Annotated in this window: 95 protein-coding genes, 1 pseudogene and 1 other annotated feature (2 of these 97 only partly in view); of the genes and pseudogenes, 74 read left to right on the top strand and 22 right to left on the bottom strand. The window is 43.9% G+C overall.

The features are described 5' to 3' along the window. Positions 1–522, bottom strand: partial view of an AraC family transcriptional regulator gene (locus tag AC3WJJ_RS07945; RefSeq protein ID WP_492539426.1) — the 5' portion only. Its footprint begins 333 nt before the window's first position; 522 of the gene's 855 nt are visible here — the first part of the coding sequence; its start codon is at positions 520–522; the stop codon falls past the left edge of the window. Between the two features lie 183 nt (positions 523–705). On the opposite strand from AC3WJJ_RS07945, the gene AC3WJJ_RS07940 reads away from it, so the two are divergent. From AC3WJJ_RS07940 to AC3WJJ_RS07925, 4 genes are all read left to right on the top strand, one after another. Beyond that, positions 706–1,884: a galactokinase gene (locus tag AC3WJJ_RS07940; RefSeq protein WP_492539424.1), complete on the top strand. Its 1,179-nt coding sequence runs from the start codon at positions 706–708 to the stop codon at positions 1,882–1,884. A 1-nt stretch (position 1,885) separates the two neighbouring features. Beyond that, positions 1,886–2,875, top strand: a complete 990-nt coding sequence (galE, locus tag AC3WJJ_RS07935; RefSeq protein WP_492539422.1) for a UDP-glucose 4-epimerase GalE — start codon at positions 1,886–1,888, stop codon at positions 2,873–2,875. A 13-nt stretch (positions 2,876–2,888) separates the two neighbouring features. After that, positions 2,889–4,472, top strand: coding sequence for a UDP-glucose--hexose-1-phosphate uridylyltransferase (locus tag AC3WJJ_RS07930; protein ID WP_492539638.1), 1,584 nt, complete (start codon positions 2,889–2,891; stop codon positions 4,470–4,472). A 166-nt stretch (positions 4,473–4,638) separates the two neighbouring features. Then, positions 4,639–5,802: an iron-containing alcohol dehydrogenase gene (locus AC3WJJ_RS07925; protein ID WP_492539420.1), complete on the top strand. Its 1,164-nt coding sequence runs from the start codon at positions 4,639–4,641 to the stop codon at positions 5,800–5,802. A gap of 108 nt (positions 5,803–5,910) precedes the next feature. Here the strand turns inward: AC3WJJ_RS07925 and AC3WJJ_RS07920 are convergent. Further along, positions 5,911–6,438: pseudogene (locus AC3WJJ_RS07920) on the bottom strand (transposase); the annotation flags it as partial. A 523-nt stretch (positions 6,439–6,961) separates the two neighbouring features. Here AC3WJJ_RS07920 and AC3WJJ_RS07915 point away from each other — a divergent pair. The 8 genes from AC3WJJ_RS07915 (at position 6,962) to AC3WJJ_RS07880 (ending at position 17,842) form a co-directional block, all read left to right on the top strand. Then, entirely contained in the window at positions 6,962–7,495 is a 534-nt protein-coding gene (locus AC3WJJ_RS07915; RefSeq protein ID WP_422660242.1) for an NfeD family membrane protein, read from the top strand. A 4-nt stretch (positions 7,496–7,499) separates the two neighbouring features. Continuing rightward, entirely contained in the window at positions 7,500–9,020 is a 1,521-nt protein-coding gene (gene floT, locus AC3WJJ_RS07910) for a flotillin lipid rafts scaffold protein FloT (RefSeq protein WP_492539418.1), read from the top strand. A gap of 104 nt (positions 9,021–9,124) precedes the next feature. Beyond that, complete coding sequence (gene glcT / locus AC3WJJ_RS07905) at positions 9,125–9,976, top strand: glucose PTS transporter transcription antiterminator GlcT (RefSeq protein WP_492539416.1); 852 nt, start codon at positions 9,125–9,127, stop codon at positions 9,974–9,976. A 290-nt stretch (positions 9,977–10,266) separates the two neighbouring features. After that, positions 10,267–12,348, top strand: a complete 2,082-nt coding sequence (gene ptsG / locus AC3WJJ_RS07900) for a glucose-specific PTS transporter subunit IIBC (RefSeq protein WP_492539414.1) — start codon at positions 10,267–10,269, stop codon at positions 12,346–12,348. A gap of 52 nt (positions 12,349–12,400) precedes the next feature. Further along, positions 12,401–12,676 (top strand): HPr family phosphocarrier protein, encoded by a 276-nt coding sequence (locus AC3WJJ_RS07895; RefSeq protein WP_379249616.1) that lies wholly within the window; start codon positions 12,401–12,403, stop codon positions 12,674–12,676. Next, a complete protein-coding gene (ptsP, locus tag AC3WJJ_RS07890; protein ID WP_492539412.1) occupies positions 12,669–14,384 on the top strand; it encodes a phosphoenolpyruvate--protein phosphotransferase in 1,716 nt (571 codons plus the stop codon). The genes AC3WJJ_RS07895 and ptsP overlap by 8 nt, the downstream gene beginning before the upstream one ends. A 250-nt stretch (positions 14,385–14,634) precedes the next feature. Then, positions 14,635–17,031, top strand: coding sequence for a type I pullulanase (gene pulA, locus AC3WJJ_RS07885; RefSeq protein ID WP_492539410.1), 2,397 nt, complete (start codon positions 14,635–14,637; stop codon positions 17,029–17,031). Positions 17,032–17,215: 184 nt separating this feature from the next. Beyond that, a complete protein-coding gene (locus tag AC3WJJ_RS07880) occupies positions 17,216–17,842 on the top strand; it encodes a 50S ribosomal protein L25 (RefSeq protein WP_492539408.1) in 627 nt (208 codons plus the stop codon). Between the two features lie 79 nt (positions 17,843–17,921). Here the strand turns inward: AC3WJJ_RS07880 and AC3WJJ_RS07875 are convergent, their stop codons facing one another. The 4 genes from AC3WJJ_RS07875 to kduI form a co-directional block, all read right to left on the bottom strand. Continuing rightward, a complete protein-coding gene (locus tag AC3WJJ_RS07875; protein ID WP_492539407.1) occupies positions 17,922–18,794 on the bottom strand; it encodes a transporter substrate-binding domain-containing protein in 873 nt (290 codons plus the stop codon). A 181-nt stretch (positions 18,795–18,975) separates the two neighbouring features. After that, complete coding sequence (gene kduD / locus AC3WJJ_RS07870) at positions 18,976–19,728, bottom strand: 2-dehydro-3-deoxy-D-gluconate 5-dehydrogenase KduD (RefSeq protein WP_492539405.1); 753 nt, start codon at positions 19,726–19,728, stop codon at positions 18,976–18,978. Positions 19,729–19,776: 48 nt separating this feature from the next. Next, complete coding sequence (locus AC3WJJ_RS07865; RefSeq protein ID WP_492539403.1) at positions 19,777–20,535, bottom strand: DeoR/GlpR family DNA-binding transcription regulator; 759 nt, start codon at positions 20,533–20,535, stop codon at positions 19,777–19,779. 33 nt (positions 20,536–20,568) lie between these two features. Further along, positions 20,569–21,402 (bottom strand): 5-dehydro-4-deoxy-D-glucuronate isomerase, encoded by an 834-nt coding sequence (kduI, locus tag AC3WJJ_RS07860; RefSeq protein WP_492539401.1) that lies wholly within the window; start codon positions 21,400–21,402, stop codon positions 20,569–20,571. Positions 21,403–21,627: 225 nt separating this feature from the next. Between kduI and AC3WJJ_RS07855 the strand changes: the two genes are divergently transcribed. Both AC3WJJ_RS07855 and AC3WJJ_RS07850 read left to right on the top strand, forming a co-directional pair. Beyond that, entirely contained in the window at positions 21,628–22,509 is an 882-nt protein-coding gene (locus AC3WJJ_RS07855) for a glycerophosphodiester phosphodiesterase (protein WP_492539399.1), read from the top strand. 110 nt (positions 22,510–22,619) lie between these two features. Beyond that, positions 22,620–24,290 (top strand): ribulokinase, encoded by a 1,671-nt coding sequence (locus AC3WJJ_RS07850; protein ID WP_492539397.1) that lies wholly within the window; start codon positions 22,620–22,622, stop codon positions 24,288–24,290. Between the two features lie 167 nt (positions 24,291–24,457). On the opposite strand, the gene AC3WJJ_RS07845 is transcribed toward AC3WJJ_RS07850, so the two are convergent. The 5 genes from AC3WJJ_RS07845 to AC3WJJ_RS07825 all read right to left on the bottom strand — a co-directional run bounded on the left by AC3WJJ_RS07845 (position 24,458) and on the right by AC3WJJ_RS07825 (position 28,065). Then, positions 24,458–25,324, bottom strand: a complete 867-nt coding sequence (locus AC3WJJ_RS07845) for a YitT family protein (RefSeq protein ID WP_492539395.1) — start codon at positions 25,322–25,324, stop codon at positions 24,458–24,460. 110 nt (positions 25,325–25,434) lie between these two features. Then, entirely contained in the window at positions 25,435–26,676 is a 1,242-nt protein-coding gene (locus AC3WJJ_RS07840) for a cation:proton antiporter (RefSeq protein ID WP_492539394.1), read from the bottom strand. Between the two features lie 4 nt (positions 26,677–26,680). Then, positions 26,681–27,175 (bottom strand): cation:proton antiporter regulatory subunit, encoded by a 495-nt coding sequence (locus tag AC3WJJ_RS07835; RefSeq protein WP_492539392.1) that lies wholly within the window; start codon positions 27,173–27,175, stop codon positions 26,681–26,683. Positions 27,176–27,356: 181 nt separating this feature from the next. Next, positions 27,357–27,704, bottom strand: a complete 348-nt coding sequence (locus AC3WJJ_RS07830) for a hypothetical protein (protein WP_422660256.1) — start codon at positions 27,702–27,704, stop codon at positions 27,357–27,359. Between the two features lie 169 nt (positions 27,705–27,873). Then, positions 27,874–28,065 (bottom strand): hypothetical protein, encoded by a 192-nt coding sequence (locus tag AC3WJJ_RS07825; RefSeq protein WP_492539390.1) that lies wholly within the window; start codon positions 28,063–28,065, stop codon positions 27,874–27,876. Between the two features lie 390 nt (positions 28,066–28,455). Here AC3WJJ_RS07825 and AC3WJJ_RS07820 point away from each other — a divergent pair, with 390 nt between their 5' ends. The 8 genes from AC3WJJ_RS07820 to AC3WJJ_RS07785 all read left to right on the top strand — a co-directional run bounded on the left by AC3WJJ_RS07820 (position 28,456) and on the right by AC3WJJ_RS07785 (position 42,512). Continuing rightward, the gene (locus AC3WJJ_RS07820) at positions 28,456–28,905 is read left to right on the top strand and encodes a zinc-ribbon domain-containing protein (RefSeq protein ID WP_492539388.1); all 450 of its coding nucleotides are present in this window, start codon (positions 28,456–28,458) and stop codon (positions 28,903–28,905) included. Between the two features lie 179 nt (positions 28,906–29,084). Beyond that, entirely contained in the window at positions 29,085–30,611 is a 1,527-nt protein-coding gene (locus tag AC3WJJ_RS07815) for an extracellular solute-binding protein (protein ID WP_492539386.1), read from the top strand. Next, positions 30,608–32,374, top strand: coding sequence for a cache domain-containing sensor histidine kinase (locus AC3WJJ_RS07810; protein ID WP_492539384.1), 1,767 nt, complete (start codon positions 30,608–30,610; stop codon positions 32,372–32,374). The genes AC3WJJ_RS07815 and AC3WJJ_RS07810 overlap by 4 nt, the downstream gene beginning before the upstream one ends. 29 nt (positions 32,375–32,403) lie before the next feature. Next, positions 32,404–34,014, top strand: a complete 1,611-nt coding sequence (locus AC3WJJ_RS07805; protein WP_492539383.1) for a response regulator transcription factor — start codon at positions 32,404–32,406, stop codon at positions 34,012–34,014. Between the two features lie 208 nt (positions 34,015–34,222). Then, a complete protein-coding gene (locus AC3WJJ_RS07800) occupies positions 34,223–35,179 on the top strand; it encodes an ABC transporter permease (protein WP_492539381.1) in 957 nt (318 codons plus the stop codon). Between the two features lie 61 nt (positions 35,180–35,240). After that, on the top strand, positions 35,241–36,122 hold the full coding sequence (locus tag AC3WJJ_RS07795) for a carbohydrate ABC transporter permease (RefSeq protein ID WP_422661401.1): 882 nt from the start codon (positions 35,241–35,243) through the stop codon (positions 36,120–36,122). Positions 36,123–36,206: 84 nt separating this feature from the next. Next, positions 36,207–37,724, top strand: a complete 1,518-nt coding sequence (locus AC3WJJ_RS07790; protein WP_492539379.1) for an extracellular solute-binding protein — start codon at positions 36,207–36,209, stop codon at positions 37,722–37,724. Positions 37,725–37,802: 78 nt separating this feature from the next. Continuing rightward, positions 37,803–42,512 (top strand): S-layer homology domain-containing protein, encoded by a 4,710-nt coding sequence (locus AC3WJJ_RS07785; RefSeq protein WP_492539377.1) that lies wholly within the window; start codon positions 37,803–37,805, stop codon positions 42,510–42,512. Between the two features lie 165 nt (positions 42,513–42,677). Here AC3WJJ_RS07785 and AC3WJJ_RS07780 read toward each other — a convergent pair whose 3' ends face one another. From AC3WJJ_RS07780 to AC3WJJ_RS07770, 3 genes are all read right to left on the bottom strand, one after another. After that, complete coding sequence (locus tag AC3WJJ_RS07780; protein WP_492539375.1) at positions 42,678–44,252, bottom strand: FAD-dependent oxidoreductase; 1,575 nt, start codon at positions 44,250–44,252, stop codon at positions 42,678–42,680. A 194-nt stretch (positions 44,253–44,446) separates the two neighbouring features. Then, the gene (locus AC3WJJ_RS07775; protein WP_492539373.1) at positions 44,447–46,219 is read right to left on the bottom strand and encodes a sensor histidine kinase; all 1,773 of its coding nucleotides are present in this window, start codon (positions 46,217–46,219) and stop codon (positions 44,447–44,449) included. A 15-nt stretch (positions 46,220–46,234) separates the two neighbouring features. Then, the gene (locus AC3WJJ_RS07770) at positions 46,235–47,794 is read right to left on the bottom strand and encodes a response regulator transcription factor (RefSeq protein ID WP_492539371.1); all 1,560 of its coding nucleotides are present in this window, start codon (positions 47,792–47,794) and stop codon (positions 46,235–46,237) included. A gap of 270 nt (positions 47,795–48,064) precedes the next feature. On the opposite strand from AC3WJJ_RS07770, the gene AC3WJJ_RS07765 reads away from it, so the two are divergent. The 5 genes from AC3WJJ_RS07765 (at position 48,065) to AC3WJJ_RS07745 (ending at position 56,715) form a co-directional block, all read left to right on the top strand. Continuing rightward, on the top strand, positions 48,065–49,375 hold the full coding sequence (locus tag AC3WJJ_RS07765; RefSeq protein ID WP_492539369.1) for an ABC transporter substrate-binding protein: 1,311 nt from the start codon (positions 48,065–48,067) through the stop codon (positions 49,373–49,375). A 25-nt stretch (positions 49,376–49,400) separates the two neighbouring features. Continuing rightward, positions 49,401–50,276 (top strand): carbohydrate ABC transporter permease, encoded by an 876-nt coding sequence (locus AC3WJJ_RS07760; RefSeq protein WP_492539367.1) that lies wholly within the window; start codon positions 49,401–49,403, stop codon positions 50,274–50,276. Then, positions 50,273–51,079, top strand: coding sequence for a carbohydrate ABC transporter permease (locus AC3WJJ_RS07755; protein ID WP_492539365.1), 807 nt, complete (start codon positions 50,273–50,275; stop codon positions 51,077–51,079). The genes AC3WJJ_RS07760 and AC3WJJ_RS07755 overlap by 4 nt, the downstream gene beginning before the upstream one ends. Before the next feature lie 19 nt (positions 51,080–51,098). Next, positions 51,099–53,150: a beta-galactosidase gene (locus AC3WJJ_RS07750; RefSeq protein WP_492539363.1), complete on the top strand. Its 2,052-nt coding sequence runs from the start codon at positions 51,099–51,101 to the stop codon at positions 53,148–53,150. A 136-nt stretch (positions 53,151–53,286) separates the two neighbouring features. Continuing rightward, the gene (locus AC3WJJ_RS07745; protein WP_492539361.1) at positions 53,287–56,715 is read left to right on the top strand and encodes a discoidin domain-containing protein; all 3,429 of its coding nucleotides are present in this window, start codon (positions 53,287–53,289) and stop codon (positions 56,713–56,715) included. 79 nt (positions 56,716–56,794) lie between these two features. Here AC3WJJ_RS07745 and AC3WJJ_RS07740 read toward each other — a convergent pair whose 3' ends face one another. Next, positions 56,795–59,347, bottom strand: coding sequence for an NPCBM/NEW2 domain-containing protein (locus tag AC3WJJ_RS07740; protein WP_492539359.1), 2,553 nt, complete (start codon positions 59,345–59,347; stop codon positions 56,795–56,797). 335 nt (positions 59,348–59,682) lie between these two features. Between AC3WJJ_RS07740 and AC3WJJ_RS07735 the strand changes: the two genes are divergently transcribed. After that, on the top strand, positions 59,683–60,462 hold the full coding sequence (locus AC3WJJ_RS07735; protein ID WP_492539357.1) for a DeoR/GlpR family DNA-binding transcription regulator: 780 nt from the start codon (positions 59,683–59,685) through the stop codon (positions 60,460–60,462). 75 nt (positions 60,463–60,537) lie between these two features. On the opposite strand, the gene AC3WJJ_RS07730 is transcribed toward AC3WJJ_RS07735, so the two are convergent. Further along, positions 60,538–61,329, bottom strand: a complete 792-nt coding sequence (locus AC3WJJ_RS07730) for an HAD family hydrolase (protein ID WP_492539355.1) — start codon at positions 61,327–61,329, stop codon at positions 60,538–60,540. Positions 61,330–61,607: 278 nt separating this feature from the next. Here AC3WJJ_RS07730 and sigK point away from each other — a divergent pair, with 278 nt between their 5' ends. Then, positions 61,608–62,309, top strand: a complete 702-nt coding sequence (gene sigK, locus AC3WJJ_RS07725) for an RNA polymerase sporulation sigma factor SigK (RefSeq protein WP_422660270.1) — start codon at positions 61,608–61,610, stop codon at positions 62,307–62,309. A gap of 118 nt (positions 62,310–62,427) precedes the next feature. Here sigK and AC3WJJ_RS07720 read toward each other — a convergent pair whose 3' ends face one another. Both AC3WJJ_RS07720 and AC3WJJ_RS07715 read right to left on the bottom strand, forming a co-directional pair. Beyond that, entirely contained in the window at positions 62,428–63,267 is an 840-nt protein-coding gene (locus AC3WJJ_RS07720; RefSeq protein ID WP_492539353.1) for a sugar phosphate isomerase/epimerase family protein, read from the bottom strand. A 171-nt stretch (positions 63,268–63,438) separates the two neighbouring features. Beyond that, positions 63,439–64,512, bottom strand: a complete 1,074-nt coding sequence (locus AC3WJJ_RS07715) for a M42 family metallopeptidase (protein ID WP_422660272.1) — start codon at positions 64,510–64,512, stop codon at positions 63,439–63,441. Between the two features lie 520 nt (positions 64,513–65,032). On the opposite strand from AC3WJJ_RS07715, the gene spoVAC reads away from it, so the two are divergent. The 20 genes from spoVAC to leuS all read left to right on the top strand — a co-directional run bounded on the left by spoVAC (position 65,033) and on the right by leuS (position 85,158). Next, positions 65,033–65,482 (top strand): stage V sporulation protein AC, encoded by a 450-nt coding sequence (gene spoVAC / locus AC3WJJ_RS07710; protein ID WP_492539636.1) that lies wholly within the window; start codon positions 65,033–65,035, stop codon positions 65,480–65,482. 2 nt (positions 65,483–65,484) lie between these two features. Further along, positions 65,485–66,498 carry a stage V sporulation protein AD gene (gene spoVAD, locus AC3WJJ_RS07705; RefSeq protein WP_492539351.1) on the top strand — a complete coding sequence of 338 codons (1,014 nt, stop codon included), beginning with the start codon at positions 65,485–65,487 and terminating at the stop codon, positions 66,496–66,498. A 5-nt stretch (positions 66,499–66,503) separates the two neighbouring features. Further along, positions 66,504–66,854, top strand: coding sequence for a stage V sporulation protein AE (gene spoVAE, locus AC3WJJ_RS07700; RefSeq protein ID WP_492539348.1), 351 nt, complete (start codon positions 66,504–66,506; stop codon positions 66,852–66,854). Between the two features lie 191 nt (positions 66,855–67,045). Then, positions 67,046–68,002: an AAA family ATPase gene (locus AC3WJJ_RS07695; RefSeq protein ID WP_422660275.1), complete on the top strand. Its 957-nt coding sequence runs from the start codon at positions 67,046–67,048 to the stop codon at positions 68,000–68,002. A 2-nt stretch (positions 68,003–68,004) separates the two neighbouring features. Next, the gene (locus tag AC3WJJ_RS07690) at positions 68,005–69,249 is read left to right on the top strand and encodes a DUF58 domain-containing protein (RefSeq protein WP_492539346.1); all 1,245 of its coding nucleotides are present in this window, start codon (positions 68,005–68,007) and stop codon (positions 69,247–69,249) included. After that, entirely contained in the window at positions 69,246–71,468 is a 2,223-nt protein-coding gene (locus AC3WJJ_RS07685; RefSeq protein ID WP_492539344.1) for a transglutaminase TgpA family protein, read from the top strand. Before AC3WJJ_RS07690 ends, AC3WJJ_RS07685 begins: the two co-directional genes overlap by 4 nt. Before the next feature lie 182 nt (positions 71,469–71,650). Further along, the gene (locus tag AC3WJJ_RS07680; protein ID WP_492539634.1) at positions 71,651–72,181 is read left to right on the top strand and encodes a YqeG family HAD IIIA-type phosphatase; all 531 of its coding nucleotides are present in this window, start codon (positions 71,651–71,653) and stop codon (positions 72,179–72,181) included. Beyond that, positions 72,178–73,305: a ribosome biogenesis GTPase YqeH gene (yqeH, locus tag AC3WJJ_RS07675; protein WP_492539342.1), complete on the top strand. Its 1,128-nt coding sequence runs from the start codon at positions 72,178–72,180 to the stop codon at positions 73,303–73,305. Before AC3WJJ_RS07680 ends, yqeH begins: the two co-directional genes overlap by 4 nt. Positions 73,306–73,348: 43 nt before the next feature. Continuing rightward, on the top strand, positions 73,349–74,221 hold the full coding sequence (gene aroE, locus AC3WJJ_RS07670; RefSeq protein ID WP_492539340.1) for a shikimate dehydrogenase: 873 nt from the start codon (positions 73,349–73,351) through the stop codon (positions 74,219–74,221). A gap of 110 nt (positions 74,222–74,331) precedes the next feature. Further along, on the top strand, positions 74,332–74,622 hold the full coding sequence (yhbY, locus tag AC3WJJ_RS07665; protein WP_492539338.1) for a ribosome assembly RNA-binding protein YhbY: 291 nt from the start codon (positions 74,332–74,334) through the stop codon (positions 74,620–74,622). 20 nt (positions 74,623–74,642) lie between these two features. Continuing rightward, positions 74,643–75,245 (top strand): nicotinate-nucleotide adenylyltransferase, encoded by a 603-nt coding sequence (locus AC3WJJ_RS07660; RefSeq protein ID WP_492539336.1) that lies wholly within the window; start codon positions 74,643–74,645, stop codon positions 75,243–75,245. After that, positions 75,217–75,795 carry a bis(5'-nucleosyl)-tetraphosphatase (symmetrical) YqeK gene (gene yqeK / locus AC3WJJ_RS07655; protein ID WP_492539334.1) on the top strand — a complete coding sequence of 193 codons (579 nt, stop codon included), beginning with the start codon at positions 75,217–75,219 and terminating at the stop codon, positions 75,793–75,795. Before AC3WJJ_RS07660 ends, yqeK begins: the two co-directional genes overlap by 29 nt. Further along, the gene (gene rsfS, locus AC3WJJ_RS07650) at positions 75,792–76,139 is read left to right on the top strand and encodes a ribosome silencing factor (RefSeq protein WP_492539332.1); all 348 of its coding nucleotides are present in this window, start codon (positions 75,792–75,794) and stop codon (positions 76,137–76,139) included. The genes yqeK and rsfS overlap by 4 nt, the downstream gene beginning before the upstream one ends. Next, positions 76,136–77,047 (top strand): CvfB family protein, encoded by a 912-nt coding sequence (locus AC3WJJ_RS07645; protein WP_492539330.1) that lies wholly within the window; start codon positions 76,136–76,138, stop codon positions 77,045–77,047. The genes rsfS and AC3WJJ_RS07645 overlap by 4 nt, the downstream gene beginning before the upstream one ends. Positions 77,048–77,086: 39 nt before the next feature. Continuing rightward, the gene (locus AC3WJJ_RS07640; RefSeq protein ID WP_422660285.1) at positions 77,087–77,857 is read left to right on the top strand and encodes a class I SAM-dependent DNA methyltransferase; all 771 of its coding nucleotides are present in this window, start codon (positions 77,087–77,089) and stop codon (positions 77,855–77,857) included. Between the two features lie 325 nt (positions 77,858–78,182). Further along, a complete protein-coding gene (locus AC3WJJ_RS07635) occupies positions 78,183–79,043 on the top strand; it encodes a sugar phosphate isomerase/epimerase family protein (protein ID WP_492539328.1) in 861 nt (286 codons plus the stop codon). 58 nt (positions 79,044–79,101) lie between these two features. Next, a complete protein-coding gene (locus AC3WJJ_RS07630) occupies positions 79,102–80,265 on the top strand; it encodes a Gfo/Idh/MocA family protein (RefSeq protein WP_492539326.1) in 1,164 nt (387 codons plus the stop codon). Between the two features lie 63 nt (positions 80,266–80,328). Next, positions 80,329–81,402 (top strand): Gfo/Idh/MocA family protein, encoded by a 1,074-nt coding sequence (locus AC3WJJ_RS07625; RefSeq protein WP_492539324.1) that lies wholly within the window; start codon positions 80,329–80,331, stop codon positions 81,400–81,402. A 50-nt stretch (positions 81,403–81,452) separates the two neighbouring features. Further along, positions 81,453–82,328, top strand: coding sequence for a helix-turn-helix transcriptional regulator (locus tag AC3WJJ_RS07620; RefSeq protein WP_492539322.1), 876 nt, complete (start codon positions 81,453–81,455; stop codon positions 82,326–82,328). 38 nt (positions 82,329–82,366) lie between these two features. Continuing rightward, positions 82,367–82,630: a binding site (T-box leader), on the top strand. Between the two features lie 86 nt (positions 82,631–82,716). Further along, a complete protein-coding gene (gene leuS, locus AC3WJJ_RS07615; protein ID WP_422660290.1) occupies positions 82,717–85,158 on the top strand; it encodes a leucine--tRNA ligase in 2,442 nt (813 codons plus the stop codon). Here leuS and comER read toward each other — a convergent pair. Next, the gene (comER, locus tag AC3WJJ_RS07610; RefSeq protein WP_492539320.1) at positions 85,139–85,981 is read right to left on the bottom strand and encodes a late competence protein ComER; all 843 of its coding nucleotides are present in this window, start codon (positions 85,979–85,981) and stop codon (positions 85,139–85,141) included. The genes leuS and comER overlap by 20 nt on opposite strands. Positions 85,982–86,088: 107 nt before the next feature. On the opposite strand from comER, the gene AC3WJJ_RS07605 reads away from it, so the two are divergent. From AC3WJJ_RS07605 to holA, 6 genes are all read left to right on the top strand, one after another. Next, positions 86,089–86,721 (top strand): ComEA family DNA-binding protein, encoded by a 633-nt coding sequence (locus tag AC3WJJ_RS07605; RefSeq protein WP_492539318.1) that lies wholly within the window; start codon positions 86,089–86,091, stop codon positions 86,719–86,721. Between the two features lie 52 nt (positions 86,722–86,773). Next, positions 86,774–87,292 carry a deoxycytidylate deaminase gene (locus tag AC3WJJ_RS07600; protein ID WP_492539316.1) on the top strand — a complete coding sequence of 173 codons (519 nt, stop codon included), beginning with the start codon at positions 86,774–86,776 and terminating at the stop codon, positions 87,290–87,292. A gap of 124 nt (positions 87,293–87,416) precedes the next feature. Next, positions 87,417–90,056, top strand: a complete 2,640-nt coding sequence (locus AC3WJJ_RS07595; protein ID WP_492539314.1) for a ComEC/Rec2 family competence protein — start codon at positions 87,417–87,419, stop codon at positions 90,054–90,056. 105 nt (positions 90,057–90,161) lie between these two features. Further along, a complete protein-coding gene (locus AC3WJJ_RS07590) occupies positions 90,162–90,710 on the top strand; it encodes an RNA polymerase sigma factor (RefSeq protein WP_422660295.1) in 549 nt (182 codons plus the stop codon). Continuing rightward, the gene (locus AC3WJJ_RS07585) at positions 90,707–91,975 is read left to right on the top strand and encodes an anti-sigma factor family protein (RefSeq protein WP_492539312.1); all 1,269 of its coding nucleotides are present in this window, start codon (positions 90,707–90,709) and stop codon (positions 91,973–91,975) included. Before AC3WJJ_RS07590 ends, AC3WJJ_RS07585 begins: the two co-directional genes overlap by 4 nt. A 313-nt stretch (positions 91,976–92,288) precedes the next feature. Then, positions 92,289–93,308: a DNA polymerase III subunit delta gene (gene holA, locus AC3WJJ_RS07580; protein WP_492539310.1), complete on the top strand. Its 1,020-nt coding sequence runs from the start codon at positions 92,289–92,291 to the stop codon at positions 93,306–93,308. 97 nt (positions 93,309–93,405) lie between these two features. On the opposite strand, the gene rpsT is transcribed toward holA, so the two are convergent. Next, on the bottom strand, positions 93,406–93,678 hold the full coding sequence (gene rpsT / locus AC3WJJ_RS07575) for a 30S ribosomal protein S20 (protein ID WP_379249805.1): 273 nt from the start codon (positions 93,676–93,678) through the stop codon (positions 93,406–93,408). 198 nt (positions 93,679–93,876) lie between these two features. On the opposite strand from rpsT, the gene gpr reads away from it, so the two are divergent. The 6 genes from gpr to AC3WJJ_RS07545 all read left to right on the top strand — a co-directional run bounded on the left by gpr (position 93,877) and on the right by AC3WJJ_RS07545 (position 100,583). Next, entirely contained in the window at positions 93,877–94,878 is a 1,002-nt protein-coding gene (gpr, locus tag AC3WJJ_RS07570) for a GPR endopeptidase (protein ID WP_422660298.1), read from the top strand. Between the two features lie 214 nt (positions 94,879–95,092). After that, the gene (locus tag AC3WJJ_RS07565) at positions 95,093–96,412 is read left to right on the top strand and encodes a stage II sporulation protein P (RefSeq protein ID WP_492539308.1); all 1,320 of its coding nucleotides are present in this window, start codon (positions 95,093–95,095) and stop codon (positions 96,410–96,412) included. A gap of 30 nt (positions 96,413–96,442) precedes the next feature. Beyond that, entirely contained in the window at positions 96,443–96,817 is a 375-nt protein-coding gene (locus AC3WJJ_RS07560; RefSeq protein WP_492539306.1) for a hypothetical protein, read from the top strand. Between the two features lie 88 nt (positions 96,818–96,905). Further along, complete coding sequence (gene lepA / locus AC3WJJ_RS07555; RefSeq protein WP_492539305.1) at positions 96,906–98,720, top strand: translation elongation factor 4; 1,815 nt, start codon at positions 96,906–96,908, stop codon at positions 98,718–98,720. Positions 98,721–98,865: 145 nt separating this feature from the next. Further along, entirely contained in the window at positions 98,866–100,047 is a 1,182-nt protein-coding gene (gene hemW, locus AC3WJJ_RS07550) for a radical SAM family heme chaperone HemW (protein WP_492539303.1), read from the top strand. Positions 100,048–100,121: 74 nt separating this feature from the next. After that, on the top strand, positions 100,122–100,583 hold the full coding sequence (locus AC3WJJ_RS07545; RefSeq protein WP_492539302.1) for an N-acetyltransferase: 462 nt from the start codon (positions 100,122–100,124) through the stop codon (positions 100,581–100,583). Between the two features lie 60 nt (positions 100,584–100,643). Here AC3WJJ_RS07545 and AC3WJJ_RS07540 read toward each other — a convergent pair whose 3' ends face one another. After that, positions 100,644–101,627 carry a hypothetical protein gene (locus tag AC3WJJ_RS07540; protein ID WP_492539300.1) on the bottom strand — a complete coding sequence of 328 codons (984 nt, stop codon included), beginning with the start codon at positions 101,625–101,627 and terminating at the stop codon, positions 100,644–100,646. Between the two features lie 425 nt (positions 101,628–102,052). Here AC3WJJ_RS07540 and hrcA point away from each other — a divergent pair, with 425 nt between their 5' ends. The 12 genes from hrcA (at position 102,053) to AC3WJJ_RS07480 (ending at position 113,902) form a co-directional block, all read left to right on the top strand. After that, the gene (hrcA, locus tag AC3WJJ_RS07535; protein ID WP_422660305.1) at positions 102,053–103,087 is read left to right on the top strand and encodes a heat-inducible transcriptional repressor HrcA; all 1,035 of its coding nucleotides are present in this window, start codon (positions 102,053–102,055) and stop codon (positions 103,085–103,087) included. 13 nt (positions 103,088–103,100) lie between these two features. After that, positions 103,101–104,654 carry a TCP-1/cpn60 chaperonin family protein gene (locus AC3WJJ_RS07530; RefSeq protein WP_492539298.1) on the top strand — a complete coding sequence of 518 codons (1,554 nt, stop codon included), beginning with the start codon at positions 103,101–103,103 and terminating at the stop codon, positions 104,652–104,654. 47 nt (positions 104,655–104,701) lie between these two features. Then, entirely contained in the window at positions 104,702–105,295 is a 594-nt protein-coding gene (grpE, locus tag AC3WJJ_RS07525) for a nucleotide exchange factor GrpE (RefSeq protein WP_492539296.1), read from the top strand. Between the two features lie 93 nt (positions 105,296–105,388). Further along, positions 105,389–107,236: a molecular chaperone DnaK gene (dnaK, locus tag AC3WJJ_RS07520; RefSeq protein WP_492539294.1), complete on the top strand. Its 1,848-nt coding sequence runs from the start codon at positions 105,389–105,391 to the stop codon at positions 107,234–107,236. Between the two features lie 99 nt (positions 107,237–107,335). Then, complete coding sequence (gene dnaJ, locus AC3WJJ_RS07515; RefSeq protein WP_492539293.1) at positions 107,336–108,457, top strand: molecular chaperone DnaJ; 1,122 nt, start codon at positions 107,336–107,338, stop codon at positions 108,455–108,457. 270 nt (positions 108,458–108,727) lie between these two features. Then, entirely contained in the window at positions 108,728–109,096 is a 369-nt protein-coding gene (locus tag AC3WJJ_RS07510; protein ID WP_492539632.1) for a hypothetical protein, read from the top strand. Between the two features lie 29 nt (positions 109,097–109,125). Next, positions 109,126–109,320: a YfhD family protein gene (locus tag AC3WJJ_RS07505; RefSeq protein WP_492539291.1), complete on the top strand. Its 195-nt coding sequence runs from the start codon at positions 109,126–109,128 to the stop codon at positions 109,318–109,320. A gap of 192 nt (positions 109,321–109,512) precedes the next feature. Further along, positions 109,513–110,484, top strand: a complete 972-nt coding sequence (gene prmA, locus AC3WJJ_RS07500) for a 50S ribosomal protein L11 methyltransferase (protein WP_492539290.1) — start codon at positions 109,513–109,515, stop codon at positions 110,482–110,484. A gap of 2 nt (positions 110,485–110,486) precedes the next feature. Next, positions 110,487–111,170, top strand: a complete 684-nt coding sequence (locus tag AC3WJJ_RS07495; RefSeq protein WP_492539288.1) for a site-2 protease family protein — start codon at positions 110,487–110,489, stop codon at positions 111,168–111,170. Positions 111,171–111,263: 93 nt separating this feature from the next. Continuing rightward, positions 111,264–112,034, top strand: a complete 771-nt coding sequence (locus AC3WJJ_RS07490; RefSeq protein WP_492539286.1) for a 16S rRNA (uracil(1498)-N(3))-methyltransferase — start codon at positions 111,264–111,266, stop codon at positions 112,032–112,034. A 2-nt stretch (positions 112,035–112,036) separates the two neighbouring features. Next, a complete protein-coding gene (gene mtaB, locus AC3WJJ_RS07485) occupies positions 112,037–113,380 on the top strand; it encodes a tRNA (N(6)-L-threonylcarbamoyladenosine(37)-C(2))-methylthiotransferase MtaB (RefSeq protein WP_492539285.1) in 1,344 nt (447 codons plus the stop codon). Positions 113,381–113,470: 90 nt separating this feature from the next. Further along, the gene (locus tag AC3WJJ_RS07480) at positions 113,471–113,902 is read left to right on the top strand and encodes an NUDIX hydrolase (protein ID WP_492539283.1); all 432 of its coding nucleotides are present in this window, start codon (positions 113,471–113,473) and stop codon (positions 113,900–113,902) included. 1 nt (position 113,903) lies between these two features. Here the strand turns inward: AC3WJJ_RS07480 and AC3WJJ_RS07475 are convergent, their stop codons facing one another. Then, complete coding sequence (locus AC3WJJ_RS07475) at positions 113,904–114,875, bottom strand: Na/Pi cotransporter family protein (protein ID WP_492539281.1); 972 nt, start codon at positions 114,873–114,875, stop codon at positions 113,904–113,906. 102 nt (positions 114,876–114,977) lie between these two features. On the opposite strand from AC3WJJ_RS07475, the gene AC3WJJ_RS07470 reads away from it, so the two are divergent. After that, positions 114,978–115,343 carry the beginning of a class I SAM-dependent rRNA methyltransferase gene (locus tag AC3WJJ_RS07470; protein WP_492539279.1) on the top strand. The gene runs 1,008 nt beyond the window's last position, so 366 of the gene's 1,374 nt are visible here — the first part of the coding sequence; its start codon is at positions 114,978–114,980; its stop codon lies off the right edge, out of view.

Genomic DNA, 115,343 nt, shown 5'->3' with positions numbered 1-115,343 from the left:
AGGCTCTACGACCTCTAGCTGAAGCGGGCGACTCGTATGGTTCATGATTTCAGCCCAGATAAGATGAAGATATCCAATAGCGGCTGTATGAGAGCTCTCCTCTTTTGTGTGAAATCGTTCCTGTATTTGTTGTATATACGTTGGTACTTGACTCATTTCAGAAGAGTGTAGAACAGGGAAGTCTGGAAGAAAGCCCGCAGACTCCACTAAATCATGACTTGCATCTCCAGTGAATGCGACCCATCGATATTTCCATGGATCCGATGGATTAGATACATAGCTGACTAGTTGTCCTGGGTGGATGAGAAAGCAGTCTCCAGGCCCAAGATTAAACACGTCGCTTTCCGTACGAAAGGTTCCCTGTCCAGCTTCAACGGCATGAAGTAAATAGTAGTCATATATTTTCGGCCCTAATGCATGATCTGGTTTCGTCTGGCTTTCACCGGCGAACAGTACCTTTAGTACACTGGAGTTAGAATGAACCGGGCTTGAAGCTACAGCGTAGCTTTCCTTTTTAGTCATGGTGTAACCTGCCTTTTTCACGGGGGAATTGTACATGGAAGTACATTGATTTTATAAATAGTTTACAACGTAAGGTCACATTTATCCATATGTAACACACAAGACTGCATTACCCTCTTTTGATGAATCTTTTATACTATGGATAACAGAACTACCATATGCATAGGATGGAGTGATTAACGGATGAATACACAGCAGCTAATAAAGAAGTTCGTCGAAAAATATGGTGAGAGTAACAATGTATACCGGGTGTTTAACGCACCAGGACGTGTAAATCTGATTGGAGAGCATTTGGATTATAATGGTGGATATGTTCTTCCAGCAGCGCTTGAATTCGGTACAACGCTTATTATCAGACAACGTGATGATCAGCAAATATCCTTTGCCTCAACGAATATTCCATATGAAGTTGTTGGTTCAATCCAAGATGATTTCGGAAGTAAAAGCGATCAGTGGACCGATTACCCAGTAGGGGTGATCAAAGAGTTAGAGAAGATGGGCTTGGAACTTAGTAAGGGTTATGACCTTCTCTATCATGGCGATATCCCGAACGGAGCAGGACTTTCCTCTTCTGCTTCAATTGAAGTTGTTACCGCTTATGCGCTTTTGTCCATGGAAGGTAAAGAGACAGATACGGTTGAAATTGCGAAGTTGTCACAGAAAGCTGAAAATCTGTTTGTGGGCGTTAATTCCGGTATTATGGATCAGTTTGCGGTAGCTAACGGGCGTAAGGACCACGCTATTCTGCTGATGTGCGATACGCTGGAGTACGAGCTTGTTCCTTTTGAGACGGGAGCTTATAAAATTGTGATTGCCAATACCAACAAACGCCGAGGTCTTATCGATTCTAAATATAATGAACGTCGTAGTGAGTGTGATCAGGCTCTTGAAATTTTGCAAAAAGAAATTCCTGCTCTTCAGTATTTGGCGCAGCTGAAGCCAGATCAATTCGAAACACTGCAAGATAGCATTCTTGATGAGACGGTAAGACGCCGCGCGAAGCACGTTGTGGAGGAAAATCAACGCGTGCTTGATTCGGTAGAAGCGCTGAAAAAAGGTGATCTCGATTCCTTCGGTCAGTATATGAATCAATCCCATGATTCCTTGCGTTATTTATATGAAGTAACCGGTGATGAACTAGATGCGATGGTCGAAGAATTCCAGAGAGAGTCAGGTACCTTGGGTGTGCGTATGACGGGAGCTGGATTTGGTGGATGTACTGTAGCGCTGGTCCATGAGGATAAGGTTGATAGCGTGATTGAGCAAGTTGCACACAATTACGAATCAAGAACCGGACTGAAACCAGATTTCTATGTGTGCGGTGTTGGTCAGGGCGTACATGAAATAGAGGAGGCGTTGTAAAATGGCGATACTTGTAACGGGTGGTGCTGGGTATATTGGTTCCCATACGGTTGCGGAGCTGCTTGACCGCGGTGAGGAAGTTGTTGTGATTGATAGTCTGGAGACAGGACATCGTGAAGCGCTGCTTGGTGGAAAGCTTTATGAAGGAGATCTTCGAGATAAGGCATTATTGAAGAAGTTATTCGCTGAAAATGAAATCGATGCTGTTATTCACTTCGCTGCCAACTCCCTTGTAGGGGAAAGCATGAAGAATCCAGTTAAATACTACGACAACAATGTGTATGGTACGCTTTGCTTGCTGGAAGCGATGAATGATGCTGGTGTGAAAAAAATCGTGTTCTCTTCAACAGCGGCAACGTATGGTGAACCGGAGAAAGTGCCGATTGACGAGAAGGATCGCACACACCCAACGAATGTGTATGGCGAGACCAAGCTGATGATGGAAAGAATGATGTCTTGGTTTGATCAGGTGCTCGGCATCAAGTACGTATCATTAAGATATTTCAATGCTGCGGGCTCCCATGCAGGTGGCAAAATCGGTGAGGATCACCGTCCGGAGACACACTTAATTCCTCTCGTGCTTCAGACGGCGCTGAAACAACGTGCTCATATTTCAGTATTCGGTGACGACTATCCGACACCAGATGGTACTTGTATCCGTGATTATATTCATGTAAGCGATCTGGCTGATGCGCATTTAAGAGCTGTTGATTACCTGCGCCGTAGTGAAGATAGTAATGTGTTTAACTTAGGTAATGGTAAAGGCTTCTCTGTTAAAGAAGTTATAGAAACTTCTAAGCAAGTGACAGGGGTGGAAATTCCGGTTGTTATGGAAGCCCGTCGTGCTGGAGATCCGGCTATTTTGGTTGCATCATCTGATAAAGCTAGAAGTGTACTAGGTTGGAATCCTTCCCGTAACAAGCTTGAAGATATTATCGAAAGCGCATGGAGATGGCATAATAGTCGCCCGAACGGATATGGCGACAACTAGAGGGGGACTGGGAATGGAGAATCTGACAACGAGAATACCCGAAGTCAGCGAAGTGCTGCATGCGGTTGAACGTCTAGTCTTGTTTGCTCTTAGGAAGGGATTAATTCAGGAAGCAGATTATGATTATAGTCGTAATCTACTCCTGGAGGATTTCGGATTTAGTGAACCATATGCTGGTCAGGTAAATGATGAGCCAGTTGATAGTCCTCAATCATTTGTAGATGTATTGATTGATTACGGTCATTCGATCGGTTTGATCCCTGAGAATACAGATACGTATCGAGATCTGCTTGATGCTAAAATAATGGGTCGCTTAATGGCTCGCCCTTCTGAGGTTGTCCGTGCTTTCCGGAATACGGAGCAGGTGCAAGGGATCGAGGCTGCAACTAGCGAGTTTTATAAGCTGTGTATCGACTCCAACTACATTCGTATGGACCGGGTATCCAAGAATGAATACTGGAAGCATACAAGCGCGTATGGTGATATTGAAATCACGATTAATCTTTCGAAGCCAGAAAAGAGCCCGAAAGAGATCGCGATGGCGAAGCTACTTCCTCCTCCTATATATCCGAAGTGTCAGTTATGTCGGGAGAATGTTGGTTATGCGGGACGGGTTAATCACCCTGCTCGGCAAAATTTAAGAGTATTACCACTGGAATTAAACGGTGAAAAGTGGTTGTTTCAATATTCTCCATATGTTTATTATAACGAGCATTGTATCGTACTCCATCATGACCATGTGCCTATGAAATTAACAAAAGATACACTGGCTCGATTACTTGGATTTGTTGATGCTTATCCCCATTATTTCCTCGGTTCGAATGCAGATCTGCCGATTGTTGGCGGGTCCATTCTGACACATGATCATTTTCAGGGTGGTAGACATACCTTCCCGATTCAAATGGCACCAAAAGTTGCTGGATTTAGACATGAGGGTTATCCGGATGTTTCTGTAAGCATTGTGAAGTGGCCGATGTCGGTCATTCGCTTATCTTCACAGGATCGAAGTGTGCTCTTGGAATGTGCTAACGATATTTATGAGGCATGGAAAGGTTATAGCGATCCTTACGTGGATATCGAGGCTCAGAGCGAGATTGAAGGACAGAGAATCCGTCATAATACCGTTACTCCTATTGCACGTCGAAATGCTGAAGGTGGATATGAAATGGATCTGGTACTTCGTAATAATCGGACGAATGAACAGTATCCGGAAGGGATTTTTCATCCTCATCGTGAAATGCATCATATTAAGAAAGAAAATATCGGCTTGATCGAAGTGATGGGGTTAGCTATACTTCCGGGAAGACTAAAGGTGGAGCTGGATCAAATCGCGGATATTTTAGCAGGAGATAGCAAATTGTATGAAGCAGCTCATGCGTCGGATCATGCTTTAGGCGTTCATCTTGAGTGGATTAATCAGTTGAAGGATCGCACGAAAGATGGCATTTCAAAGGATCAAGCAGTAGAGCTGATCCGCGCTGAAGTTGGCGATATTTTCACTACGATTCTTGAACAGGCTGGTGTCTATAAGCATACAGAAGAAGGAATGCTGGCTTTTAGACGCTTCCTTGCTAGCATGGGATATTCAGCAGAGTAAGCGTAATATCCTGCGTTTTATGGAGTTTTATGAAGTGGCGAGTAATTCATTATCAGTCGTGGTTTCCTATGTGGGAATCGCGGCTGTTTTGTTTTGAGGCAGGTAGAATAGTATAATTAGATAGTTATATCACAATTCGATTACATTAATGGAGGTTGGAAAACGTATGGGACCTTTTGAATTTTATAATCCGACCAAATTAATTTTTGGTAAAGGCAAGCTGAGCTCATTGAAGAACGAAGTACCTAACTATGGTCAAAAGGTGCTTCTAGTTTATGGCGGGGGAAGCATTAAACGCAGTGGACTTTATGAACAGGTCATATCTCTATTAGATGAGATCGGTGTAGAGGTAACCGAACTAAGTGGTGTTGAACCGAATCCACGTCTATCTACAGTTCATAAGGGTGTAGAGCTGTGCCGTGAACATCATATTGATTTAATCCTTGCTGTTGGTGGGGGAAGTGTTCTTGATTGCTCCAAGGCAATTGCTGTAGGCGCGAAGTATGAAGGAGATATGTGGGACTTTGTGGAACGAAAGGCCGTCCCGCAAGCTGCTCTACCGCTCGGTACAGTGTTGACGATGGCTGCTACGGGATCAGAGATGAATGGTGGATCGGTTATTACGAATGAGATGACCAAGGAAAAACTGGGATGGGGAAGTATACTGGCAAACCCGGCATTCTCCATTCTTGATCCAACGCATACTTTTTCTTTGCCAAAAGATCAGACGGTTTATGGCATGGTCGATATTATGTCACATGTATTGGAGCACTATTTCCATCTGGATACGAATACCCCGATTCAAGATGGTTTTTGTGAGACGATTCTACGCTCTGTTATAGAAACCGCACCAAAGCTTATCGAGGACTTAGAAAACTACGAACTTCGTGAGACGATTATGTACTGTGGAACAATGGCGCTCAATGGAATGATCAATATGGGACTTCGTGGAGACTGGGCAACCCATAATATAGAACATGCGGTATCCGCGGTCTACGATATCCCGCATGGCGGCGGGCTTGCTATTCTGTTCCCGAATTGGATGAAACACAATATAGATGTCGATGTAGCTCGCTTTAAGCGCTTGGCTATAAACGTATTCGGCATTGACCCAGCTGGTAAGTCAGATAAGGAGATCGGACTAGAGGGAATCCAAGCTTTACGCGATTTCTGGACGTCTATCGGAGCTCCTAGCACACTTGGTGATTATAATATTGATGACAGCAATTTTGAATTAATGGTGGATAAGACAATGCGCTTCGGTCCATTCGGGAACTTCCGTAAACTGCAGCGTGAAGATGTAATGAGTATTTATAAAATGTCTCTCTAGTGTTAAAAGAAATAAAAGAGGCTGTCCCAAAAGTAGATTTTTTTACTTAGGGATAGCTTCTTCATCTAATTTATACAAAAAGGTCGAAGGCAGACTCTATAGGAGTTTCTAGCTTGGACTTTTTTGATTTATTGTCGCCCACTTTAACAGATTGTGGGCAAGCGAAAGCCATCCGACCTCTAGGCTTACTTTGGACAAGCATCTCCCGATTCCTCTGGGCTTTCGTGCATCGGCTCTTTAACGAACAGGATCTACAGTCTTCACTTCGGTAGTGTCGGCTCTTGATTTCATAGCCACTTTCCGTGCATTGTTTCCTCTCATAGCGAAACCTTAAGATCTTTCCGCCTGGACAACACCAGGTATCACTTGCTTCGTCATACGTCCAGTTGGCGATCCGGTTAATATACTCTTTCCACTTCTTTGATTTCTCTATGTGATATTGTACTTCACCACGGCCTGAATCTGATTGTCTTCCAAATAACTGTAGTTTCTTCGCGACCATATCGCATCCGCAATGACAGTGCTCGGGAGTTTCCCTAGCGTAGAGTTCACCTTCTCTAAATGTGGCTTCAGACAGCGAGTATCCGTAGGTCGCTGATGTAGACTGTACCCAATAGTGAATTGGTTTTCCGTACCAGACAATTAACAGCGATGTTGACGAGTCGGGAAAGATGGTTTTCGGGGATGTCTTCCTCTAAATTCATTGAAGGTAAGTTGATTGATGGAATATTGAATGTACAAATGAAACCGCTCCTTTATAGATGGTGGCTTAGTCGCTTCCATTCTACCAAAGGGCGGTTTCTTTGCGTTGTCTGTTGAATGGATATGCACGAAGCAGCGGAGAGAACGAAACGATTCCGGACCAGCGGTAGCGGTCGCCTTTGCCCCCGAATTTCTTCCTTGCTAGAATAATTCCCGGAAATTTGGGGGCAACAGCGAGGGGAGGAACGTTTCGTACGCGGAGCATCTCACAACAACAAACGAGGCCAACCCGTAAGACCTAAATTTTTTGGGACAGCCTCTTTTGTCATGGTTTCAGCCAATCTATGATATATATTAGAGATATTCATGTAAACTAGGTAAATATTTGAAACCGTTTTGAACTTTGATACGTATTAATTGTTATATACAGTAAGGGATTCTGAAGGAGGCAGTCAACATGGAGGCACTGTTTTGGGGATGTCTGGTTGGAGGTGTTTTGTTTGCCATTGTGACAGTACTGCTAGGGGATGTACTTTCTGGTGCGCTGGATGGAGTGCTTGATTTCCTATCCGTCGATTTTTTAAAACCGGTTGTACTGGCTACTGCAGTCACTGTATTCGGAGGCACGGGCATTATGCTCGAGAAATACACGGATTTGTCCTCAGTGCCACAGATCGTTCTTTCTGTTCTTATCGCCATTTTGATATCCATTGCTGTGTTTTTTGGTTATGTGCGGCCGATGGAGAATAGTGAGAATTCTACCGGCTTCTCGATTCGAGAAATGGCCGGACGGATTGGTGAAGTGACAGTACCGGTACCTGCACAAGGCTTTGGTGAAGTTATGGTAAAGGTAGGAGCTGGGAACACATTACATATTGCCTCCAGTTTTGACAAAAAGCCGGTTGCTGCTGGAGTCCGGGTCGTCATTGTGGACATAGCAGAGGGTGTTCTTAGAGTATCCGAGCTGGAAGAACGAAAGGGAGATGATTGAGAGCATGCCAGAATTTTTAGTTGTTCCGTCGATTGTAGTAGGGGTTATTATTGTATTGGGGTTAGCTTTCTGGGCTCGCTATAAGACGGTTAGTCCAGATGAAGCTATGATTGTTACTGGGTCTTTTCTTGGAAGCAAGCATATTTCTGATGATGAAACGGGCCGTAAGATCAAAATTGTTCGTGGTGGCGGTGCATTTATTTTACCTGTATTCCAACAATCTGAATTTGTCTCGCTCTTGTCACACAAGCTTGATGTAATGACTCCAGAAGTTTACACGGAACAGGGTGTTCCGGTTATGGCGGATGGGGTTGCGATCATTAAAGTGGGAAGTTCTATTGAAGATGTTGCAACAGCAGCTGAGCAATTCATGGGTAAGCCAATTGAAGCTCTTAAGGGCGAAGCACAAGAAGTGCTTGAAGGTCACCTTCGTGCTATCCTAGGTTCCATGACAGTGGAAGAAGTCTATAGGAATCGAGATAAATTTGCTCAGGAAGTTCAAGGGGTCGCTGCACGCGATTTGAAGAAAATGGGTCTTCAAATCGTTTCCTTCACCATTAAAGATGTGCGTGATAAGCATGGTTATCTGGAAGCGCTTGGTAAGCCGAGAATTGCTACCGTTAAGCGTGATGCAGAAATAGCCGAAGCGGAAGCGGTGCGTGATGCTCGTATTCAAAAGGCACGTGCAGAAGAAGAAGGGCAGAAAGCAGAGTTATTACGTGATACGAACATTGCAGAGGCAGCCAAAGAAAAGGAACTGAAGGTTGCATCCTTTAAGAAAGATCAGGATACTGCGAAAGCGGAAGCGGACCAGGCCTATCATATTCAAGAGGCTCGTGCTAAACAGACAATGGTTGAAGAGCAAATGAAGGTAGAACTCGTTCGGAAAGAGCGTGAGATTGATCTTCAAGATAAAGAAATCATGGTCCGCCAGAAACAATATGATGCTGAAGTGAAGAAAAAGGCCGATGCAGATCGTTATGCAGTGGAACAGGCAGCAGAAGCCGATAAAGCTCGTAAAATGCGTGAAGCTGATGCCATTCAGTACTCCATCGAAACACAGGCCAAGGCATCCGCCGAACAAAAGCGACTTGATGGTTTAGCAGAGGCAGACGCAGAACGTGCAAAAGGTACAGCAGAGGCAGAAGTTATCCGTCTGCGTGGTTTAGCCGAAGCGGAAGCGAAAGAGAAGCTGGCAGAAGCATTTAAGAATTATGGAGAGGCAGCAATTCTCGATGTTATTGTTAATATGCTTCCAGAGCTTGCAGGTAAAATTGCTGAGCCGATTTCGTCCATTGATAAGTTGACGGTGGTCGATACGGGCAAAGGTGAAGGAGCCGCGCGGGTTAGTAATTATGTAACAGAATTGATGGCTACTGCCCCTGAAATGCTGAAAAGTGTATCAGGAATCGATGTTGAGCAATTGATTCAGAATTTTACGAAGCGTCCTGTCACACCGGTACAAAAGCCGGTTGCGATCGAACCAGAAGTAGTCACTCAGAAGACGAATATAGACACCGAATAATCAAAAATCAGGCTGCTCGATTCTATGGGCGGCCTTTCCTTTTGCTGAAATGCCGCTTATCTGTTAAGATTGCGGGTATAGTGTGATCAAAAGAGGTGCGTGATGTGAGCAGCCTACAAGTGGCTAAAGTTTTAAATAACAATGTAATTATTGCTAAGCATCCAGAACATGAAGAGGTTGTTGTCATTGGTAAAGGGATAGGATTCAATCGCAAAACGAAAGATGTAATCCCTCTCTCAGCCGTGGAAAAAATGTTTATTTTGACCAAGCCTGAGGAACAGGAGCAGTACAAGCAGCTCGTTCCACAGATTGATGAACCATTGATAGAAGCGATGAATGATATTATTCTTCATGCTTCCAAGTCAGGTAATGGACCGCTGAATGAACATATTCACATTGCTTTGACTGATCATATTGCCTTTGCCATTAAACGTATTGCTCAAGGGCTAGTTATTCATAATCCTTTTTTATATGAGACAAGGGAATTATACCCTGAAGAGTTTAAAATGGCAGAGTATGCTGTAAACACGATCAAGAACCGATTGCATGTAGATCTTGGAGAGGACGAAGTTGGATTTATCGCACTTCACTTTCACGGGGCATTGACGAATCAGCATATTTCAGAAGTAAGGAAATATTCCGAGCTTGTGTCTGACCTAGTTCAAATGGTTGAAGAAAAAATGGAATATAATATCCCGAGGGATTCATTGGATTATTCCAGATTAATAACACATCTTCGGTTTGCACTCGAAAGAGTACGTCGTGGAGAACCCGTGGAAGAAACAGATTCACTTGATGATCTGCTTAAGCGAGAGTATCCTGAAATGTATGCGCTGGCTTGGAAACTTACCAAGATGATGGAGCATCGTTTAAAAAAACCGATTTATGCTGCAGAAGCGGGGTATCTGACGATTCATTTACAGCGACTTGCACAAAAGAAAGAGCAAAATGAATAGTAGATGAAGATTCAAAAAAACATATTCCAAGCGCTTGAAAACCGAAATCATGGGTGCTATAATACGGTTCAGTAATGAAGTTAAACTACAAATCAACGTGTAACTGATTCGATCAGGCATGAGTGTATAACAGGACATTTTTGGTTGTTTCTAAGCTTTTATGGGTAATCTAATCCCATGAAGATTTAGAAATGGACCGAGATCCTGGTGTATGCTCATGCCTTTTTTTCGGTTTGAAGTTTTGCTTCGACACCAAGCTCATACAACAAGATGAAAGGGAGAAAAAACTTATGTTTAAACGGCTTTTTGGGGTCTTGCAAAGAGTCGGGAAGGCTCTCATGTTACCAGTAGCCATTCTGCCTGCGGCAGGTTTACTACTAGGGCTTGGTAATATGCTGGTCAACCCTGACTTTCTTCAATACGTCCCTTGGCTCGACACTAGCTGGGTTCAATCGATTGCAACCGTTATGATGAACTCGGGACAGATCGTCTTTACGAATTTGTCCTTACTGTTTGCTGTCGGTGTAGCTGTTGGATTAGCTGGCGGTGAAGGAGTTGCCGGCCTGGCTGCCATTATCGGTTACCTTGTCATGAACGTGACAATGGGATCAGTAATTGGTGTTACTGATTCTATGATCGGTTCTGATAATGCCTATGCTAGCGTGTTAGGCATTCCTACACTTGCCACAGGGGTATTCGGTGGTATTATCGTTGGTATTTTGGCGGCTAGTATGTATCGAAGATTTTATAAGATTGAACTGCCGTCGTACTTAGGATTCTTTGCAGGTAAGCGATTTGTACCCATTATGACAGCAGTGCTATCTGTGTTACTGGGCTTGCTGATGACAATCATCTGGCCGCCGATCCAATCCGGATTGAACACAGCCTCCCACTTTATGCTTGAGCAGAATATGACACTTTCTGCGTTTATATTCGGCGTTGTGGAGCGGGGGTTAATTCCTTTTGGACTGCATCACATCTTTTACTCTCCGTTCTGGTTCGAGTTCGGGGAATATGTGAATCAGGCTGGTCAGTACGTACGAGGAGACCAGAATATTTTCATGGCTCAGCTTCGAGATGGTGTGGAATTCACAGCAGGTACCTTTATGACGGGTAAGTTTCCGTTTATGATGTTCGGTCTTCCAGCTGCAGCACTTGCCATTTATCATGAGGCTAGACCGGAGAACAAGAAACTTGTTGCCGGTATTATGGGTTCTGCTGCTCTTACCTCCTTCTTGACAGGTATTACAGAGCCGCTTGAATTCTCATTTCTCTTTGTAGCACCTTTGCTGTTTGCGGTGCATGCAGTATTTGCAGGTCTATCCTTTATGACTATGCACCTTCTAAGCACAAAGATTGGAATGACGTTCTCTGGTGGTTTGATTGACTACGTGATTTTCGGTGTTATTCCAAACCGGACACCATGGTGGAATGTTATCATTGTCGGTTTGGTAATGGCGGTAGTTTACTACTTTGGTTTCCGATTTGTTATCCGGAAATTCAATCTTAAAACGCCTGGACGCGAAGCGCCTTCTGAGAATGAGGAGAGCACGAATTCAGGAGGGACTAGCAAGGATGAGCTTCCAAATAACATTTTGGTTGCCCTTGGTGGACAGTCTAACATTGCACATTTGGATGCATGTATTACACGTCTGCGGGTTGAAGTTAAGGATAAAGACAATGTAGATAAGACTCGTTTGAAACAATTAGGTGCGTCAGGGGTACTCGAAGTAGGGAACAATATCCAAGCAATTTTTGGAACCCGTTCGGATACGATTAAGTCACAGATTCAGGATATTATATCTGGAAAGACTCCTGTAGCTTCTAAAGATAATTCTAAAGATACTTCTCAGGATACAGTTATCGAGAAGCCAGCAGTTGTGGAGCAAGAAGCTGCACAAGATGGTGATGCTGTTATTCTTGAAGATATTGTCTCTCCCGTCAATGGTGAACTGATGGACATCTCAAATGTACCTGATCCCGTGTTCGCTGAACGAATGACAGGAGATGGATTTGCAGTATTACCGCACGATGGAAAGATTTCATCTCCAGTGTACGGTAAAGTATTTAATGTCTTCCCAAGCAAACACGCAATCGGCATTATGTCTGATGGCGGTAAAGAAGTGCTTGTTCATATAGGTGTCAATACAGTCAAGTTAAAAGGACAAGGCTTTAAAGTGCTTGTGAACGAGGGAGACCTTGTTTCAGCTGGACAGCCGATTATGGAGGTGGATCTCGATTATGTGAAAGAGCATGCGAAATCCATAATCACTCCGGTGATCTTCTCGAATCTTCCTGAGGGAGTCTCGGTGAAGCTGAATAAGACGGGTGTTGTTAAGGCGGGAGAACCCAATATTATTACAATTCAATAAGTTTGGGTAAATATTAAATTAAGAAGATAATGAAGAAAGAGGGATGATAAACATGCAAAAAACATTCAGAATTATTGACGAGGACGGAATCCACGCACGCCCTGCAACAGCATTGGTAAACACAGCTAATAAATTTAAAGATACCGAATCTTTTGCAGAAGCAAACGGCAAAAAAGTAACCCTGAAATCTATTCTTGGAGTTCTCTCCTTAGGACTAGAACAAGGGGACACATTGACGCTAATCTCGGAAGGGGCAAGTGAAAACGAAGCGCTGACTGCTCTTTCAGAAGTGATGATTAACGAAGGGCTGGGCGAAATCAATGAGTAATATTAAGGGGATCGCGGCATCGGCGGGTATTGCCATTGCCCGCGCATTTACCTTAGAGCACCCTGATTATACGGTGACTCATCAGCAGACAGATGACGTTAGTCGTGAGATCTCGAAGCTGGACTCTGCGCTTGAGAAATCGAAAGCGGAGCTGGAAGCAATCAAGGAGCGCACACGTCAAGAGCTTGGTGAGAAGAAGGCTGAGATTTTCGAATCTCACCTTCTGATTCTTGAGGATCCTGAGCTTATCAACCCAGTGAGAGATAAAATCGCTGCTGAATCGGTAACTGCGGAATATGCCTTAAATGAAACTGCAACACAATTCATTGAAATGTTTGAGAAGATGAAAAGCGCCTATCTACAAGAACGTGCAGCTGACATGCGTGATGTAACGAAGCGAATCTTGAAGCATCTTCTAGGACTAAATTATGTAAGTCCGTCTGAGATTAGTGAAGAGGTTATTGTTATTGCTGAGGATTTGACTCCTTCTGATACAGCACAATTGAATCGAACTTATGTAAAAGGTTTCACTACAAATATTGGTGGACGTACATCTCACTCAGCGATCATGGCACGTTCCTTAGAGATCCCTGCAGTGGTTGGAACAAAGAATGTTCTTTCTGCCGTTAAAGCTGGCGATCTGATTATCGTTGATGGTCTCGAAGGGAATGTACTGATCAATCCTTCTGAAGAAACCGTAGCAGAATACCGCAAGAAGCAAGAAGCTTATGCGAAACAGGTTGAGGAATGGAGAAAGCTGCGCAGTGAACCTACGATTTCAAAGGATGGCGTTCATGTAGAACTTGCTGCCAACATCGGTACTCCAAATGATGTTGCAGGCGTATTAGATAACGGTGGTGAAGGCGTAGGTCTTTACCGTACAGAGTTCTTGTATATGGGCCGTGATAAGCTTCCATCCGAAGAAATCCAGTATAATGCTTATAAGACTGTGCTGGAAAAAATGGAAGGGAAACCGGTTGTAGTTCGTACACTTGATATCGGTGGCGATAAGGAATTGCCGTATCTCGATCTTCCGAAAGAGATGAACCCATTCCTTGGATTCCGCGCGGTTCGTCTTTGTCTGGAACGTCAAGACATTTTCAGAACACAGCTTCGTGCATTGCTTCGTGCAAGTGTTCACGGTAACCTACGGATTATGTTCCCGATGATTGCTACACTCGGTGAATTCCGAGAAGCGAAAGCACTTCTGGAGGAAGAAAAAGCGAAATTGATTGCGGAAGGAACAGCTGTTTCTGATAGCATTCAGCTTGGTATTATGGTGGAAATCCCATCTACAGCTGTGATGGCTGATCAATTTGCTAAGGAAGTGGACTTCTTTAGCATTGGAACGAACGATCTGATTCAGTATACGATGGCTGCTGATCGTATGAATGAACGGGTATCCTACCTGTATCAGCCATACAACCCAGCTATTCTTCGTCTGGTTAAGATGGTTATCGATGCTGCACATCGTGAAGGCCGCTGGGCTGGTATGTGTGGGGAGATGGCTGGCGATGCGACTGCAATTCCATTGCTGCTTGGCCTTGGCCTTGATGAATTCAGTATGAGTGCAACTTCCATTCTCCCAGCTCGGAGTCAGATTTCCCGTTTATCTCGGGCAGAGATGCAGGAACTAGCAACAAAAGCGCTTGACATGCGGACAGCTGAAGAAGTTGTTGAACTCGTAAATCAAGCCACTGCTGAATAAACGATAGACTAGGTAACAGAATTCGTTTCAGATATTTTACCCAGGGTAATTCTAAGGCATCTGTCTGTATAGACAGATGCCTTTTTTATATTGAAGACTCGAGCTAATCAAGCAGTAACACGATTACTGTACCATCACGTATCCACTTGAATATTCCGATAATAATAGTAGACCTAAACCCAAGCCAATTGGCGCGGCCTAGCATATACTGAAAAATATAGGCGATTTATCAGTCTGAGAGGTCTGTCTTATGAATCAGGCGCCAATACTATTAAATGAATCCACTTTAAAAGTGACGGTGATAATGATGAGTATGGACACGATCAAGAATATGAGAGATTTAAAACTAGGAGTAACTTATACCAAAAATCAATGTACCTTTAGCCTGTGGGCTCCCACAGTTCGTTCGGTCTTTCTCGTATTGTATGAGGATGCTGGACACTACGATGATGCAGGAGTCGTTACAAGACATGAGGGTGGTCAGGAAAGTCAAATGACCCGTAGAGATGATGGCTTATGGACGATCCATATCCCAGGAAATTTAGCCGGACAATATTATATGTACAAAATTGAACGTGAGAACGGCGAGTCTCTGTATGCTATCGACCCTTACGCAAAGGCAGTATCTGCGAATGGTTGCCGTGGGGCCATCGTTGATCCAGTTCAATGCAGTCCGGAAGATTGGAATCTGGATATTCGCCCTCCTTTCTTACAACCAACAGATGCCGTTTTATATGAGCTTCATGTACGTGACTTTTCCATCTCACCTGACTCAGGAATGAAATATAAAGGAAAGTATAAGGCATTTACTGAAACTGGACTTAAAGATGAAAGCGGAAACAGCATAGGGATCGATCATCTGGCGGAATTGGGAATTACACATGTTCATTTACTTCCTATATTTGATTTTAAAACGGTGAATGAACTAGATTGTCAGGCCTCGTATAATTGGGGATATGATCCCCAAAACTACAATGTGCCAGAAGGTTCTTATGCAACAGATCCTACGAAACCAGAGATTCGTATTCGTGAATGTAAAGAGATGATACTTGCACTTCACAAAAAGGGAATACGAGTGATTATGGATGTGGTTTATAACCACACTTATACGGTGGAGGACGGACCTTTCGAGCCGATCGTTCCGGGGTATTTCTATCGAAAGAATTGGACTGGTGATCTATCCAATGGTTCTGGCGTAGGAAATGAATTAGCAACTGAAAAGCCTATGGTGCGAAAATATATCAAGGACTCTCTTCGTTATTGGGCAGAGGAATATCACATTGACGGCTTTAGGTTTGATCTTATGGCCTTGATTGATACTACGACAATTTATGAAATTGTTGAGGAACTGCGCAGTGAGGTTGACCCGTCCTTATTGATTTACGGAGAGCCTTGGACAGGTGGAGACAGTCCACTGCAGAATAAGACAGTCAAGGGAACACAGCGAGGAAAAGCTTTTGCTGTATTTAATGATCATTACCGTCATGCGATTAAAGGGGATAATGATGGCTACGGCAAGGGATTTGCGACGGGAGAAGGCTGGTGTGAAGGTGCTGTAGCTGAAGGGATGATGGGTTCAGTTCACGATTTTGCAGATCAAGCCTCTGAGACGATTAATTATGTTACAGTGCATGATAATCTGAACTTGTGGGATAAGGTTCTTATCTCTATAGGAATGGGCCATAAAGCAGGACTGTTACACATGAATAATGGATATCCTCTAAACGGTGGTGATCTGTTCGAAGAGGTGTCTAGGTGTCAACCGTACTATGCATTATCAGATGGTGATGTTATGGATGCTGAACCTGTACGTCGAAGTATTCTTGCGAACGGAATCGTATTTCTATCCCAAGGGATTCCTCTTATGCATGCTGGAGATGAACTACTAAGGAGTAAATACGGGGATCATAATAGCTACCGAAGTGGAGATGCTATCAATGCAATTCGGTGGGGCTATAAAGCAAGATATCTTCCTGTTTTTCAATATTATAAAGGGTTGCTGGAACTGAGACGATCCCATTCTGCCTTCAGAATGAATCATCGCGAGCAGATTGAAGAACATATGGAGATCATTCGCTGCGGAGATCAGATGGTAGCTTATCATCTCAACAACCATGCTAATGGGGATTGTTGGAGGGATATCGTTGTCATTGTGAACGGTGGTAACCATGAAGCGATGATGGATCTGCCCGCTTCTTCATATGGCTGGAATGTGGTCGTGAATGATAAACAAGCTGGAACGGAGACAATTAAGACCATCGATCATTCTGAGATTACAGTTCCTGCGTTATCGATCATGGTGCTGCGATCAGATCAAGAGCGTCCGAAGAACAATCTTGTGACGATTGAGCTGGAATACGAGCGCGAAGACCAACAATATGAAGGCTGGAATTTATGGGTGTGGGGTACTGGTATTCAGGATGGACGGATTGATTTTTCGCCAAAAGAGGATGGAAAGGTTACAGCAATCTTTCGTACAGAATCAGGTATGAAACAGATTGGTTGCATCGTACGATTGAATGAATGGGAAGCAAGAGAATGGGAGCAGGATCGTTTCATTGTGCTTCCTCCTGGAAAACAAGAGTTAAAGATTAAAGTCATCAGCGGAAGTGGTGAATGTCGAACCTACTCTGACAGGGCCAGTTGAAATGACAAATAGAGCATGTCGATCATGATCGACATGCTCTATTTTATATATTATTAGAGAGGGGTAATTATCATTACCCTTCTACTAGGGAATGAAACGAATAGACAGTAATAAAATTGTTTAGCGACCAAGGTGAGGGGGTAATAGTAGATAGGCTTTGTTTCGTAGAAGGAGGATGTTAATTATGACGTCAAAAGGAAACAATGTTCAACTAAATGCAGAAATTCGAGATGATTTCACGAGAGCTTCTCGCCGAAAGATACGCCAGAATGGGGGACTTCCCGCGGTTGTATACGGCTCGGACACGGAGAGCATTCCTGTGTCTGTTAATCTAAAGGAAACAAGCAAACTTTTTCACACAGGACGTTCAGAAGTCTTTGATCTTAACATTAAAGGTTCGGATTCTGTTCCTGTATTGATTAAAGATGTGCAGAAACGTGATGGCAAAGTCGTGCATGTCGATTTCTTGCACATTTCTATGAATAAGACCGTTCGTGTTTCCGTTGCGCTAGATTATCAAGGAACGGCAAAAGGAACGAAAACGGGCGGCATTTTGCAAATACAAGAAACAGAACTTGAGGTAGAAGGACTTCCTGGAAATCTACCTACATCTATTGAGTTAGATGTTTCCGACTTGGATATTGGTGATAAACTTACGGTTGCAGACATTGAACTTCCATCAGGTATCACGTTAAGTGCATCTGGTGAAGAGGTTCTAGCATCGATCATCATCCCTCGTGCAGTAGCTGCTGAAACCGATACAGATGATGATGCATCGACAGAAGAAGTAAAACCTTCCGAAGATCAATAATAAAAAGTCAACATTGAAATGCACCCCTTAGGATTGTCTAAGGGGTGCATTTTCTTGCCTAAACCAATAACCGTGAGGACTATCGTTGGCGATCCATAATCCCTTTATACGCAGATGGGGAATCACCAAAATATTTACGCCATATTGCCAAGTAACTCCCGTCAGCCTGCATCGTCTCCAGTGCATGATCTACTGCAGCCACGAGGTCAGAGTTTCCTTTGGCAAATGCTGCACATACTTGGGTCACATGGTCGAGGGAATCTGTTGTTTTCACTGGGAATTCGGGATCATTCTGATGCAAGTTCAGCATCGATAAGCTGTCGGTAAGTACGGCATCTACTTTATGGTCAACAAGCAATTGAGCAGATGACAAAAAGTTGTGTGTAACCACAGTATTAGACTTATATTTAGAGGCAATTCGCTGATAATCACCGTTCGCTTCAACGGCTGTGGAGATGTCTTTAAGGTCTGCAAAGGTACGAATCTTCTTATCATCTGAACGGGTGACAAGTACTGGATTAGATGCCATGTAAACATTGGAGAAATCATATAAAGACCGTCGACCTTTGTGGTCGGCTATTTCATTGAATACAGCATCATATTTTCCCTCGGATAGGCCTGCAAGCAGATCCTTCCATTCTGTTTCAACGAAAACAGGCTTCATCTCCATATGGCGGGCCACTTCCTCGGCGATCTCAACATCGAAGCCAGTCAGTCGCCCTCCGGTTCCACGATAGCTAAATGGTGGATAATTTTTTTCGATTCCGATACGTAGGGTGTCACGGAGTGCAGCATTTTGGAGTAATCCACCTGTTTGAACACGATACGGTGCCACTCCCATATTCGGGTTCGGGACTCTATCATAGCTTTTTTTCCCACATCCCGGAAGCATAAGCACTATGATCAGAAATGTGATTAATATGATTTTTTTGGCGTATTTATGACCGCTCATTTCAGCCCCATCCTTTCTAGACCAAGGTTTCGCATCCATAGACTGCTGGTTGTAAATGTTAGCTTATCCGAAACCGTTCGTTGTATTCCTAAGAAGGAGCTAAAAAGGTTAAATACCAAAAACAGCTTAATTAGCCCAGTAGAAGGAGCTAATTAAGCTGTTATGTATTTTCAGAACGGGATTATCTTCCCATCCATCCTCCATCCACACATAGAACGTGGCCGTTTACATAGTCTGAAGCGGATGAAGCTAGGAAGATGGCAGGGCCTCCAATATCTTTAGGCGTTCCCCAGCGTCCAGCAGGGATTCGGTCTGTAATTGATTTGGTTCGTTCCGGATCTTGTCGTATAGGTGCAGTATTGTCCGTTTCAATATAACCAGGTGCAATACCATTGACTTGAACACCGCTTTCAGCCCATTCATTCGCAAGAGCTTTCGTGAGACCTGCAACACCGTGTTTACTTGCAGTATATCCCGGGACATTGATTCCGCCCTGGTAAGACAGCATAGAACAGATATTTATGATTTTGCCGCTCCCTCTATTCATCATATGGCGTCCTGCAATTTGAGACAGGAGATAAACACTATTTAGATTGAGATTTATAACGTCAAACCAATCTTTCGCACTATGATCTTTGGCTGGAGCACGGCGAATAATTCCGGCATTATTAACGAGAATATCGACCTGTCCCGTTAGCGCAAGGGATTCATCGAATGTTGCTTGAAGCTTAGAGTGATCACTAAGATCAACTTGAATCTCGGTTGCCTGCCTCCCAAGAGAACGAACTGCTTGCACCGTATCTTCACTTGAACTGAAGGAGACTGCCACGACATCAGCACCTGCTTCGGCAAGTGCTATTGCGATGCCTTGCCCGAGCCCACGAGCTGCTCCGGTAACGATGGCAGTCTTGCCAGATAAATCAAAAGGACTCATAGTAAAAAACTCCCCTTTAATCGCATAATAAGCTTTCCGATGAGGCAATTAGCTGGAAATTTCAAGGGCGATACCTGCATTTTTGAACAGTTCCGCTGTTTCTTTAGGTAGACCTTGATCGGTAATGATTGCCGTTATCTCATTTAATGCAGCAAATGTTCGCAATGCGGTTTGTCCAAATTTTTGATGATGCGCTACAGCGAACACTTCACGTGAAGTATTAACTAGCGCCTTCTTGAAATCAATTAGATCACCTGTATAAATCGATAGCCCATGCTCTAAATGTACCCCGGTTGCTGACACAAAAGCTTTCTGGATATTTAACTGCTTAACATACACGGCAGACTCCGGACCAGCTAGCATATTTCTAACCCGGTATCCACCAGGAACGACAAGCCGAATATGATTCTTGGGCGCTAGCTCACTAATGATATACACGTCGTTAGTAATGATGGTTAGGGGCTTATTTGGCAGTAATCGAGCAATTTCGAGTGTTGTGCTTCCTCCATCCAAGGCAATAATGTCCCCAGATTGGATATGCCGAATAGCCATCTTTGCAATTTCATGTTTTTCATCCGCATGTATGGTCAGTGGCTCTTTGGAAGGAAGAATACCGAATTGGTCCTTTTGAGCCAGCATAGCTCCTCCATGAATTCGGACGATAAGCCCCTGTTCCTCCAGCTTCGTTAAATCCTCTCGAATCGTCTTTCCTGTCACCTGAAGCTTGCTGCTAAGCTCCGCTACCGTGACTTCTTTATGCGTAAGCAATAGCTCCATAATATTTTCGTATCGTCTTATAGGGTTCATTTTCGTTCATCTCTTCCGCTTGGTTTGTTGATTCTATTTTAAATCATGCATGGAGACGGGGTCCATATCATCGTATCTTTTATTATCGCCTGCCATGCCCCATATAAATGTATAATTGCTTGTTCCAACACCACTATGAATGGACCAGCTTGGAGAAATAACAGCCTGCTCGTTTCTCATGACGATGTGACGTGTCTCCGTGGGTTCGCCCATAAGGTGAAATACAACTGCGTCCTCTGGCAGGTCAAAATACATATATGCTTCCATCCGGCGTGGATGTGTGTGTGCAGGCATTGTGTTCCACATGTTTCCGGTCTTTAGCAGGGTCATGCCCATGACCAGCTGTGCACTTTGAATACCATTTTGATGGATAAATCGGTATATAACGCGGTCATTTGAATTTTTTATATCGCCGAGTGCGCTTGAATCGACTTCCTCAAGTGATGCCTTGGCTGTTGGGAATTCTTTATGTGCTGGTGCTGAGTTTAGATAAAATTTAGCTGGCTGATTCGTATCTGCACTTTTAAAAATAACTTCTTTCGTTCCCATGCTTACATATAGACATTCTTTATGAAGAAGCGAGAACTCTACTCCGTCTGCAATTACGCTTCCTTGTCCACCAACGTTAATGATTCCAAGCTCACGGCGTTCAAGAAAAAAAGGTACACCCAGTTCTTTCAGATCCGTCTCGAGTTTCACTTCCTGCTGTACCGGTGCTGCGCCACCTATAATCAAACGATCCTCGTGGGATAGTACTAACTCAAGCTTCTCTGGTGTAAATAGAGTTGGGATATGAAATTCTTTACGAAGGCGTTCAGTGTCGAATTGTTTGACCTCATTTGGATGTGATGCATAACGTCTTTCCATCATGTTAATTCCCCTTCACAATGTAGTTATGAACCCTATATCGTTCATATATGTTCAACTTACTCCATTTGGGTTCACATTACAAGTGTATATTGGAAAATTAAACCGATTGTATTTGAGGTAGTAACAAGATGACTAGTCTTGATATTAACGTCTCATGGAATCATTTTTTTCGGGAAAACTAGGTTAGATTAAAGGCTTTCGCTTTGTAAAGGGGTGAACAGCATGAGAGTGGAATTAAGGTTTGCAGTGGTTATGGGGGTACTTATTATCCTTATTCTTGGCGGCACATACACGTCTCTAGAGCAATTGGTTAGTAAGGCATGGTTGCCGGAAACAAGTGATGTACTTCGGATCGCTCATCGAGGGGCGTCAGGATACGCCCCGGAAAATACGATGGCAGCTTTCGAGCAAGCGTACAAAATGGGTGCAGATATGCTTGAATTGGATGTTCAGCTAAGCAACGACGGACAAGTCGTTGTTTTTCATGATACGAGGTTGAACCGGACAAGCAGTGGTAGAGGTACAGTACAGAATATGACTTTGCATCAATTAAAGCAGTTAGATGCAGGATCATGGTATAATAGCAGATTTCGTGGACAGAAGATTCCGACTCTGGACGATATACTTCAGTATTTCGGTGGAAAAATACCTCTATTGATCGAGCTTAAGTCATCAACTCAAAATTCGGGTATCGAACAAAAGACAGCCGAAATCATACAAAAATATAATCAAGAGTTGTCTCTTAACCTACAAGATCAGATTATGATACAGTCCTTTAATATTACATCTCTTCGGCTATTTCATAAGCTACTTCCAGAGGTGCCGCTTGCTGTCTTGACATCTAATTCTTATGAGCTCAGGGATGAGAGGCTGCATGAACTTGCACGTTTTGCACAGGTGCTCAGTATTTCTCGTCCTTTGGTAACAGAGGAGAATGTTCGAAGAGTTCACGATGCTGGAATGAAGGTGTTTGTGTGGAATGTAAGGCATCTTTTTGATATCCCTGCTCTTCTTCATGCCAAAGTAGATGGTATTATTACGGATTATCCAGATATGCTGCCGACACGTCAGGGTGAGAGTACAGCTAAATTAGAAGATGAATAACAGAGATAAAAGCAGCCTATATAAAAAGGGGTGCTTTATTTCTGTTGCGGGGCAGATATAATGAATTTGATATTATATGGGTGAATTAACCATAACAGGGGGGAAGTCTTATGGGGAAAAAGTATACTATTGGAATTGACTTCGGAACACAATCCGGACGTGCAGTTCTTGTTGATCTGTCCAATGGTGATGAAGTAGCCGATCATGTTACAGTGTATCCTCACCAAGTTATCGATGATCATCTACCAGGTTCAGAGCGTAAGCTTAATTATGACTGGGCACTTCAGCATCCCGGAGACTATCTGGAGGTGCTTCGAAACTCAGTTCCGTCAGTGATTAAGGAATCAGGAATCGAACCGTCTGAAGTCATCGGGATTGGGATTGATTTTACAGCCTGTACGATTCTGCCAGTTGATGAATGTGGTGAACCTCTTTGTTTTAGCGCAGAATTCAAAGATCATCCTCATAGCTGGGTGAAATTATGGAAGCATCATGCAGCTCAACCAGAAGCCGATCAAATTAATAGCATTGCTGAAGCACGCGGTGAAGCCTTTCTCCCCCGTTATGGTGGCAAGATTTCATCGGAATGGATGGTTGCGAAGGTCTGGCAGATCCTCGATGAAGCACCGGAAATTTATGAGCGAACCGATCTGTTTCTAGAGGCAGCCGACTGGGTGATTATGCAGATGACCGGTAAAGTGACTCGTAACAGTTGTACGGCAGGATATAAGGCGATGTGGCATAAACAAGAGGGTTATCCAAGTAGGGAATTTTTCAAAGCGCTGGATCCACAACTTGAAGACTTAACAGATACGAAGCTTCGTGGAGAAGTTATTCCGCTCGGTTCTCGTGCCGGTGAGCTTACGGGAAAAATGGCTGAAATGATGGGCATACCACCGGGAGTGGCAGTTGCCGTAGGAATCATTGATGCTCATGCAGCAGTACCTGCTGTTGGTGCGGTGAAACCGGGTGATTTAGTTCTGGCAATGGGAACCTCACTCTGTCATTTGCTTCTGGCAGGTGAGGAGAAGCATGTTGAAGGTATGTGCGGTGTTGTGGAGGATGGTATTATCCCTGGTCTATTCGGGTATGAGGCTGGACAATCTGCAGTGGGTGATATTTTTGAATGGTATGTAAATGAGGCCCTTCCGGCTTATATCAAAGAAGCGGCATCCACCGAGGGAATCGGTATTCATCACTGGCTTGAAAGAGAAGCTTCGGCATACAAGCCAGGTCAAACGGGACTGCTTGCACTCGATTGGTGGAATGGTAATCGCTCTGTTTTGGTTGATTCCGACCTGACGGGTGTAATCCTAGGTATGACTTTAATGACCAAACCTCAGGAAATCTATCGATCATTACTAGAAGCGACTGCATTTGGAACACGTAAAATTGTTGATGCTTTTCACTCGCATGGTGTTGACGTTAATACAATATTCGCCTGTGGCGGTCTTCCACAGAGGAATACGCTGCTCATGCAAATATATGCCGACGTTACGAACCGAGAGATCATTGTGGCAGATTCCAAGCAGACCTCAGCCCTTGGTGCTGCAATGTTTGCAGCGGTAGCCGCAGGCAAAGACCGTGGCGGTTATGATTCGATTATCGATGCAGCCCAGAATATGGCGCGGGTGAAGGAACAATCATTTAAGCCAATCCCAGAGAACGCAAAGGTTTACGAAGATCTGTATCAAGAATACAGCAAGCTGCATGATTACTTCGGACGTGGAGAGAATGATGTCATGAAACGCTTGAAACAGATTAAACAATGGATAGAGTAATTCTTTTGAAGTTGTCTCTCAATTGTTTATATATTCATAGATTATGAAACGAAATGCAATTATATGACTAGTATTTCTAATCGTTTTACTAGATTATAAATTATTTTTCTCAAAAAAAGGACTGTTCCCTAGGTCACGAAAGTGACTTCGGATACAGTCCTTCTCTGTTATTTACGCCGAATAGAGGAGACGGAGATGGAAGCCTCCGGATCTATTCTGCGTACGAGTGACTTTACTCTAGCGGTTTCCATTAGGTGGATTTGATATAATAACGCATACTCAGATCGGTTGTTGTCCTCTATTGAGGGAGGAACAGACACAGATTCTCTTCCTAGCAGCTTCATTATATTATCTTGAATTTCCTGTGTATGTGAGCTATGAATGATAACTTCTCGCTTTAGCGTATATCCAGAGGTCGTTAACCGAGCAGCCTCAAGTGCCATTAGGCAAGCAATTGCGGAATACATTGCCTGTTCTAATCCAAGCAGTAAACTAGCTAGGGATAGAATGAGAACATTGATAACAATCCCTGCATTGGACAGACGCAAGTTGTTAATGATGGCGACCAGTGGCAGTGGTAATTTGGGATTATGCACTAGCATATCCATCACAGCACCATGTTTGATTCCGATGCCGATCCCAAGACCTAGAAAGAAACCTCCCAGCCCAGCTGCTGCGGCTCCCCCTTCAATTAGCGGTGGAAAAGGATGTAGCAGAAGTGAACAAATGGAGAAGACAGTAAGTCCAGCTGCAGCACGAAAGGCTACATTGCGATTCGATTCGCGAAACATAAAGATAACTAAAGGCAGGTTAAGCATAAACAGGAACATTCCAGTCTTCAGTCCGGTAATTTGTGAAGCCAAGGCAGATATGCCTGTCACTCCTCCGGCAATAAATCCATTCGGTACAAGAAACATATCCAGCCCAAAAGATGCCACTAGGCTCCCTATAATAACCATAAATAGCGGCTTTCGTTGTGAAAATAATGAAGGGGCACGCTGTGCACCGTCTTGAGCTTCAAATGATTTATTCATTAGGCTCACTCCTACTTTCAGATGAACGAAAAACGTAGGACGATGATCCGGGCTAACTCACCCCATTCCACCATGTTGCCGAACTACTCCTATGTTGAATGGGCAAGTGATTAAACCGAACCATCCTCTTTTAATATGACAGGTTCATGTTTCTTTTTCCGGTGATCCTTAAATTTGAAGATCTTATTTAACAGGTTATATACATGCTTGGATTCTTTGGTGAGAAGAGGTCCAAGGATAGCTAGAATTAATACATATAGCGCTGCAAAAGGTTGAATAATCGTCATTAGGCCACCTGCTTTGCCTAAATTAGCGAGGATGATAGAGAATTCCCCGCGTGATACGATAGTTAATCCGATGTTGGCGGAAGCTTTGGAGGACAGTCCTGCGCTTCGTCCAGCAAGCATGCCTGCAGTAAAGTTTCCAATGAGTGTAACAATAACAGCTGCTAAGGACAGCCACACGGCACCGCCAAGCTCAAGCGGATTAATCGTTAATCCAAAGCTAAAGAAGAAGATTGCACCAAAGAAGTCCCGGAAAGGCAGAATCAGATGTTCAATTCGCTTCGCGTGTTCTGTTTCAGCCAGGACCAAGCCTAGTAGAAGTGCTCCGATAGCTTCTGCCACATGTATCGTTTCTGAGAATCCTGCCAGTAAGAACAATGCCGCAAATACGACAAGTGCGAATAATTCATTAGAACGGATATTCAGCAATCGGTTCAACAGAGGCACGGCTTTACGACCAACAATGAGTACAAGGAGCATAAATCCGAGTGCTATAACCGCCGAGAGTAGAACGCCTCCTAGAGAAGAGGAACCGCTGAGTACTAGACCTGAAAGAATGGAAATATATACAGCTAGAAACACATCTTCAAACATAATGATGCCTAGGATCATTTCTGTTTCTGAATTGGCGGTTCGTTTAAGATCAACAAGCACTTTAGCAACGATTGCACTGGATGAGATGGTTGTAATACCAGCGATAACGAGTATTTCAGCTATTGGGAAGCCCGCGAAGACTCCAATCAGTAGCCCGAGTGTAAAGTTGATTGCGATATAGATCGTCCCGCCAACGGCGATATTTCGACCGGATTTGATCAAACGACCTACTGAAAATTCAAGACCGAGGTAGAACAGCAGGAACAATACGCCAATGCGTCCCATGAAGTCTATTAGTGGGGCGCTTTCGATAAATCGGAAGTCAAAATGCCACCACTGCATGGCGTGAGGCCCAACCGCCATCCCGATTAAGATATAGAATGGGATGACGGAAAAACGGAGTTTGGAAGATATCAAACCCGCTAAGGCGATCAGAGCGATCGCCAATCCAACTTCAAATACGAGATGATTCATCTATTCAACCACTTCCGTTCAACAAAATTTGTTTAAATAGTCGTTGTTGTTGGCGCTCACCGACAACAACAAGTGTTGTATCAGCTTTGATGACAACTTCGGGACCGGGGTTAATCTGTTTGCCTTGGTTTTTTTCTACGATTGCGATAATCGTGGCTCCCGATGCTTGACGCACACCAAGTTCACCAATCGATTTACCCACACCATAATACTGGGATTCAACCCGATACCACTCAATAATTAACTCATCAAGAGCAATGTCTATGGTTTCAAGCGCTTTTGGTTTATAAGTAAGCCCGCCTACAATTGCAGCTAACTGTCTGGCTTCATCATCATCCATCGAGATCATGGAGATGCTCTCCTCGGGCTCATCATAATCGAAATGGTACATTTCACGACGGCCATCATCATGGATGATCACAACGGCTTTATCTCCTCCACGAGTTTCAATAACGAACTTCTTACCGATACCAGGTAAATCACTTTCACGCACATGCATCGATTAAATCCTCCTAAGGAATATACTTATTTTAATTGAAAAATAACAAACTCAAATAAGCCTGCAGAAATGGGCTTTTTCTTAAAATATAGATTTGAATGGTGGAACAAATAGGAATTCTTATAGGTTTAGATATACCTAATAGAACGCATCTTTAAGAATGCGATGCAGGTGAAAGGAATCACACATAAGTAGAGGTAAATTTTATAGGGGATAAGAATAAGAGGCGGAGCCTTAATAGGATGATCGGTCGGTACGGAAGTCTTGGTTTCGGGACACGGAGCATTAGAAGACATGTAAAACCAAACAATATCATTACAATCTTTCCAGAATTGAAATGCTTGGATACCGAATGATTCGTCTTCTTCACTGCAGAAGCTTTAACATGAGTGTGCGTATCATGAACAGAACGTCCCTGAACGTTCTCATTCCCGTATTGATCTTGTACAGGAAAGTACAACGCAAAAGCGATGATAAAAAGAATGACAAACATTGTAATATTTCGTGAAACGTTGTAAATTCGCTTCATTTTGTCCCACCTCCTTTCCATCCAACCTTTCTCAATTCATCATAACACAGATCATAATTGATCTCAAAAAGAGATTGATGGTTTTTAGTAGAAAACATAAATAAATATTTTCCAACAGAAAAGGAGCTGCCTAGGTCACTTGATAGACCTACTGGACAACTCCTTATTGTTATTGGTCATTCAGGTTGTTATTTCTAGATTGCTTGTAAGCTTCCTTGATCTCTTCCTCATTCTTGTTCTCCAGAATACCGGTAACGATATCATCTAGCATATCCGTTGCAGCTTGATCGGGCCTGTCTGGTTCAGGAATGGGATTCACTCCTGGGAAGCGTCCATTAAATTCTGGATTCTTATCACTCATGATCTGCTCAGTCCTTTCCATTTATATATTGACACAAAGCGGGACGTTATATGTAACGATAAACCGGATAGAGATTGATGAATCACAGAAGAGGAACTTCACAGGCCATTGGCGAAGAACAACAGATACTTGTTGTGAAGAATACCCTTTGGAGAAATGGTTACAGGAAACCTAATGAATAGCCTAATAAAGTTACTGGCAGATTGTCCAGTTCTATAAGAATAAGGTTAAGAATATCCTTGATGTAGCTTTCCCGTGAGAAATCTATTTCAAGCGATAGGTAATGCTGTTCTTCCGTTTAGATTCGTTTACAATGAGTTGAAACGAATACCAGTTATTTCACGTATTAGAACAAAAGATATGATGTGTACGTTCGAAAGGAGTGTTTCCATGAGTTTTATGGATAAATTTAAAGCCGGTGTTGCAGAGGCGGGTAGCAAAGCTAAGACGCTGGTGGAGATTAATCGAATCAAATTGCAGAACAGCGGCAAGAAGAATGAGATCGAGGAGAAGTATCAAGAAATTGGAAAGCTTGTTTTTGATTCAGCAGAGGAAGGAAGATGGCCGCTTTCGAAGGAGCAGCTTGAACCACAGATTAATCATATTTTGCAGTTGAAATGGGAGATTGAGCAAAACATAGAGTTAATCAAAAATCTGACCGATGAGAAGACATGTAAATCCTGCGGGACTCAAGTATCGATTAACGATCGGTTTTGCTCAAAATGTGGTTATACGTTCGAAATTGCACAGGAACCTATCCAAGTCATAGAAGAGAGCAGCTTAGGTAACGAAGGAGAAGTCAAAGTTACACTTAACGCTCCGAACAAAAAGGACGAATAATCGCTACGGGTTCATATAGGGGCCGCATGTTAGGATTGACTAACATGCGGCTCTTTAATGTACGACGAACTTTTCATACTTCCTCCAAAAGATCGGAATAAATAAGATTTTATACACTATGTTATTAAAAAATAAACGACTATAATTGTGATTATTATTGGAGGGAGTGATTGGTGCGAATGAAGAAAAAATCATGTGTTTTGCCTATCATTTTTGTAATCGCTTTCTTTGTGACTTCTGGGTGTGATCTTATTCGAAGTCCAGTCAACAATCAGTCTTCTAGCAAATCGCATTCCGAGAAAATAAGTATTGTCATATCAAATCTAGGAATGACTTTTCCTTTGGGGATGGATGAGAATGACAACCGGTATCTCAATTACATTGAGGATAGCACAGGGGTGGAAATTCAGGTAACTACACCGCCTGCAGAAGTATATGATGAGAAGCTTGATGTGATCATGTCCTCAGGTAATTTGCCAGATATGCTGCATACGTATGAACCGGTTTGGTTTGATAATTATGTTAAGCAGGGGGCATTTATGCCGCTTGATGATTTGATAGATAAGTATGGACCGAATTTAAGGGAGAAAATTCCAGCCGAAGTGTGGGACAGAGTTCGATACGGAGGGAAGATCTATGCTGTCCCAAGCTTGAATGAGGTTAGCGGTGTAGAGCTTATGTATGCGAGAAAAGATTGGCTTGATCGACTTGGATTGAAGCCTCCTGTAACGCTAGAGGAGTATTATGAGGTCATCCGGGCATTCACTGAGGATGATCCTGATGGTAATGGTCTTGATGATACGGTTGGTCTTACATTGACTGCGAATTTAGGACGATCCTCTCCATTCTTTGGCGCTTTTGGGGTACAGCTAAATGCTTGGTTTGAGCGTGATGGAAAGCTTGTAAATGGAAATATTCTGCCAGAGACCAAAGAAGCACTTGCCTATCTGGCAAGGTTGTATGAGGAAGGTTACCTCGATCGGGAATTCCCATTAAATCTACAAAACAACTTATATAAGAAAATCGAAAATGGAACAGTCGGCCTATTCTCTGCGACCTGGTATGACACGCGCGGTCCAATAGCAGACAATATGAAGAAAGAGCCGGATGCTAGATGGATTGCTTTGGATTTTCCGACGGGTCGAGGTGGACTTAAAGGCGTCTATGATAAAGATATTATTCGCGGCTATAACGTGATTCCGGCAGGGTCAACACATGCAGAATCGGTTATTAAGATGCTTGATTTTATCGCAAGTGATTATAAAAATCTGAAGCTGGGATTCGAGAACGAAATATGGAGATGGGAAGACGGCCATATGGTGACTGACTTTGAGAAACATGATGAGCATTTATACCGTGGAATCTATCAATCACTGGTGGATGTACCGGACCCGGTGTTGTCTAGGGAGCGCCTGGAATCGCTTGGGGATTTTCAACTGTACAATAATCTGGAGATGATTAAGAAGAATACGATTAAAAATGCGTTCTATGGGATACCGACACCGGCTATGAGTAAGTATGACAAGAAACTTGACGATCTAGGCGATGTATTCACAAAAATTATTATGGGCATTGAACCTATCGATTCATTCGATCGTTATGTAGAACGCTGGAAATTGGAGGGGGGAGACGAAATTACGAAGGAGGTTAATGAATGGTACCTCACCAAGAATAGCAGCACTATGCTTGGGGGAGGGGCTAAATGAATCATCTGAGACGAAAAATTGCTGAAAAGTTCTCACGAAATATTCAAACGCGGTTAACAGGGTATTTCCTACTCATACTTCTGCCCCTTGTCATAATTAGCTTATTTGCTGTTGAGAGATCGCGTGACATCTTGTACGAGCAGGCGGTGGAAAGAACGGAAATGGCTCTTGCTTCGGCTCTAAATCATTTTGATCTCGCACTGCAAAATGTAGAGGAGATTTCTACACTGATTGCCGCAGATCCAGGGATGAATGAACTGCTTAACAAGAATAGCTCTTCCTCACCTGATTTAATTGTAGATTTTGCGTTTATTCTTGGACAGTTGTCAAATTCTGTATCCGTGAATCGTTTTGTATCACAAATTTCTATCTATCATCAAGCATCGAATATGTTCGTTTCAACGAACTTTGGTGGACGCAAGCTAAACTCAGAACCTCAGCAGGCATGGTTGGTTGAGTCGGCGAGGAGCAATGGCACCGGTATCTCATATGTCATGGCTGATTATCCTGTAGGCGATGGGCAAACGTTCGGGAAGATGATTGGTACGGATACTTTTTCTTTAATTCGTTCTATGGATCTTTATAACTCGGAACGACAATCGAATTTATTAATCGTGAGTTTTAACAAGAATAAGCTACTCAATATTCTTAAAACACTTCTGCCTTCCGAGAATAGCCGGGTCTCCTTATTGAATGAGAAGGGAGAGGTCATCATTGAGACAGGAAAAGGCGGAGGTGATACAAGTTTATCAGATGATGAGATGGAGGTAACCAAAGATTCGGATTACTCCTCGTGGCGTCTTGCCTTAGTTCAGCCGAAGAAGGAGCTTTACGAAGAAACAGATCAACTGCGATTATACACCTTCACGATCATCGGCCTAAGCATTTTATTAGCCCTTACAATTTCATGGGTAGTCTACAGCGGAATTGCCTCGCCTGTACTTAAGCTTTCACGAGGGATGAAGAAGCTGAGTCATGGGGAAATGAACGTTCAGATTGATACGAAGAGAAAGGATGAGTTTGGATTTCTAATCCAGTCCTTTAATCGGATGGTTTCTGTTCAGAAGCATTTGATCGAAGATCATTATGAGCAGCAGCTTCGCTTAACGACAACGGAGCTTAAATTTTTGCAGTCTCAGATTAATCCGCATTTTCTATATAATACACTGGATTCGATCTACTGGACGGCTAAGAACTATGAGGCAGAAGAGATTAGTGAGATGGTCATGAACCTATCAAAATTCTTCCGTCTAAGCTTGAATAAGGGAAGAGAAGTATTCTCCATTGAGGAGAGTGTCACGCATCTTCATTATTATATTCGAATTCAGCAGCTTCGCTTTCTAGATAACTTCTCGGTGGAGTATCAATTGGACGAGGAAAGTAAGGGCATTCCTATTCTAAAATTGCTGCTTCAGCCCTTAGTAGAGAATGCTATCATTCATGGAATGGAAGGGAAAACCGCGGGTGGGAGTCTGATCATTGCAAGCAGAATTGAACGACAGCAATTCGTAAGAATCAGTGTCCAAGATAACGGTCCTGGAATTGCATCGGAGCGGCTTCAATATATTTGTCACGAGCTTAGCCTTATGAGAGCTCGCAGTATTCCTTCTCTTTCACAAGATGAGGAGAACATAAAGGATTTATTCGGACTCCGAAATGTATTCACCAGAATGAGGCTGTACTACGGGAATGAAGCGGATATGACGATTGATAGTACGCCTGGAATGGGAACGGTCGTAACTATATTGATTCCTTTGGATTGATGCGCAAGTGGATGAAGGGAGAGAATCTGATGAACTTGATGATCGTGGAAGACGAACCTCGATTACGTAATTCTCTAGCATATAATATCCCATGGGAAGAGCATGGGATCGAAATTGTGGGCCTCGCCTCTAATGGATTGGAAGCACTCCAGCTCGTGGGAAGTAAAATGCCGGATTTAATGCTAGTCGATGTACAGATGCCGGAGATGGATGGATTAACACTAATCCGTAAACTGAAGGAGCGTCAAACTGGACGTTTTTTGCTCAAGATCATTATCCTGAGCGGACATGATAATTTTGAATTCGCTCAGCTCGCGATGGAATTTGGGGTGTCGAAGTATTTACTTAAACCTGCTGGAGAGACGGAAATCTTAAAGGCGGTCCTAGAAGCAAAAGAGCAGCTTCGTCAAGATCTGGAACAGTGGAGAATGACAGCAGAGCTGGAGCAGAAATGGAGGGATAATCTTCCGAATTTACAAAACAACTTTATGCTGAATTGGGTGAATGGGAGATATACCGTTGATGAAGTGCTGATGCGAAGCAAGGAGCTGTATATCGATCTAAATGAAGATGCGCAGCTTGCGGTTGCGGTAGTTAGTCTTGATCCCATTCCTGAGGATGATACTAGATTCAGATTAGCAGATCAGGAGTTGCTTCAATTCACAATCCACTGCTTGGCAAGTGAGTTCTTATCTACATCCTTTTGCCGGGTATGCACAGATCCAGATCATGACCTGCTGCTTGTATTTATAGCAGATTCCTTTCGTGATGCGAAAGAGCTCATGCTCTATATCAATAGTACGGTTGTCAAGCTCTTGTCTCAGACGAAGGAGATCTTAAAGTTAACTGCAAGCGCAGGCATTAGTGCAGGTACAGGCGGAATTGATGATATGAATCATCTGTATGCTCAAGCGACCAGAGCATTACAGGAACGGGTTGTATATGGGCATGACATCGCGATTCCATATCGGGAGTTAGAAAGTACTTCTAGACAAGATATATCGGCTTTACCAAAGCTTGAGAAGCTCCTAGAAATTGCACTGGAAACAGCAGATGAGAGTCGTGCGATGGGTGTTATGACCCAGTTATGGGAAGAGGGATTCTCGCTGACAGAATCATCGGAGGAGTTCCATGAAGCTGTTCTATATATGAATAGTATATTTACACGTATGATTTTGAAACAGGGATGGAGAGTTAAGCAGGTTGTGGAAGAGGATTTCGTTTATTTTCAGAATATCAAGCTTCTGAATACCAAAACCGTAACTTGGTTATGGCTGACAAGGACAGTACAGAAAATTACGGCATACATGCGGAAGCAGCGTAAATCGACAAGCCACCAAGTTGTGAAAGAGATTCTCTCCCTTATTGATCAAGAGATTGAACAGGAAATCACATTACATACGGTGGCAGATCGACTATATGTGAATTCATCGTATCTCAGCAGATTGTTTAAACAGGAAATCGGGGTAGCCTTTTCTTCCTATGTATTAGAGCAGAAGATGGAGCGAGCAAAGCGGGTCTTGCAAGAAGGGCATAAAGTTTATGATGCAGCCCGTCTTGTCGGGTATCGAGATGTTAGCTATTTTACAAAAGTATTCCGTAAGTATTGGGGAGTCAATCCTGGGGAGTTTAAAATGTAGTCGAATATGTCTCGAAAAACTAGGAATGAGGAACATCCAATGTGGTCTGTAATCGGATCATGTTGGGTGTTTTTTTATGGATTTTAGAATGTGAAAGTATACAGATTACCAGAAATAGTAATGACATTCATCTACTATGGAATCGCTTTCAATTCTAAAATTTAAAGTATCAATTAACTCATTCCTAGCAAAAACAGGGGGGAACGATATGAAGTCTGAAAGAGCTAAATTGCCCATACCCCATTCAAAGCGTGGATATTTCTCGCGTCTCTGGTCGGATATATGGAAGGAGTGGGACTTATACCTACTGCTTGTACCTGGTATTCTGTTCATTTTGTTATTTAAGTACACACCGATGTATGGAATTATTATTGCCTTTAAGGATTTTAATATCTTCTCAGGTTTCGCGGAGAGTCCTTGGGTGGGGGGGAAGCATTTTGAGAAGTTATTTACTTCACCGGATTTTGCGCTTGTGTTAAAGAATACGGTAATTATTAGTTTACTCAAAATTCTGATTCTATTTCCACTGCCTATTATTGTGGCTTTGATGCTTAATGAGATGAGGAAAATGATCTTTAAACGTACAATCCAGACGGTTATCTATCTTCCACATTTCTTGTCATGGGTTATCGTTAGCGGATTGTTTATTGATCTGTTATCGACCAATGGTGGGCTTGTTAATAAGCTTCTGGTCTCGCTGAATCTTGAACCTATAGCATTCTTTTTGGATAACAGTGTATTTCGGAGTGTACTTATCACTTCTGCAGGCTGGAAGGAAACAGGCTGGAGCACAATCGTGTATCTAGCCGCCTTTAGTACGATTGATCCAGTGCTGTATGAGGCAGCCAAAATTGATGGAGCTGGCAAATGGAAGCAGCTGTGGCATATCACACTTCCGGGTATTGCACCGATTATTATTCTGATGTTCATCCTGCGACTTGGAAGCATACTTGAGGCAGGGACTGAACAGATTCTTGTGATGTACAATCCGGTTGTGTATAAAGTTTCGGATGTCATCGGTACTTACGTATATAGACAAGGTCTTGGTAATCAAGACTATAGCTTTACAACAGCCGTTGGGCTATTTGAAGCCGTTATCTCATTTACGCTAGTCATCGTTGGTAACTCCTTGAGCAAAAAGTATCTGCAGCGTGGAATCTGGTAATGAGAGGGGGAAGTGAATCTTGAGTCATAATCATGTCTTACAGAGCGGAAATGGTAAAAAAGTGAAGAGCGCTGTCAAAATCTCATGGGGTGAAAGATGCTTTGCTGTATTCAATTACTGTTTCTTTATTATCATGGGATGCACTACTCTACTTCCCTTTGTAAATTTGATCGCTAAGTCGATGAGCAGCGAGGAGGCAGTAATCTCCGGCAACGTGGGGCTTTTGCCAGTCGGCATACAATTTGAAACTTATAAATATGTGCTACAGGACTCCATGTTTCTATCCTCTTTAAAAACATCCGTGCTTCTCACGATCATTGGTACCACACTGAGCCTTACATTAACAACCCTTACGGCTTATCCGTTATCCAAAGTCAGATTGAGAGGGAGAAAGTGGATACTGCTCATGTTCGTATTCACCATGCTCTTCAGCGGTGGATTAATACCTACGTACTTACTAATGCAGAATTTAAACCTCGTCAATACACTTGGGGTGTTGTTCTTACCAGCTATGGTGAACGTGTTCAATATGCTTATCATAAAAAATTACTTTGAGGGACTGCCAGATTCACTTGAGGAATCCGCGAAGCTGGATGGGGCAGGTAATATTCGCATCTTGATTCATATCATGCTGCCGCTTTCTTTGCCGGTTATGGCAACCATTGCACTCTTCTTCGCAGTTGCATTCTGGAACGATTTTTTTGCGGCGATGATTTATATTACCAACCCAGAACTGAAACCACTACAGCTGTACTTAAAAGAGTTAATTGTATCCTCTAGCGGGGATTTTCTCAAAAATAATGTGGATGCCGCCATTAACATGACACCGCAATCCATTCAAGCATCATCGATCCTTTTAGCTACCTTGCCGATTCTGCTCGTCTATCCTTTTTTGCAAAAGTATTTCGTGAAGGGTGTGCTCGTCGGCTCTGTTAAAGGTTGATATGAGACTTCTTAAAGGCGGTGATGCTCCAGCTATTGTAATGGATGATTCGCAGGCGTTATTCATATACGAGGAGGTTATAAGATGAGAAAAAAATCAGCAATGCTTGCTATTTTATTAGGTATGAGTTTAGCGATATCTGGCTGTGGTGGTGGCACCACCCCGAAAGCAGATCCAACGCCAAATACAGCGAACACGCCAACGGATGATAAAAAAGAAGAGGATAACAAAGAAGCGGTTAAGCCCGCTATCCGCATGATTATGCAGTATGGTGTGTTTGATCCTAGTAAAGAATTCACGAGTAAATTGATTAGTGAGAAGACCGGATATGAAGTGCAGTATGAAATGCTTCCGGCTGAAAACGCGGATGAGAAGCTGAATTTATTAGTTGCGAATAAAGAAGATTTCGATGTCATGAAGCTTAATTCCGCACAATTCTATAGTCTTGCTACTGCAGGAGCGCTGGAACCTATTGATGAATTACTTGAGGCTCACGGTAACAATATTAACAGAGCGATCAAACCAGCCTCTTGGGGAAGTGCGACGATTGACGGGAAGAAGTACGCTATTCCTGAGGTAGGATCTGGTGTTGCGGTTGGTGAAGAGCTTGTGGTTCGTCAAGACTGGCTGGATGAGTTGGGATTGTCCGTCCCAACGAATCCTGATGAGCTTTACACCGTACTTAAGACGATTAAAGAAAAGAAAAATATTATCCCGCTAACAGGCAGTAAAGACTCAATTTATGGGGATATCGCAACGACTTTTGGTATATTAACGGATTGGAAAGATGTTGACGGAAAGCTTGTTCATAGAGCAGAGCAGCCGGAAATGAAAGAGTTCATTGCCTATATGAATAAGCTCTATACTGAAGGGTTATTGGATACCGAAATGCCAATCAATACCGCTCAGAAAGCAATAGAGAAATTCACAAGCGGCAAAGCTGCTGTATACAAGCTGGCTTGGTGGAATGCGGGTAGTACCATTGCTGCACTTGAGAAAAACACACCTAATGCGAAGGTGTCCATTATTCCTTACTTGAAAGGTAAAGATGGCAAAGCTGTTGTTGGTGCGAATGCGAATACAAGCTGGTTCATCGCCATTCCGAAAGCGTCCAAACATAAGGATGAAGCAATGAAGTTCTTGGATGCGAAGCTAGAGCCTGAGACGTTCAAAGAGCTTGCGATCGGTCAAGAAGGAGTTCACCATGAAGTGAAAGACGGTAAGTACTATCCGATCTTGCCTAAATTCAACGAAGATTTGGGTAATGGTAGTGGTTTCCTAACTGGTGTAGATGAGGAAATGTACCCTACTTATTGGCAAGCACGTGTTCGTAAAGATCCTGTACTTCAAATGTATTTTGAAACATTCCAGAAAAATGCGGAAGGGATTATTGTAGTTGATCCAATGTCTCCTGCACCACCGATTGAGGCCGTTTCGAAAAACACATTGAAGCTGAGAACACTGCTTGATGACAATGTGCTTAAATTTATTACAGGCTCTGAACCTCTAAGTAATTATGATAAATTCCTAGAGCAGTGGAGAGCTGAGGGAGGAGCGGATATGGTTAAAGCCGCGAATGAGTGGTATCAGACCGTCAAATAATGAGGAACTTCTTGAGAAGAGCAGTTGCATAGCATGTGCAGCTGCTTTTTTTTCAAAACTTCGAAGGGTGGTATTGTTATGAAAATAGATTTAAGGAGAAGACTGGCAACCTTTCTCAGCGTGACTCTGATCCTCTCATTAGTAACCTCATGGACACCTCATATTGCTGCACAGGTTAGCGAGTATGACGAATCGGAATTGGCTCCTGTAACTCTCGTTTCTCAAGATGGATCGCAGCGATTGATGCTAACGGACATGAATACGGACGAGGATGGTCTCTTACAGAAGAATGATTACCTTGCGGTGTTTACAAGTAAAGGTAGGGTTACCGCTGACGTATACGATGATCAGGTACTCATTCCTTCTAAACATGTAGCTCTCGTTGTTGATGCTTCTGGAGTTATACAACAGAAATATGGGCCGAATGCTGATCCCCCAACGGATTGGAGCGCTGATGCAGACGTAACGATTCCAGATGGAGGCTATGTTGTTATGGCAGGAGGGGCCTCTTGGGAAGAATCAGCTTATCTGAAGTTGTTATTTGCATATTATGGAGTCGGCGATCAAGTTAAACTTATGCGCGGTGAAACTGAAGTAACAGCTGTGGATTTTGAGAAGCTACCTGTACTGAATCCGGATCCAGAGCCTGAACCGAGTCCGGAGCCAAGTCCAGATCCGGACGGAGAATCTCAGTTAAAACCAGAGCTAGTGATGAATACACAGACAGACACGATTGTTACTATCCCACTCGTTGAAGTTAGTGGTTATGTGAAGAACTATACGGAGGATGCAGAGTTGAAAATTATGATTAATCAGAAGGAGACACCTATTACAGCAGGAGGTAGCTTCAGAGCGAATATGTATCTAGATCCTGGATCTAACGTCATTACAGTTCGCCTTGTCGATGGACAAGAAGAATTAGCCTTAGTATCGCTAAATGTTGTTTATGATAGTTCGGATCAAAATGAGGATTACATTGAAGTTGAAGCGGCTCCAATTGATATTACGATTGGTGTTCAAGGCCCACGGAAGCAGTTGAATTACATTGATCAAGATGTCAATGGTATTTCCAATATTATTGCCTTGTTTACTACCGATTACGGCTCATCCATTCAAGTTCCTAAGTTGAATGTAGCAGTTCAGGTAGATAGTAATAATCGTGTGTTGAGTGTCGTCAACCCATCTATTAATGGGCAGCCCCCGGTCTGGGCAGGACCAACCGATCTTCCGATTCCGGAAGGTGGATATGTACTTATGGCACAAGATAACAGCTATGCAGGGAATGATATCAAGCGTTTTTTGGCTCAGAAATTTAAAGTCGGCGATGTCATTAAGCTTCGAAAGAACGGTGAAGTGGTACAGGTTCAAGATCTAATGAGTGGAAATGGTCTGATTGCAAAGCTAGTCCTTGAGAATGCCCCGATGTATACTGTCACCGAAAGTCAAACGCCTGTAACTGGGAGAATTGACAATATGGATGATCCCGCATCGACCAAACTGATGATTAACGATGTAGAAGTTCCTTATGGCGAGGACGGGACTTTTTCCTATCCATTCTCACTTGAGGCAGGTACGAATTACATTGATGTCGTTGTACAGAAGAATGAGATTGAGCAGGATAAACGCAGTCTTGTGGTCTTCAACAGACCTGGATTTAAACCGGACAAAGAAGTGATTCTATGGGTTGACCAAGCTGCAAACGCGAAGAAGTTTCGGACTACGGAACACGTTAAGGAATTTTTAGAGCAAGCCCAAAAAGGCGGCGTGACGTCTGTAGTATTTGATGTGAAAGGCGTCGAGGGCTTCGTCTCCTATAAGAAGAATAACCTAACAGGTCGTCCTTACGTGAGCGAAATTAAAGCCCCGGAAAAAGCTGGCGCAAGTCCTGATCTGGATCTGCTCCAAGAGTTCATAACGTATGGCCATGAACTTGGCCTAAAAATTCATGCGGCGATCAATGTTTTCGCTGAGGGATCCATAGCACACCAAGAGTTTGCAGTACTTAATGATCATTTGGACTGGGAAGAACGTGTTCATTTTGCAGAGAATAACGGGGAGATTAAGCGTCTTCGGGAAAGTGCTAAGCAGGGATTAGTTGCCTTTGTGAACCCATCGAATGATGAGGTTAGAGATTATGAGCTAAAGACGTTCGAGGAGATTATTCGAAATTATGACGTTGACGGTGTCGTGCATGACCGCGGTCGATATGATAATGAGGGAGCCGATTTCAGTGATGAGACACGTGCTAAATTCGAACAATTCTTAGCGGATAGAGGCAAGCAGTTAGTCAATTGGCCTAACGATATCTTTTATTATGAGAATAATGTTCGAGTTAATGGACCACTCATTCAAGACTGGTGGGAGTTTAGATCCGGAACGATCCAGAGTTTTTTTGGAGAGGTAAAAGATCTCGTTGATTCTTATGAAGTGGAATCTGGTCGGAATATTCAAGTCTCCTCTTACGTTGGATCTTGGTATGAGACATACTTCTTGAATGGTGTAAACTGGGGCAGCAAGAATTTCCGCTATGATCCAAGGCTTGGATTATTAGATGAGTCTGTTTACACACCGGAGTATTACGAAACAGGCTACATTGAATATTTGGATTTCCTGATGATTGGTGCTTATCAAACTACGAGTCAGGAAGTTAAGAAATACATTACACTGGGGAATATCGTAACAAACGGTGAAATACCGTTATATGCGGGTATCGCACTGACTAATGTACAGACACCGGCAATGCAGCGGGAAGTATTTCAGGCGGGACTAAGCACAACGAACGGGTTGATGCTCTTTGACGCTTCCCAGGTTAACTGGCCGATCGTTACAGCTGCCCTGCAGGATCGGGAGTGGGTTAAGGATTATCAGCTTGGGATGAGCCTGCCGGAGAATCCGAATGAATTTATGGAGGGGAACTTCTATAATGTGAATCGGGTGGAGGGTAATGTCAATGTCATGACCGAAGACTTTGGTTATTCAACCGGAACGAATCGTTTTGGTGTAGAAGTCGTTGTTGATGCTTCGGGTGAAGTTACACGTGTTGTGAATAGAAATCAGGCTATCAAGTGGAGCTGGGGTTCTCCAGAAGAGAATAATAGCATTATTCCACAGGGTGGATTCGTTATTTCCACTGTAGATCCTTCAGGAACAAGGACGCTAAGGCAGCGTGTTGCTAATGCTTATGACAAAGGCAATCAGGTAAGATCCGCAGTACTTAGCGGTCTTATGGATGATGAAGGAAAACAGACAGCGAATGGCACAGTGATTGTAGAAGGACATGTGGAAGTGCTCGGAACGGGTACGGCAACCGTGCAGTTTAACGGTCAACCTGCTACGGTGAAGGCTAACGGGGATTTTACAGCTTCTATTTCTCTTTCACCGGGTTCCAATAGAGTCACATTTGACGTATACGTAGATCAGATGAAGACGAACAGCAAATCACTGGATATTGTTCGAACATCTAGTGGAGGGGGAACAGATCCTGGTAATCCAGACGGTTCCGGCAATTCAGGTAGTTCAGGTGGTTCTGCAACATCAGGAACGCCTTCTGTACCCACGTCTCCTGCTCTTCCGGAACGAGTGGTCATTAAACAGGAAGCTTTAAAAGATGGCCGAATGGTTACTCGCGCGGATGTTAATCTGGAGCGTATGTTGAAAGAAATTGAAGAGTTAGCTAAACAGAATGGGACTTCAGCTAAGATAGAGTATACGCTCAAGGAAGCAGGTGAGGGAGCTCAGGTCAATCTTCCTGTTAGCGGAATAAATATGGCAATGAAATTGCTGAAGTCTGGTGAAATTGTAATGGATACACCTTTCGGTGTGCTTCACCTCCCATTAGCTTCGTTACAAAAGGCGTTATCCTCAGGGGAGAATGCGGATATGTTGTCCGTGAGGTTCGGTACGTTACCGAATCAGCAAGAAGAGAAATTAAACGCTAAGCTGTTACTAGAAGGGGCTTCAAGGATCGGTCATACGCTTGATTTGCAAATCGTACTGAAGAAGGGCGAGAAGGAAATAGAATTCTCGGGATTTACTGGAGGATATGCGAAATTAGTTCTGTCATTGCAAGATAAGACAGACCTAGCTGTAGCATCGGCAATTCGATATGACCTGGATCTAGATCGTGTAGCTTTCGTTCCTTCCATTATTGGAAAGAATGGAACTATTGAACTCATCTTATCCGATGATGGAGTCTTGAGCGTTGTGAAACGGACGAAGACGTTTAATGATGTAAGCCGCCACTGGGCGGAGAAGGATATCTTACTTCTTGCTTCAAAGGGACTCATTGAAGGTGTGAATTCAGACCAGTTCGCACCGGATCGTCCAGTTACTCGTGCGGAATTCACATCACTACTTGTTCGCGCACTCGGAATGAAACCGCTGGATCATTCGTCGGTCAGCACGTTCAGTGATGTAAAGCCAAGCGACTGGTACGCTTCTGCTGTAGAAACGGCTGCTGGTAAGGGACTCATCGAAGGCTTTCAAAGCGGGCAGTTCCGCCCAAATGCGCAGATTACACGCGAGCAGATGAGTGCACTTCTAATACGCGCACTCGAAATGACGGGAACCAAGCTTGTTACAGCAGATGGGAAAGAGACGCTCAGTGGATTTAAGGATTCGGAAATGATTGGAGCATGGTCAGAATCCGCAGTTGCTTCAGCGGTTAAGGCAGGGCTTATGCAAGGGCGTTCAGCTGACCGTTTCGCTCCACAGGCACCATCAACTAGAGCCGAGGCAGCGGTCGTGTTGACAAGAATGCTTCAGACAGCAGGATTTATGAACAATTGATCGTATGTTATGAGATAGAAGGAAGCGGGAGCTGTTTCTTAGTGGATTCTTTTGCTAAGGAACAGCTCTTTATATTGCAACAAATGATGGAGTGGAACTCATGTTAAGAGCCATCACCACACATAAAAAGGCCATCCCATTTCATGGGATAGCCTTTTGTGAATATTAGACAGGGTATACGGACGGCCAATGCAGCTCGATCCCTTCCTCAGCCAATCTCTGCTGGAACTGTGATAACTCAACTTGATTATTACGAACGGTGCTAGGAATCAGCTTTCGATCCAGACAGTAGCTTACACAGTACCCGGCTGCTTCTCCGATGTTCCATTCCACGGGATGGAGCCTATAGCAGCCATTTGTGATATGTGTGACACCGATGTTCTTGCACGCTGCGAGTACATTGGTCACCCGTTTAGGAATCAAGCTGCCAAGCGGGATCTGAAATGGAAGAGAAGAAATATCGATATATGGCTTACCACCTGTGCTTGGATGTAGATCAATACGGTAACAGCCGATGCCTACGGTATCGTGGAACGCTTCAGCTACACCATCGGGGCGACTAGCTGTGGACACATGCTGCTCTAGCACCGTGAATTCCGCTTGAATTCGGCGTGATTCACGTATGTACGGATACTTCGCCAGACCATCTTCCGTGCCCACGACATCGGCACGTAGTCTTAAACCGGGATATCCTATTTTTCCATCAGGACGAGGTGCCTCGGTCTGTAGCCAGTAGAGAAGGGAGAGGCTTAGCTGCTTGGCGCTATACAGATGACGATTTCGCTCTTCATCACTTACATCGATGATAGAACCTAACCAATAGTCGTTCTGCGGCCAATTCACAAGCGAAACCGGACTTTGAAAGGTACTCTCGTCAAAATGGGAAGGATCAAAGATCTGTCGATACTGGAACAATGAGAATTTATCTGTATCTGCAAAAATTTCATATCGTACCGGCTCCATTGTAGCAGGTCTGACGCCGCTAAGGCTCAGTAGATGGTCTGGCCAGAAGTCAGGCTTATAATCACGCCAAAATTCGTACTGCTCAGGCTTGTTGATGGTATGATCTTCATCCGGAAGGTAGTCCACTGCAAAACAATAGGTGAAGCCCTGCATATCCATCGGCTGTGCATCCCCATCGACAGCATGAGGTTCGCCTGTCTGTGCTTTTGATTCAGCACCAGTAACGTATTCGATGCCTGCCGCCGGAAGAAGATCTCCACATTCGGTCGCATCCAAGAAGAACGGTGCATGTAAGACAACCTGATGATGCCTCAATATATTTTTGACGGTCACGCTAACGACCTGGTCTCCAGCAACTTCGGCCTTCTCTAATACATATCCATGCATGATTTTTAAACGTCCACTATGAATATAAGGAGCGAGCATGTCGTTCAACACGGCTAAAGCAGTGCGTGGCTCATGACATAGACGACTGACAGTTCCACTTCCGGGATTCAGGTGAGCATTCCCTCTAGCCTCCGCTGTTAAGGGGAAGTTGCGCGCATAATATTGTCTGACACCGTCACGAAATTCCCGGTAGCTTCGTGTACAACCGAATGATTCGATCCATGGGTGTTCGTCAGGTGGTACGGCTTGACTTGTTAGCTGACCGCCGATCCACTCAGTCTCCTCGGTCATAATGACATTCTTTCCTGATTTCGCGGCAGCGAGTGCAGCTGCTGTGCCTCCTGTACCGCCTCCGATAATGACAACATCTGCTTGCAGTTCATTTACCATCTAGTAAACTCTCCTTTTAGTCTGATTAGGACAGAGATCGGTCCTTCTTCGACTCCAAGCGCTAGGATTGATCTTGACGTTTGGGTACTTACCTTTATTGTAAAATTTCATATGTCTGAAATGAACGGTAGGCAGGTGACCTTTTTTGGTAAAATGATGCTGTATTTGGATGAGAGTAGGCTCAAACGTATGGATTATTGGCTAGCTCCTTGTTCTTGTCTATCCATTAAGGGAAGCGTGATTCGGATGCTTGTTCCATAGCCGGGTTCACTTTCGATTCGTACTCCGTAAGATGATCCGAACAATAATTGAATCCGGTTGTGGACGTTGTTGATTCCAATACCCGATAAATGTTGGCGCTTATGTTCATTCACTTGTTCTTCTACAGCTGACATGCCAACTCCGTCATCAATGACTTCGATAATTAAGATATCATCTAGCTTTCGGATGAAGATATGAATATTCCCCCCTGGCTTGCCGGCAAAGGCATGGAAGAATGAATTCTCAACAAAAGGTTGAAGGATTAGCTTTGGAACCATAAGAGGCAAACAATCTTGTTCTACCTCATAATGCACCTGAATCTGATCACCGTAACGAATTTGCTTAATGAAAACGTAATGCTTTAGCGTTTCGATTTCTTCCTGAATCGTAACACGGTCCTCTGTGGAACCGAGCGTGCTCTGGAGCATGGAGATCAAGCTGTTGATGGTTTCATCGACTTGGTTTATACGATTCATTTTGGCCAAATACTTAATAGAGCTTAGTGTATTGTACAGAAAATGAGGATTAATCTGCATTTGCAGCGCGTTTAAATCTGCTTTTCTGCGCTCCTGCTGTTCGAATACAAGCTTATCGGTATATTGATCAATGACCTTGATGAAGCGGTTGTATGCCTTGGTCAATACATTAGTTTCATAGCTGCCATCCTCTTGTAGTGGCTGTGGTTTTAAATTATCACCTGTGGAGGCTTGCATTGTCTTGACGAGTTTGTCCAAGGGGCGCGTAATTCGCCGACTGAGAGAGTAGACCAACAACATACTGATGATCAGGATGAAGAGAACTACTTTCAGTATTTCATATGAGATATTGTAGAGTGGAGCAAACGCGATAAGTTGGTCGATTTCTTCTACAAGATAGGCGTTGTATTCCGGCAAAAAATAAGAAATGTAGGTCTGCCTCCCTTCCATATCCGACCAAACCCCATCTTGTTTCTCGGAGGTTCTCTCTGCAATAGAGAGCAGCGCTGAATCTCTGGTACTGATATGCTCTTTGGTGCTGCTGGATAGCACGGTGCCGTCCGAGGAAATGAGTGAAATATGAATGCCGTTTGATATATAGGGTTTATATTTCTGGTAAATGTTTTGTTCATCCATAACGACAGCTACATAACCGTACATGTGACTTGTACTTGTCTCGATTAACGGTTTGAAGGCAAACAAGTAATTATCATAAGGGACAGATTCCGAGAATAGATCGAGACTGCTGAAATATTGAATCCGGTTCTGGACTTGACCATCTATGTTCATGAACTTAGATACGAAGTCCTGGGGAATCTTGTCCCACTTCAACGAGTTGCTTGAGTAATGACGTCCTCCTTCACCAGGGATACCTGAGACGATGATGTGTGAATTCTCCGGGCTAAGATAGTCCTTGTATAGATCCATATATTTACCTAGTGCAATGACAAGTTTAATCTCCTCAAGGGAGGTGCTCGCAGGTTTTGTAATGTAATCTTTGAACTCCGCACTTCGGTTGACTTGCAGCATAGTGTTGACTACTTGATCATTGTAGCTGAGCAAATCATCCTTCATCAGATTCATATTAGCCGAAGCGCTCCGTACAATTTGCTCAAGCAAGATCCGTTCCGAAATGTAGGAGGAGGCAAGCATTAATAATATAGAAATAATAATGATGCTGGATACCATTAACATGAGAATTTTAATGAAGATACTATTTTTTCGCAGCATGAAGTTCACCTGTCTTTATTGTGGGATGTAATTGCGATATTCTACAGGAGTCATGCCGGTCATTTTTTTGAACACTTTGGAAAAATAATTATGATCCGAGAATCCGGTTAATTGACTAATTTGGGAGACTGACAATTCATGATTTTGCAGAAGATCTTTTGCTTTATCAGTCCGGACTCGATTGATATAGGTTGTTAGGTTTTCGTTCGTTCGTTGTTTGAAATAAGAAGACAAATAGCTGTAATTCATATGAAATTTGTCTGCAAGTTCAGATAACGATAATTCATTAGCGTAATTTTGATTCACATATTCATAGATTTGATGTAGTACGACTGACTGCGGATCTACATGTTGCGATAAGGCTTTTATTCCTTCTAAAAATTGAATCTGAATTTTTTCAAGCTCATCTAAATCAAAGGCAAGATCAATGTTCTTAAAGAGCTTTAACTTGGAAGTACTTAACCCGATTAGGGGATATTTCATTTGTTCTAGTGTGCATATAGCGTAGTAGATTATATTTTGGCACAATCTTTTGAGGCTGTACTCTTCATACGCTTGTGTAGATTTTATCTGCGCAAAAAAAGCCTGGGACTGAGCGACAGCATCATTAATGGCGTGAGATCGTAGTGCCGATGTGAACGTAGCTTGGTCAAAATCAATTAAATCGCTTTCAAGTTTGATTTCACGTGCGAGGACACAAGGATTGTCAGGAAAATATAAAAGTTTACCTAAATAAGACATTAATTCCTTGTGCGCTGTCTGGACCTGGGACATGTCTTCAAATGGATCGGAAAGTACAAATTTGATGTATGTAAGCGATGCCATCACTTGCTTCGCAAAAAGACTCATACAAATCTGTACGTCCTCAGCTTGATTATCTTCATAGTTGATCATTAAAAGGCATTCATTTTTAAGAAATACGCAGGCATACTTTAAAGGGCTTAGATGCTCTTGAGCCAATTCAATGATAACTTGCTCGACCTGAGCTTGGGTCCAATTGGTTTTGGTTAATAGGATGCTCGTGCTGGCAGCTGCCATACGAAAAAACTCATAGGGAAAATGATTTTTCCATTCTTGCCAATCATTTTCCGTCTCATTATCGTGATACATATCTGGTCCGAGTAATTGCCCGAGCATTAAGGCAGGATCGAAATCTTCTAGGTGCGCTTCGAACCGCTCAGGAGAAAGATCGCCGCAAAGAGACTGTATTAAAGAGATTAACTCGACGGCTGCTACTTTCGGCTTTAGTAAATAATCAGTAACGCCATATTTGAATACTTCTCGAACGTAGTCGAACTCGCTATAGCTGCTGAGTACAACCACTTTGATATCAGGGTACTGCTTACGCATCATTCTAGTCAGTTCAACACCGTCCATTATTGGCATCACAATATCTGTAATGACAACGTGAGGCTGAGCCTTGTCCATGTGCTCCAATGCTTCTTGTCCATTAGATGCCTCAGCTACGATCTCAATGCCATATTCGCTCCAATTGCATAGATGTTTAATTCCTGTACGTAAGATGCTTTCGTCATCAACAATCATAACACGGTAAATGGTTGAGCTCTCATTCATGATGGGTAACACCTCGATAGCAAAATCTATTTTCTTCATCATATACCAAACTAAAATAAATGCATATGGCTCACAACGAATGACCATAATATGCAAAAATAAATACTAGAATCCGAAATTTTTACTATTAAAACGTTTTCATTAGGAGTCAAAGCAATAATTATTGCTACAGGAAAGAGAATAAAGCTTATACAGACCCAAGCCGATTTTCTTACAATAGTAGTGCAGTATAGAAAGCGTTTACGCAAATAGAAAAAGGGGTTGTATAGCATGAAAATGAAGTTTCTCTCCGTATTACTACTCGTTACAATGACAGCTTCGCTTTTGGCAGCCTGTGGGTCGTCAAGCTCGGATTCTAGTAAATCGGAAAGTGCGGAACAAGGGAATGGTTCGAAGAAAAAGGTAGTAGCATGGGCGTGGGACCCATCCTTTAATGGTGCCGCTCTGAAAATTGCTGAAGACTTATATAAGAAAGAGCATCCAGATTTCGAACTTGAAGTCATTGATATGGCAAAAGCAGACTTGGAGCAAAAGTTGAATACAAACTTGGCTGCTGGCGTGAAGGATGGACTTCCCGATATCATCCTGGTGAATGATCCGAACATCCAAAAATATGTGACAGCTTATCCAAATACATTTGCCGATTTTACGGACAAAGTTGATTTTACGCAGTTCTCTCCATATAAAGTGGATGCGCTCCGCATCGATAATAAAATTTACGGTGTTCCGTTCGATATCGGGGTGACGGGGATGTTCTACCGGTCGGATTACTTGGAACAGGCCGGTTACACGGAACAAGATCTAGAGAATATTACTTGGGATCAGTATATTGAGATCGGCAAAGTGGTGAAGGAGAAAACGGGCAAGTACATGGCCACGATTAATCCGAACGACGAAGCTCTAACATCCATTTTGCTGCAATCTGCAGGCTCTTGGTACATTACTCCTGAGAATAAAGGGAATTTCGTAGATAATCCGGCCATGTCCGAAACGCTTCGAATCTACAAAGCCATTGCAGATTCTGGTATTGCTAAACCGGTAACGGGGTGGAGCGAGTTCGTTGGTAGCTTTAACGCTGGAGATGTTGCGACTGTTGTATCCGGAGTATGGCAGGTATCTTCCATCATGGATGCTAAAGATCAAAGCGGAAAATGGAAGGTAGCACCGATTCCTAGACTTGAAGTAGATGGCGGAGTGAATGCATCTAATGAAGGTGGATCTAGCTGGTTCGTATTGGACGGCAGTGCAAATAAAGATCTAGCTATTGATTTCCTCGCGAAGACCATCGGCGGCAGCAGTGAGTTCTACGAGCGCTTCCTAAAAGAGAATGGCGGTGTGGGTTCATATATCCCTTCTTTCTCCAGTGAAGCCTACGCTCAGAAGTCGGAATTTTTCGGTGGACAAGCGATTTATCAGGATTTCACTAAATGGTCTACAGAAGTGCCGGGTATTACGCTTGGGATGTACACACAAGAAGCTAAAGATGCGTTGAAGAATGAGCTTCCAAACATTCTCCAAGGAGCAGACCTGACACAAAGCTTGGCTAACATTCAAAAATTGTTTGAACAACAGGTGCAATAAATAAAAAGTTAGCAGGTGGTAATCCATGGAACGAAAATGGAATAAATCATCGCTGATGGGGTGGCAGTTTATTGCCCTCCCATCAGCGCTTATCTTGATATTCAGCTTCTATCCGATGTTTCAATCATTGCTATTGTCCTTTCAATCAGGCAAAGGCACTGTCTATCACTATGTAGGCATCGACAACTATATCCGCTTATTCTCAGATCCTATGTTTAAGCAGGCCGTGCTCAATACACTGCTGTATCTCATCATACAAGTGCCGATCATGCTTATGCTTGGGCTAGTGATTGCTCATTTACTGAATAATCCGAAACTGCGTTTTAAAGGTTTTTATCGAACGGCTATTTTCCTTCCTTGCGTAACGTCGCTCGTATCTTATGCGGTGTTGTTTAAGAGTATTTTTGCCGTGGATGGCATTTTGAACAAGATGCTTTTATCCATGCATATGATTCAAGAGCCCGTGGCATGGCTCATCGATCCAGTCTGGGCCCGTGTAGTCATTATTGTAGCAATAACGTGGCGATGGACAGGATACAATATGATTTTTTATCTGTCGGCAATGCAAAATATTGACCCTAGTATTTACGAGGCTGCTTCCATTGATGGAGCATCTAAACCTCGTCAATTTTTCAGGATTACCATACCGATGTTAAAACCGATTCTTTTGTTTACAGCCATTATTTCCACGAATGGGACCTTGCAATTATTCGATGAAGTCGTGAACATTACAAACGGTGGGCCAGGTAATTCGACGATGACGATCTCGCAATACATTTATAACCTTTCTTTCGTATATACGCCGAACTTTGGTTATGCAGCAACCGTATCCTATGCAATCGTTATTATGGTTGCCGTTCTTGCCCTGGTACAGCTTAAAGTGGGAGGAGAGAAACAGTGAGAAAACTTACTACAGCTGTTGTTCATTTGTTTCTGCTCACGGCATCCTTAATCTCCTTATTTCCGTTTCTATGGATGATTATGGGGATGACGAACAGCTCCTCAGATATATTAAAAGGGAAGTTTGGCTTCGGTTCCATGTTTATGGTCAATGTTCAAAGATTGCTGGATATGACGAACCTAGGCTCAGCATTTATTAATTCTTCTGTCATCGCCATTGTAGGAACAGTTGGGACACTAATTCTGAGCTCTATGGCCGGATATGGCTTTGAAATTTATCAATCGAAGGGTAAGAGCCGGCTATTCGGACTACTTATGTTGTCTATGATGATGCCATTTGCAGCCGTAATGATTCCATTGTTCCGTATGTTTAGCGAGATGGGATTGCTAAACACACCGACAGCGGTAATCTTACCTTCCATTACGACAGCGTTTATGATCTTTTTTTTCCTGCAGAATACAAAGTCGTTTCCACGAGAGCTTCTGCAGGCCGGTCGTGTAGATGGATTAAGTGAATGGAAATTATTCACCCGGATATATATGCCTACGATGAAGCCAACTTTCGCCGCGGCAGCCATCATAACATTCATGAACTATTGGAATAGTTTCCTGTGGCCTTTGATCGCACTGCAGACACAAGACAAAAAAACGCTGCCGCTGGTCGTTTCTTCGTTAGCATCATCTTATAATCCGGATTATGGCATCATTATGGTAGCCATCGTCATTACGACATTGCCGTCTGTATTTATCTTTTTCTTGCTTCAAAAGCAATTTGTCCAAGGAATGTTAGGATCCGTGAAGTGATCAAGTCGAGGTGATTGGGATGGAATCAAGATTCAAGGATCGGTTGCTGCATGGTGCGGATTATAACCCGGAGCAGTGGTTGCATGATCCGAAAGTTTTAGAGCAGGATATTCAATTGATGGTACAGGCAGGCTGTAACGTGATGTCGGTTGGGATATTCTCATGGGCTGCTTTGGAGCCAGAAGAGGGGCACTATCAATGGGAATGGATGGATACCGTGATCAACAAGCTATATGAGCGTGGAATTTCCATCTTTTTAGCGACTCCATCCGGCGCTCGTCCAGCCTGGCTGGCACAGAAATATCCTGAAGTGCTGAGGGTAGGGGCAAACCGCCAACGGAACCTTTATGGTGCACGCCACAACCATTGCTATACATCGCCGGTATATAGGGAGAAGATTGAAAATCTGAACGGTCAGTTAGCTGTTCGTTATGCGAATCATCCTGCCGTAAAGCTCTGGCATATTTCCAATGAATACGGAGGAGAGTGTCACTGTGACTTATGCCAAGAGGCTTTCCGTGCATGGTTACAAAGAAAATATGAGACAATTGATCGTTTGAATGAGCAGTGGTGGACTACGTTCTGGAGTCATAAATACACGGATTGGATGCAAATCGAATCGCCTGCACCGCATGGGGAGAATGCTACACACGGCATGAATCTGGATTGGAAGCGATTTGTCACCGACCAGACTCTAAATTTTATGCAGCATGAGATTGCTGCAGTGAAGGTGAGTAACCCGGACATTCCGGTGTCGACGAACTTTATGTATTACTTCGATGGGCTGAACTATTTCAAGTTCAAGGACAGTGTAGATATTGTTTCTTGGGATAATTACCTGACATGGCATAAGAAAGACGATATCGATATTGCAGTGGATACAGCGATGTGGCACGACATGATGCGTTCGATTAAACGACAGCCATTTCTACTGATGGAAAGCTCTCCGAGCAGCACCAACTGGCAGAGTGTATCGAAGCTTAAGAAGCCGGGGATGCATATTCTATCTTCCATGCAGGCTGTTGCTCACGGATCCAACTCCGTACAGTATTTCCAGTGGCGCAAAAGCCGCGGCTCAAGTGAGAAGTTCCACGGTGCGGTCGTTTCTCATGACGGAAGTTCGAATACGCGAGTATTCCAGGAAGTGAGCGAGCTTGGAAGTCTTCTTGCACAGCTGTCAGGGGTGGCAGGCACAGAGATGCTTGCCGAGGTTGCAATTGTATATGACTGGGAGAATAAGTGGGTTATTGAGGATTCACAAGGACCACGAAACACGGGCATGGGCTACAAGGAAGAAGTACAAGCCCATTATCGCGCTTTATTGGAGCAAGGAATTACCGTTGATTTTGTGGATATGGAATGTGAAATCGATGGCTATAAACTGGTGATTGCCCCAATGTTGTACATGCAGCGAGCTGGCTTCGAGCAGAAACTTCGCCATTTTGTGGAGCAAGGTGGTACGTTTGTAACGACTTACTGGAGTGGCATTGTGAATGAGAACGACCTTGTTCATTTAGGTCATGCGCCGCATCAGTTAACGGAAGTTGTGGGCATCGTTAGTGAAGAAATCGATGGCTTGTATGATCACGAGCATAACGGTGGACGGGTTATTGGGCAGGGGGAAGGTCAGGCATTAGCAGGCGATTATTCCTGCTCGAAACTATGTGATCAAGTTCATCTGCAGGGCGCGGAAGTCTTGATGGTTTATACGGATGATTTTTATGTCGGAAACCCTGTAGTTACTCGTAACCACTATGGCTTAGGTCAAGCGTATCATATTGGGAGCCATTTTGAACCCAAGTTTTATGATGACTTGTATCATGACTTGGTGCAGGAGCTTGCTCTAGAGCGCGCTGTTGATGTGGGTATGCCTGAGGGAGTATATGTTACAGCACGTACAAGTGCTAATGAACAATATCTCTTTGTAATGAACTTTATGGCTGATACTAAGGCTATACCTGCTTTAGGAGCGGATTGGTCAGCGCTTACCCGAAGCATAGACCTGATAGGGGAGTGGATGATAGCGCCATTCGAGGTTGTAGTAATTAAGAGAATTCTATCTAATTATTAAGTGTTAAATCGAAAAAAGACAGCCTCCTTATTGCGTAGGGAGCTGTCTTTTTTTGACCGGAATTTAAAGGAATGCATGTCAATATACTAATTCTATGATGAGGATTAAGAATAATAACAAGGAGGTTGATAATTGAATGGTTAACAGATTTTCATTTCGGATGGGGTTGATATTTGCTGTATTTGTACTATATTTTTCAGTTTTAAATATGCCGTCTAATGTGGATACGGCATCAGCTTCAGGTTCAGATCGATCTAAAGAGAATTTTAATCTCGGTTGGCGATTTTATAAAGGAAACGTAACTGGAGCTGAGACAGTAGATTTCGATGACACTGCATGGAAATCGGTTGTGCTGCCACATACATTTGAATATACGGATTATATGGCGAACTATTGGTATCGCGGAGTAGGGTGGTATCGTAAAGCATTTACTCTTGAAGAAGTGGATCGGGGTAAAAGAATTAACATTTACTTTGAAGGGTCTAAGACCTCAACTGAAGTTTGGGTGAATGGGGTTAAATTGGATAAGCATGTAGGTGGCTTCAATCCATTTAACTATGATATTACGGAGCACGTTAAATTCGGTGGAAGAAATGTTATTGCGTTGAAGGTTGATAACAGTTACCAAGAACAAGTTGCTCCAGAGAAACCAGACGGTTCTTATGTAGGATTTAATATGTTTGGTGGAATCTATCGAGATGTCTACTTGATTAAATCCAATAAACTATATATTCCTGAAGCCATCCATTCATGGAATAACAACTGGAAGGAAGGCGGAGGTGTATTTGCCTATAGCTCGAATGTAAGCTCTGCATCGGCAGATGTTCATGTGAAAACCTGGGTACACAATTCCAATGAGAGTCCTGTGAAAAGCACGATCATATCTGAAATTGTAGATGAGAATGGTAAGGTGGTTGGTACTTCCGAGAGCACTCATATTATTAATGCTAATCAAGTGCAGGAGTTCTCTCAAACTATGAAAGTGTTGAGTCCCAATCGTTGGTCCATTCAGCAACCGTATCTTTATAACGTTAAGACGACGGTGAAAAACGGCGATGCCATCGTAGATGACTATATTACAACGTTCGGAATTCGAAAGACGGAATGGACGAAGTCTCAGGGCTTCTTTCTTAATGATGAACATGTAAAAATATTCGGCGTTAATCATCATCAGGATTATCCTTTCATTGGTGATGCCGTACCTAACAATCAGCATGTCTTGGATGTAGCACGCATTAAGGAGGCAGGTGCAAATTTTGTACGGGATGCACATTATTTGTACGATGATGCCTTTATGGATGCTGCTGACAAGTTAGGCGTAATGCAATGGGTAGAAATACCGGGTTGGGGTAATATTAATCCTTCTTCATTCGGAGAGGCATGGAAACAGAGCAATAAAGATGCATTATATGCGGCGATACGTACAGCCAGGAATCACCCGAGTGTTGTCATTTGGGGGGCAGGTATTAATGAAATGCAGCAGATGGTTGAGCTGGAGACAGAATTAAACAATATTGCCAAGGCTGAGGATCCTTCCCGCGCCACTTCCATGGGGAGAAACTATAATACATCCAATAACATCTTTGATGTGTATGGACGGAATGTGTATACAGAGGCCCAGTGGAACCAGGCTGGATTACAAAATGCCTCACCTGACCCTAATGCTAAGGGGTTGTTAATCACAGAACATACGGGTCATACCTACGAAACATGGCGAGATGCGGATGAGGAAAGACTCATAGGGCAAGCGCTTGCTGCTCAAAAAATGACGGAGCTGGCACGTGCAGAGGACTATGTTCATGGTAGTTTAATATGGGAAATGCATGATCACCATCACCAAGTATCCATTGTGAGGCCTCACGGTTTAACCGATGCGGGTAGGATACCAAAGTTCGCTTATTACTGGCATCAAAGTCAATCTGCTCAGGATAATTATGATGGATCTGTGAACCCGATGGTATTCATCGCTAATTACTGGAGACCTATCTCCCCGACAAAAGTGACAGTGTTCAGTAATGCCGATCAGGTTCGTCTTTCGAAATGGGACGGTAAGGCGTGGAAGGAATTTCAAACGAATAATCCGATGCCGATCAATGTAGCGCATCCTCATTTTGAATTTGAACTTGGTGTCCATGATACGACAAAGATTAAAGCAGAAGGCTTAATTGACGGTAAGGTCGTGGCAACCCATATCGTGGAGGAACCCGGAGTGCCAGCGTCTGTTGAATTGAAAGCAGATACGTTAACGATCGATGGAAATGGGAGCGATATGGCTATCATCGAGTTCTATATTAAGGACCAGAAAGGTACAGTGGTTCCATATTCAACGAATAAAGCGAATTTTGAGATTGAGGGTCCGGGTCTTCTAATCGGAGGACCTACGGTAGCAGCTCTGAATGGTGCGAATATGATTCTTGTTAAATCAACAGGTGCACCAGGTACAATTACGGTAAAGGCAACCTCATCAGGTCTGCAGCCAGGTACACTTCAGTTAGAAGCAAGAGATGTGGGATTGAATCTAGAGCAGCCAGAACCGGAACCCACAAATCTGGCAACCCATAAACCAGTTACGTTTAGCAGTGAGCAGGTAGGAACAATTAATAACCCTGCAACAAACGCCAATGATGGAAATCCCGCGACACGTTGGGCTGCGAGCAGCGGTACTTTACCGCAGTGGTGGCAAGTAGATCTTGGTGAAGTAATGAACATTAATCGGGCCAATATTATGTTTAACCAGCAAAATGCACGAAGCTATGAGTATAAAATCGATGTATCTACAGACAACACAAATTTCACAACTGTTGTCGCGAGTACAACTTCAAATACATTAGGAGATTCAGAGCAGTTATTTAAGACGGTGAAGGCTAGATATGTACGAATTACGATTAGTTCTGTATCACCGTCTAATTTTTGGGCTTCCATTCTTGAAGCGGGTGTATTTTATGATGAAGAATCTGCTCCCGAAATCCCTGCTTCGACGTTAAGTGAGGTGGAAAGCCCGGTTCATACGGGTCAGAGTTTTACAGTGAATTATGGATTAAAAGCTGTGGAAAATGTGTATGCGCAGGATATTACCCTATTCTACGACGCTTCCATCATGGAGTACGTATCAGCAAGTTCTATGATTCCCGGTGTATCGATTATCGATATTAACACTAGCACTTCTGGGCAGATCCGATTGATTGCTGCAAGTGAAGGTCCGGATCGTGATGTAACAGGTAAAGTGGAGGTTATTGAGCTGACGTTTAGAGCAAAGGCTAGTGATTCGCCAGTTTCAGGGACGATCGAGACCACAACCGTCACATTAGGCAAGGCAGATGGTGAAGAGATTACAGCAAGAACACAACTGGTTACGGTTCAGGTAGCCCCAAGTGTAATAGAAAATTCTCTAGATATTAATAAGGACGGAAAAGTAAGCATCGGTGACCTTGCAATTGTAGCTGCCAACTATGGTAAGACGAGCGAAAGTCAAGATTGGAATCAAGTGAAGCACGTAGATATTACAGGAGATGGACGAATTGATGTGGCAGACTTAGCGATGATCGCTCATAAAATCATAGAATAATGGAAGACGAAATACCACCAAAGATCACTATGATCCTTGGTGGTATTTTCATTTTTACATCCAGTATAGATTGAATATTTTATTTAAGAATCTGACGAGCAATTTCAGCAAGATCCATAATGTCGATCTTACCGTCTTTATTGATATCGGCATGTTTAATTTGTGCCCAATCGGAATCATTAGACGTCTTACCGTACTTCGCAGCGACGATCGCTAAGTCGCCAATACTTACAATACCATCTCCATTGATATCGCCAGAGATGCCTGGTTCAGGAGTTTCAAGATTAATCTCGATGGAAGTACCTGATACATTCGTTTCAATACCTTGATCATCGGCAACGATGGCCTCCGTTACAGCGATGCTTCCTTTTTCCGGTCCGGAGACATGTTTTGCCTTGAAGGTTAATTCGAGTACTTTCATATCGCCCGTAACCATGGGATCGGCACCTTGACTGGCTACAATCAATCGAACTTTGCCATCTTTCTGCACAGTCTCAAGGATGCTAATGCCGTCCACAACGGATGCTGCTGAAAGGAATTCGAAACGGTCCACATCATAGGAAAGCGAGATATCCTGTGCATAGCTCGACAGGACTAACCCTTTAAATCCAAAGTCCACAGTGAAGGTTTGATCTGAATTTATTGAAGAGGGACCTGACAATGTAGTCTGAGGCGTCACAACTGCTTTTTCCTCAATCAGCTTAGCATCAGCCCAGATCGCCCGATCGAACCAGTTATTATCTCCGCCGTTTAGAATAACAAGCTTAAGTTCTTTAACACCTTCAACGTTCACGTTTACTTCTTGAGTTTTTTTGTCGGTCGATTTCATGAGTCCACTGTCAAATTGCTTCTTCCCATCGGTCCAAACTTCAAAAGAAATGGTACCGACACCTGGGGGATCTCCTCTGAAATCATCATTTCCGACAATCGCTTTGAAGGTTTTGTACTGACCATCAATATCATAGATGATGACGGAGTTGGAATTGGCCCAAAGCCCCTTTTTATACACGGTACCATTCAGCATAAGATCATAGCCTTCATGTCCTTTATCCCGCTTGACAGACTGCCATCCACTAGTCGCGCTTACCCAAGGCAGATCACTAAGATAATAAGTCAGCGGTTCACCATAAACATCAATGGAGATATACTGACTCCAATCATTAGCATATTGTAGTTGAAGTTTGATCTTTCCTTCAGGAAGAGCGAGGAGATAACTATTTTTGATCGTCAACTGTTTTCCGTTTATGACGAAATCACGCCCGTTCACTAGTGCTTGATCTCCATTCTTAATGGCGATAAAGTTGTTGTCGTTGTCTACCATATTGACTTGAATATCAGACTGAGTATTTTTATTATATTGGAATGAATCCGTTTCAATGGATGAGTTAGCCTTTACTTTCAGCATCACAATGCCATGTGCTGGAACTGTAACGGAGTAGGAATTTTCAAATACTCCCTTGTCCTTATGCTCCCACAGATCGCGTACAGAAACAGACCCGTTTAATCCAACGTCTGTCCAATTGACCTTCATTTGAACGGCTGAATTTCCGCGGTTGAATAATGCGACTGCCTTGCTTGAGGGGTCTTTGAGCTGTTTCACCCAAACCTCTTGGCTACCATTTTTCACGGCTCGAGTTGCTTGAACCCCTAATGGATCTTGATTCACAGCGATGACTTCTTTATTAGTTAGAATCGATTTAGTCTGATCAGACATGGTTCTCAGATCATTACCAGCAATTAATGGAGAGGCCATGATTGCCCACATACTGAAGTGGGATTTATCTTCTTCATAGGTCATGCCATTACCTACTTGCAGCATGTCCATATGATTGAAATGGCCAGGACCTGCATATTTAGCAAGATTAGCATTCAGATCAATGATGTGGGTGATGGAGTTGAAGTTTGGAGCGATGTCTCCAGAAACTCTCCATTGTGATGCGATGTTGGTTACCCACTCTCCCGGAAAGGCCCAGTTACATACCTCATAGATGACTTCTTTGGAGAGTGTGCTCAAGACTTGTTTAATATTTGTATACTCTGTTTGAGGATCGAGTTTTTGCTTCTGACCTCCACACCAGTCTACCTTCACAAAGTCATATCCCCATGTATTTACAAAGGTTTCGAAGTCCGTTTGCCGATATCCGTAACTTCCGCCTCCCTCAGGAAAGTTGGGATCATTGTCATAAATCGACGCGCATCTAACGGTTCCGGCATCGGTATATATCCCCGCCTTTAGGCCTTTTGAGTGAATATAATCTGCCAATGCCTTCATGCCGCTTGGAAACTTAGCATTAGGAAGTAGTACACCCTTCGAATCTCGACCTCCAACGTAACCATCATCGAGGTTCACATAGCTATAACCCGCATCAGCCATTCCGCTGCTCACCATTGCGTCTGCCTGTTCTCTGATAAGCTGCTCATTAATATTAATTCGAAACGCATTCCAGCTAGACCAGCCCATGATTGGTGTACGGCCAGGGCCTGATTCGACTAGCGCAGTTGGCTCAGGAGATTGTAGAGGTTTTTCTAGCGTTTCTCCGTAAGCGGTCTGGGATTGGAAACCTGTTAATTGAACCAGTAGGAAAATGGCTGCCAATAATCCGAAACGAGGCTTAGGTAAAATACTTTTCATTATTAAATTCTCCCCTTCTATAATGTTGTTTTCCAGAGGTCTAATTAACTAGTTATTTCTTAATTTAGAGCCCCTTTAGATGCTTTAGATTGAATGGTGAGATCACCTCCGCTTCTATGTATTCGTTCCTCGAAGTTTCTCTGGCTAACAGTTCACTTACATAGAGGAAGTTCTATTATTAGATTATTGTTTTAATTCTTTGAAAAGGGATTCTAATATTCTGCTGTCTTCTATGAAAATTCTCATGAGTTCATGTGGAGCTTACTTGAAACTTTATAGTAACTAGATATACTTAACTGTATCGAGTTTATATGAAGAAGACAGGTGGAATAAGGATGTCTCTATTAGCTAAAGAACGACAGGATCTGATACTCCAACACTTAATTCAAAATGGTAAGGTCAAAGTCATTCCACTTGCCGATGAACTGGGTGTTACGACAGAGACGATTCGACGTGATTTAGATACCCTAGAATCCGAGGGCCATTTGCGCAGGGTATATGGTGGTGCTATTCGTTCCGCCTATGAGAATGGAGAGCCCCCTTTTGAACAAAGGGAAACGATTAATGTTGAGGGTAAGCAGAGAATCGGTGAAATTGCGGCTGGGCTTATTCAAGACGGTGATACGATCGCATTAGACGTGGGTACAACGATGATCGAAATGGTGAAGTCGTTACGGGGGAAAAAGAACATTACTATACTAACGAATTCATTGGCTGTTGGAGTGCATTTATCGGAAGCATTACGTTGTGGGAGATTCACGGGAAAAGTTATATTTCTAGGCGGTGAACTGAATCCTGAACAAAGCTCCATCACAGGTCCTCTGTGTGAAAATATGCTACAACAATTCCATCTGGACAAAGCCTTTCTATCGGTAGGGGGCATTTCGTTAAAGACAGGGATTACAGATTATGACGTGAATGAATCCCATATTTCAAAAATGTTTGCAAAGGCTGCAAGTGAAACGATTGTACTAGCTGATTATTCAAAAATAGGGGTCCAAGCTTTTGCCAAAATATTGCCACTTCAAGAAGTCGATATGATTGTATCAGATGTTAGTTGCCCAGAAGATTGGGCTGGTGAACTAAGGAAGATAGGTCTTAGTTGGAGCAATTAATCTCTAGTAACATTACAAAAAAACAGCCGTTTCTTCATCTTTGGATGAGGTAACGGCTGTTTTGTATGTAATCATTTACAATGATTGGATAAGAGAATAAAGTTCGCTTAACGATTCCACTTCGTGTGTTGGAAAGATGTGATCGGGACTTGAGCCATTAGAGCGGTTGATCCAGATACTTGAAATCCCCGAACGATTTGCCCCAAGTATATCTGTGTATAAATTATCTCCAACCATTACAACTTCATTTCGTCTTAGTGCCAGCAGGTCAATGGCATGCTGGAAAATAGATTCGGAGGGTTTACCTATACCAAAATCTCCGGAAATGACGATATGTTCAAAAAAGGAGGCGAGACCTGAAACACTATCGACTTTTTCCTGTTGAAGATCAGGCGTCCCGTTCGTCAGAAGAAGTAGACGGTACTGTGAATGAAGAGACGTGAGTGTCTCCATCATATCTTCATAAATGTAGGCTCGCTCTCTTCGTTCTTCAAGGTATCGTTCGGCCAGAAATGCGGCTAAGTGGGAATCATTGTGACCAGAGCTTTGTAATGCTGCATTCCATACGTTAAATCGGAATTTCGGAGCTTGCTTGTGTATCATCTCAAACTGCGACTTATCTTCAACGTCGAACCGAGCCCACAGTGTTTCCAGTGCTGTAATTTCAAGCGAATGAGCAAAATCAAAGAAAGGAGAGGCCTTAAATTGTAGTTCAGCTTGATGGATAACGTCATCTTTGAGCTTACGGGCAGAGATTGTTGCGACTTTATTCGATGCAATAAGACAAGTTGCTGCCAAAGCTTCATCGTTCGATTTCTCGTCCCAGTAAAGTGTGTTGTCCAAATCAAAAATGATGGCTTGTATCATAGGATATGTTGTGCCTTTCCTTTTTTTATTTGGCATATGTTGTTGTTTATTCTTTATTATTAATAATATTTTCTTTGTTGTCAATGAAATAGTCTCTTGATTATTGCGATTTTGCTAATCGTTGTCTTACCAAATGCAGCAATGAGTTCGGAGTAACAAATGACGGTAGTTTCTGGCGTACATGCACTTCTGGGCCATTGCCTACATACAATGAATAGACCAGAGCCGAGCGCGATAAAAAGGCCGGTTGCATTGAATTATTGCAGGAGGTGTCCCCAGTGCCTGGACTGTTTACCGCAATTGCTTTGTTCATTAAAGAGCTCAGTTTGCTTGTGTCGTATGTAAAAAATAACGCTTTTCCTCAACCCCTGACGGAAGAGGAGGAGTCGAAGCATCTACAGCTTATGGCTGAAGGTGACTCGAATTCACGCAATAAGCTGATTGAGCATAACCTTCGACTGGTAGCTCACATCGTCAAGAAGTTTGATAACACTGGTGAGGATTTAGAGGACTTGATATCGATCGGTACGATCGGACTTATTAAGGCGATCGAGAGCTTTCGGCCAAACAAAGGTACAAAGCTTGCCACATTCGCCGCTCGTTGTATCGAGAATGAGATACTTATGCATTTGCGTTCCCTTAAGAAGACACGTAAAGACGTATCACTTCATGATCCGATCGGGACTGATAAAGAGGGAAATGAAATTACACTTATCGATATCCTTGGCTCAGAGGCTGATGATATTGTGGATGCTGTGCAGTTAAAAATAGAGAAGAGTAAAATTTATAGAAACCTCGACATATTGGATGAACGTGAAAAGGAAGTTGTGATTGGCCGCTTCGGCCTTGAGGCTGGTGGCGAAGAACGAACACAGCGTGAAATTGCCAAGGAACTAGGCATCTCGCGCAGTTATGTGTCACGGATTGAGAAGCGGGCACTAATGAAGCTATATCATGAGTTTTATAAGGCGAAGCGGTAGTAAGTTCGGATCTTTTAAGTGCATCATAAAAAAACGCCTGGAGCAGCTCTTTTTACAAGTAGCCGCTCTAGGCGTTTTTTGCTCGGAATGTCATGTGCGGCATTAAGCCACATTGTCCCTACAGCAACCCTGCTGCTGCAAATACCTTGTCAAAGCCTTTTCGTGAACGAGCAACAAGGTTTTCCGGTGAATCTTCTGGTGTAGCTGGGGTTAAGATTTCCTGTGCAACGGGGCCTCGATATCCAATATCATGTAATCCATTCAAGAAACCAGCAAGATCAATAACACCTTCTCCAGGGTACACCCGGTCATTGTCGAGAACCTGTTCCACAGGAATATCTTTAGCGTCATTGATATGTACATGAACAATCTGTTCCGGCTTCAGACGTAATATATCGGAGACATTTAGTTCACATGTGTACCAGTGGTATGAGTCAAATAATAGTCCTACATTCGGTTCATGGATTGCATCGATCCAGTCCAGCGTTTCATCAAGTGTCCATATAAAAGGATTTTTCCATAGTGTACGCAGATGATGTGGTCCAACAAACTCTAGTCCGAGCTTGATACCATAAGCACCGAGAATATCGGCACATATCCGAAGTCTTTTGGTGGCAATGGTCATAAAGTGTGCAGCTGAATGGTCAGTTGAAGGGAGAATATAGGTGCAACAGCTCGTACAGCCCAAGCTAGAAGCGGCCGCTGCAGCTGCAGGTAGGTCTGCAATCCCTTTCAGGAATTGCTCTTCGCTTGCTCTCCATTCAACCGGAAGATTGATAGTACCAATAGAAAGTCCTAGTTCACCAAGACGATATACAGCCTTTTCGGCACCAAGCTCATTGATCAGATCTTTCGCTTCCAGATCTACACTTTGGAATTGGTAACGGGATGCCAGTTCCATAAATTGCTCATTACTTTCGATTATGCCAAGCCCAGCTCGTGTTAATCCTTGCAGCATCGTAAATGCCTCCGTTCGAGAATTGTAGTGATGTGGATCGTCAGTAAGATTCTCACTAAGTATAAGATGAAAACGAGTGAATGAACACCAGTTCCATCATAAAAAAAGAAACGAAGCCCTTCCTAAAGGCCTCGCTTCTTTGTTAGAACATATATCCATGTGAACAAATAATTAAGCTCGCTCTAGGATCGTATTTAGGGTCGTGCGGTCCATTCCCTTAACAAGCTTAATCAACAACTCTTTAGCAGCCTCATAGTCATCCGTGTGGATGATGGAAGATGAGGTGTGAATATATCTAGAGCAGATCCCTATGATCGTTGAAGGAACACCGATACCACTCAGATGGACCTGACCAGCATCCGTTCCACCAGGAGAAACAAAGTACTGGTATTTGATCTTGTTAGTTTCCGCTGTGTCCTGTACATATTCGACTAAACCGCGGTGAGTCAGCATTGTTGGATCAAAGATGCGCAGCAGCGCGCCTTGTCCGAGTTGTCCGAATTGACTCTTGTCACCCATCATATCGTTCGCCGCACTCGCGTCTAGTCCGAAGAAAATGTCGGGTTGGATCAGATTAGCAGCTGTGCGTGCTCCACGTAATCCGAGCTCTTCTTGAACTGTAGCCCCAGCAAATACGGTATTGGGCAGTTTCTCTCCATGAAGGGCTTTAACAAGCTCAATGGCGAGACCTACACCATATCGATTGTCCCAAGCTTTGGCCATGATTTTCTTAGGATTGGCAAGGGGCGTAAATTCACAAATAGGTACAATCTGTTGTCCTGGACGAATACCAAAAGATTCAGCCTCTGTCTTGTTATCTGCACCGATATCCAAATACATCGTTTTGAGGTCAACAGGCTTGCTCCGAGTTGCTTCATCTAGAAGATGTGTAGGAATGGAGCCAACCACGCCGATAATAGGGCCTTGATCTGTAATAATCTGCAGACGCTGTGCAAGAACAGCTTGACTCCACCAACCGCCTAAAGGCTGAAAACGAATCATGCCTGCCTCGGTTATCCCAGTTACCATGAAGCCGACTTCATCCATATGTCCAGCCACCATTACACGTGGTCCTTCATCGTTGCCGCGAAGAACAGCAAAGATGCTTCCAAGGCGATCTTGTAGGAATTCATCGGTATATGGGGAGAGGGCATCCTTAACCCAAGAACGAAGTTCGCGTTCAAAGCCCGGAGCCGCCGGGAATTCAGTTAATGTACGTAACAAATCCATGGTTGTTTGATTCATATTGTGTACGCTCCTTTTTTGAAGGTATGTATAAGATTCAACCTCTAGTATGCTCTTCTACTCCTAAAAAGTCCATGTAATTCACAGATGGATCAGGGATATAGGCACTGATCCAATTGAAGTAGAATATACTGTATTGATCATGTTTTCGCGTGGCCTAGGGAGGGAACGAAAGAATGAGAGAGCTAACTCCAGATCCATACAGCGGACACGGCATGAACAGAGAGTGGATGCTGGTGATCTTGCTGTTTATTTTGTTGGTAATCTTGTTATTGTATGTGCTGAGTTGAATACTTTAGGAAGAAACAGCTTTAGGCCATGGTGTGCTTGAGGCTGTTTTTAATATCCGTATTTTAGAAATCTTATATGGATGATTTTCCAATCATAAAGGAAGTCAATTGAAACCATAATGATAAAGAGTGAAATATCCAGAATCCCCTAAGATGTACCTAACCATCATTTACTTAGCCGGAGGTGTACGAAATTGTCTGACTCGAAACAGCAATCGAAACTGAATTCCATGAGCCCAGAGGAATATAAAACGATCGCCAAGAAGCACGAACCACCGGGCAGCTTGCTAAAAAACTGCTTGAAAGCTTTTTTGGTTGGAGGACTAATTTGTGTGATCGGACAAGGTATTCAGCAGTTCTTTATGAGCGTAGGGCATATGGACGCAAAAGAAGCTGGGAACCCAACAGTAGCAGTGCTTATTATACTCTCTGTCATTCTGACAAGCATGGGCGTGTACGATAAAATCGCTCAGTGGGCAGGGGCAGGTACGGCTGTTCCGGTAACGGGATTTGCTAACTCGATGTGTTCCGCTGCACTAGAGCATAGGGCAGAAGGACTTGTACTCGGAGTAGGGGCTAGCATGTTTAAACTTGCGGGTTCAGTTATTGTATTTGGTACCGTAGCTGCATTTATCATAGGTATTATCTATGCTCTTTTTGGTTTAGGGGGAGGCGGCTGAAAATGAAGGTAACCGGACAAACATGGAAGTTTGAGAATAAGCCTGTCATCTTAGGAGCGAGCTCCATTGTAGGTCCCGAAGAAGGAGAAGGTCCACTCGCTCAAGATTTTGATTATATTTACGATAATATTGAGATTAACGAAAAGACATGGGAAAAAGGTGAACGGCGACTGCTTGAAGATGCAGCTCGAACAGCTCTTGAAAACTCAGGTATAACGGAAGATCAATTACAGTTTTATGTGGGCGGCGATCTGATGAACCAGATCATCAGCAGTTCTTTTGCGGCTAGAAAAATGGGCGTGCCATATATCGGTGTATTCGGGGCTTGTTCCACCTCGATGGAAAGCTTAGCGATCGCTTCTTTAATGGTAGATTCGGGAGCAGCACAGTATGCCATGGCAGGTACGGCAAGTCACAACTGCACGGTGGAGAAACAGTTCCGCTATCCGACAGAATATGGTTCGCAGAAGCCACCTTATGCACAGTATACGATTACGGGTGCCGGTTGTTCTGTTGTATCCAATCAAGGCGTAGGACCTCATGTAACTTATGCAACTATAGGTAAAGTGATGGATCTCGGTATTAAAGATCCTTTCAATATGGGTACAGCGATGGCGCCTGCAGCCGCAGATACGATTGCTGCACATTTTCGTGATGCGGGGCGCTCTCCTGGTTATTATGATTTAGTGGTAACTGGGGATTTGGCCGCGGTTGGACTTCCCATCGCGAAAGAGCTATTGCAAAAAGAAGGGGTCCCAATGGACCAAACGAAGTTTATGGATTGTGGCTTGATGATATTTGATCGAGATAAACAGAAATACGTATTGTCTGGAGGAAGTGGCTGCGGCTGCTCGGCTGTCGTTACCTATGGTCATATTCTCAAACAGATGCGCCGCGGTGAGCTGAACAAGGTACTAGTTGTAGCAACAGGGGCGTTATTGTCTCCACTTTCCTATCAACAGGGTGAAAGCATACCTTGTGTAGCGCATGCCGTAGCATTAGAGATGGGAGGCTGAAAAAGATGCAATTTTTATGGGCTTTTGTCATAGGTGGACTGATCTGTGTGATCGGACAGATTATGATGGATGCGATTAAACTTACGCCTGCTCATACGATGAGTTCACTCGTTGTAGCAGGGGCCGTTGCTGATGCATTTGGATTGTATGATCCTCTCGTGAAATTTGCAGGTGCAGGTGCTACGGTGCCGATTACTAGCTTTGGTAATTCCCTTGTTCATGGTGCTCTAACAGAACTTGAGCGGGATGGATGGATTGGTGTCGTCACAGGAATATTTGAGATTACAAGCGCCGGGATCTCTTCGGCGATTATCTTTTCGTTCATAGCTGCACTTATTGTGCGTCCCAAAGGCTAACAATTTTTCAAACACACAGAAGCTCCGGATATATACTCCCGGGGCTTTTTTATTCCGCGGTAATGATCTACCATCGTCACTCTTTTAAGGGAATATGTGCATGAAACTACTCTTCAATGTACTCTGGGACTCCCATCATGTACAATAGTAGTAAATCATCTATTTATTCCCTTACAGGAGGTTTATAATACATGCCCGTAAGACAAGAATCCATGAATACTATTTTTTCAGTACGTTCCAACCTAGAATCATGCCTTCTAGGTAAAGAATTTGAAATCCAGCTTCTTCTAACTGCGTTGCTTGCTGGAGGACATGTGCTTATAGAGGACGTGCCTGGAACAGGTAAGACGCAACTCATTAAAGCACTTGCAAAATCAATGCAAGGGGATTATCGGCGGATCCAGTGCAACCCTGATATTCTACCAAGTGACATTACAGGAGTGTCGGTATTTCATCCTCGGGATGAGCGTTTTTATTTCCGCCCAGGACCTGTCATGACCAATATTCTTTTGGCTGACGAAATTAACCGTGCAACGACGAAGACGCAGTCTGCCTTGCTCGAAGTTATGGAAGAGAGAAGCGTAACTGTAGATGGTGAGACCCATGAGCTTCCGCATCCGTTTATGTTGTGTGCGACACAGAATCCTATTGATTTTGAAGGTACATATATGCTTCCTGAAGCTCAGCTTGACCGCTTTATGCTTAAGATTAGTCTGGGATATCCTGACGCTGCGACGGAGAAAGAGCTGATGTTCCGTTCTCGTCACGGACAACTGGTGGACAAGCTTAAACCAGTGACGTATATGGATCATATTTTGTCAATTCAGGAAGAAATTCGCGATGTATTTATCGGGGACCCAGTCGCTGATTATTTATTAGGCATTACGCGTGCGACAAGGGAGCATCCTTCTGTCATTCTAGGAGCTAGCCCGCGTGCCACGCTATCCTTTATGAATGCTGTTAAGGCATTTGCTTTCCTGCAGCAGAGAGATTACGTGTTACCTGATGATGTTAAAATTCTTGCGCCTTATGTCTTGTCCCATCGGATTATGCTGCGTCCGGAATCCAGACTTGACAGCGTAACAACTGAGTCCGTGCTGCAATCTATTCTTCGGCAGATCAAAGTGCCTGTTCAGATGGGAAGATAGGCATGCGCCGATATTTCTCTGTGCTGACCAATGGCATAAAACCGTCGAAACTCGCAGCGGTATTGGCGGTTTGGTGTATATGCTTGCTGTATGTCTTGTTTCAAGGAGGCAAGACATCGATGATGCTGTTCTCTATGGTCAGCCTGTTGTCTCTTTACCTCATAGGTTCGAGTTTTGGTGGAGTCAATCGCGTGAAAGCTTCTCGGCACGTTTCATCAGAACATGGAGAAATACTACATGCTGGGGATCAGGTACGCGTGACGATGGACGTAACGATTCCAGGCCTGCTGCCAATGCCTTACCTTATCATGCGTGAGGTATTGCAGCGTCATAATGGGGACAAGTGGTCTTTTGAGGATAGCGTCATTCCGAATTTGCGTGGTTCGGGTGAACTGGTGTTTCAGACACCACCACTGGAAAGAGGGCGTTACGCCTTTTCTAAAACGGAATGCATAAGTGAAGATATATTTGGTTTGATTGAACATCGAGGGGAGTTTGAAGTGGAGACGTTTTTTCGGGTGCTCCCCCGCACGATTTTTATTCCGAACTGGCAGCGGAACATGCGCAGCTTAAGACTGGGAGGAACGCATACAACACTTTCTCCTTCTAGAAGAGAGACGACTCAGATCAATGGTGTACGTGATTATGTATATGGTGACCGTATTTCTAGAATCCACTGGAATGCAACGGCTAAGACGGGATCTTGGAAATCCAAAGAGTTTGAGCACGAATCTTTCCCCAAGACAATGATTGTTCTAGATTGCACGGCTCAAGGTTATCAGTCTCCCCGTCAATTTGAGCTGGCTGTGTCAGCAGCAGCTTCACTAGTTGAATACGGGGCTCGCGAACATGCTGGAACGGGACTATTTACAGCTTCGAAGAATCCGTCGGTGTTTGCAGCAAGCGATACACCAAGTGAACGAATGAGAATGGTACAGCATTTGGTGGATGTAGATGCAGATCGAACAGAAAGTCTGTTAACTTCATTAGAGCGTTCTTATCGTCATTTTCCGAAAGGGGCTTTATTTCTCTTGGTAAGTCCTTTGGCGGATTCTTCTGTTCTTGAAGTGATGCGCTGGGCTGAGACTAGAGGGATGAATCCAGGATTACTCCGAATTTTAAACCATGAAGGGGAGAAGAGCGGGAAGGAAGATTATACGTCACTTCTGAAATCGCGAGGTATTATGAATTACGCTGCATCTTCGCTGGAAGAGCTTCCGGTTGTTTTAGGAGGTGCTCTACGATGAGAGCAAACAAGCAGAAATTCTCCTCGTCTTTCTTCTATATACTATCCTTGTTATGGATATGGATTATATTACTACAATGGGTTTCTTATACAGAACCCATACTATATGAAGAAACAACAGCAAGTATCATTGCAGCGCTTGCGATTACAGCAGTTACAGAAGCGTTGGTATTTATTAAGCGCCCTTTTCGGGTAATAATCCAGATTCCCTTAATCATTTTTGCAGTGTATCTAGTGCTTCAGAAATACGGCATTCCGGTACCGCCGAATCCGCTCGAAGCTATTCGTTCCCGAGAGTTAATGAGTTTATTACCTTATTTTTGGTTTGCATTAGCTTCGTGGGCGATTTTAATATTTGTATCAGCTTGGGCTAGAGATAAGAGAAGAATCTTATTCATTGTCGGTCTTAATGTTGTTGCATTTGCTGTACTAGACTCCTTTACGAAAATTGTTTTATGGGATGAAACAGCATGGGTTGTTGCTGCAGGAATGGGCTGGCTTGTAACAGAGCATTTTAATCGATTCCGTACAAGATTTCCGCTAGGATGGCGTAGGCTTCGGGCATATCCTATGAAAATCTTAGGGAATATCCTTGTTATTTTTTCTTTAATTATTTTAGCGGGGATTAATATGCCTAATATCCAGCCTGCCTTAACGGATCCTTACACCGCTTGGAGAGAATGGAATGGTATGCCCCTCACTGGAAGTGTAACGGGAACGGGAAGTGGTTTTTTTAAAGATACGGCGGAAAGCACTTCTGGTTATGGGCGAGAGGATAATGAATTAGGCGGTGCATTCAATTTTGATTACACACCTGTGATGACGGTAACCTCTACCGATAGAAGCTATTGGCGCGGTGAGTCGAGAACTATTTATTCAGGGTCTGGGTGGACCGACAAGCAAAGCCGCCGCAATACAGAAGGTATAGAAGTGGGAGAATCTCTGAAAGGAGATTTATCAGGTGAGATTGAGACCAAGACAGTGAAGCAGACCGTTACGATGCTGAATGATAGTGTGTATCCGGTTTTGTTTGGAGCTTATTCGATCTCACAAGTGGACAAAATGGATACGGAAGTAGATAATGGGACACTTCGTTGGAAACCTGAAGGGTCAGAATTACACTTTGACTCTGAGCCAAAGCGTCCAAGTTATCCCAAGGCCTATTCAGTAACCTCTGAGATTCCAATCATTCCAGTTGAGGAACTACGAAGCAAATCATACGATGAACTCTATACGGGTTCCATAGATAAGGATTACATGCAGCAGCCGTCCGATTTTCCAGAGCGGGTAAAGTCACTTGCGCTTGAAGTGACGGCCGATGGAAATACACCGTACGAGAAAGTTATGCTGCTGCAACAATATCTACAGACGAACTTCACCTACACAAATTCACCGGATTTATCGAAGCGACAGAGTTCAGATTTTGTAGATGCATTTCTGTTTGAGGTGCAAGAAGGGTACTGTGACTACTTCTCTACATCGATGGTGATGATGACCCGGTCCCTAGATATTCCTGCCAGATGGGTAAAAGGATACGCTCCAGGCAGTGTTCCAGCAGAAGAGTTTATGTCGCAGGACGGCCAGGATTCATCTGATTCCAGTACCAGCTACACCGTTAAAAATTCGGATGCCCATTCATGGGTTGAAGTATATTTCGGAGAATATGGATGGATTCCGATTGAAACAACGCCTGGTTTTAACATGCCGATTATTGCTGGAACAGAACCAATCGAGCCGACAACTCCTGCAGAAGAAGATCTGGAGAAGAAAGATGAAGAAGTAGCTCCTGTATCTCCTTCGGATAATCAAGATGGGAAATCATCTGTTTATCTGATCCTAGCTATCCTTTCCGGAGCGGTTATTCTTATATGGGTTGGGTATATTCTATGGAGGATGCGTTTTAATCTTCGCTTCATTTCAGCTCGTCTTCGGGCAGGTAAACCACTAACCCCAGCCGATAAAGTCATTGCAGAAACGGAGCGATGGTTGAAGGCTGCTCACAGACGTGGCCTGACGCGGGGGTCAGACGAAACGCTGAGGGAGTCGGTCGCAAGATGGGAACTTAAGTATCCATCGTTAGGCTCTTCGCTAACCCCACTCCTTAGAAAGTTCGAAGCGGCACGTTATAGTCCGAAACATATTGTAGAAGACGAGTGGCGTAACGTTCAAGCGGATGCGGCTGAATTGAAGAAGAGTATAAAAAGCTTGAAAAATTCCTAAACGCGAGACCGCCTGGGTTCCTAGTGAGGAACATTGGGCGGTTTTTCTAAATTAAGCCAAGTGAAATCCAGCTAGACTCGGCGTTTTCTTGGCTCTAGCTATGGCTTTAGAGCACTGCCGATTATTTTTACTAACTAACGGGAATATGGTATAGTTTTTCGTATGAAATTGAGGTGACGAATTTGTTTGAGATGCTAATTCCAAAACTCCGCGTCAATACGGTTTTTGACATCAACCTGGAGGAACTGTATGAGCAGGGGTATCGGGGGATTATTACGGATTTGGATAATACGCTTGTAGGTGCTAAGGCCCCGCTGGCAACACCAGAACTGGTGGCATGGTTTAAAAAAGTAAAAGAGATTGGCTTTCAGCTGATCATCGTTTCAAATAACCAACTGGAGCGCGTGTCTAAATTTGCTACTCCACTGGATATCCAATATGTACACGAAGCTCGTAAACCGAGTAATGCGCCTTTCCGGAAAGCGATGAAAATGATGGATCTAACTCATGAACAGACGATAGTCGTGGGGGACCAGATGCTAACGGACGTTTACGGTGGAAACCGATTGGGATTATATACAGTATTGGTTATGCCAATTGCGATTAATGATGAAGGACGCTTTACTCGATGGTTCAACCGGAGGGTTGAACGAGTCGCATTGACACGTTTGCGGAAGCAAGGATTATGGACTGAGGAGGACAAGAAATCATGATGGAGCCTTTAGGCGGACAAGTCACCAAGAAATGCAGCGGCTGTGGCATTTCATTACAGCACACTGCACAGGGTGAGCCTGGCTATTTACCGGAAAAAGCCTGGGACCGTGAGCCGGTCATTTGCCAGCGCTGTTTCCGTATTAAGAATTATAACGAAGTCGCATCGGTTGCTGTAGATCAGGACGAATTCCTGCGTCTTCTTGGACAAATTGGCGGCAAAAATGCGCTTGTTATTCATATTGTAGACATTTTTGACTTTGAGGGAAGTTTAATTTCAGGTCTTCAGCGATTTGTAGGGAATAACCCGGTTATTCTTGCTGTTAACAAAATTGACTTACTTCCAAAGGTTACGAACTGGAACAAGCTTTTGAATTGGGTGCAGAAACAATGTAAAGAACAAGGACTTCGTACAACTGACATCGTTCTTTGCAGTGCCAAGAAGAATCAAGGCTTCGATCGCTTGCTTGAGATGATAGCCGATCATCGTGGCGATCGCGACGTCTATGTCGTGGGTGGAACCAACGTGGGTAAATCAACATTAATAAATCGTTTGATCCGGGATTACAGTGATCTGGAGCAAGAACTTACAGTTTCACGTTATCCAGGAACGACACTAGACATGATTAATATCCCACTGGATGATGGACGCTTTATCGTTGATACACCTGGAATTGTTTATCCGTGGAGATACAGTGAGATCGTTAGCCGTGATGATCTGGGAGTTGTTATGCCTGAGAATCCACTGAAACCCCTTGTATATCAGCTTAACGAAGGACAAACACTGTTCTTTGGTGGAATGGGTCGTTTCGATTTTATTAAGGGAGAGCATCAATCCTTTACTTGCTTTATCAGTGGTCGTCTAAAAATACACCGTACGAAGCTTGATCGTGCCGATTCATTGTTTGAGGATCATGCAGGAGAACTTCTGTCACCACCAACCAAGGAACGGCTACAAGAAATGCCAGAATGGACCAGACACGAGATCAGAGTTGCTAAGGGTTCTCGCTCTGACATATTCATCTCCGGTTTGGGATGGATTAAAGTGAATGGAGATTCGGGTGCTCTTGTAGCTGTTCATGTGCCTAAAGGAGTTAAGGTGCTTCAGCGCCCTTCATTGATCTAACTAGATTCCACAACTGTCTTTTTGGGAGAGGCGGATGTACGAAATGAAATCAATACAGCAATCAGAAGTTAGAATGACTAGTGGTGCTATGTTACTTGGGGTAATGGGGGATCCAATCATCCACACGAAATCACCGATTATGCACAATGCCGCACTTAAGGCACTTGGCATAGAGGGGAATTATGTTCCACTTCATATCAAGCCTGAAGGACTGGAGAAAGCGATTCAAGCCATTCTCACACTCGGTTTTCGTGGCGTTAATGTAACGATTCCACATAAAGTTGAGGTTATGAATTATTTAGACCATATTGACGAAGGAGCCGCCAAGGTGGGAGCCGTCAATACAATTGTCAATAACAATGGTGTTCTAACAGGCTATAACACAGACGGAATTGGGTATGTACGTTCCTTGAAAGAGGAAGTCTGTCCCGAATTGAGAGGCAAGAACATTGTCGTTCTCGGAGCTGGCGGTGCCGCACGTGGAATTATACATGCATTAACTGCTGAACAGCCTGGACAGATTTCAGTCGTGAACCGAACAGCTTCCAAGGCGATAGAGCTCGCACAAGAGTGGAGCTCATTAGCTAATATGCAGGGGTTTTCCCAAGCGGAAGCGCAAGCGGCTGTTCATTCGGCTGATATACTAATAAATACGACTTCTGTCGGTATGCATCCAAACATAGGGCAGCTTCCGGTTCCTGAAGAGTGGATCCCAGAAGGAATCGTGGTCAGTGATCTCATCTACAATCCACTGATGACAGAGCTTCTCCATGTTAGTGCTAGAAAGGGTTGCAGCACCCATGGGGGGCTTGGCATGTTTGTTAATCAAGGCGCGTATGCTCTTGAATATTGGACAGGAGTAGCTGCTCCGGTTGCCGAGATGAGAGAAGCTGTGCTTCAGAGTTTTAAATTGTAAGCAAATTCCTAAATATTTATTTTGCTTAAAGATAGATCAAGCGCTAGAATAAAGGTTTCGGAACAGTGAAATGATTGGAATAGATGATATTAAGGGAGTTATGAAGAAGAATGTTAACTGGAAAGCAAAAAAGATATTTAAGATCAATGGCACATCATTTGGATCCCATATTTCAGGTAGGTAAAGGTGGAAGTAATGATCATCTGATCCGCCATATCTCTGAAGCAATTGAGAAGCGCGAGTTGTTAAAAGTATCCGTACTGAACAACTGCATCGAAGATCCACGTGAAATCGGGGCTGAACTAGCTGAAGGTGCTAAGGCAGAACTCGTTCAAGTTATTGGAAAGACGATCGTGTTGTATAAAGAATCAAAGGATAACAAGACAATCGAATTGCCTTAATTAAAGGGGGCGAGCTCTCGATGAAGGTTGGTATTATGGGAGGCACGTTTGACCCGATTCATATCGGTCACATGCTTGTGGCGGAAGCTGCACGGGACGCATATCAATTGGACGAGGTATGGTTTATGCCAAGTCATATTCCTCCTCATAAGCAGAAATCCAGTGTCACAGGACAGATGAGACTGGAAATGACAGCTGAAGCGGTGAGTGGTCATCCTTTTTTTCGAACATTGAACGTTGAAGTGGAGCATGGAGGCACATCCTATACTGTGGATACAGTGACGGAATTACGGCAGATTTATCCACATATTCAGTTTACCTTCATCGTCGGGGCGGACATGGTTAACTACTTGCCGAATTGGCACCGAATTGATGAACTTGCCGGAATGCTCGATTTTATCGGAGTGAACCGGCCGGGATCTGATCTGGATGTGAAGAAATTGCCTGTATTTTTACAGGATGTTGTCAAAATTGCAGATATGCCGCTTGTTGATATATCCTCCAGCATGATTCGTAAGAGAGCGGCAGGAGGTCAATCCATTCGTTATATGGTGCCAGACTCTGTCTATGATTATATTGTAAGGAGCGGAATCTATGGGATACAGCCGGGAGCAACTAATTGAGGCCGTATCTTCCCAGATGCCCGAAAAGCGATGGATACACACACAGGGTGTCATGGATACGGCAGTTAAACTTGCTGAACAGTATGGAGCAAATCCGGAGAAAGCTGATTTGGCAGCGATTCTGCATGACGTCGCTAAATATTGGCCTGTGTTAAAATTAGAAGAAGCGTTAGTGGAAAGCGGATATCAAGGAGATCTGTTCGAGCATGATAAACAATTGTGGCATGCGGAGGTAGGGGCGTTTATCGCAGAGCGGGATTACGGAATTACCGATCAGGAAGTGCTTAATGCTATTCGCTATCATACCTCAGGTCGGGTAGGTATGACTTTGCTGGATAAGGTGGTTTGCCTCGCGGATTACATTGAGCCAGGCCGAGATTTTCCTGGAGTGAATAATATTCGAGAACTGGCCAACCATAGCCTTGAAGGGGCGCTTGCAGCAGCATTTGATTCAACAATGAGTTTCCTCATGTCTCGTAAGCAGATCATATACCCACTAACGTTATTAGCAAGAAATGATTTAATAAAGCAATTGGAGGCGAATTCATGACGATAACACCGAGTGAATTGTTAAATGTAGCCGTAGAGGCTGCTGAAGATAAAAAAGCGATGAATATTGTGGCACTTGATTTGAGAGGCATTTCATTAGTTGCCGATTATTTTGTAATTTGTCACGGTAACTCAGATACACAAGTTCAAGCAATCGCGACTGAAGTACGTAAACGTGCACATGATGCAGGTGTTGCACTTCGTGGGCTCGAAGGTATGGACGCAGCTCGCTGGATCCTGATGGATCTTGGTGATGTTGTGGTTCATATATTCCATCGTGATGAGCGTGAATACTATAACATTGAGCGTCTGTGGTCGGATGCCAAAGTGGTGGAGAACGTATGAACCTGATTGCTGGTACAATAATGCAACTGGAGATTTTACGTGAAGTATCACCTTATGGTTATTTTTTAGATGGTGGAGACATGGATGTACTGCTCCACTATACCGAACTTACCCGAAAAGTAGAACCTGGCGAAACGGTAGAAGTGTTTATATTTTTTGATACCGAAGATCGATTAGCTGCGACGATGAAGAAGCCATACCTTACCCTTGGTGAAACAGCTAAGCTTATGGTGGCGGACGTTCATCCGCGGCTTGGATGTTTCCTTGAAATGGGTCTCGGTCGTCAGCTACTGCTTCCGATTCGTGAACTGCCTGAGATGAAAGAGCTTCATCCGCAGGTTGGTGATTATGTATTCGTTATGATGGAACATGACAAACAGGGACGCCTTCGCGCTAAGCTTGCTGGTGAGCAAGAACTGGCTCCTCTTGCTTTTAATGCTCCTGATGCATGGCTGAACGAATGGTTTACAGCGCTTGTATACAAGCCGCTTCAAATGGGGACATTTGTTATTGTAGATGGTGGCATTCTTGGCTTCGGAGCTATTGGGATGATCCATTCTTCTGAGCGTACGCGATTGCTACGTCTTGGGGAAGAGGTTCGTGTCCGTGTCAGTCATGTTCGTGACGATGGGCGTGTCAACCTATCAATGGTGCCTCGTAAAGAAATTGGTATGACCAATGATGCTGATCGTCTGCTCGCATTCCTGAAAGAACGTCCAGGTGGAGCTATGCCATACTCTGATGCAACACCACCAGATATTATTAAGCAGCGTTTTGGTATCAGTAAGTCAGCCTTCAAACGTGCGCTTGGCAAGCTAATGAAGGATGGACTCGTCACACAAAAAGAAAATTGGACTTATCTTGCCAAGGAGAACGAGGAAAACGAAAATTCGGATTCTGCTGATTAAGGCATGAAATAAGGAAAGCTTGAAGAAAGTGGTGTCATCATGTTGTCTTACCGCAAATTTGCGTACGTTTACGATCAACTTATGGAGGACATGCCCTACCCTGATTGGCTTCGGTTCGCACGGACGGCTTGGGAGAAGCATGGTATGCCGAAAAGCGTGGCGGAGCTCGGATGCGGGACGGGCAGCATTACAATACCGCTCGTGAATTCGGGATTTGAAGTCACCGGTATTGATTTATCAGCTGATATGTTGTCGATCGCCCGTCGTAAACTGGAAGAAACCCCACAAGGGAATCGTTTGTTCCGTGAGGGAAGCGTGCGCTGGATTCAGCAGGATATGCGCGATTGGGAACTTCCTGAGCAGGTAGACTCGGTAATATCATTCTGTGATTGCCTTAACTATTTACTTGAGGAAGACGATATACGCGCAGCGTTCGCCCGTACGTTCTCAGGCTTGAAGGAGGGTGGGACATTCCTGTTTGATGTTCACCATCCGAATACCTTGATCCGTTATGATGAGGAGCAGCCTTTTGTCCTTGATGATCATAAGGTTTCGTATATCTGGACTTGTGCACTCGACGAACCTCGTTGTGAAATTGAACATCATTTATCTATATTCGCGAGGGATGAGAACGATCGCACGGTTTACCGCCGATTTGAAGAAACACACACACAGCGTGGGTATGATCCCGAATGGATGAAGGTAGAGCTTACCAAAGCCGGATTCAGAGATGTGAAGTGTTATGCAGACTTTGAATGGGTGGAAGCTGGCGATGATGCTCAAAGACTGTTCTATGTTGCAATTAAATAAGTACATGATAGAAGAAGGACTGTATTTCGTAGGTACAACTACGTGAACAGTCCTTTTTGTATTTTCACAAAGTAATTTACTAATCGTTAGTTAGACCCTCTTGCATAGGAAACACTTTTTCAGTGTTGTATTTGACTGTGGTTAAGATCGAGGTGGAGAATCATAGGTTTGCTGTGTTTCATGTGCTAGACTAAAAACGCATATAAATGTAAACGATTACAACGCATGCATATGCAGGTGGTTGCCGAAAAGATGGATCAAATGACAATCAACTGATTTTTCAGAATGAAGGAATTCAATCAAGTGAAGAAAGGGTGGAGCGAAGATGAAATGGTCTGTGTTTACGGTTGCAACCCCTGATTTGAATCCGGAGGAGCTAGCTGCTGCTGCACAAGAAGCAGGAGTTGAGGGTATTGAATGGCGTTTCAAGGAAATACCGAAAGATGCATTTCAAGAGGATCCCTCATTTTGGCGGCATAATCGCTGCTCTATAGATCCAGAAGGCACGGAGGAAGAATGGCTTAGCTTTGATAAAGCTGTTAAGCAGTATAATTTGCGGAGTATTGCGGTGGTCCCTTATCTGAATTGTGGGGATATGGAAGGTACAGAACGTGTGATGAAAGCAGCTAAAACGCTAGGAGCTTCTTTTATTCGCGCAGGCGTTCCTGGGTATGATGGCAGAACGAACTACAATGATCTTTACGACCAGGCTGTTCGTTATTTGGATAAAGTGGAGCGTTTAGCTGCTGATTATGGTGTTAAGGCGCTTGTTGAAACACATCACAAAACGATAGCACCTAGTGCAGGCTTAGCTCATAAGCTGGTCAGTCATTTTGACTCCAATCATATTGGAGTTTTGTACGACCCAGGTAATATGGTACATGAAGGTTTTGAGAATTATAGAATGGGCATGGAGCTCCTAGGTCCTTATCTTGCTCATGTTCATGTGAAGAATGCCGGATATCGCATGACAAAGTCAGCCGATGGTCTGCATTCAGCATGGACTGGAGAATGGACCCCTCTTGCGCATGGCATCGTTTCTTGGCCCCAGGTGCTGACTGATCTGAAAGCGGTCGGCTATGATGGCTATCTAGGAATTGAAGATTTCAGTGGGCAGTATTCTTCCAAGGATATGCTGAAATACTTCGTCCAACAGATGGAAGAATGGCATAATGCCATAACTTGATGTTTCTTTACATAATTGAATTCATTTCATGATTTCAAGAAAAGGGGGAGTAATGAGTATGGAACAAGTTAGAATTGGCGTGATCGGGCTTGGAATGGGATTTAGTCATGCTAGAGCACTGGCAGCAGGTAAGATTAGAGGAGCATCCTTAGTGGCTGTATGTGATCTACAGGTAAGCAAGCAGGAGATGGCCAAGGCTGAGCTACCAGAAGGAGTCAAGGTATGGGGTGATGCAAAGGCAATGATGTCATCTGGTGAAATCGATGCCGTAATTATTGCAACGCCGCATTATGCTCACCCTGAGGAAGCAATATACGCTTTTGAACAAGGTTTACATGTGCTGATCGAAAAGCCTGCAGGTGTCCATACGAAGCAGGTTCGTGAGATGAATAAGGTCGCTGCGGAGAGTGGTAAGATATATTCCATTATGTATAATCAGCGCTGTAATCCGTTATATCAGAAGCTCCGTGAGCTGATTGCTTCAGGTGAGCTTGGAGAGATACGCCGGACCAACTGGATCGTTACTCACTGGTATCGTTCGCAAAGCTATTATGATTCCGGTGGCTGGCGCGCGACATGGGCAGGTGAAGGCGGTGGTGTTCTCATCAATCAATCCCCACATCAGCTAGATTTATGGCAATGGACTACCGGGCTAATGCCTGTACGAATGAGAGCTTTTTGCTCTTTCGGCAAATACAGAAATATTGAAGTTGAAGATGATGTGACTGCTTATGTTGAATATGAGAACGGTGCAACAGGAGTGTTCATTACAACAACGGGGGAAGCACCTGGAACGAACCGTTTTGAAGTAACGGGTGATCGCGGCAAGATCGTTATTGAAGATGATAAATTAACATTTTGGCGTTTGCGGGTTTCGGAAACAGAGTTTAATCAGGAATTCAAAGGCGGGTTCGGAGAGCCGGAATGCTGGAAATGTGAGATACCGGTCTCGGGGAATAACTCACAGCATAATGGTATCATTCAAAATTTCACAGATGCCATATTGCATGCAGCGCCGCTCATTGCACCTGGTGAAGAAGGGATTCATGGCTTGACTCTGTCGAATGCGATGCATCTGTCGAGCTGGACGGACAATTGGGTCGATCTTCCGCTAGATGAGGATTTGTATTATGAGCTTTTGCAGGAACGGATTAAGAATTCAACCTATCAGAAGACCGTAATTGAAACGGGTCCGGCTGATATGTCTAAGACATTTGGATAAGAGAGCGAGTCACTCGTCTGAACTTTTAAGCAATGGGCTATATGGTTGAAGGAGGTATCTTAAGTGAATAGGAGTAACGGTATGCTCTACGCTCCGACCGGAAAGGCGGAGCCGGTAGTGGGCCCCGGACAGTTCGTTATTGCCGCAATGGCGCTAGAGCACGGACATATTTACGGGATGTGTAATGGGCTTGTAGAGGCAGGTGCAACCTTGAAGTGGGTGTATGACCCCGATCCGATAAAAGTACAGCAGTTCTGCGAGAAATACCCCCAAGTACGTGCAGCTTCTTCAGAATCACAAATTTTGGAGGACTCGGAGGTAAGGCTTGTTGCTGCGGCTGCAATTCCTTCCGAGCGATGTGACCTTGGGCTTAAGGTCATGTCCTATGGTAAGGATTATTTTACGGATAAAACGCCTTTTACTACGCTCGATCAGGTTGCAGCTGCCAGAGCTAAAGCTGCAGAGACGGGACAGAAGTATATGGTTTATTATAGTGAGCGTCTCCATGTAGAGAGTGCAATTCATGCCGGTAAATTAATTCAAGATGGCGCTATCGGCCGAGTGGTGCAAGTGATGGGGACTGGACCACATCGCTTAAATGCTTCATCAAGGCCAGATTGGTTCTTCCGTCATGTTCAGTATGGAGGTATTCTCTGTGACATTGGCTCCCATCAGATTGAACAGTTTTTATATTTCGCAGGATGTAAGGATGCCAAGGTGATGAGCAGTAAGGTGGCGAACTACAACAATCCGTTGTATCCAGAGCTTGAAGACTTCGGGGATGCAACATTGATCGGTGATAACGGAGCGACGAATTATTTCCGTGTTGACTGGTTTACACCGAATGGACTCAGCACATGGGGAGATGGAAGAACGTTTATCCTGGGTACGGACGGGTATATCGAATTGCGAAAATATATTGATCTAGCAAGAGATCCGAAGGGAGATCATCTCTATCTGGTTAACCATGAGGGAGAATACCATATGGAGCTAAAGGATAAGGTGGGCTATCCATTTTTCGGAGAACTGATAATAGACTGCATGGAACGAACAGAACGAGCAATGACACAGGAACATGCATTTAAAGCGGGGGAATTATGTGTTGTCGCTCAGAATGAAGCGGTTCGTATTCAGTAATTGGTTCCGTTATAATAAAGGAATACCTAGGATCAGAAGGGGAAAACTCTATGAAACCGGTGTCCTTTATGAATGAGTTGAGCGGGAAACAAATACAGCTTCATCAACCATTCGAATTTCATCATCGTCAAGAGGAGCCAATGGCTGGCGGTGAATTTCATTCGCATGCTTTCTATGAAATCTATTATTTTCACGAAGGAAAATGTAATTATCTTATCGGAGATAAGATCTACCTTCTAAAGCCGGGCGATCTTATCCTAATGAATGGTTTGACCTTGCACTGTCCTCATGTGGAGCCTGGTGTGCGTTATGTACGGAGTATCACTCACTTTGATCCTGGCTTCGTGAACCGGTGGCTTCAACCTGCAGCATCCGCGGCATTATTGAGTCCATTTGAGGAACTTCGAAATTATCGTCTGTCGTTGCAAGGATCGGAGCGGTTGGAATTCGAAAATATTATGAGCGATTTAGATCGTTTAACTTCTCATGGGGCTACACAGGAGCGAAGAATGCTGCGGATACTTGACATGATGTATTTTATCGCGGATCTGTGTCGTAATGTTGTAAATGATAGAGATTCTTTCTCCGAAAAGGAACGTCATGTTCAGCAGGTGATAACCTTTGTGGAACGTAACTATATGAACGACCTAACCTTGGAGGATATTGCGGATGCGGTGCATTTAACGAAGCAGTATTTGTCCACGTTGTTTAAAGAAGTGACAGGCACCACTGTTTTCAAATACGTATATAGCCGAAGAATTAATCAGGCAAAAATCTTGCTGTGGCTTCATCCAAGTCTGTCAGTCACGGAAGTTTGTTATGCTGCAGGGTTTAAACATTTAGCCCATTTCAGCCGGATGTTCAAGGAGATGGTCGGTAGAACACCGGAAGATTACCGTAGCAGCAGGTGTTCAGCATTGACTTAAGCGAGGATGTTCGATATAATATCGTCATTAAAATCGAATACCATACGATGATGAGGAATAGTAGTTTCTAACTCGATCACACAGAGAGCCGGCGGATGGTGCAAGCCGGTTGACGAAGGAAATGAACTCGCCTTGGAGTAACGATGTTAACCCGGATCAGGTAGCTTACGTGGGTAAGTTAACGCCAGTCCGATGAGTCATCGTCGTCTCACCTGCGATAGAGGTGCAAAGGGAGTTAAGGACAAAGAATGTCTTTAGCTAACTAGGGTGGTACCACGGGAATCAAACCTCTCGTCCCTAGCGTCGTACGCTATGGATGATGAGGTTTTTTTGTTTTGAGGCGCACGGTTTTAAACCGTGTTTGACCGAGAAGGAGGAGCATGAAAGTATGAGTGAAAATCAACCGACAGGCCACGGTTATCAGCCGCAGGTCATCGAGCCGAAATGGCAACAGTATTGGGATGAACACAAAACATTTAAAACGCACGACAATCCATCGAAACCGAAGTTTTATGCATTGGATATGTTTCCGTATCCGTCGGGTGCAGGTTTGCATGTAGGTCACCCAGAAGGTTACACGGCAACAGATATTGTTTCCCGTTTTAAGCGGATGCGCGGATACAACGTGCTCCATCCAATGGGCTGGGATGCATTTGGCCTTCCTGCCGAGCAGTATGCAATGGACACGGGAAAGCACCCTCGGGAATTTACGATTAAGAATATTGATAATTTCCGTCGTCAGATCAAATCACTTGGATTCTCTTATGATTGGGACCGTGAGATCAGCACAACGGATCCTGATTATTACAAATGGACGCAATGGATTTTCATTCAGTTGTATAACAAAGGTCTGGCCTATGTTGACGAAATTCCAGTTAACTGGTGCCCTGCACTCGGAACGGTTCTTGCGAATGAAGAAGTCATTGATGGCAAATCCGAACGTGGTGGACATCCTGTAATCCGCAGACCGATGCGTCAGTGGATTCTGAAAATTACCGATTATGCCGAGCGTCTGCTTGAGGATCTGGATGAGCTTGACTGGACTGAAAGCATCAAAGATATGCAGCGTAATTGGATTGGAAAATCAACAGGTGCGGAAGTGCGCTTCGATATCGCTGGTCATGATCAGCACTTGACGGTATTTACAACACGCCCAGATACCTTGTTTGGTGCAAGTTACTGCGTACTGGCTCCTGAACACGAATTAGTGGACCTTATTACAACCGAGGATCAGAAAGATGCAGTTAAGGCATATCAAGATCAAGCAGCGCGTAAGAGCGATCTGGAACGTACGGATCTGGCAAAAGATAAGACTGGCGTATTTACAGGTGCATATGCAGTGAATCCGGTAAATGGAGCACAAGTTCCTATTTGGATCGCTGATTACGTACTCGCTGGCTATGGTACTGGAGCGATTATGGCTGTTCCAGGTCATGACAGTCGTGACTGGGAATTTGCGAAACAATTCGGTCTGGATATTATCGAGGTTGTTAAGGGAGGAAATGTTGAGGAAGAGGCGTATGCTGGTAACGGAGAACACGTCAATTCTGATTTCCTAAACGGGCTGGATAATGAAGCAGCTATTGAAGCGATGAATGAGTGGCTTGAGAAGAACGGAAAAGGACAGAAGAAAGTCACTTACCGTCTGCGTGATTGGCTGTTCAGCCGTCAACGTTACTGGGGTGAACCGATTCCAATTCTTCACTTGGAAGATGGCACAATGAAGACTGTACCAGAGGATCAGCTTCCGCTGCTTCTGCCTGATGTAGATCAGATCAAACCTTCAGGTACGGGTGAATCACCACTTGCTAACGTGACAGACTGGGTTGAAACCATAGATCCAGAGACGGGCATGAAGGCCCGTCGCGAGACCAATACAATGCCACAATGGGCTGGTAGCTGTTGGTACTACCTTCGTTACATTGATCCAGACAACAATGAGGAGCTTTGTTCCAAAGAGAAGCAGAAACAGTGGTTGCCTGTCGATCTGTACATTGGTGGTGTTGAACATGCGGTACTACACTTGTTGTATGCCCGTTTCTGGCATAAGGTGTTGTACGATATTGGTGTGGTAGATACAAAAGAGCCATTCCAGAAGCTAGTTAACCAAGGTATGATCCTCGGTAACAACAACGAGAAGATGAGTAAATCGCGTGGTAATGTCATCAATCCAGATGATATCGTAAATGAATATGGTGCTGACACACTCCGTGTATATGAAATGTTCATGGGACCTCTTGAGGCAACTAAACCATGGAATACCAATGGTGTAGAAGGTATGCATCGATTCCTGTCACGGATCTGGCGTTTATTCATCGGTGAGAATGGTGAACTTAGCTCTAAGATCATCGATGGCGAAGGAACCGATGAATTCAAACGCATTTGGCACAAGACGATCAAAAAGGTGACAGATGATATGGAACATCTGCGCTTTAATACAGCGATCAGCCAGCTTATGATCTTCATTAATGAAGGCTATAAAGTAAATGAGCTGCCGCGTAAAGCAATGGAAGATTTCGTACAAATGCTATCTCCGCTCGCACCTCACTTGGCTGAAGAGCTGTGGAACCGTCTGGGTAACACTGAAAGCATCACATATGTCCCATGGCCTGAGTTTGATGAAGCTTGGACAGTGGATGCCGAAGTCGAGATTGTTATTCAAGTGAGTGGTAAAATTGTAGAACGGACCAAGATTGCTAAAGATATGGACATTGAAGCAATGAAAGAACATAGCCTCTCCCTTCCAAGTGTCAAGCAGGCGTTGGAAGGAAAGAGTATCCGCAAGGTGATTGCGGTGCCGGGTAAACTGGTCAATATCGTGGCCGGTTAATCGAATTACCGAAGGCAGCATCCAGTTTCTCCAGATCCTCCTCATATTTATCATGTGTGGTCGTGATCAATTGGTGAAACAAACCGTCCAGCCTGTTTCCAAGTAGGGACAGTGCCTGGGCGGTAATGCCTCCGGGAACTGCCACTCTCTCTTGAAGTTGTTCAGGAGAGAAACCTTCCTCCGTAAGCAATTTGCCGGTTCCGAGCAGCATTTCTCCGGCAAGAGCATTTAGCGTAGGGCGGTCGGCTCCGGTCATTTCGACCGCGGCATCAATCCATTTTTCCACAAAAAAACTCAAAAAAGCAGGCCCGCAGCTGGAAAAATCGGAAGTGATCCGTGTGTGTGATTCCAGAACCTCAGTGGGCCTGCTAATAGAAGACAGGAGGCTTTCTAAAAGCAGCCTGTCTTTTTCTTGTATCCGTGACCCATAAATACATAGTGATGCTCCACTTCCTGTTTGGTTCGTAATACTAGGTATAATTTTCGCTACCTTGCAGGGAAGCGCAGATTCGAGATGTTTGATCTGGACGGGACTCGTAATGGATACTGCGATTTGAGAGGTGAGAAGATGTTCTTGGATTTCGTCTATGACAGGTTTAAATTCTCCGGGCTTAACGCACAGAAAAAACAGGTCGCTCTGTGATGCAGTTTCTGCATTACTTCTACATACGATTAAGCCAGGATGGCGGGCTGCCAAATCAAGAGCCTTTTTCGGTGTACGGTTACTGATCCGAATTTGTTCAGGTCGTAGCACCCCCGATCGTATGAAGGAGTCGATTAGCAGACTACCCATGCTGCCCGTACCGATAAAACCGACCTTCATGTGTACGTTCCCTCCTTTCGCGCTTTACGGCATAGAGATACCGTTTCATATCGTTAATGTATGCGACTTGACCGTTAATTCATGACCGATTTGGAGAGGAATCGTTCATGTACGCGTTATATTATTACGTTGTTATTAATTGGACGGGCATTCCGTTCGGGATTGGAGTCATATTTATGAGACGATTACCGATAGGGTTCAGTATTATTGCTGTATGTATTGGCTGCTTTCTTATCTTATTTGCTGGGGGAAAGAAAGATGGAATTGAAGAATGGAAGCCGCTAAATTCGGAAATTCAGGAAGCCTTTGGTATGGAGGAGGCGATTAAGCTCAAAAATGTTCAAGATAAGAACATCTCTGATCAGGATGTAAACCCTCCTTCCACAAATAAAGTAGAAACGACTAACAAAGATACATCTTCTGAAATTACTTCGGCTACAGAAAAAGCATCAGAAGAGAAACCTTCTTTAGAAGCAGTATCCCACGAGAAGAATGAGAATGTGAAAGAGAAGGAACAAGAAGAGATTTTATCTAACACGGACACTTCAGGTAAAATTAATATAAATACGGCGGATTTAGCAGCGCTCATGGATCTCCCAGGTATTGGAGAGAAAAAGGCACAGGCTATCATCGACTACAGGAGCAAGAATGGTCCGTTCCCTAGTGTATCCGCCCTTATGGACGTCAAAGGTATTGGACCTAAAATGCTTGAGAAAATGAAACCTTACGTTGCGCTTTGACCCTGTGATACAATGATTTCAGATAACTTCTAGGGAAACAGGTGAACTAAAAATGAGTACGGATCAACGTAAAGATTGGGACACGTATTTTATGGATATCGCATTTATGGTATCCACTCGGTCACAGTGCTCGAGACGTCATGTCGGAGCAGTATTGGTACAGGGCAAAAAACTGCTTGGAACAGCATATAACGGAGCTCCGATGGGTGTTCCAGATTGTTCGGAGGCAGGCTGTATGATTGCTGAAGATTATGAGCTTGTATCGAGTAACGGCAAAGAAGAAATGGTTAAGAAACAACGCTGTATTCGAACGATTCATGCAGAACAGAATTTATTGTTGTTCACAGATCGTATTGATCGTGAAGGAAGTACCGTGTATGTAACGGACGAGCCTTGCTGGACATGTGCCAACATGCTGGCGAATAGCGGAATTACAGAAGTTGTATTCCATCGTTCTTACGCAAAGGATACGGAAAAGGTACATCGCATGATGGAACAGAAGGGGATTTCATTCCGTCAGCTACTTACATATGAACCGCCAAAAGAAACGCTAATGACGATTTCGGATTAATATTCACCGGAATCGATTTAAAAGTTAATACATCGGTAACGAGGAAGGACCTCTGGATGCTTAGGCAGCTAGAGGTCTTTTTTTGTTCTGTAACCCAATATTCTAAAGAGGAGCTGAGCATGAAATGACTCATCGACCGCTGCTGGTGTTTACCTGCTGCTGGGTGCTGGGCAGTGGGACTGCTTGTATGTATTCTGGTTTTGAGCTGATGTATACCATTGTGGGGATTTCGCTGCTGCTGGCCGTTGTTTTATTTTGGCGACGAGCGGGAGCAATATTTATATGCAGTATGGTCTTATCGTTGTTCATGTCATCAGGATACTGGGAGTGGAATGATGCGCGAAATGTCAGTACTCTAAGTAATCTACTAACAGATATGAAGGAAGAAGATGAGACCATTGCAATTCTGGCTAAAGGAGTGATCCTATCTCCTGTTAAAGTGGATGGGGATCGAGCTGACTTTGAGTTTTTAATAAAGGATATGGATAACTATGATGAAATGGAGGAAAAGGTTCAAGTCCAGGTGAAATTGATGACACAAGCGGAGCAGCAGGCGGCACTGCACTGGAGACGGGGGGATGTTGCGAGCATCGTAGGTCAGTTGGAGAAGCCAGGGATTGCTCGCAACTTTCAAGGATTTGATTATCAACAATTTTTGCGAACAAAAGAAATTCACTGGCTCCTTAAAGTGAAAGGAATAGACCAGCTCGAAGTTGATGAACCGGAAGAGTGGACGTGGAGCCATCTATTTCGCTGGAATGATCAGGCGCGCGAATTTATTGGAGGTCATATTGATCAATTGTTTAGCGGTGTGAATGCGGGATATATGAAGGGACTCATCATCGGTGAGAAGGGGGATTTGGATGCAGATACGTTTGGTGAGTTTTCTAGACTAGGGCTTACGCATATTCTGGCTATATCGGGAATGCATGTAGCTGTTTATGTTGGTTCATTGTTGTTTATTTTCTCGGCATGTCGTTTTACTAGGGAGTCATCTTTGACCGCTGTTATCTTTTTGTTACCGATATATGTATTGCTGACTGGAGCAAGTCCTTCGGTAGTACGCGCAGGTATCATGGGGATGATCGGGCTGTATGCAGCAAGGCGGGGTCTTTTGAAGGATGGATTACATATTCTGAGTTTTACAGCCTTGATCATGCTGTTGTGGGATCCTTATTTCCTGGTAAATATCAGTTTTCAGTTGTCTTTTCTTGTAACGGCAGGACTTATGGTGTTTGTGCCAAAGTTAACGTCTTTTCTGTCTTTCTTGCCCCGCTGGCTGGCGGGTACGGTCGGAGTTACTTTAGCCGCTCAACTCGTATCATTTCCACTTACGATCTATTATTTTAACCAATTTTCGTTATTGTCTTTGCTTGCGAATTTATTTCTCGTTCCTTTAATTAGCTTGGTTGTTCTGCCCATGGGCATGATTACTGTGATCCTTGGAATGATATGGCCTACCTGTGCGCGGTGGATTGCAATCTTAATAGAATGGCTGAATGCTTCTACCTTCTCTATTGTGGAGTGGATGAATAGCTATCCGTTGTTTCTAACCATTTGGCCATCACCGACATTGTGGTGGATCAATGGGTATTTTATTGTTCTATACCTGCTATTACATACAGTAAGTAAGAAGAAGTGGGCAACTCTGGAGAATGGAGTGAACTTTGATGAAACGGTTCCTTTATCAAGGGGTGACATGCCCAAGACGTTACATTCTTTTTCTCTGCACCCTGTTGCAAATAAGCTTAGATCAACGGGATTCTATAGACTTGCGCATCACACAGAGAAATTTGGAAGTAGTGCAATGGTTACGCTGCTTTCCTGTCTGTTTTTGTTCTTGCTATATAGTGGCTATCATGGACCTGGGAGGCAAGGGGACGGTTGGGTACAGTTTTTGGATGTAGGTCAAGGAGATTCAATCCTAGTATCTACACCAGAAGGAAAGCATATATTGATTGATGCCGGTGGGACAACAAATTTTAGAAAAGAGAAGGATGCATGGAAGGAGAGAAGCAACCCATTCGAGGTGGGGGAGAAAGTCGTTGTCCCCTTACTGAAGAAACGAGGAGTTCATTCGCTAGATATGGTGATGATTTCACATAATCATCAAGACCATAGTGGTGGCCTTCAGGCTGTTCTGGAAGAAATCCCTGTAAAATCTATCGTGTTCAACGGTACCCTATCTGAATCGAAGTCATTTGAGCGGCTGTTAACAACAGCGATTAAACAAGAGATCCCTGTATATCAGGCTAACGGCGGGTCCATCTATCATGCAGATCGATATACTGAATTTCTGTTTATGAATATGGGGAGACAAGGCAGAGAACAGGGAGCACTTCCTGTGGTGGAAAATCAGAACCATGAGTCTCTTGTTGTTGAGATGCGTATGAATCAAGCACGTTTTTTGTTTACAGGTGATGCGGATGAACAAGCAGAGCAGCAGATATTAACAGAGCAAGCTGAGCAAATTGCGGCGGGAAATATAACACGTCCATTAGATGTACTTAAGGTGGGACATCACGGAAGTAAGACCTCAACATCTGAGGAATGGCTTGAGGCCTGGAAGCCTCTGGTCTCTGTAATATCTGCAGGCGTCAATAATATGTACCGTCACCCCCATCCCGATGTAGTAGAGAGACTAAGGCGCTATGGTTCATTTGCCCTGCGGACTGATCTTAGGGGAGAGATCCAAATGAAAGTTTCTAGTAATGGAGTGATAGATATACGTACAAAATTGATGTCGGATGACGAAGTTCATTAAATTTGGTATAGTTAGATGAACTTTCCTTAGATAAAATAGGTAAAAGATTGCAACATATCAATACTATCATCCGTCTGTATATATGCAGGGAGAGGGGGATCCACTGTGGTGGAGCAGGGACTCATCAGAGCGGCTCAATCGGGCGATCGCGACGCTCTAATCACCCTATTGCGAGAGATTGAACAGCAAGTGTACCGAACTGCTTATTATATTTTAAACAATGAACAGGATGCTCTGGATGCTTCACAGGAAGCATTGATTCGCATTTATACAAAGATTAATTCCTATGAAGAGAAGGCCCAATTTAAAACATGGGTGCAGCGAATCGTCACTAACATCTGTATCGATAAGTTTCGGAGGACGAAGCCTACCGTTTCTATTGATGAGCATGATCTTGTTTTTCAGGATCGGCAGAATGTAGAGAAAGAAGTGATGACGGGATATTTGGCTCAAGACATTCAAGAGGCGATCAATCAACTGCCGGATCATCACCGCACCGTTATTGTCTTAAGATATTTGCAGGATTTGTCTTACAACGAAATAGCTGATTGTTTGAACTTGCCGCTGAATACAGTGAAATCATATTTATTCAGGGCCAGACAGCAGCTTCAGAACATGCTCCATGAGCATCAGAAAGGTGGTGTATCAGGATGAATTGTCAAGAGGTGGTGGAATATATGCATCGGTATTTGGATCAGGACCTCGATCCGGAAGAGACTGCTGAGATGTACCGCCATATTGCTGTTTGTCCGGCCTGTGCAGAAAAATTCAACGTGCTGAAGTCCTTGTCGAGGGATCTAGAAGAGCTTCCCGCAGTCACACCGCCATTTAGTTTAGTTGATGCAATACTTCCTCAACTTGAAGCGATTGATCGTGCTCGAAGTGAACATAATGTTGAAGATATGAAAATTCAACCAGCAGTGATGGTGCCAGAGCTCAAACGTAACGGACGAAGATCCAATTGGTTTAGTACGATTGCAGGCAGAACCGTGGTTGGAACGGTAGCAGCCGCTATGATTCTTGGGGTTGCCATCTTTAAGTATGAACCAGAGATGCTCTCGGACGCAGAAGTGCCCTTTAAAGAAGCTAGTATGCCTGTAAGTAATGGTAGCAATGGAAGCCAGGAACTTCCGGACATGTCGGAGGAAATGAAGAAGAGTGCTGTTAGTGAGATCGATCCATTGGGAGATGATTCTCAGAAGCCGCTAATGGCTTCAGAAGAGCCAGTAGAACCGGATTCTGGTCAACCGAAATCGGATGGACAGAAGTCAGATGAGCCAGTTGCGGATGAACCAGCTTCATTGAAACAGGTTGCTCCCAATCCGGCAGCAATTCCTCCGAAAGATGAAGTCAGCGAAAAGTCTCGAATGAGTAAAGAACCTTCTACAACTTCTACGAATACGGGTTCAACGAAGAATAACAACAGTACAGGGAATTCTGTGCCTCCACAGAAAACACAGGATGATCTTGTACCGCCTTCACAAGAGGTACAAAAAGACTCTAAGAATGAAGCAGAAGCTCAGGACAACCAGAAGTCAGATGAGACGAACATTGAGAGTACAGACGATTCAGAGCTGGAAGCTGGCAAGATGGATTTGTATGGAATTTCAAGTATGAAACCGCGTCAGTGGGCTTCACCCGATGGACTCTACAGTGCATCGCTAACCATTAACAAATTGGTTCTTTATCGTCTCCCCGTAGCGGCAGATCAGTCGCCTGAAGCGTTGGTCTCTATCCCACTTGATGGTGAGTGGCAAGCTGGAGAATGGTCCGCTGATAGTAAGGTATTTACGTATACGGTTCTCGTGGATGAAACGGTGATAAAACATGAATTTCATGTCGATCAACCTATTGAACAAGGGAAGCCAGATGCGAATCAAAGTCATGGGACGGATCAGAAACCTGATGTGAACCCATAAGAATATGAAACGAAATGAAGGCGAGTCTGGATCATGGGATGGATGAGTTTTTGAACCAATGATGCACACATGCCTGGTAATATGAATAACCTACGATAGATAGAAATAAGCCGACTAGCCACCGTCGTATGACCGACGGCGGGATGATTCTAGAGCATTCCGTCCGGCGTTTATATAGATGAGTTGGGACAAAAAGACCTCGCTATTACATGTCGAGGTCTTTTTGCTATGGATTCGTCAGTACTCCCTCGCTCCGGAGCAACTTTTTTGGTATAGTGGTTTAGGTGTATGAAGGAGAAGGGGGGAACACAGAATGGATGCCAAAGCGGCGATCAAAGCAGTTAAGCAGGGGGAGGTATCCTCTGTATACCTGTTATACGGTAGTGAGAAGTATCAAATGAATGAATTCGCTGCATTGTTGGAATCGCAGCTGTTAACTAAAGAAGACAAGGATTTTGCGCTGATTCATATGGACTTGGGAGAGACTCCTATTCAAGCGGTTGTTGAGGAAGCCGAGACTGTGCCTTTTATGGTTCCAAGAAAGCTAATCTTTGTAAGAGATACATCTGTGTTCACTGCTGGTAAGGATAACAGCAAAATTGAACATAAAATAGAGGCTTTGCTTGATTACATGCAGAACCCAGCGGACTATAGCGTTATTGTGTTTATGGTACAGAATGAAAAGCTAGATGAGCGTAAAAAAGTAGTGAAGGCTGTTAAGAAGGTTGGAACGGTGCTCTCATTCATGCCATTAGGTGGTGAAGAACTACTGAAATGGGTGGAGAAGCAAGCTGCGAAACAGGACTGCTCCTTTGCTCCAGGCGTTGCAGATGCGCTTGTTCGCAATGCAGGTACTGCACTGCAGACATTAGCAGGGGAGATAGACAAGCTATGCCTTTACGCTGGATCTGGCGGTCGAGTGGATGAGGAAACGGTCAATCAGATGGTTGCACGGAATACGGAACAGAATGTATTTGCTCTTGTGGAGGATATAGCGAATCTTCGGATTGATAAGGCGCTAGCTATATTCTATGAATTATTGAAGCAGCGTGAAGAGCCGATTAAGATTGCTGCTTTGATTACAAGACAGTTTCGGATCATTCTACATGTAAAGACACTATCTAAGCAAAGTTATTCCCAACAGCAGATTGCTTCACAGCTTGGGCTCCATCCCTATGCAGTAAAAATTGCTGGGGAACAGGCTAGGAAATTTGAAGCCTCTCGCTTAGAGAATATTCTGAATCATCTTGGGGATTTGGATTACAAGATGAAGACAGGTGGCGTGGACAAAGTCCTTGGTCTGGAGCTGTTCTTGCTTCGACTAGGGGCTTAGTTTCCCCTTAACAAGTATACGAGAATGGACAATAATCAAAAAACCCTGATCAGCAGGAGCTGTTCAGGGTTTTCCATTTCTTATTCAGAAACGCATCTTAAGCTTGGGAAGTAAGAGCGTTCAGTCGTTTCGCCAGACGGGACTTTTTGCGGGCAGCCGCATTTTTATGGATCAGGCCCTTCGTAACGGCTTTGTCAAGCTTTTGCGAAGCGGCTTGGAAAGCTGCTTTAGCAGTTTCAACTTCCGTACCAGCCAGCGCTACGTCAGCGTTCTTAACTGCTGTACGAAGTGCGGATTTTTGGGAAATGTTGAGTGCATGGCGTTTGTCGTTCGTTTTGACGCGTTTAACCGCGGATTTAATGTTTGGCATTACTTTCACCTCCTGTAAGGCATTTCAATAGAGCGAAATGTTTCACAACTTAAAATAGTTTAGCATGGGGGTGTACAAAAAGCAATACCAAGTAGTAATGACTTTATAGACCTTTTTAGTTTGAAATAAAGACATCTGTATAATCTTTCTTCACTTCCAGCACACTACCATTATTATAATGCAGGAGAGTGAATGAGCATGGAATTAGATTTGCAGCGCTACTCGGTACGAACAGATCTTGCGATTGAATCGAGAGAGCTTGCTTCCGGTCCGGATACCAATGTGATTCCTGGGGTTTTGGAGGATATCAAACAGGAGGATGGAATTAAGATCACTCGGCTAGATGTTCAAAATGAGGCTGGTTCCCAGCGTATTGGAAGGGTTAAAGGAAATTATGTCACACTAGAGGTGCCTGATCTGCGAAAAGGAGATACAGGGCTTCAAGAGCAAGTCGCAACGGTTTTCGCTCGCGAATTCGAAGATTTTCTAAAGCGCATAGGAATTGGGAACAATGCAACCATTTTAATTGTTGGACTCGGGAACTGGAATGTAACGCCGGATTCACTCGGTCCACTCGTTGTTGAGAATGTCATGGTGACTCGGCATTATTTTGAGCTGATGCCTGACCAGGTTGCACCCGGATATCGTCAAGTTAGTGCTGTTGCACCAGGGGTGCTTGGGTTAACAGGTATTGAATCAAGTGAAATCGTGCATGGCATTGTTGAACGAACACGTCCGGATGCGATTATTGCTATTGATGCACTCGCTTCCAGATCTTTAGAACGGGTGAATACGACGATCCAAATCGCAGACATAGGAATTCATCCGGGATCCGGGATTGGGAATAAGCGTAAAGGTTTGACTAAAGAGATTCTAGGCGTGCCATGTATAGCCATCGGCGTTCCGACGGTGTGTTACGCATCAACCATTGTCAACAATGCGATTGAGCTAATGAAGACTCATTTTGGTCAAGGCTCGCCAGAGACGGGTCAAATTATGGGAATGCTCAATGACATCCCTGAAAATGAACGTCTTGCACTAGTGAAAGAGGTATTAGAGCCGCTGGGTCATGACCTGATTGTGACGCCAAAAGAAATTGACGAGTTTATCGAAGATATCGCAAATATTGTAGCCAGTGGTTTAAATGCTGCCCTGCATGAAGCTGTGGATCCTGGTAATGTCGGGGCTTATACCCACTAAATCTTATCCTACTAGATAGGTTGCCCTTGAAGTCCCTTAAAGGACGAAGGGGCAGCCTTTTTTCATACTCTATTATATTTTGAAAGGATTTTCTCTTTTATTTGTTCTATCGATTCTCCCTCGCTCATAGATTTGGAATATAAGAGATTACAAAGTTAACCTGACAGGTATTCTAGTAAATTTTGCAATTTCCGTAGATGAGGAGGACGTCGATATGAACAATCGTAAATTTCGAATTTGGAACATAGCTAGAATGAAGAGAAAAGTGATGGAAGGTTTAAGCATGGGTCGAACGCTGGTCCTGTTGATGCTAGGTTCTCTTCTATTCTTCTTATTATTAGGTCTTGGAGGCATGGCGGAGAAAGGACTGAATACTTCACCCGTATCCTCGATGAAAGGCTTAGCCGCATCGTTATCTAGTCGATTTTTTATCGATATGATTGGTATGGAAATGCCGCATATGGCTATGGAGAAGGAATCTTCTACATTATCAGCAGAAAAAATAACCCCTTTTGTGTTCGAACTATTAACGAGTGTGAACCCAAAAGATCCGAAAAGCTTACTTGCTGGAGAGGTGCCAGGCATGAAAACCAATCAGCCTGTACCACTTAGAAGTGGATCAGGGAACGAGGATGGAGAAGCTCCAGCGGACTATCGTCCAGATCCATCAACGCTAAGTGAAACGGAGGAAGATCACCCTGAAGTGAAGACAGAAGACCCTACGCCAGATGAATCCAATACCAGCCCAGCTGAACCTCCTTCAGGAACAGAGCCGGGAAATACTAATAAGGGCGGAACCTCGGAGGTAGCTTCAACGAAAAAGAATGTACTGATCTACCATTCGCACCCTCAGGAAGCGTTTAATCCGTTACTTGGGAAGCAGAGCAATAATCCAGGTTCTTCGTCACCGAATAAAAATATTATGCTAGTGGGCAGCATGATAGCCAAAAGACTCGAATCAAAAGGGATTGGAGTAGTTCACGATAAGAGTGACTATCAAAGCACCGTACCTGACTACAATTGGAATTATTCCTATAAGTATTCGCGTCAGGCTGTGAAGGCAGCTCTCGCAGAGAATGAAGATTTAACCTATCTCATTGATGTTCATCGAGATTCCCAGCGCCATAGTAAGACAACAACAACAGTGAACGGCGTTAACTATGCACAGGTGTATTTTATTGTAGGTCATGCCAATAAGAATTGGCGTCAGAATGAAGAGTTTGCAAGTAGGATAAATCAAATGCTGGAAAAATCATATCCAGGTGTATCCCGTGGAGTCTGGGGCAAGTCTGCAGATCAAGGAAATGGAGAGTATAACCAGTCGCTATCCCCGAACAGCATCTTGATCGAAATCGGCGGAATAGATAACACGAAGGAAGAATTGAAGCGAACTGGCGATTTACTAGCTGATATGATAGCTGAGGTATATTGGCAGGATATGGAAGTGAAAAAGGCAAGTGTAAAGAACAAGCAAGAAACGACGAAGACCGTTCAAAAGCAAGAAGCAACTTCTAAGAATAACAAAACTTCTTGATCAGCGAAGGTAATTAAAGGAGGAGAAAAGATGTCAAAGGCGGGAAAAAAGTTGGTTGCCATCGTTATATGGGCTGGAATCGGCGTCCTTGTAGGTATGCAGCTTGGTGGCACTGATGGTCCTTCGTTTCTGAAAGATTCAGGATACGGGCAGACTCAACAGGTCCCGCAGAGTCAGAACAACATCTACTCTCCTCCTGAGCAGACATTGCCAGCTAATCCTCCTGTAGCTGAGGTGAAAGAAGAGAAACCAAAATTTGAGCCTACACCTCGTGACATCTTGCTTCCTGGAGACTCGAAACCGCCTGCAGATGTGCTTGCAGACAAAACAGCAGGTCTCCTACAACAACTCTCTAATCAAAGCATCCGTTGGGTGGTCTCAGTGTTCGGCTCTATTACAGATTAAATTGTAATGTGTACTTGCCATTGCTGTGCACACAACCAACTGTTATAATAAATTGATTCAAACATCTGGTGGTTGTTGGGGGTAAGGCATGACTGACGTTCAAGTAAGACAACAAAAAATTCGTAATTTTTGTATCATTGCACATATAGACCATGGTAAATCGACATTGGCAGACCGTATTTTGGAGTTTACAGGTGCATTGACTTCCCGTGAAATGCAGCAGCAGGTCCTCGACTCAATGGATCTGGAGCGTGAGCGGGGAATCACCATCAAGCTGCAAGCCGTTCGTCTGAACTATACGGCAGATGATGGTCAAGATTATATATTGAATTTGATCGACACCCCGGGGCACGTCGACTTTACGTATGAGGTATCGAGAAGCTTGGCAGCATGTGAAGGCGCCTTGCTTGTTGTAGACGCTGCTCAAGGGATTGAAGCTCAGACGCTGGCTAACGTGTATCTGGCTCTTGATAATGATCTTGAGATTCTACCTGTTATCAACAAAATCGACTTGCCAAGCGCTGATCCTGAACGCGTTAAGCAAGAAGTTGAAGATGTCATTGGTCTAGACACAAGTGATGCCGTTCTGGCTTCTGCCAAAGCTGGCATTGGAATAAAAGAGATTTTGGAGCAGATTGTTAAGCAGGTTCCAGCACCAACAGGGATAGCCGATGAACCGCTTAAAGCGCTCATTTTCGATTCTCACTATGACCCTTATAAAGGGGTAATCGTCTATGTTCGTGTAATCAACGGCAGTATTAAAGCCGGTTCTAAGATTAAGATGATGGCTACAGGTAAAACCTTTGAAGTCATCGAAGTTGGTGCATTTAAACCGCGGATGACGATTGTGGACGAGCTGCTCGTGGGTGATGTTGGCTTTATCGTGGCTGGTATTAAGCACGTAGGAGATACACAGGTCGGTGACACGGTTACTGATGCTAAACGCCCTACGGCTGAAGCACTTCCGGGTTACCGGAAGATCAATCCGATGGTGTTCTGTGGACTATATCCGATTGAAACATCGGATTACAACGATTTGCGTGAGGCACTTGAGAAATTACAACTTAACGATGCTTCACTCAGCTTTGAGCCGGAGACATCAAGCGCCCTCGGCTTTGGGTTCCGTTGTGGCTTCTTAGGCTTGCTTCACATGGACGTTATCCAGGAGCGGATTGAACGCGAATTTAACATTCCGCTGATTACAACAGCACCAAGCGTTATTTATCGTATCGCGCTTACGAACGGGGAAATGATTCAGATCGATAACCCTTCCCACTACCCTGAAGTCGGAAAGGTTGACTATGTCGAAGAGCCTTATGTTAAAGCGGCTATTATCGTTCCGAACGATTATGTCGGATCGATTATGGAACTGTGCCAGAATAAACGTGGCGAATTCATTAACATGGAGTATCTTGATACGACACGGGTAACGATTACGTATGAAATTCCGCTGTCAGAAATCGTGTACGATTTCTTTGATCAGTTGAAGTCCAGCACGAAAGGATATGCTTCATTTGATTATGAGCTATCTGGCTACCGGACTTCGAATCTGGTTAAAATGGACATCTTGCTTAACGGAGAACAAGTGGATGCCTTGTCCTTTATCGTCCACCGTGACCGCGCATTCCATCGTGGGCGTGCAATCTGCGAGAAACTTCGCGAGTTGATACCGCGTCAGATGTTCGAGGTGCCGATTCAGGCATCTGTTGGAACAAAAATCGTAGCACGTGAAACGGTAAAAGCTATGCGAAAGAACGTTCTTGCTAAGTGTTACGGCGGTGACATCTCGCGTAAACGGAAGCTGCTCGAGAAGCAGAAGGAAGGTAAGAAACGGATGAAGCAGGTCGGAAGCGTCGAAGTACCGCAGGAAGCATTTATGGCGGTTCTGAGAATTGACGATTAAGCAAGCATATTTACGACATAATTACGAAAGGAAAGCCGCTCTTGGCTTTCCTTTTCTTTCATGATGAAGATGTTAGTACGATATAGTTGTACACAATTCAAAAAGATAGAGGCTTAAAAGCAAGGTTAAGCAAGGGAGGTTTTTTATGACAACGCCAATGACAAACGGAGATAGCAAACGCACGGAAGCAGTATACATCCATATCCCGTTTTGCACGAATAAATGTTTTTATTGTGATTTTAACTCGTATGTACTAAAAGACCAGCCAGTTATGGATTATTTGCAGGCGCTCGAACGCGAAATGGAACTCACCGTCAAAGCATCTCCTCCAGGAGTAATTAAAAGTATCTTTGTAGGGGGCGGTACACCTACGGTATTGAACCCGAAGGAAATGGAATATTTCCTGAAGACTGTGAGAGACCATTTCCCAGAATGGGATGAGCATATTGAGTTTTCGATGGAGGCAAATCCTGGTACGACTGATTTAGAGAAACTGTCTGTTATGCGTGAGGGTGGCGTGAACCGTGTAAGCTTTGGTGTGCAAGCATTCCAGAACGATCTGCTTACAGGGATTGGTCGTATTCATAATACAGATGACGTGTACCGCAGTCTGGAAAATGCTAAGAAAGCCGGATTTGACAATATGTCTATTGATCTGATGTTTGGTCTGCCGAATCAGACGATTGAAATGTTGTCGGAAAGTGTGACTAAGGCGCTGGAACTTGGATTACCCCATTACTCTATATATAGCTTGAAGGTTGAAGAGAACACCTTGTTCCATACCCTTTATCAGAAGAATCAACTTCCGCTTCCGGATGAGGAAGATGAGCTAAATATGTATCTTTTGCTGATGAACCGAATGAAAGAGGCTGGTTATAAGCAGTATGAGATTAGTAATTTCGCTAAACCTGGATTTGAGAGCAAGCATAATATGACCTATTGGCTTAACGAGGACTACTACGGTCTTGGAGCAGGAGCCCATGGTTATGTTGGCCGACAGCGTCATATGAACATAAAAGGTGTTAATCCCTATGTGGAAGCCGTCAAGAAAGGTCTTCCACGATTGGATAGCTTCCACATATCTCAAGAGGATGCTATGGAGGATTTCCTGATGGTAGGCCTGCGCGTACTAGACGGAATTTCCCGGAGTCATTTTGAACAGCAGTTTAACACTTCTCTTGATGTTGTCTTTGCTCGTCCACTCAATAAGATGGTTAATGCAGGATTGCTGGATGCGACAGATGATGGTTATAAGCTGAGTGATAAGGGGATATTGTTCGGTAATGAAGTCTTTGCTGAATTTATAGGCAGTTTATCAGGTAAATAATCTATTGAACTTCTATACGCTCTGTTGTATATTTATTCATATTATGACGGAGCGTATAAAGGGGAGACGGAGAAATGCCGGCCGTATGCAGAAAAGCTAAAGTGGATGATGTAGAGCCACTGTATCAGATGATTCAGGGATATGCCGAAAAAGGTATTATGCTTCCACGGTCGAGGAAAGTCCTAGAGCAGCAGATTGAAGAATTTGTTGTGGCCGAATGGGACGGTGCGGTTATTGGCTGTGGATCTTTATGTCAGCTCGGAAGCGATCTTGTAGAGATTCGGTCGCTAGGCATTTCTGAGGGCTATAAGGGAAAAGGAATAGGCTCCATGCTGGTGGATTCACTGATGGCTGAGGCTAAGAGACGTGAAATCCCAAAGGTGATGGCTTTAACATACGAGGTATCTTTTTTTATTAAAAATGGTTTTACAGTTGTTGAAAAAGAAATTTTTCCTGAAAAAGTATGGACCGACTGTATTCATTGCAAGAAGCAGCATGCATGTGATGAAATCGCGGTTCTTAAAATGCTTAATTGATATTAGAAAAAAGGCTGTACCAAATGTGAATTTGGGCAGCCTTTTTCTCATGCCTAACTATTAATAATCTGACCAGGATTCTAGAACACCATCATAGAAGTGTAGGTACGTATCCCCGTATATCCATTGGTCCATATCAGAATAGTAGCTTGTATATGAATTGCTGTCATCCGGATATCCCCAGGAAAGATATACTTGCTCCCATGTCATTCCTATGAAAATCTCTTGTTTAATAATCGATTCCCATACTTTTGAAGACCAATTCGGAAAAGCTTTTTTGGGGTCCTTGATGTAAAATCCAGACTCTAGTTGCTTTGTTAAACTACCGTTAATTGGGAATTTTAATGTAACCATTTTTCCGCTAGCTCTTTTTGCTGTAACAACGATATTCTGATCTTTAATTTTAACTGAAGTGAAATACACCCTTTCTAAATGATAAAGTGGATTCGAAGAAGGTAACTGATTTTTATTGGCCCAGTAGGATTGCCCACTTAATTTTGTTGTAACATAAAGATAATGAGAGAATAAACAAAATGTATCAGGCGTGGATTCCAGAATGGATTCGTTTAAAACTTTCCCATTATTAAGTGTGATCTGCACTTCTGTCATACTGTAACCTAAAGATGTTATTTCAGTGATCCAGCCGGTCTGGTTTCCTTTATACACGAACACTTTTTCTCCTAAATAGGCTTGCATATTAGACGGAGTGTTGTTTAATTTTTGAATGAGGGAGTCAGTTTTTGCTTTTCCATCTGCATGACTCCATAAGAAAATCGCATTGGCCTTAGGATGATATTTCCCTGATATTCCTGAGATGCTGAGGAACTTTTTGTAAGTTATATAGGTAGTTCCGTCATAAAGCAAGGAATTCGATTTGTTAATTTCGTGTGTTCCAGTTGGAGATTTAACGGATATGATTTTGCCGTAGTCGACATGCACATTTTTTATCTTTGATAACAGTTTTGCCGGTAAGTAAGTTTCGCTGTTGGCTTTTTTTTCGAATATGTAGGACTTCTGTTTAGAAATCATTAATTTACCGTCCAAGAAGATGGCGATTTCCTTAGAAACTTTGACACTATTTGTGGCATTTGTAGCTGCGCTTACTGTCGATGAAGAAAGTAAGGTAACACATAATAAAATGAAGCAACATACGGATGAGAGGAATACCTTGAATGTTCTAGTCATAAATACCCGCCTTATATAGTTAATTTTACCCATGGAGAATACTAACATAAATTGTGATATTGTGGTTGTTAATTTTCGTTTCTTACTTCTATATAATTCAAATCAGTTAAACAGTAGCTAAGATTAGAGGAATTGTATCTATACAGCATGAAGCTGTTCATAAGATGCCGAACCGACTTGACAATACTCCGGTCGGTTTGGTATTTTTGATATATCGGTTAGCACTCGATCGTGATGAGTGCTAATGATTTGGAAAAACCTGCAGTCAGCAAGGAGGGAACGACATGTTAACAGATCGCCAACGCATGATTTTGAGTGCGATCGTCGATGACTATATTCGGTCGGCAGAGCCGGTTGGATCCAGAAGCATTTCTAAACGTGGAGATGTGGGCTATAGCCCTGCGACGATTCGTAATGAGATGGCTGATTTGGAGGATCTGGGTTTTCTGGAGCAACCTCACACTTCAGCTGGACGTATTCCTTCACATAAAGGATATCGTTATTATGTAGATCACCTTACGTCGTCGTTTTCATTGAATCCTTCCGAACTGCAGATGATGAAAGCATTTTTTGCTGAGAAGTTGAATGCTATGGAGCAAATGATTCAGCATGCTGCTGGCATTTTGTCACAGATGACGAATTATACTTCCATCCTACTTGGGCCGGAAGTTTTTCATACATCTCTGCGCCACTTCCAGTTACTTCCTTTAGGGGATAACAAAGCGGTAGCTATTATTGTAACGAGCACAGGGCAAGTTGAGAACAAGACCGTTACGATCCCGCCAGGTGTTTCTGTATCGGAAATGGAGCAAGTGGTTAACCTTCTAAACAGTAAACTGGCAAATGTGCCATTGTATAAACTGAAGACAAGGCTGTACTCAGAACTGGGTCAGGAAATGCAGCGGCATATTGATCATTACGAGGAATTAATGAGTGTACTTGATGTAGCACTCGATAGTAATGATCAAGAGCAAAAAGTGTATTTAAGTGGAACAACCAACATGCTGAATCAACCGGAATTTAAAGATGTAGATAAGGTAAGGAACATTTTTGAATTGCTGGAGCAGACGCCTATTCTTATGAAGATGATGACTCCGACACCTGGTGAAACTGGGATTCAAGTTCGCATCGGTACGGAGAATGATCATGCAGCTATAGCAAATTGCAGTCTGATTACAGCAACGTATTCTGCCAACGGTAAGGCACTTGGTACCATAGGAATACTGGGACCAACTCGAATGGAATACGCCCGCGTCATTGGAATATTGAATATTCTGTCGCATGATCTAACAAAATTGCTAACGCACTGGTATAAATAAGGGAGTGAGCGTGATGAGCCAAGGACCACAGCAGCATGGAGATGGTGATGAGCGCCATTCTACGCTCATTAATAATAGTAATGCGGTTCGGGCTGTCACATCCGCTGTAGAGGGAACGCTAGGTCCCAAAGGTCTAGACGTGATGCTTGTAGGGCCCCGTGGTGAGGTTGTTATTACGAACGATGGGGTAACTATACTAGATAAGATGGATGTGACTCATCCCGCTGCCCGACTACTTATTCAAGTAGCCAGAGCTCAGCAAGAGAAGATTGGAGACGGAACAACCACAGCAACAGTACTCGCAGGTGCTTTGGTACAAGAAGGTGTTGCGCAGATTGTGCGTGGTGTTCCTGCTTCCAAAGTAGTCGAAGGCATGAAGCAGGGTATTGATATGGCGCTTCGTTTTCTATCAGATCGGGTGCGCGTAATTGAAGGCTTGGACGATCCTTTACTTGAAAGGACCGCTTTTGTAGCCGGACGTGAACGACGGGACATGGTGGATCTGGTCATGGAGGCTGCTTCAAAGGCGGGGTTAGATCGATTAAGAGACCCGTCCTTCTCTCTTGCTGATAGTATCATTGCGCTAGAGAAGGCTGAGAACGAGGTGTTCGAAGGCATACTGCTTCGGCAGAAACCGCTGTTCGCTCGTGAACAGAAGCAGTATGACGATGCTAAAGTCCTTGTTCTTCTGGATTCACTTGAACCTGATGATCTTGACGAAGAGGTGCTAACAACCGAAGCTGGGTTTGCAAGATATATGGATCTACGTAAGGTATTCGCTTCAGACTTGGAACGTTTATCAGATATGTCGGTAAAAGTAATCCTCTTGGAAAAAGGAATTCATCCGGACGCTGAGCAGTTTTGTCTCGATCACGGTATCATGGTTGTGCCGCGAATATCACGGGCCGATTTACGCCGGGTCTGCGACATGACGGGGGCTATACCAGTGCGTCGCAGTGCGCTACATAAAGACCCTGAACAATTAGTGTCTATTCTTGGCTATACTCCGTTAGCTGCTTACGATGAAGCCTTAGAGCGAGTTCGACTCCAAGGTAGTCATTCTGATTCCGGTGATCGTGTGGTTACCATCATCGTTGGTGCCAGCACGTCAGAGGTTGTCGGGGAGGCAGCGCGTATCGCTTGTGATGCAGCATCTGCACTACAAGCCGCTGTTGTTGGCGGTGTGCTCCCAGGTGGGGGGACAAGTGAACTAGCCGTTTCCTATGAACTGGAACGTCACAGGGAAGTTCAGAAGGGCATGGAGGCTTTTGGTATTGAGGCTGTTTCTACTGCGCTTCGACGCCCCATGTCTCAGATTTTACTGAATGCCGGCTATAATCCATTGGAGAAGATGGAGGAAGTACGAGCGGCTCAAATCCGCCTGGGAACCGACTCCATGGGAATTGATTGTGACACCGGTGCCGTTATCAGCTATGAAGACAGAGGCATCGTGGATCCAGCGCCTGTTAAGCTTCATGGATTGCGTGCAGCAGGAGAGGTTGCAGCTGCTGTGCTTCGTATTCATCATGTGATTAAAATGCGTGATACGAGCGGTCCTGAAGATTAATACCAATATTAAATAAGAGGCATAACTATAAGGAGGTGGAAGGCATCTTGAATAAAGACCAGAATAATACGGTTCAAGATACAGTAAATGAGGATACTATGGAGCATGCCGTACCAGAAACCGGTGAACAACCAGAGGTACAGGAGGAAGAGCTTCATACTTCCAATGAAGTGACGGAAGAAGATGTCCATCATGTTGAGCTTGAAAAGTTGAAAAATGAAGTAGTGGAACAGCAACAACGCGCACTGCGCGCTCAGGCTGATTTTGATAACTTCCGCAGACGTACACTTAAAGAGAAGGAAGAACTAGCAAAATATGCTTCTTCCAAGTTGATTACGGAGCTATTGCCTGTTGTAGATAACTTTGAACGTGCATTAGCAGCTACCGAAGATACTCCGGAATTCGAATCCTTCTCCAAAGGAGTAAGCATGATTTTCCGTCAACTAGAAACGGTACTTGGAGCAGAAGGCCTGACCGCAATGAATAGCGTGGGTCAACCATTCAACCCTGAGTTCCATCAAGCTATTATGCAGGTGGAAAGCGATGAGTATGAAGAAGGCATCGTAGTGGAAGAAGTTCAAAAAGGCTATATGCTAAAAGATAAGGTGCTTCGACCGGCAATGGTTAAGGTAAGCATGTAATAGGCCATCGTCGACTTTTAATAAATTATAACTTTAAAAAACGAGCCACACACCTCTGTTGGATGTGTGAAATATGAAGGAGGATATTTTCTCATGAGTAAAGTAATTGGTATTGACCTCGGTACAACAAACTCTTGCGTAGCAGTAATGGAAGGCGGCGAAGCCGTTGTAATTCCTAACCCAGAAGGTGCACGCACAACTCCATCCGTAGTAGGTTTTAAGAAAGACGGAGAGCGTGTTGTCGGTGATACTGCGAAACGCCAAGCGATCACGAACCCTGACCGTACGATTAGCTCGATTAAACGTCACATGGGTACAAGCCATAAAGAAAGCATCGATGGCAAAGATTACACACCGCAAGAGATTTCTGCAATTGTTCTGCAAAAGTTAAAATCCGATGCTGAAGCATATTTGGGTCAACCTGTAACCCAAGCGGTTATTACGGTTCCTGCATACTTTAATGACAGTCAGCGTCAAGCTACAAAAGATGCTGGTAAAATTGCTGGTCTTGAAGTGCTTCGTATTGTCAATGAGCCGACAGCTGCGGCACTTGCTTACGGTATGGAGAAATCCGAAGATCAAACGATCCTCGTATATGACCTTGGTGGCGGTACGTTCGACGTTTCCATCTTGGAACTAGGCGATGGTTTCTTTGAAGTTAAAGCTACAAGTGGTGATAACAGCCTCGGTGGTGACGACTTTGACCAAGTGATCATCGATTACCTGGTTGCTGAATTCAAAAAAGAACAGGGCATTGACCTAAGCAAAGATAAAGCAGCTGTTCAGCGTTTGAAAGATGCTGCAGAGAAAGCGAAGAAAGAGCTTTCCGGTATTTTGACAACAACAATCTCCTTGCCGTTCATCACCGTAGCTGATGGCGTACCTCAGCACTTGGAAGTGAACTTGACTCGTGCGAAGTTCGAAGAATTGTCTGCTTCCCTCGTAGAGCGTACACTTGGACCTACTCGTCAAGCTTTGAGCGATGCAGGAATGACTGCTGCTGATATTGACAAGATCGTTCTTGTAGGTGGTTCAACTCGTATCCCTGCAGTACAAGAAGCTATTAAGAAGCTGACAGGTAAAGAGCCTCATAAAGGCGTTAACCCGGATGAAGTTGTTGCACTGGGCGCAGCAGTTCAAGCTGGTGTACTGACTGGAGATGTTAAAGACGTAGTTCTTCTTGACGTTACTCCACTTTCACTAGGTATCGAAACAGCTGGTGGTGTATTCACTAAAATGATCGAGCGGAACACAACGATTCCTACAAGCAAATCTCAAGTGTTCTCAACATATGCAGATAACCAGCCGAGCGTTGAAATTCACGTTCTACAAGGTGAGCGTCAAATGGCTGCTGGTAACAAAACTCTGGGTCGCTTTATGCTTGGAGACATTCCTCCGGCTCCACGTGGCGTACCACAAATCGAAGTTTCTTTTGACATCGATGCGAACGGTATCGTAAACGTATCGGCTACAGATAAAGGTACAGGTAAGAGCCAAAAAATTACGATTACTTCTTCAAGCGGTTTGAGCGATGCAGAAGTAGAACAAATGATGAAAGACGCTGAGCTTCATGCTGATGAAGACCGTAAGCGTAAAGAGCTTGTTGAAGCACGCAACAATGCAGATCAGCTTGTATACACAACTGAAAAAACGCTGAAAGACCTTGGCGATAAAGTGGATGCTTCCGAAATCGACAAAGCGAACGAAGCGAAAGAGAACGTGAAAAAAGCTCTTGAATCCGACAATATTGAGGAGATCAATGCAGCGACTGAAGCACTGACTGAAATTGTTCAACAGTTGTCCGTAAAACTGTATGAGCAAGCAGCTCAAGCTGAGCAAGCTGGCGGAGCTGGTGAGGCTTCTCAAGAAGGCGCTCCTAAGAAAGATAACGTCGTTGATGCAGAGTACGAGGTTGTTGACGAGGATAAGAACAAAGGTTAATCTGAATAGACTTGCGTCAAGGGAAAGTCAAAGCGCGAATCCCGCACTTTGACTTTCCTTTTGTCCGAGGTGAGTAATAAGTGAATTGGGGGTGAAACCGTGGCTGAAAAGCGTGATTATTATGAGGTGCTCGGCGTTAGCAAGGACGCGTCGGACGACGAAATCAAAAAAGCGTATCGAAAAATGGCGCGTCAATACCATCCTGACGTAAACAAAGCGGAAGATGCTGAGTCCAAGTTTAAGGAAGTAAAAGAAGCATACGACGTACTCAGCGATAGCCAGAATCGTGCGCGTTATGACCAATACGGACACATAGATCCGAACCAAGGTATGGGCGGTGGTTTCTCCGGCGACTTTGGCGGCGGTTTTGGAGATATTTTCGATATGTTCTTTGGCGGCGGTAATGGACGTCGTGACCCGAATGCACCACAACGGGGGAACGATCTGCAATATACGATGACCGTTGAGTTTAAAGAAGCTGTGTTCGGTAAAGAAACAGATATTACAATTCCGAGAACGGAAACATGTGATACTTGTGATGGTTCCGGAGCGAAACCAGGAACGAAACCGCAAACTTGCGGTGTCTGCCATGGTAGCGGTCAACAAGAGGTTGTGCAGAACACACCATTCGGGCGAATGGTTAACCGACGTGCGTGTTCAAACTGTAATGGTTCCGGTAAAATCATTAAAGAACGTTGTACGACTTGTCAGGGCAACGGCAAGGTTAAGAAACAACGTAAAATTCACGTGCGGATCCCAGCAGGTGTCGATGATGGCGCTCAACTGCGCATGACAGGCGAAGGAGAAGGCGGACTACGTGGAGGTCCAGCGGGTGATCTTTATATCGTTATCCGTGTGAAACCTCACGATTTCTTCGAACGTGAAGGCGACGATATTTACTGTGAAGTACCACTTACTTTTGCACAAGCAGCACTTGGTGATGAGATCGAAATCCCAACGCTGACTGAAAAAGTGAAGCTGAAAATCCCTTCTGGAACGCAGACAGGTACGTTCTTCCGTCTTAAAGGCAAAGGTGTTCCACGCCTTCGCGGTCTTGGACAGGGTGATCAGCATGTCAAGGTGGTTGTTATTACACCAAGTAAGCTTAGCGATGAGCAGAAAGATTTACTCCGTCAGTTCGCTTCCTTAGACGGTGAACAGACACATGAGCAGGAACAGTCTTTTTTTGACCGTGTGAAACGAGCTTTCCGCGGGGACTAATGGGCTATCGTCCACTAAATTTTAATGCGTGATGAAGAGTTTTTAATACAGCCGCTAAAAGGAATTCCTTTTAGCGGCTTTTTGCTGTTGTAGGCATAGGTACGCTCCCTTGACGGAAATATTCACTAATAGGAATCGAAGGATGAATTCGATTCCTATTTTTACATTCACAGCAAAAATATCGAGGGATAAATCCCATTGCAATGAAGCATTCTAGGAAGGGTTCGTTTAACGATTAACTATTCAGAAAATAAAGCGCAGGTGATCATGTTGACAGAAAAAAACATCTTGGCTTACTTCAAAAGTCCAGAAGAGGCGCAGGGAGTAGCTCGTAAACTTGAGGCATTAAAGGTTGTGGATATGTCGATTGATCGCTTCAGTGCCTATCCAGGCGGAGAGATGAACAACATCATGAATCCATTAACAGGCAATATTGTTAGCTTAACATCCATGACACTAAACTCAGCTCTCTCGAATACCTCTGCTGGGATATTAGGAGCAGCAGACCCCTCTGCAAGTGGGATGAGTGCAGCAGATGATGGGCTTCACGGACGTGATATTCTCTTAACCGTTGTTTTGGATGAAAGTGTATTTGAGCGAGCAATGAGCATTATTGAAGAAGCCGGTGGATTTATATAACCTGTGTAGACAAAAGGAGAATGAGATCAATGCGAAGAGTGAAAAAAGGTAAAATAGCAGACAAAACGGAGAAGATCCTTGCGCTACAGTCTGCTAAAGCGGAGGATGTGGAATTTTCAGCTCTAGAAGCAGACACGGATGATGTACAGGCTATGCGTCGGAGTGAGGCGGCTGATGAGCGGCAGCTTAAAGAAATGTTTGATAATCATGAACATGAGAATTAAGATGTACCTGGCCTATTAGCATTTCTTCTCACAGGGTCCCTTTAACGAGTTTTGTTCGTTAAAGGGACCCTATTTCATGTAAATTCACTGGTTGTTGTGACTTTGAACCATAAATAACGTTTAAATTTTGTAACAAGGGTACTCCATATAGTACAATATGACTTATGTAAAAACGAGGAGGATCACCTACAAATGTTATGGCATGAATTAACGATACATACCACAGAGGAATCTGTGGAGATGATTTCTAACTTCTTGCACGAAGCTGGAGCTGGAGGAGTCTCGATTGAAGAGTCCGGCACATTGAATAAGAAGCGAGAGACGCCGCACGGAGAATGGTTCGGAGACGTTCCTTTCAACGATATTCCGGAGGGACAAGCGGTTATTAAAGGTTACTTTTCTGAAGATGTGAATCTTGAAGACATTAAAAATGAAATATCTCCAAGAGTTGAGGAATTATCCTTGTTCGGCATTGATACAGGCGATGTCCGTTATGAACTCAATACAGTGGATGAGGAATCATGGGCAACTGCATGGAAGCAGTATTTTAAACCGATTCGAGTATCGAATAGGCTTACAATTAAGCCAACTTGGGAAGAGTATATTCCAGAATCAGATGATGAGCGGATTATTGAATTAGATCCGGGAATGGCCTTCGGAACAGGGGCACATCCAACAACTTCGCTATGTCTTCGTGCACTGGACAGTGTGATCCAAGGTGGCGAGGAAGTTATTGATGTGGGTACAGGTTCCGGTATTCTGTCTATTGGAGCAGTTCATCTTGGGGTTTCACGGGTACTTGCCTTGGATCTGGATCCCGTTGCGGTTCAAAGTGCAATAGAGAACACACGGCAAAACGGCATGGAGGATCGAATTGTTGTTAAAGAGAGTGATTTACTTACAGTAATTACAAATGGAAGCTCTGAGGATCTTGGTGTTAAGCTGCCTGTCCAAGTTGTTGTTGCTAATATTTTAGCAGAAGTTATTTTGCTGTTTGTAGATGATGTTTATGCGGCCCTTCAGCCTGGTGGTACTTATATTGCATCAGGTATTTATAAGAACAAAATCGATGTTGTTGAGCAAGCGCTGATTTCTTCCGGGTTTGAAATCGCGGATATACACCGTGAAGATGACTGGGTAGCGTTTGTCGCAAGGAAGAGGTAATAATGGAATTTTTGGATCAGTTACTTTTTTATCCGCTAGAGCTGCTTCCATTTTACTTGATCACCTTGATTATTGCGTTTACCCTTCATGAGTTTGCTCACGCTTATTTTGCGAACAAGTTCGGAGATCCGACGGCAAAGCTTCTTGGAAGGGTTACGCTAAATCCTGCAGTTCACTTTGATTTTCTAGGGATAATCTTATTGCTCTTTGCAGGTTTCGGTTGGGCACGTCCCGTACCGGTCAATCGTGAGAATTTCAGTAATCCGCGCAAGATGGGCATTATCGTGTCCATTGCTGGACCACTGAGTAACTTATTATTAGGTATTGTAGGTTGCTTAATATATGCAGGGATGTACCAATTTGGAATTATTGAAGGAATTGATAACGCGAAAGTAGTTCAAGCCATTCATTTCTTTTTTGACACCTTTATCGTGCTGAACTTCTTCTTATTCATGTTCAACCTAGTTCCGTTACCTCCGCTGGATGGTTACCGAATTCTTGAGGATCTGGTACCGCGCCACGTACGTGCTAAGTTGCAGCAGTTCGAACAGTGGTCCATTCTGGTCTTTTTGTTAATTATTCTTATTCCAGGCTTCCAAAACTACACGATCAGACCACTTTATGATAAAGCATATGAATTATCCGTTTTCTTTTTAAACATCTTCAAGACCTTGTTCGGAGGTTAATTCATGGCTTGTTGCCACGGATTTTCACTGGTCAGGTTGATTGAAAAGTTGTATGATGGGGTTTGGCGATTTTGAGATAGGTGAGGATAAAGTATGCAGCGATATTTCGTTTCACCCGAGCAGTTTAAGGGAGACCGCGTGGAAATTACCGGAGAAGATGCCAGACACATTACCAAAGTGATGCGTGGCAAGCCGGGGGATACCTTCATTGTAAGTGATGGTATATCCAGAGAAGCGTTGGTAGAGATAGAAAGCTTAGAGCAGACAAGCGTTATAACGGTTGTAACAGAGCCTCTGGAGATGACCCATGAGCCGCGTCTGAAGGTGACGATTGCACAGAGCCTTCCGAAGGGCGACAAGATGGAGACCGTGATCCAGAAGTGTACCGAAATTGGTGCTGTGACATTTGTACCGTTTATATCGGAGCGCACTATAGTCCAATATGACGCCAAGAAGGAAAGCAAACGGCTGGAAAGATGGCGTAAAATCGCCAAGGAGGCTGCTGAGCAGGCTCATCGGAATATCATCCCGGAAGTTGAACAGCCGCTGACTTGGAAGAAGCTGTTGGATACGTTCGCTAGTTATGACACCGTTTGTTTCTGTTATGAAAAAGAGCACGGCTCCCAGCTAAGGGATGTGCTGAAACCTTTTACGGCACAGTCAATGCAGGAACCGGGATCAACCGCTAAGCTGCTGCTACTCGTGGGTCCTGAAGGTGGATTCACTGAAGAAGAGTGCAGAGCAGCTGAAGAGGCTGGTGCTATTTCTGTTGGACTTGGTCGTAGAATTTTACGCTGTGAGACTGCAGGAATGACTGCACTGGCATGCGCACTATATGAATCTGGAGAAATGGGGGGAGTTTGAATATGCCATCAGTAGCGTTTTATACGTTAGGTTGCAAAGTCAATTTTTACGATACCGAAGCCATCTGGCAGCTTTTCAAGAATGAAGGCTACGAACAGGTGGATTTCGAACAAACCGCAGATGTTTATCTGATTAATACCTGTCATGTAACGAACACGGGGGATAAGAAGAGCCGGCAGATGATTCGCCGTGCTGTACGTCGTAATCCTGATGCTATCGTTGCGGTGACGGGCTGTTATGCTCAAACATCACCTGCGGAGATTTTAGATATTCCTGGTGTGGATCTTGTCATTGGTAACCAGGACCGCGATAAGATTATGACCTTTGTTCACGAAATTGAGCAATCAAGACAGCCAATAAATGCAGTACGTAACATTATGAAGACTCGTGCTTTTGAGGAAATGGACGTGCCTGATTTTGCAGAGCGTACGCGTGCTTTCCTGAAAATTCAAGATGGGTGCAATAACTTCTGCACGTTCTGTATCATTCCATGGTCCCGCGGATTGTCTCGTAGCCGTGATCCGAAGAGCATTATTCAGCAAGCGAAGCAGCTCGTTAATGCTGGCTATAAAGAAATCGTATTAACGGGTATTCATACAGGTGGATACGGTGATGATCTTGAGAACTATCGTTTGTCTGACCTCTTATGGGATTTAGATAAGGTGGAAGGACTCGAACGAATTCGTATCAGTTCGATTGAAGCAAGCCAGATTGACGATAAGATGCTAGAAGTTCTCAATAAATCGTCCAAAATGTGCCGTCATCTGCACATTCCGCTGCAAGCGGGTGATGATACGGTATTAAAGCGGATGAGACGTAAATATACAACCGAAGAGTTTCTCCACAAGATGAAGCTGATTCGTCAAGCTATGCCGGATCTGGCCATCACAACGGACGTAATTGTTGGCTTCCCTGGCGAAACTGATGAAATGTTCCAGAATGGCTATGAACTGATGAAGGAAATTGGTTTCTCTGAAATGCATGTGTTCCCTTATTCCAAACGAACCGGTACGCCGGCTGCACGGATGGAAGATCAGGTGGATGAAGAAGTGAAGAATGAACGTGTTCACCAACTTATCGACTTGTCAGAACAGCTTCAGCTTGCTTACGCAGAACAATTCGTAGGTCAAGTGGTAGATGTGATTCCTGAACGGGAATACAAGGGATCTCCAAGTGGCGGGAAAATGCAAGGGTACAGTGGAAACTACTTACAGCTTGTATTTGATGGTGGTCCTGAGCTTGAAGGTCAATTATGCCGCGTGAAGGTAACCAAAGCCGGAGTGAATGAATGTGAAGGCGAATTGGTTAGTGTCATGGAGAACGGATTAACGGCTGCTGCCCAATAAGCTAACAGATTACCGCTGCCAGAATTGACAAGGATTTCATTTCCATTACCGGAGGTGAAATCCTTGTTGCACATGAAGGAGGATGCAAAAATGAATCGAAAAGAAATATCCGCGGGCGGAGTTGTTTATCGTCAAAAGGACGGAGTGCTTCAAATTCAATTGATTCAAGATCGTTATGGGAAAACTTCACTTGCTAAAGGTAAGATGGAGGCTGGTGAAACGATTGAGCAGACAGCACTTCGAGAAATTTGGGAAGAGACGGGAATTGTGGGTAAGATTATTTCCCCAGTAGATATTATCGCTTATAAATACAATCATCCCGAATATGGAGTGGTTGACAAAGAAGTACATTATTATTTAGTGGAAGCTGAAGAAGGCACCTTGAAGGCACAGGTTGAAGAGATTAACGATGTTGAATGGTATGAGCCTCATACAGCTTGGCAAAAACAACGTCAGTCCGGGTACGACAACAACGATATCATTCTACGTAAAGCACTTGAGCTTTTGAATATTAATATCTAACTTAAGTTTTCGATGCTTTATGCCAGAAAGGAAGATAACACAAAGGTAGTGCAAGCAAGGAACAGATGATGTTGAAGATGGTCTGTGAATGGGCAATTTGGCTTCCTGGATCTGTTGCAATGAGGCCAGAGACGGTCGCTAGGACAGAAATAAACGGGGCGAAAAGAAGTGCACCGCCGATGTTTAGCCCTAAATGAGCCCAGGCTACAAACCGTCCTGCTTGCGTACTGCCTATGGCGGCTATAAGGGCGGTCGCACATGTGCCGACATTTGAGCCGATCACAATGGCTACACCTAGTGTAGGAGGCAACACACCGCTAGCGGCAAGCCCCATAGTCATCGCGATCACAGCGATACTGCTATGCATCAGAGCAGAGAGTACCGTTCCAGCTATAATCCCCCAAACTATGCTCTGCGAGGCATGCTGGATAAACCATTGGAACATGCCGAGTTGTTGCAGTGGAGCACCGATGGATTGCATGATGCGAATACCAAGCAAGATAAGAGAGAATCCAGCAAGGGCTAGGCATATGAATTGGGTCCGTTCTAGTTTAACCCGTAGTTTAATTAGCCCGGATGGAAGTCTGTCATTAAGGATGACTACCCCAGTCCAGACCATAAGCGAAAGAATTAGCAGTGGCATGGCTACTTGTCCGATCTGTAGACTGATCAGCTCGGTTGTCAGGGTTGTACCGATATTGGTGCCTAAAATGATACCTAATGTTCCTGCGTAGTTCAGGAGACCAGCATTGGCGAAACCGATCGTTAGCACCGTGACAGCCGTGCTACTCTGTAATAGAGCAGTGAGACCTGTGCTTGTGATCATTCCTTTTAGAGGGGTGGACGTTGCTCTGTGCAGCCATTGCTGCAGTTGCTGGCCAGCAAAGCGTTGAAGAGATACCTCCATAATCTTCATACCCAGCAAGAACACGACGAGGCCATAAGTGACCGGAAACCAGAGTGAAGAAAGCATGAGATTCTCCTTTAATAATTGTTAGTTTATTCATATGACCCCAATGGGACGCGCATACCAATGATTGTCCATAGGGAGAGAAATCAGGGAGTGAAGTTAAGAATGGCATCGGTCATTTTAGATCGCAATCGCAAGAAAAGATTAGAACAGAGTCATCCATGGGTTTTTAAGAGTGAAATCGCATCCGTTGAAGGGAATCCACAACCTGGTGAATTGGTTCAAGTGATGAATCATCAGGGACGTTTTCTGGCAACGGGTTACTATAATCCGAAATCCCAAATTACAGTAAGAATTGTCTCGTACCAACCTCTTGAGAAGTTGGATCGGGAATTTTTTGTGGCTAGATTCAAGGAATGTTTATCTCACCGCGAGCGCTTTATTAGTGAAGAGAATGCATATCGTCTTGTATATGGAGAGGCAGACTTTCTTCCAGGTCTGATTGTAGATCGGTTTGCTGATGTGCTTGTA

This window comes from Paenibacillus sp. FW507-14B1B, from assembly GCF_058781425.1.
Note: the sequence above shows the minus strand (reverse complement) of the source record. Positions and strands in the feature narration are given on the sequence as shown.

Excerpts from the sequence above, each read along its gene's own strand:
- AC3WJJ_RS07940 (WP_492539424.1), top strand. The coding sequence starts at position 706 with ATGAATACACAGCAGCTAATAAAGAAGTTCGTCGAAAAATATGGTGAG.
- galE (WP_492539422.1), top strand. The coding sequence starts at position 1,886 with ATGGCGATACTTGTAACGGGTGGTGCTGGGTATATTGGTTCCCATACG.
- AC3WJJ_RS07930 (WP_492539638.1), top strand. The coding sequence starts at position 2,889 with ATGGAGAATCTGACAACGAGAATACCCGAAGTCAGCGAAGTGCTGCAT.
- AC3WJJ_RS07925 (WP_492539420.1), top strand. The coding sequence starts at position 4,639 with ATGGGACCTTTTGAATTTTATAATCCGACCAAATTAATTTTTGGTAAA.
- AC3WJJ_RS07915 (WP_422660242.1), top strand. The coding sequence starts at position 6,962 with ATGGAGGCACTGTTTTGGGGATGTCTGGTTGGAGGTGTTTTGTTTGCC.
- floT (WP_492539418.1), top strand. The coding sequence starts at position 7,500 with ATGCCAGAATTTTTAGTTGTTCCGTCGATTGTAGTAGGGGTTATTATT.
- ptsG (WP_492539414.1), top strand. The coding sequence starts at position 10,267 with ATGTTTAAACGGCTTTTTGGGGTCTTGCAAAGAGTCGGGAAGGCTCTC.
- AC3WJJ_RS07895 (WP_379249616.1), top strand. The coding sequence starts at position 12,401 with ATGCAAAAAACATTCAGAATTATTGACGAGGACGGAATCCACGCACGC.
- ptsP (WP_492539412.1), top strand. The coding sequence starts at position 12,669 with ATGAGTAATATTAAGGGGATCGCGGCATCGGCGGGTATTGCCATTGCC.
- pulA (WP_492539410.1), top strand. The coding sequence starts at position 14,635 with ATGAATCAGGCGCCAATACTATTAAATGAATCCACTTTAAAAGTGACG.
- AC3WJJ_RS07880 (WP_492539408.1), top strand. The coding sequence starts at position 17,216 with ATGACGTCAAAAGGAAACAATGTTCAACTAAATGCAGAAATTCGAGAT.
- AC3WJJ_RS07875 (WP_492539407.1), bottom strand. The coding sequence starts at position 18,794 with ATGAGCGGTCATAAATACGCCAAAAAAATCATATTAATCACATTTCTG.
- kduD (WP_492539405.1), bottom strand. The coding sequence starts at position 19,728 with ATGAGTCCTTTTGATTTATCTGGCAAGACTGCCATCGTTACCGGAGCA.
- AC3WJJ_RS07865 (WP_492539403.1), bottom strand. The coding sequence starts at position 20,535 with ATGAACCCTATAAGACGATACGAAAATATTATGGAGCTATTGCTTACG.
- kduI (WP_492539401.1), bottom strand. The coding sequence starts at position 21,402 with ATGGAAAGACGTTATGCATCACATCCAAATGAGGTCAAACAATTCGAC.
- AC3WJJ_RS07855 (WP_492539399.1), top strand. The coding sequence starts at position 21,628 with ATGAGAGTGGAATTAAGGTTTGCAGTGGTTATGGGGGTACTTATTATC.
- AC3WJJ_RS07850 (WP_492539397.1), top strand. The coding sequence starts at position 22,620 with ATGGGGAAAAAGTATACTATTGGAATTGACTTCGGAACACAATCCGGA.
- AC3WJJ_RS07845 (WP_492539395.1), bottom strand. The coding sequence starts at position 25,324 with ATGAATAAATCATTTGAAGCTCAAGACGGTGCACAGCGTGCCCCTTCA.
- AC3WJJ_RS07840 (WP_492539394.1), bottom strand. The coding sequence starts at position 26,676 with ATGAATCATCTCGTATTTGAAGTTGGATTGGCGATCGCTCTGATCGCC.
- AC3WJJ_RS07835 (WP_492539392.1), bottom strand. The coding sequence starts at position 27,175 with ATGCATGTGCGTGAAAGTGATTTACCTGGTATCGGTAAGAAGTTCGTT.
- AC3WJJ_RS07830 (WP_422660256.1), bottom strand. The coding sequence starts at position 27,704 with ATGAAGCGAATTTACAACGTTTCACGAAATATTACAATGTTTGTCATT.
- AC3WJJ_RS07825 (WP_492539390.1), bottom strand. The coding sequence starts at position 28,065 with ATGAGTGATAAGAATCCAGAATTTAATGGACGCTTCCCAGGAGTGAAT.
- AC3WJJ_RS07820 (WP_492539388.1), top strand. The coding sequence starts at position 28,456 with ATGAGTTTTATGGATAAATTTAAAGCCGGTGTTGCAGAGGCGGGTAGC.
- AC3WJJ_RS07815 (WP_492539386.1), top strand. The coding sequence starts at position 29,085 with ATGAAGAAAAAATCATGTGTTTTGCCTATCATTTTTGTAATCGCTTTC.
- AC3WJJ_RS07810 (WP_492539384.1), top strand. The coding sequence starts at position 30,608 with ATGAATCATCTGAGACGAAAAATTGCTGAAAAGTTCTCACGAAATATT.
- AC3WJJ_RS07805 (WP_492539383.1), top strand. The coding sequence starts at position 32,404 with ATGAACTTGATGATCGTGGAAGACGAACCTCGATTACGTAATTCTCTA.
- AC3WJJ_RS07800 (WP_492539381.1), top strand. The coding sequence starts at position 34,223 with ATGAAGTCTGAAAGAGCTAAATTGCCCATACCCCATTCAAAGCGTGGA.
- AC3WJJ_RS07790 (WP_492539379.1), top strand. The coding sequence starts at position 36,207 with ATGAGAAAAAAATCAGCAATGCTTGCTATTTTATTAGGTATGAGTTTA.
- AC3WJJ_RS07785 (WP_492539377.1), top strand. The coding sequence starts at position 37,803 with ATGAAAATAGATTTAAGGAGAAGACTGGCAACCTTTCTCAGCGTGACT.
- AC3WJJ_RS07780 (WP_492539375.1), bottom strand. The coding sequence starts at position 44,252 with ATGGTAAATGAACTGCAAGCAGATGTTGTCATTATCGGAGGCGGTACA.
- AC3WJJ_RS07775 (WP_492539373.1), bottom strand. The coding sequence starts at position 46,219 with ATGCTGCGAAAAAATAGTATCTTCATTAAAATTCTCATGTTAATGGTA.
- AC3WJJ_RS07770 (WP_492539371.1), bottom strand. The coding sequence starts at position 47,794 with ATGAATGAGAGCTCAACCATTTACCGTGTTATGATTGTTGATGACGAA.
- AC3WJJ_RS07765 (WP_492539369.1), top strand. The coding sequence starts at position 48,065 with ATGAAAATGAAGTTTCTCTCCGTATTACTACTCGTTACAATGACAGCT.
- AC3WJJ_RS07760 (WP_492539367.1), top strand. The coding sequence starts at position 49,401 with ATGGAACGAAAATGGAATAAATCATCGCTGATGGGGTGGCAGTTTATT.
- AC3WJJ_RS07750 (WP_492539363.1), top strand. The coding sequence starts at position 51,099 with ATGGAATCAAGATTCAAGGATCGGTTGCTGCATGGTGCGGATTATAAC.
- AC3WJJ_RS07745 (WP_492539361.1), top strand. The coding sequence starts at position 53,287 with ATGGTTAACAGATTTTCATTTCGGATGGGGTTGATATTTGCTGTATTT.
- AC3WJJ_RS07740 (WP_492539359.1), bottom strand. The coding sequence starts at position 59,347 with ATGAAAAGTATTTTACCTAAGCCTCGTTTCGGATTATTGGCAGCCATT.
- AC3WJJ_RS07735 (WP_492539357.1), top strand. The coding sequence starts at position 59,683 with ATGTCTCTATTAGCTAAAGAACGACAGGATCTGATACTCCAACACTTA.
- AC3WJJ_RS07730 (WP_492539355.1), bottom strand. The coding sequence starts at position 61,329 with ATGATACAAGCCATCATTTTTGATTTGGACAACACACTTTACTGGGAC.
- AC3WJJ_RS07720 (WP_492539353.1), bottom strand. The coding sequence starts at position 63,267 with ATGCTGCAAGGATTAACACGAGCTGGGCTTGGCATAATCGAAAGTAAT.
- AC3WJJ_RS07715 (WP_422660272.1), bottom strand. The coding sequence starts at position 64,512 with ATGAATCAAACAACCATGGATTTGTTACGTACATTAACTGAATTCCCG.
- spoVAC (WP_492539636.1), top strand. The coding sequence starts at position 65,033 with ATGAGCCCAGAGGAATATAAAACGATCGCCAAGAAGCACGAACCACCG.
- spoVAD (WP_492539351.1), top strand. The coding sequence starts at position 65,485 with ATGAAGGTAACCGGACAAACATGGAAGTTTGAGAATAAGCCTGTCATC.
- spoVAE (WP_492539348.1), top strand. The coding sequence starts at position 66,504 with ATGCAATTTTTATGGGCTTTTGTCATAGGTGGACTGATCTGTGTGATC.
- AC3WJJ_RS07695 (WP_422660275.1), top strand. The coding sequence starts at position 67,046 with ATGCCCGTAAGACAAGAATCCATGAATACTATTTTTTCAGTACGTTCC.
- AC3WJJ_RS07690 (WP_492539346.1), top strand. The coding sequence starts at position 68,005 with ATGCGCCGATATTTCTCTGTGCTGACCAATGGCATAAAACCGTCGAAA.
- AC3WJJ_RS07685 (WP_492539344.1), top strand. The coding sequence starts at position 69,246 with ATGAGAGCAAACAAGCAGAAATTCTCCTCGTCTTTCTTCTATATACTA.
- yqeH (WP_492539342.1), top strand. The coding sequence starts at position 72,178 with ATGATGGAGCCTTTAGGCGGACAAGTCACCAAGAAATGCAGCGGCTGT.
- aroE (WP_492539340.1), top strand. The coding sequence starts at position 73,349 with ATGAAATCAATACAGCAATCAGAAGTTAGAATGACTAGTGGTGCTATG.
- yhbY (WP_492539338.1), top strand. The coding sequence starts at position 74,332 with ATGTTAACTGGAAAGCAAAAAAGATATTTAAGATCAATGGCACATCAT.
- AC3WJJ_RS07660 (WP_492539336.1), top strand. The coding sequence starts at position 74,643 with ATGAAGGTTGGTATTATGGGAGGCACGTTTGACCCGATTCATATCGGT.
- yqeK (WP_492539334.1), top strand. The coding sequence starts at position 75,217 with ATGGGATACAGCCGGGAGCAACTAATTGAGGCCGTATCTTCCCAGATG.
- rsfS (WP_492539332.1), top strand. The coding sequence starts at position 75,792 with ATGACGATAACACCGAGTGAATTGTTAAATGTAGCCGTAGAGGCTGCT.
- AC3WJJ_RS07645 (WP_492539330.1), top strand. The coding sequence starts at position 76,136 with ATGAACCTGATTGCTGGTACAATAATGCAACTGGAGATTTTACGTGAA.
- AC3WJJ_RS07640 (WP_422660285.1), top strand. The coding sequence starts at position 77,087 with ATGTTGTCTTACCGCAAATTTGCGTACGTTTACGATCAACTTATGGAG.
- AC3WJJ_RS07635 (WP_492539328.1), top strand. The coding sequence starts at position 78,183 with ATGAAATGGTCTGTGTTTACGGTTGCAACCCCTGATTTGAATCCGGAG.
- AC3WJJ_RS07630 (WP_492539326.1), top strand. The coding sequence starts at position 79,102 with ATGGAACAAGTTAGAATTGGCGTGATCGGGCTTGGAATGGGATTTAGT.
- AC3WJJ_RS07620 (WP_492539322.1), top strand. The coding sequence starts at position 81,453 with ATGAAACCGGTGTCCTTTATGAATGAGTTGAGCGGGAAACAAATACAG.
- leuS (WP_422660290.1), top strand. The coding sequence starts at position 82,717 with ATGAGTGAAAATCAACCGACAGGCCACGGTTATCAGCCGCAGGTCATC.
- comER (WP_492539320.1), bottom strand. The coding sequence starts at position 85,981 with ATGAAGGTCGGTTTTATCGGTACGGGCAGCATGGGTAGTCTGCTAATC.
- AC3WJJ_RS07605 (WP_492539318.1), top strand. The coding sequence starts at position 86,089 with ATGTACGCGTTATATTATTACGTTGTTATTAATTGGACGGGCATTCCG.
- AC3WJJ_RS07600 (WP_492539316.1), top strand. The coding sequence starts at position 86,774 with ATGAGTACGGATCAACGTAAAGATTGGGACACGTATTTTATGGATATC.
- AC3WJJ_RS07595 (WP_492539314.1), top strand. The coding sequence starts at position 87,417 with ATGACTCATCGACCGCTGCTGGTGTTTACCTGCTGCTGGGTGCTGGGC.
- AC3WJJ_RS07585 (WP_492539312.1), top strand. The coding sequence starts at position 90,707 with ATGAATTGTCAAGAGGTGGTGGAATATATGCATCGGTATTTGGATCAG.
- holA (WP_492539310.1), top strand. The coding sequence starts at position 92,289 with ATGGATGCCAAAGCGGCGATCAAAGCAGTTAAGCAGGGGGAGGTATCC.
- rpsT (WP_379249805.1), bottom strand. The coding sequence starts at position 93,678 with ATGCCAAACATTAAATCCGCGGTTAAACGCGTCAAAACGAACGACAAA.
- gpr (WP_422660298.1), top strand. The coding sequence starts at position 93,877 with ATGGAATTAGATTTGCAGCGCTACTCGGTACGAACAGATCTTGCGATT.
- AC3WJJ_RS07565 (WP_492539308.1), top strand. The coding sequence starts at position 95,093 with ATGAACAATCGTAAATTTCGAATTTGGAACATAGCTAGAATGAAGAGA.
- AC3WJJ_RS07560 (WP_492539306.1), top strand. The coding sequence starts at position 96,443 with ATGTCAAAGGCGGGAAAAAAGTTGGTTGCCATCGTTATATGGGCTGGA.
- lepA (WP_492539305.1), top strand. The coding sequence starts at position 96,906 with ATGACTGACGTTCAAGTAAGACAACAAAAAATTCGTAATTTTTGTATC.
- hemW (WP_492539303.1), top strand. The coding sequence starts at position 98,866 with ATGACAACGCCAATGACAAACGGAGATAGCAAACGCACGGAAGCAGTA.
- AC3WJJ_RS07545 (WP_492539302.1), top strand. The coding sequence starts at position 100,122 with ATGCCGGCCGTATGCAGAAAAGCTAAAGTGGATGATGTAGAGCCACTG.
- hrcA (WP_422660305.1), top strand. The coding sequence starts at position 102,053 with ATGTTAACAGATCGCCAACGCATGATTTTGAGTGCGATCGTCGATGAC.
- AC3WJJ_RS07530 (WP_492539298.1), top strand. The coding sequence starts at position 103,101 with ATGAGCCAAGGACCACAGCAGCATGGAGATGGTGATGAGCGCCATTCT.
- dnaK (WP_492539294.1), top strand. The coding sequence starts at position 105,389 with ATGAGTAAAGTAATTGGTATTGACCTCGGTACAACAAACTCTTGCGTA.
- AC3WJJ_RS07505 (WP_492539291.1), top strand. The coding sequence starts at position 109,126 with ATGCGAAGAGTGAAAAAAGGTAAAATAGCAGACAAAACGGAGAAGATC.
- prmA (WP_492539290.1), top strand. The coding sequence starts at position 109,513 with ATGTTATGGCATGAATTAACGATACATACCACAGAGGAATCTGTGGAG.
- AC3WJJ_RS07495 (WP_492539288.1), top strand. The coding sequence starts at position 110,487 with ATGGAATTTTTGGATCAGTTACTTTTTTATCCGCTAGAGCTGCTTCCA.
- AC3WJJ_RS07490 (WP_492539286.1), top strand. The coding sequence starts at position 111,264 with ATGCAGCGATATTTCGTTTCACCCGAGCAGTTTAAGGGAGACCGCGTG.
- mtaB (WP_492539285.1), top strand. The coding sequence starts at position 112,037 with ATGCCATCAGTAGCGTTTTATACGTTAGGTTGCAAAGTCAATTTTTAC.
- AC3WJJ_RS07480 (WP_492539283.1), top strand. The coding sequence starts at position 113,471 with ATGAATCGAAAAGAAATATCCGCGGGCGGAGTTGTTTATCGTCAAAAG.
- AC3WJJ_RS07475 (WP_492539281.1), bottom strand. The coding sequence starts at position 114,875 with ATGCTTTCTTCACTCTGGTTTCCGGTCACTTATGGCCTCGTCGTGTTC.